The organism is Aureibaculum luteum, from assembly GCF_003449015.1.
Taxonomy (GTDB): domain Bacteria; phylum Bacteroidota; class Bacteroidia; order Flavobacteriales; family Flavobacteriaceae; genus Aureibaculum; species Aureibaculum luteum.
This window is the reverse complement of the sequence record NZ_QRGD01000007.1, coordinates 115,343-230,685: the sequence shown is the minus strand read 5'-3', so window position 1 is coordinate 230,685 and position 115,343 is coordinate 115,343. Positions and strand designations below refer to the sequence as shown.

At 31.4% G+C, this 115,343-nt stretch carries 105 protein-coding genes and 1 pseudogene (2 of these 106 running past the window's edge); 62 read left to right on the top strand and 44 right to left on the bottom strand.

Features of this window, described 5'->3' with window-relative positions; genetic code table 11:
* The 3 genes from D3P13_RS16230 to D3P13_RS16220 all read left to right on the top strand — a co-directional run.
* Positions 1-1,753, top strand: partial view of a TonB-dependent receptor gene (locus D3P13_RS16230; protein WP_117883925.1) — the 3' portion only. It extends 500 nt beyond the left edge of the window; the window shows 1,753 of its 2,253 coding nt (coding positions 501-2,253); its start codon lies beyond the left edge, outside the window; its stop codon occupies positions 1,751-1,753.
* Positions 1,754-1,836: 83 nt separating this feature from the next.
* Entirely contained in the window at positions 1,837-2,988 is a 1,152-nt protein-coding gene (locus D3P13_RS16225; RefSeq protein ID WP_117883924.1) for an aminotransferase class V-fold PLP-dependent enzyme, read from the top strand.
* Between the two features lie 133 nt (positions 2,989-3,121).
* Positions 3,122-3,880 (top strand): hypothetical protein, encoded by a 759-nt coding sequence (locus D3P13_RS16220; protein ID WP_117883923.1) that lies wholly within the window; start codon positions 3,122-3,124, stop codon positions 3,878-3,880.
* Between the two features lies 1 nt (position 3,881).
* Here the strand turns inward: D3P13_RS16220 and D3P13_RS16215 are convergent, their stop codons facing one another.
* Positions 3,882-4,319 (bottom strand): tellurite resistance TerB family protein, encoded by a 438-nt coding sequence (locus tag D3P13_RS16215; RefSeq protein WP_117883922.1) that lies wholly within the window; start codon positions 4,317-4,319, stop codon positions 3,882-3,884.
* A 124-nt stretch (positions 4,320-4,443) separates the two neighbouring features.
* Between D3P13_RS16215 and mfd the strand changes: the two genes are divergently transcribed.
* The 4 genes from mfd (at position 4,444) to D3P13_RS16195 (ending at position 10,629) form a co-directional block, all read left to right on the top strand.
* Positions 4,444-7,794 carry a transcription-repair coupling factor gene (gene mfd, locus D3P13_RS16210; protein WP_117883921.1) on the top strand — a complete coding sequence of 1,117 codons (3,351 nt, stop codon included), beginning with the start codon at positions 4,444-4,446 and terminating at the stop codon, positions 7,792-7,794.
* A 51-nt stretch (positions 7,795-7,845) separates the two neighbouring features.
* Positions 7,846-8,304 (top strand): hypothetical protein, encoded by a 459-nt coding sequence (locus D3P13_RS16205; RefSeq protein ID WP_117883920.1) that lies wholly within the window; start codon positions 7,846-7,848, stop codon positions 8,302-8,304.
* Positions 8,276-9,196 (top strand): energy transducer TonB, encoded by a 921-nt coding sequence (locus D3P13_RS16200; protein WP_117883919.1) that lies wholly within the window; start codon positions 8,276-8,278, stop codon positions 9,194-9,196. Before D3P13_RS16205 ends, D3P13_RS16200 begins: the two co-directional genes overlap by 29 nt.
* An 86-nt stretch (positions 9,197-9,282) precedes the next feature.
* Positions 9,283-10,629, top strand: a complete 1,347-nt coding sequence (locus tag D3P13_RS16195; protein ID WP_117883918.1) for a TlpA disulfide reductase family protein — start codon at positions 9,283-9,285, stop codon at positions 10,627-10,629.
* A 109-nt stretch (positions 10,630-10,738) separates the two neighbouring features.
* Here the strand turns inward: D3P13_RS16195 and D3P13_RS16190 are convergent, their stop codons facing one another.
* Positions 10,739-11,098, bottom strand: coding sequence for a YraN family protein (locus tag D3P13_RS16190; protein ID WP_117883917.1), 360 nt, complete (start codon positions 11,096-11,098; stop codon positions 10,739-10,741).
* A 108-nt stretch (positions 11,099-11,206) separates the two neighbouring features.
* Positions 11,207-12,193: a S66 peptidase family protein gene (locus tag D3P13_RS16185; protein WP_232829219.1), complete on the bottom strand. Its 987-nt coding sequence runs from the start codon at positions 12,191-12,193 to the stop codon at positions 11,207-11,209.
* A 103-nt stretch (positions 12,194-12,296) separates the two neighbouring features.
* On the opposite strand from D3P13_RS16185, the gene metG reads away from it, so the two are divergent.
* The 6 genes from metG to D3P13_RS16155 all read left to right on the top strand — a co-directional run bounded on the left by metG (position 12,297) and on the right by D3P13_RS16155 (position 19,942).
* The gene (metG, locus tag D3P13_RS16180) at positions 12,297-14,384 is read left to right on the top strand and encodes a methionine--tRNA ligase (protein ID WP_117883915.1); all 2,088 of its coding nucleotides are present in this window, start codon (positions 12,297-12,299) and stop codon (positions 14,382-14,384) included.
* A 12-nt stretch (positions 14,385-14,396) separates the two neighbouring features.
* On the top strand, positions 14,397-15,182 hold the full coding sequence (locus D3P13_RS16175; protein WP_117883914.1) for a copper resistance protein NlpE N-terminal domain-containing protein: 786 nt from the start codon (positions 14,397-14,399) through the stop codon (positions 15,180-15,182).
* Between the two features lie 12 nt (positions 15,183-15,194).
* Positions 15,195-16,643, top strand: a complete 1,449-nt coding sequence (locus tag D3P13_RS16170; protein ID WP_117883913.1) for a hypothetical protein — start codon at positions 15,195-15,197, stop codon at positions 16,641-16,643.
* Between the two features lie 302 nt (positions 16,644-16,945).
* A complete protein-coding gene (locus tag D3P13_RS16165) occupies positions 16,946-19,072 on the top strand; it encodes a Tex family protein (protein ID WP_117883912.1) in 2,127 nt (708 codons plus the stop codon).
* A 72-nt stretch (positions 19,073-19,144) separates the two neighbouring features.
* Positions 19,145-19,738 (top strand): DUF2975 domain-containing protein, encoded by a 594-nt coding sequence (locus D3P13_RS16160; protein WP_117883911.1) that lies wholly within the window; start codon positions 19,145-19,147, stop codon positions 19,736-19,738.
* Positions 19,739-19,942: a helix-turn-helix domain-containing protein gene (locus tag D3P13_RS16155; protein ID WP_117883910.1), complete on the top strand. Its 204-nt coding sequence runs from the start codon at positions 19,739-19,741 to the stop codon at positions 19,940-19,942.
* Positions 19,943-20,011: 69 nt separating this feature from the next.
* On the opposite strand, the gene D3P13_RS16150 is transcribed toward D3P13_RS16155, so the two are convergent.
* From D3P13_RS16150 to D3P13_RS16135, 3 genes are all read right to left on the bottom strand, one after another.
* Positions 20,012-22,594, bottom strand: a complete 2,583-nt coding sequence (locus tag D3P13_RS16150) for a phosphoenolpyruvate carboxylase (RefSeq protein WP_117883909.1) — start codon at positions 22,592-22,594, stop codon at positions 20,012-20,014.
* Positions 22,595-23,008: 414 nt separating this feature from the next.
* Positions 23,009-23,620, bottom strand: a complete 612-nt coding sequence (locus D3P13_RS16140) for a hypothetical protein (RefSeq protein ID WP_157972946.1) — start codon at positions 23,618-23,620, stop codon at positions 23,009-23,011.
* A 24-nt stretch (positions 23,621-23,644) separates the two neighbouring features.
* Complete coding sequence (locus D3P13_RS16135; RefSeq protein WP_117883906.1) at positions 23,645-23,863, bottom strand: hypothetical protein; 219 nt, start codon at positions 23,861-23,863, stop codon at positions 23,645-23,647.
* Positions 23,864-24,293: 430 nt separating this feature from the next.
* Here D3P13_RS16135 and D3P13_RS16130 point away from each other — a divergent pair, with 430 nt between their 5' ends.
* Positions 24,294-26,372, top strand: coding sequence for a TonB-dependent receptor plug domain-containing protein (locus D3P13_RS16130; protein WP_117883905.1), 2,079 nt, complete (start codon positions 24,294-24,296; stop codon positions 26,370-26,372).
* Between the two features lie 70 nt (positions 26,373-26,442).
* Entirely contained in the window at positions 26,443-27,069 is a 627-nt protein-coding gene (locus tag D3P13_RS16125) for an HmuY family protein (protein WP_117883986.1), read from the top strand.
* Positions 27,070-27,184: 115 nt separating this feature from the next.
* On the opposite strand, the gene D3P13_RS16120 is transcribed toward D3P13_RS16125, so the two are convergent.
* A complete protein-coding gene (locus D3P13_RS16120) occupies positions 27,185-28,969 on the bottom strand; it encodes a ribonucleoside-diphosphate reductase subunit alpha (protein ID WP_117883904.1) in 1,785 nt (594 codons plus the stop codon).
* A complete protein-coding gene (locus D3P13_RS16115) occupies positions 28,969-30,243 on the bottom strand; it encodes a ribonucleotide-diphosphate reductase subunit beta (RefSeq protein ID WP_117883903.1) in 1,275 nt (424 codons plus the stop codon). Before D3P13_RS16115 ends, D3P13_RS16120 begins: the two co-directional genes overlap by 1 nt.
* Positions 30,244-30,565: 322 nt before the next feature.
* Here D3P13_RS16115 and D3P13_RS16110 point away from each other — a divergent pair, with 322 nt between their 5' ends.
* Positions 30,566-31,207, top strand: coding sequence for a spermidine synthase (locus D3P13_RS16110; RefSeq protein ID WP_117883902.1), 642 nt, complete (start codon positions 30,566-30,568; stop codon positions 31,205-31,207).
* A 79-nt stretch (positions 31,208-31,286) separates the two neighbouring features.
* Here the strand turns inward: D3P13_RS16110 and D3P13_RS16105 are convergent, their stop codons facing one another.
* The 3 genes from D3P13_RS16105 to D3P13_RS16095 all read right to left on the bottom strand — a co-directional run bounded on the left by D3P13_RS16105 (position 31,287) and on the right by D3P13_RS16095 (position 34,691).
* A complete protein-coding gene (locus D3P13_RS16105; protein WP_117883901.1) occupies positions 31,287-32,348 on the bottom strand; it encodes a mandelate racemase/muconate lactonizing enzyme family protein in 1,062 nt (353 codons plus the stop codon).
* A gap of 194 nt (positions 32,349-32,542) precedes the next feature.
* Entirely contained in the window at positions 32,543-33,613 is a 1,071-nt protein-coding gene (locus tag D3P13_RS16100; protein WP_117883900.1) for a DUF1611 domain-containing protein, read from the bottom strand.
* Positions 33,614-33,629: 16 nt separating this feature from the next.
* Positions 33,630-34,691: a pyridoxal-phosphate dependent enzyme gene (locus tag D3P13_RS16095; protein WP_117883899.1), complete on the bottom strand. Its 1,062-nt coding sequence runs from the start codon at positions 34,689-34,691 to the stop codon at positions 33,630-33,632.
* Between the two features lie 236 nt (positions 34,692-34,927).
* On the opposite strand from D3P13_RS16095, the gene D3P13_RS16090 reads away from it, so the two are divergent.
* The 4 genes and pseudogenes from D3P13_RS16090 (at position 34,928) to D3P13_RS21965 (ending at position 37,349) form a co-directional block, all read left to right on the top strand.
* On the top strand, positions 34,928-35,569 hold the full coding sequence (locus D3P13_RS16090) for a PA3715 family protein (protein ID WP_157972945.1): 642 nt from the start codon (positions 34,928-34,930) through the stop codon (positions 35,567-35,569).
* 3 nt (positions 35,570-35,572) lie between these two features.
* On the top strand, positions 35,573-35,920 hold the full coding sequence (locus D3P13_RS16085; protein WP_117883897.1) for a hypothetical protein: 348 nt from the start codon (positions 35,573-35,575) through the stop codon (positions 35,918-35,920).
* A pseudogene (locus tag D3P13_RS16080) lies at positions 35,917-36,983 on the top strand (glycosyl hydrolase family 18 protein); the annotation flags it as partial. The gene D3P13_RS16085 and the pseudogene D3P13_RS16080, both read left to right, overlap by 4 nt.
* Positions 36,984-37,067: 84 nt before the next feature.
* Positions 37,068-37,349 (top strand): T9SS type A sorting domain-containing protein, encoded by a 282-nt coding sequence (locus D3P13_RS21965; RefSeq protein WP_157972943.1) that lies wholly within the window; start codon positions 37,068-37,070, stop codon positions 37,347-37,349.
* A 2,215-nt stretch (positions 37,350-39,564) separates the two neighbouring features.
* Here D3P13_RS21965 and D3P13_RS16070 read toward each other — a convergent pair.
* Positions 39,565-40,029: a CBS domain-containing protein gene (locus tag D3P13_RS16070; RefSeq protein WP_117883895.1), complete on the bottom strand. Its 465-nt coding sequence runs from the start codon at positions 40,027-40,029 to the stop codon at positions 39,565-39,567.
* 96 nt (positions 40,030-40,125) lie between these two features.
* On the opposite strand from D3P13_RS16070, the gene D3P13_RS16065 reads away from it, so the two are divergent.
* From D3P13_RS16065 to D3P13_RS16050, 4 genes are all read left to right on the top strand, one after another.
* The gene (locus D3P13_RS16065) at positions 40,126-42,432 is read left to right on the top strand and encodes a M28 family peptidase (RefSeq protein ID WP_117883894.1); all 2,307 of its coding nucleotides are present in this window, start codon (positions 40,126-40,128) and stop codon (positions 42,430-42,432) included.
* Between the two features lie 48 nt (positions 42,433-42,480).
* Positions 42,481-43,671 (top strand): phosphoglycerate kinase, encoded by a 1,191-nt coding sequence (locus tag D3P13_RS16060; protein ID WP_117883893.1) that lies wholly within the window; start codon positions 42,481-42,483, stop codon positions 43,669-43,671.
* Positions 43,672-43,815: 144 nt separating this feature from the next.
* Entirely contained in the window at positions 43,816-44,853 is a 1,038-nt protein-coding gene (locus tag D3P13_RS16055) for an NADP(H)-dependent aldo-keto reductase (RefSeq protein ID WP_117883892.1), read from the top strand.
* Between the two features lie 2 nt (positions 44,854-44,855).
* The gene (locus D3P13_RS16050; protein ID WP_117883891.1) at positions 44,856-45,107 is read left to right on the top strand and encodes a hypothetical protein; all 252 of its coding nucleotides are present in this window, start codon (positions 44,856-44,858) and stop codon (positions 45,105-45,107) included.
* A 12-nt stretch (positions 45,108-45,119) separates the two neighbouring features.
* On the opposite strand, the gene trpS is transcribed toward D3P13_RS16050, so the two are convergent.
* Positions 45,120-46,088: a tryptophan--tRNA ligase gene (trpS, locus tag D3P13_RS16045; protein WP_117883890.1), complete on the bottom strand. Its 969-nt coding sequence runs from the start codon at positions 46,086-46,088 to the stop codon at positions 45,120-45,122.
* A 146-nt stretch (positions 46,089-46,234) separates the two neighbouring features.
* Between trpS and D3P13_RS16040 the strand changes: the two genes are divergently transcribed.
* Together D3P13_RS16040 and trhA are read left to right on the top strand one after the other, a co-directional pair.
* On the top strand, positions 46,235-46,981 hold the full coding sequence (locus D3P13_RS16040; RefSeq protein ID WP_117883889.1) for a lysophospholipid acyltransferase family protein: 747 nt from the start codon (positions 46,235-46,237) through the stop codon (positions 46,979-46,981).
* Positions 46,971-47,618 carry a PAQR family membrane homeostasis protein TrhA gene (gene trhA, locus D3P13_RS16035; protein ID WP_117883888.1) on the top strand — a complete coding sequence of 216 codons (648 nt, stop codon included), beginning with the start codon at positions 46,971-46,973 and terminating at the stop codon, positions 47,616-47,618. Before D3P13_RS16040 ends, trhA begins: the two co-directional genes overlap by 11 nt.
* A 3-nt stretch (positions 47,619-47,621) precedes the next feature.
* Here the strand turns inward: trhA and D3P13_RS16030 are convergent, their stop codons facing one another.
* Positions 47,622-48,779, bottom strand: a complete 1,158-nt coding sequence (locus tag D3P13_RS16030) for a DNA polymerase III subunit (RefSeq protein ID WP_117883887.1) — start codon at positions 48,777-48,779, stop codon at positions 47,622-47,624.
* A complete protein-coding gene (locus tag D3P13_RS16025; RefSeq protein WP_117883886.1) occupies positions 48,780-50,168 on the bottom strand; it encodes a peptidoglycan DD-metalloendopeptidase family protein in 1,389 nt (462 codons plus the stop codon).
* Positions 50,169-50,378: 210 nt separating this feature from the next.
* On the opposite strand from D3P13_RS16025, the gene D3P13_RS16020 reads away from it, so the two are divergent.
* The 8 genes from D3P13_RS16020 to D3P13_RS15985 all read left to right on the top strand — a co-directional run bounded on the left by D3P13_RS16020 (position 50,379) and on the right by D3P13_RS15985 (position 58,507).
* A complete protein-coding gene (locus D3P13_RS16020) occupies positions 50,379-51,548 on the top strand; it encodes a PSP1 domain-containing protein (RefSeq protein ID WP_117883885.1) in 1,170 nt (389 codons plus the stop codon).
* Positions 51,541-52,032, top strand: coding sequence for a gliding motility lipoprotein GldH (locus D3P13_RS16015; RefSeq protein ID WP_117883985.1), 492 nt, complete (start codon positions 51,541-51,543; stop codon positions 52,030-52,032). The genes D3P13_RS16020 and D3P13_RS16015 overlap by 8 nt, the downstream gene beginning before the upstream one ends.
* Positions 52,025-54,322 (top strand): penicillin-binding protein 1A, encoded by a 2,298-nt coding sequence (locus D3P13_RS16010; protein ID WP_117883884.1) that lies wholly within the window; start codon positions 52,025-52,027, stop codon positions 54,320-54,322. The genes D3P13_RS16015 and D3P13_RS16010 overlap by 8 nt, the downstream gene beginning before the upstream one ends.
* 10 nt (positions 54,323-54,332) lie before the next feature.
* A complete protein-coding gene (locus D3P13_RS16005) occupies positions 54,333-55,034 on the top strand; it encodes a CoA transferase subunit A (protein ID WP_117883883.1) in 702 nt (233 codons plus the stop codon).
* A gap of 3 nt (positions 55,035-55,037) precedes the next feature.
* Positions 55,038-55,697 (top strand): 3-oxoacid CoA-transferase subunit B, encoded by a 660-nt coding sequence (locus D3P13_RS16000; protein WP_117883882.1) that lies wholly within the window; start codon positions 55,038-55,040, stop codon positions 55,695-55,697.
* Positions 55,698-55,712: 15 nt separating this feature from the next.
* Positions 55,713-56,474, top strand: a complete 762-nt coding sequence (locus D3P13_RS15995; protein ID WP_117883881.1) for an exodeoxyribonuclease III — start codon at positions 55,713-55,715, stop codon at positions 56,472-56,474.
* 103 nt (positions 56,475-56,577) lie between these two features.
* Positions 56,578-57,528, top strand: coding sequence for an OmpA family protein (locus D3P13_RS15990; protein WP_117883880.1), 951 nt, complete (start codon positions 56,578-56,580; stop codon positions 57,526-57,528).
* A 310-nt stretch (positions 57,529-57,838) separates the two neighbouring features.
* Positions 57,839-58,507 (top strand): ATP-binding cassette domain-containing protein, encoded by a 669-nt coding sequence (locus D3P13_RS15985; protein ID WP_117883879.1) that lies wholly within the window; start codon positions 57,839-57,841, stop codon positions 58,505-58,507.
* Between the two features lie 15 nt (positions 58,508-58,522).
* Here the strand turns inward: D3P13_RS15985 and D3P13_RS15980 are convergent, their stop codons facing one another.
* The 8 genes from D3P13_RS15980 to D3P13_RS15945 all read right to left on the bottom strand — a co-directional run bounded on the left by D3P13_RS15980 (position 58,523) and on the right by D3P13_RS15945 (position 64,403).
* On the bottom strand, positions 58,523-58,732 hold the full coding sequence (locus D3P13_RS15980) for a YgaP family membrane protein (protein WP_157972942.1): 210 nt from the start codon (positions 58,730-58,732) through the stop codon (positions 58,523-58,525).
* 10 nt (positions 58,733-58,742) lie between these two features.
* Positions 58,743-59,036 (bottom strand): thioredoxin, encoded by a 294-nt coding sequence (gene trxA, locus D3P13_RS15975; protein ID WP_117883877.1) that lies wholly within the window; start codon positions 59,034-59,036, stop codon positions 58,743-58,745.
* Position 59,037: 1 nt separating this feature from the next.
* Entirely contained in the window at positions 59,038-59,310 is a 273-nt protein-coding gene (locus D3P13_RS15970; protein ID WP_117883876.1) for a heavy-metal-associated domain-containing protein, read from the bottom strand.
* Between the two features lie 7 nt (positions 59,311-59,317).
* Positions 59,318-59,722 (bottom strand): rhodanese-like domain-containing protein, encoded by a 405-nt coding sequence (locus D3P13_RS15965; protein ID WP_117883875.1) that lies wholly within the window; start codon positions 59,720-59,722, stop codon positions 59,318-59,320.
* A 151-nt stretch (positions 59,723-59,873) separates the two neighbouring features.
* Positions 59,874-61,280, bottom strand: a complete 1,407-nt coding sequence (locus D3P13_RS15960; protein ID WP_117883874.1) for an MBL fold metallo-hydrolase — start codon at positions 61,278-61,280, stop codon at positions 59,874-59,876.
* Positions 61,281-61,393: 113 nt separating this feature from the next.
* A complete protein-coding gene (locus D3P13_RS15955) occupies positions 61,394-62,083 on the bottom strand; it encodes a helix-turn-helix transcriptional regulator (RefSeq protein WP_117883873.1) in 690 nt (229 codons plus the stop codon).
* 87 nt (positions 62,084-62,170) lie between these two features.
* Entirely contained in the window at positions 62,171-62,548 is a 378-nt protein-coding gene (locus D3P13_RS15950; RefSeq protein WP_117883872.1) for a VOC family protein, read from the bottom strand.
* A 130-nt stretch (positions 62,549-62,678) separates the two neighbouring features.
* A complete protein-coding gene (locus D3P13_RS15945; protein ID WP_157972941.1) occupies positions 62,679-64,403 on the bottom strand; it encodes a SulP family inorganic anion transporter in 1,725 nt (574 codons plus the stop codon).
* A gap of 118 nt (positions 64,404-64,521) precedes the next feature.
* On the opposite strand from D3P13_RS15945, the gene D3P13_RS15940 reads away from it, so the two are divergent.
* Positions 64,522-64,764, top strand: a complete 243-nt coding sequence (locus tag D3P13_RS15940) for a MoaD/ThiS family protein (protein WP_117883870.1) — start codon at positions 64,522-64,524, stop codon at positions 64,762-64,764.
* A 51-nt stretch (positions 64,765-64,815) separates the two neighbouring features.
* On the opposite strand, the gene D3P13_RS15935 is transcribed toward D3P13_RS15940, so the two are convergent.
* A complete protein-coding gene (locus D3P13_RS15935) occupies positions 64,816-65,091 on the bottom strand; it encodes a DUF3817 domain-containing protein (protein WP_117883869.1) in 276 nt (91 codons plus the stop codon).
* Positions 65,092-65,275: 184 nt separating this feature from the next.
* Between D3P13_RS15935 and D3P13_RS15930 the strand changes: the two genes are divergently transcribed.
* The 3 genes from D3P13_RS15930 (at position 65,276) to D3P13_RS15920 (ending at position 69,023) form a co-directional block, all read left to right on the top strand.
* Entirely contained in the window at positions 65,276-67,732 is a 2,457-nt protein-coding gene (locus tag D3P13_RS15930; RefSeq protein WP_117883868.1) for a DUF5686 and carboxypeptidase regulatory-like domain-containing protein, read from the top strand.
* 51 nt (positions 67,733-67,783) lie between these two features.
* Positions 67,784-68,206, top strand: a complete 423-nt coding sequence (locus tag D3P13_RS15925; protein WP_117883867.1) for a molybdenum cofactor biosynthesis protein MoaE — start codon at positions 67,784-67,786, stop codon at positions 68,204-68,206.
* Between the two features lie 196 nt (positions 68,207-68,402).
* Positions 68,403-69,023, top strand: a complete 621-nt coding sequence (locus D3P13_RS15920; RefSeq protein ID WP_117883866.1) for a murein L,D-transpeptidase catalytic domain-containing protein — start codon at positions 68,403-68,405, stop codon at positions 69,021-69,023.
* A gap of 6 nt (positions 69,024-69,029) precedes the next feature.
* Here D3P13_RS15920 and D3P13_RS15915 read toward each other — a convergent pair whose 3' ends face one another.
* The 12 genes from D3P13_RS15915 to D3P13_RS15860 form a co-directional block, all read right to left on the bottom strand.
* Positions 69,030-70,016 (bottom strand): hypothetical protein, encoded by a 987-nt coding sequence (locus D3P13_RS15915; protein WP_117883865.1) that lies wholly within the window; start codon positions 70,014-70,016, stop codon positions 69,030-69,032.
* A gap of 8 nt (positions 70,017-70,024) precedes the next feature.
* A complete protein-coding gene (locus D3P13_RS15910) occupies positions 70,025-71,794 on the bottom strand; it encodes a MutS-related protein (RefSeq protein ID WP_117883864.1) in 1,770 nt (589 codons plus the stop codon).
* Between the two features lie 164 nt (positions 71,795-71,958).
* Complete coding sequence (locus D3P13_RS15905) at positions 71,959-73,071, bottom strand: HesA/MoeB/ThiF family protein (protein WP_117883863.1); 1,113 nt, start codon at positions 73,069-73,071, stop codon at positions 71,959-71,961.
* Complete coding sequence (locus tag D3P13_RS15900) at positions 73,064-73,900, bottom strand: DUF1835 domain-containing protein (protein ID WP_117883862.1); 837 nt, start codon at positions 73,898-73,900, stop codon at positions 73,064-73,066. Before D3P13_RS15900 ends, D3P13_RS15905 begins: the two co-directional genes overlap by 8 nt.
* Positions 73,893-75,014: an NTP transferase domain-containing protein gene (locus D3P13_RS15895; RefSeq protein WP_117883861.1), complete on the bottom strand. Its 1,122-nt coding sequence runs from the start codon at positions 75,012-75,014 to the stop codon at positions 73,893-73,895. Before D3P13_RS15895 ends, D3P13_RS15900 begins: the two co-directional genes overlap by 8 nt.
* A 3-nt stretch (positions 75,015-75,017) precedes the next feature.
* Complete coding sequence (moaC, locus tag D3P13_RS15890) at positions 75,018-75,491, bottom strand: cyclic pyranopterin monophosphate synthase MoaC (RefSeq protein WP_117883860.1); 474 nt, start codon at positions 75,489-75,491, stop codon at positions 75,018-75,020.
* A gap of 67 nt (positions 75,492-75,558) precedes the next feature.
* Positions 75,559-76,797 (bottom strand): molybdopterin molybdotransferase MoeA, encoded by a 1,239-nt coding sequence (locus D3P13_RS15885; protein WP_117883859.1) that lies wholly within the window; start codon positions 76,795-76,797, stop codon positions 75,559-75,561.
* A gap of 57 nt (positions 76,798-76,854) precedes the next feature.
* Positions 76,855-77,838: a GTP 3',8-cyclase MoaA gene (gene moaA, locus D3P13_RS15880; protein WP_117883858.1), complete on the bottom strand. Its 984-nt coding sequence runs from the start codon at positions 77,836-77,838 to the stop codon at positions 76,855-76,857.
* Positions 77,839-77,890: 52 nt separating this feature from the next.
* Positions 77,891-78,304, bottom strand: a complete 414-nt coding sequence (locus D3P13_RS15875) for a DUF6691 family protein (protein WP_117883857.1) — start codon at positions 78,302-78,304, stop codon at positions 77,891-77,893.
* A gap of 3 nt (positions 78,305-78,307) precedes the next feature.
* Positions 78,308-78,865, bottom strand: a complete 558-nt coding sequence (locus D3P13_RS15870; protein WP_117883984.1) for a YeeE/YedE family protein — start codon at positions 78,863-78,865, stop codon at positions 78,308-78,310.
* 12 nt (positions 78,866-78,877) lie between these two features.
* Positions 78,878-79,513 carry a Crp/Fnr family transcriptional regulator gene (locus D3P13_RS15865; RefSeq protein WP_117883856.1) on the bottom strand — a complete coding sequence of 212 codons (636 nt, stop codon included), beginning with the start codon at positions 79,511-79,513 and terminating at the stop codon, positions 78,878-78,880.
* A 13-nt stretch (positions 79,514-79,526) separates the two neighbouring features.
* Complete coding sequence (locus tag D3P13_RS15860; protein WP_117883855.1) at positions 79,527-80,780, bottom strand: 3-deoxy-D-manno-octulosonic acid transferase; 1,254 nt, start codon at positions 80,778-80,780, stop codon at positions 79,527-79,529.
* 84 nt (positions 80,781-80,864) lie between these two features.
* Here D3P13_RS15860 and D3P13_RS15855 point away from each other — a divergent pair, with 84 nt between their 5' ends.
* From D3P13_RS15855 to rfbB, 4 genes are read left to right on the top strand one after another with little or no spacing between them, the layout of a single operon-like run.
* Positions 80,865-82,031, top strand: a complete 1,167-nt coding sequence (locus D3P13_RS15855; RefSeq protein WP_117883854.1) for a DegT/DnrJ/EryC1/StrS family aminotransferase — start codon at positions 80,865-80,867, stop codon at positions 82,029-82,031.
* A 2-nt stretch (positions 82,032-82,033) separates the two neighbouring features.
* Positions 82,034-83,350, top strand: a complete 1,317-nt coding sequence (locus tag D3P13_RS15850) for a UDP-glucose dehydrogenase family protein (protein ID WP_117883853.1) — start codon at positions 82,034-82,036, stop codon at positions 83,348-83,350.
* A 6-nt stretch (positions 83,351-83,356) separates the two neighbouring features.
* Positions 83,357-84,370 carry a UDP-glucose 4-epimerase GalE gene (gene galE, locus D3P13_RS15845; protein WP_117883852.1) on the top strand — a complete coding sequence of 338 codons (1,014 nt, stop codon included), beginning with the start codon at positions 83,357-83,359 and terminating at the stop codon, positions 84,368-84,370.
* A gap of 33 nt (positions 84,371-84,403) precedes the next feature.
* Positions 84,404-85,450: a dTDP-glucose 4,6-dehydratase gene (rfbB, locus tag D3P13_RS15840; protein WP_117883851.1), complete on the top strand. Its 1,047-nt coding sequence runs from the start codon at positions 84,404-84,406 to the stop codon at positions 85,448-85,450.
* Between the two features lie 15 nt (positions 85,451-85,465).
* Here the strand turns inward: rfbB and D3P13_RS15835 are convergent, their stop codons facing one another.
* Both D3P13_RS15835 and D3P13_RS15830 read right to left on the bottom strand, forming a co-directional pair.
* Positions 85,466-85,861, bottom strand: a complete 396-nt coding sequence (locus D3P13_RS15835) for a hypothetical protein (protein WP_117883850.1) — start codon at positions 85,859-85,861, stop codon at positions 85,466-85,468.
* Between the two features lie 18 nt (positions 85,862-85,879).
* Positions 85,880-87,058, bottom strand: coding sequence for an acyl-CoA dehydrogenase family protein (locus D3P13_RS15830; protein WP_117883849.1), 1,179 nt, complete (start codon positions 87,056-87,058; stop codon positions 85,880-85,882).
* A 234-nt stretch (positions 87,059-87,292) separates the two neighbouring features.
* Between D3P13_RS15830 and rnpA the strand changes: the two genes are divergently transcribed.
* The 18 genes from rnpA (at position 87,293) to D3P13_RS15740 (ending at position 107,296) form a co-directional block, all read left to right on the top strand.
* Positions 87,293-87,685 (top strand): ribonuclease P protein component, encoded by a 393-nt coding sequence (gene rnpA, locus D3P13_RS15825; protein ID WP_117883848.1) that lies wholly within the window; start codon positions 87,293-87,295, stop codon positions 87,683-87,685.
* Positions 87,672-89,306, top strand: a complete 1,635-nt coding sequence (locus D3P13_RS15820; protein WP_117883847.1) for a S41 family peptidase — start codon at positions 87,672-87,674, stop codon at positions 89,304-89,306. Before rnpA ends, D3P13_RS15820 begins: the two co-directional genes overlap by 14 nt.
* A 45-nt stretch (positions 89,307-89,351) precedes the next feature.
* A complete protein-coding gene (locus D3P13_RS15815) occupies positions 89,352-91,037 on the top strand; it encodes a DUF6909 family protein (RefSeq protein ID WP_117883846.1) in 1,686 nt (561 codons plus the stop codon).
* A 12-nt stretch (positions 91,038-91,049) separates the two neighbouring features.
* On the top strand, positions 91,050-92,087 hold the full coding sequence (locus tag D3P13_RS15810) for a hypothetical protein (protein WP_117883845.1): 1,038 nt from the start codon (positions 91,050-91,052) through the stop codon (positions 92,085-92,087).
* Positions 92,088-92,140: 53 nt separating this feature from the next.
* Entirely contained in the window at positions 92,141-92,872 is a 732-nt protein-coding gene (locus D3P13_RS15805) for an FkbM family methyltransferase (RefSeq protein ID WP_117883844.1), read from the top strand.
* Between the two features lie 13 nt (positions 92,873-92,885).
* The gene (locus D3P13_RS15800) at positions 92,886-93,269 is read left to right on the top strand and encodes an HAD family hydrolase (protein WP_198680050.1); all 384 of its coding nucleotides are present in this window, start codon (positions 92,886-92,888) and stop codon (positions 93,267-93,269) included.
* On the top strand, positions 93,266-93,982 hold the full coding sequence (locus D3P13_RS15795; protein ID WP_117883843.1) for a glycosyltransferase family 2 protein: 717 nt from the start codon (positions 93,266-93,268) through the stop codon (positions 93,980-93,982). The genes D3P13_RS15800 and D3P13_RS15795 overlap by 4 nt, the downstream gene beginning before the upstream one ends.
* Entirely contained in the window at positions 93,982-95,601 is a 1,620-nt protein-coding gene (locus tag D3P13_RS15790) for a sugar phosphate nucleotidyltransferase (protein ID WP_117883842.1), read from the top strand. Before D3P13_RS15795 ends, D3P13_RS15790 begins: the two co-directional genes overlap by 1 nt.
* Positions 95,602-96,894 (top strand): hypothetical protein, encoded by a 1,293-nt coding sequence (locus tag D3P13_RS15785; RefSeq protein ID WP_117883841.1) that lies wholly within the window; start codon positions 95,602-95,604, stop codon positions 96,892-96,894.
* A 16-nt stretch (positions 96,895-96,910) separates the two neighbouring features.
* Positions 96,911-97,882: a glycosyltransferase family 2 protein gene (locus D3P13_RS15780; protein WP_117883840.1), complete on the top strand. Its 972-nt coding sequence runs from the start codon at positions 96,911-96,913 to the stop codon at positions 97,880-97,882.
* Positions 97,883-98,268: 386 nt separating this feature from the next.
* Complete coding sequence (locus D3P13_RS15775; protein ID WP_157972940.1) at positions 98,269-99,177, top strand: O-antigen ligase family protein; 909 nt, start codon at positions 98,269-98,271, stop codon at positions 99,175-99,177.
* Positions 99,170-100,300, top strand: coding sequence for a glycosyltransferase (locus D3P13_RS15770; RefSeq protein WP_117883838.1), 1,131 nt, complete (start codon positions 99,170-99,172; stop codon positions 100,298-100,300). The genes D3P13_RS15775 and D3P13_RS15770 overlap by 8 nt, the downstream gene beginning before the upstream one ends.
* Before the next feature lie 56 nt (positions 100,301-100,356).
* A complete protein-coding gene (locus D3P13_RS15765) occupies positions 100,357-101,526 on the top strand; it encodes an O-antigen ligase family protein (RefSeq protein WP_157972939.1) in 1,170 nt (389 codons plus the stop codon).
* Positions 101,523-102,638, top strand: a complete 1,116-nt coding sequence (locus D3P13_RS15760; RefSeq protein WP_117883836.1) for a glycosyltransferase — start codon at positions 101,523-101,525, stop codon at positions 102,636-102,638. Before D3P13_RS15765 ends, D3P13_RS15760 begins: the two co-directional genes overlap by 4 nt.
* A complete protein-coding gene (locus D3P13_RS15755) occupies positions 102,638-103,999 on the top strand; it encodes an undecaprenyl-phosphate glucose phosphotransferase (RefSeq protein ID WP_117883835.1) in 1,362 nt (453 codons plus the stop codon). The genes D3P13_RS15760 and D3P13_RS15755 overlap by 1 nt, the downstream gene beginning before the upstream one ends.
* Positions 104,000-104,008: 9 nt before the next feature.
* Positions 104,009-104,800, top strand: a complete 792-nt coding sequence (locus D3P13_RS15750; RefSeq protein WP_232829218.1) for a glycosyltransferase — start codon at positions 104,009-104,011, stop codon at positions 104,798-104,800.
* An 8-nt stretch (positions 104,801-104,808) separates the two neighbouring features.
* Positions 104,809-106,083: a phosphoribosylamine--glycine ligase gene (purD, locus tag D3P13_RS15745; RefSeq protein ID WP_117883834.1), complete on the top strand. Its 1,275-nt coding sequence runs from the start codon at positions 104,809-104,811 to the stop codon at positions 106,081-106,083.
* A gap of 148 nt (positions 106,084-106,231) precedes the next feature.
* On the top strand, positions 106,232-107,296 hold the full coding sequence (locus D3P13_RS15740; RefSeq protein WP_117883833.1) for a glycosyltransferase: 1,065 nt from the start codon (positions 106,232-106,234) through the stop codon (positions 107,294-107,296).
* On the opposite strand, the gene D3P13_RS15735 is transcribed toward D3P13_RS15740, so the two are convergent.
* Complete coding sequence (locus tag D3P13_RS15735; RefSeq protein WP_117883832.1) at positions 107,270-108,310, bottom strand: sensor histidine kinase; 1,041 nt, start codon at positions 108,308-108,310, stop codon at positions 107,270-107,272. The two genes, D3P13_RS15740 and D3P13_RS15735, sit on opposite strands and share 27 nt — an antisense overlap.
* Entirely contained in the window at positions 108,307-108,996 is a 690-nt protein-coding gene (locus tag D3P13_RS15730) for a response regulator transcription factor (protein ID WP_117883831.1), read from the bottom strand. Before D3P13_RS15730 ends, D3P13_RS15735 begins: the two co-directional genes overlap by 4 nt.
* Positions 108,997-109,294: 298 nt before the next feature.
* Between D3P13_RS15730 and D3P13_RS15725 the strand changes: the two genes are divergently transcribed.
* Positions 109,295-109,639: a T9SS type A sorting domain-containing protein gene (locus D3P13_RS15725; protein WP_117883830.1), complete on the top strand. Its 345-nt coding sequence runs from the start codon at positions 109,295-109,297 to the stop codon at positions 109,637-109,639.
* Between the two features lie 101 nt (positions 109,640-109,740).
* Positions 109,741-110,463, top strand: a complete 723-nt coding sequence (locus D3P13_RS15720; RefSeq protein WP_117883829.1) for a 3'-5' exonuclease — start codon at positions 109,741-109,743, stop codon at positions 110,461-110,463.
* Here D3P13_RS15720 and D3P13_RS15715 read toward each other — a convergent pair.
* From D3P13_RS15715 to D3P13_RS15700, 4 genes are all read right to left on the bottom strand, one after another.
* Complete coding sequence (locus D3P13_RS15715) at positions 110,444-112,324, bottom strand: ABC-F family ATP-binding cassette domain-containing protein (protein WP_117883828.1); 1,881 nt, start codon at positions 112,322-112,324, stop codon at positions 110,444-110,446. The two genes, D3P13_RS15720 and D3P13_RS15715, sit on opposite strands and share 20 nt — an antisense overlap.
* 80 nt (positions 112,325-112,404) lie before the next feature.
* Positions 112,405-112,959 carry a thioredoxin family protein gene (locus tag D3P13_RS15710; protein WP_117883827.1) on the bottom strand — a complete coding sequence of 185 codons (555 nt, stop codon included), beginning with the start codon at positions 112,957-112,959 and terminating at the stop codon, positions 112,405-112,407.
* A gap of 77 nt (positions 112,960-113,036) precedes the next feature.
* Positions 113,037-114,821 carry a peptide MFS transporter gene (locus D3P13_RS15705; protein ID WP_117883826.1) on the bottom strand — a complete coding sequence of 595 codons (1,785 nt, stop codon included), beginning with the start codon at positions 114,819-114,821 and terminating at the stop codon, positions 113,037-113,039.
* 45 nt (positions 114,822-114,866) lie between these two features.
* Positions 114,867-115,343, bottom strand: the end of a protein-coding gene (locus tag D3P13_RS15700) for a peptide MFS transporter (protein WP_117883825.1). 1,059 nt of this gene lie beyond the right edge of the window; only the last 477 of its 1,536 coding nucleotides appear in the window; its start codon lies off the right edge, out of view — the gene reads right to left on this strand; the stop codon is at positions 114,867-114,869.

The window sequence follows — 115,343 nt, the reverse complement described above, 5'->3', positions numbered from 1 at the left end:
AGAAGGGCCATACACTATGGTTTTAATTGACGGAATGCCTATTGTTAGTGGACTATCAACCGTATATGGTCTATCTGGAATTCCCAATTCATTAATTGAACAAGTAGAAATTGTAAAGGGACCTGCTTCTTCTTTATATGGCAGCGAAGCTGTTGGTGGACTTATAAACATAATTACTAAATTACCAGAAAATGCTCCGCAATTTTTCTTTGATGGAAATGTCACTTCTTGGGGAGAATTTAATGCAGATTTAGGGTTTAAGTCTAAAATAGGAAAAAAAGCAACAATGCTATTTGGAGCAAATTATTTTAAATACAGCAACTTAATTGATAATAATAATGACAATTTTACTGATGTGACTTTACAAGACAGAATCTCTATTTTTCAAAAATGGGATTTTAAACGTAAAGACGACCGAATTTTTTCTCTCGCTGGTAGGTATTTTTATGAAGACAGATGGGGTGGCGAAATGCAATGGAATAAAAGCTACAGAGGAGGCGATGAAGTTTATGGTGAAAGTATTTACACCTTTCGATATGAGCTTTTAGGTAAATACCAATTACCCATTAAGGAAAAAGTGATGCTTTCTTTTTCTTATACCGACCATGACCAGAATTCTATATATGGAGATGTTCCATATTTAGCTCAACAACGTATCGGTTTTGGGCAACTTACCTGGGATAAAACATATAACAGTCACGACATTTTATTTGGTATTGCTGCACGTTACAACTATTATAATGACAACACTCCAGCTACTAATACGGCAGATGAAGTTACCATTCCCTCCTTATTTATTCAAGACGAGATTGCTTTTAATAAAAAACACACACTCCTTTTAGGTGCTAGATATGATTATGATAGCAGACATGGTACTATTTTCACACCACGATTAGCCTATCGGTTTAAACCTTCAGCAGATGCTATTTTAAGACTTAATGCAGGTACAGGTTTTAGGGTTGTTAATTTATTTACCGAAGAACATGCTGCCCTTACCGGGTCAAGAGAGGTGATTATAAAAGAAGACTTAAAGCCCGAACGTTCTTATAATGTGAATCTTAATTTTCTTCAAAAATTTTACACAAAAAATGATATTATATTTTCAGTAGATGCTTCTGCATGGTACACTCATTTTACAAATCTAATCTTACCAGATTATGATACGAATCCAAATGAAATTATTTATAGTAATCTTAACGGATATGCTACTACAACAGGCATAAGTGCAAATGTTGATGCCGTTTTTAGTAATGGATTAAAAGTAATGGCAGGAGTTACTCTTCAAGATGTTTCAAAAACTGAAAACAGTATAAAAATCAATCAAATTTTAACTGAAAAGTTTACTGGTACATGGTCAGTTTCTTACAAGTTTTACAAACCAAATATCACCGTTGATTACACAGGTAATATTTATGGACCTATGCGACTACCATTACTAGGAGAGCTTGATCCACGAAAAGAATATTCACCAGTTTGGAGTATACAAAATATTCAATTTACTTATGATGGCTTTAAAAACATTGAACTCTATGGTGGTGTAAAGAACTTATTAAACTGGACACCAAACAACGGAAATCCTTTTATCATTGCCCGTGCAGATGATCCATTTGATAAGAATGTACAATTTGACACCAACGGAAATGCCGTTGCCACAGCAGACAATCCATATGCTCTAACTTTTGACCCTGCATACGTGTATGCTCCAAATCAAGGTATAAGAGGTTTTTTCGGGCTCCGTTATTTATTACATTAATTTTTTACCTATTTTTGATTCAGTAGAATCAACCCGGCATATACTTCGGAATTCCGTTTTATAGTCATCAATTCTTTTTTTTCATGCTAACAAATCAAAAATCATTATTTAACCTTCCTGAATCCATAACATATCTTAATGGAGCTTACATGTCTCCGCAATTAAAAAGTGTTGAAAAAGCAGGACATGACGCAGTATCAAAACAAGGCTTTCCGAATGAAATTGGTGTTGACGATTTTTTTAACGGTCCAGAAATGCTAAAAAAAGCTTTTGCAGAACTAATTGATGTGCCCGATTTTAACAATACAGCAATAATTCCTTCCGCCTCGTACGGTTTAGCAAATGCCGCTAATAATGTAAAACTTGAAGCTGGTGACGAAATTATAATAGTAGATGCTCAATTTCCTAGTAATGTTTATGCTTGGCAAAAAGTAGCAGCCCAAAAAAAAGCAACAATAAAAGTAATTGCCACTCCAAAAAATCTCACAGGAAAAGGCAAAGCGTGGAATAAAAATATATTAGATGCCATAAACAAAAAAACTGCTGTGGTTAGCTTAGGTCCAATTCATTGGGCAGACGGTACAATATTTGACTTAAGGGCTATTAGAGAAAAATCAAAATTGTATAACGCAGCATTAATTATTGATGGCTCTCAATTTATTGGAGCCGCTCCATTCTCCGTTAAAGAAATTAAACCAGACGCCGTTATATCTGTGGGTTACAAATGGCTAATGGGTCCGTACGGATTAGGTATGGCCTATTATTCTGACGATTTTAACGATGGCGAACCGCTTGAAAATAATTGGATTAACCGTTATAAAAGTGAAGATTTTACGCAATTAGTAAATTACAATCCTGGTTATCAACCAAAAGCAGGACGCTATAATATGGGGGAATGCAGTAATTTTATTTTGGTTCCGATGCTAACTGAAAGCATCAAACAATTATTAAAATGGCAACCTGAAAATTTTCAAAATTATTGCAATTCTATTTCAAAAAAAGGGATTTCCAATTTGCAGGAATTGGGTTGTTCTATTGAAGATGATGATTTCAGAAGCAAACATCTATTTGGTGTTTACCTACCTAAGTATATTGACTTACAAAATTTAAAAACAAAATTTCAACAAGAAAATATTCATGTTTCTTATCGTGGTGATGCAATCAGAGTTTCACCTAGTGTTTATAATTCAGAAGCCGATTTTGAAAAATTTGTGAGTTGTTTTAAAAACAAATAATAGACCTAAAACTCACCTTTCTTTTATGAATTTCTCTAAATACAAAGCAAACAATCAGTCAAACCCAACATCTGCAATACTGGGGTTTCTATTTATTTTTTTAATATCAGTATTTCTAGGTTAGCTTTATAATTTGACCTATTTAATTCCTATAATATATTTCAACGTTGTTATAACCGTTGCATTAGGCTTTGCGGTAGCATTTTCTGTTCAAATAGCAGGTAAAATATTTAAAATTACAACAAGAGCAAGAAGACTTTACTTGACTATATTTTCTTTAATTACAGTCTATTACTCACATTGGATTGCCTTTATTTTATTTACAACAACGGGAAGTATTCCAAACGCATCCGAATTCATTAGTTATTTCTTTTATCCTAATAACTTCTTTTTAATAATTGGTGAAATTAATACCTATGGTACCTGGAGTTTTGGTACTATGGAAGCCCCTGTAAATGGGTTAATACTTACCGCTATTTGGCTTATTGAAGCCATAATCATTTTCTTTATAGCTATTAGATATACATTGTTATTTCCTGAAAATCCCTATTCTGAAAAATTCAATAAATGGTATACTAAATTAACTTTAGATTATGATTTTAACTCCTTTTATTCAGAAGATAAAATAATTACAAATCTAAAAGAACAGGGTATAGATTTAATTAGCAATGCTGAAAAAGGATTGGCGTATAAACATTCAAAAATTTCTATCTTTTTTCTTAAAAATGAAGAAAATCAATATCTCTCAATTGATAACATTTTTATAGAGGTAAGAAATAAATCTAAAAAAACAATAACGCCAATGTTAAGTCCAATAAAAATTACGAATACTGACGCTCAGCAATTAATTACCAAATTTGGAACTAAAAAGGCCTTTTATTTCGATTTTTAAACTATTTGCTTTTATTTACTGCTTTAATTGCTTGTGTAAATTCATCGAGGTCTTCGTCATTTAACACAAGGTGAACGGCTTCATCACAAATTGTTTCTACATTAGCTGTTGGAAAACCTAAACCTATAGCAACACGTCTCAACACAATCATTTCAGAACCCGTAACTTCATCATCTGCAAAAATCATTTGCGTCAATTTAAACAATCGTTCAATACGCTCATCGTAACTATTCGGTGGACGAATAGCAAATTTATCAGCATCTTTTACTATTTCTTGATACTTCTCATCTCCAATTTCAAATGTTTTTGACAATTTTTCTAATAGTCCTTTTTCAGAATCTGTTAGTTTTTCATCAGCCAAAGCTAATTGAACAATATTGGCAAAATGGCTCAAATTATCTTTTTGAGCACCACTTGAATATAAATCTGATATTGACATGTCTAATTTTTAAGTTGTCAAATATAAATAAACTGAGGATATTTTAATAAGGTTATTTATAATTTTATCTTTGCACCTTCACACTCGATTACCATTTGGCTAATGAGTTTAAAATTCTAAACAATTGAGCAAACAAGCCATTGTTAAACTTTATGAGCAATCTGACAACGTAAAGCAAATTGCTACATTATTAAAACAAGAAAACCAAAAGCTATTTTTATCGCATTTGGCAGGTTCTTCATTGTCTTTTGTTATTTCAAACACTTTTTTGTCGGTTGAAAAACCTTACTTACTCATCTTTAACGACAAAGAAGAAGCTGCTTATTATTTAAACGATTTAGAGCAACTGTTAGGGGACAAAAATGTACTTTTTTATCCTGGTTCTTACCGTCGTCCCTATCATCCCGACGCTTCGGGAGAAGAAACTGATAACGCTAATATTTTATTACGTTCTGAAGTACTTAATCGGATTAATTCTCGTAAAAAACCTGCAGTAATAGTTACTTACCCGGATGCTCTTTTTGAAAAAGTAGTTACCAAAAGTGAATTGGACAGAAATACCTTAAAACTGAGTGTTGGTATGGCAATTTCGCTCGACTTTGTCAATGAGATGCTTTTTGAATATCATTTTAAACGTGTTGATTTTGTTACTGAACCTGGAGAATTTGCAGTAAGAGGTGGTATTGTAGATGTTTTTTCTTTTTCTAATGATGAACCTTATCGAATAGAATTTTTTGGCGATGAAGTAGATAGTATCAGAACTTTTGATATTGAAACGCAGCTATCTATAGAAAAATTAAAGAAAATAAGTATTTTACCGAATGTTGAAAATAAAAAACTTCAAGAAAAACGAGAGAGTTTTCTAAAATACATTTCTAGCAAAACAGTTGTTTTTGCGAAAAATACAGACTTAATTTTTGATAGCCTAAACGGACTATTTGAAAAAGCTAAATCGGCATTCTCAGAGCAAAAACAGGTTGTAAAATTAGCGGAACCTGAAGAATTATTCTGCGATGGCCATTATATAAAAAATCAGCTCCAAGAGTTTAACCTGGTTACTTTTGGCAATAAACAACACGGAGAAAATCAGGCCATTGAAATTTCATTTCAAATTAAGCCGCAACCTTCATTTAATAAGCAGTTTGATTTATTAATTAACAACCTTAATAAAAACACCAAAATTGGCTTAAAAAATTATCTTTTTTGTGCCAATGAAAAGCAGGCTCAACGTTTTCACGATATTTTTAAAGACATTGACGAAAATGTTAAGTATAAAACCTTGGTTTTTCCAATATATGAAGGGTTTATAGATAATGATTTAAAAATTGCCTGTTATACAGATCACCAAATTTTTGAACGCTATCATAAATTTCGTTTGAAAACTGGGTTTTCTAAAAAGCAATCTATTACGCTTAAAGAATTAACCAATCTAGAAATTGGCGATTATGTGACCCATATGGATCATGGAATTGGTAAGTTTGGCGGACTGCAAAAAATAGATGTTGAAGGTAAAAAACAGGAAGCTATAAAACTGGTTTATGGAGATAGAGATATACTTTATATCAGCATCCATTCACTACATAAAATAAGCAAGTTTAGTGGCAAAGAGGGTAAACCTCCTAAAATTTATAAATTGGGTTCTGGTGCTTGGAAAAAACTCAAGCAAAAAACTAAAACTCGTGTTAAGCAAGTTGCATATGATTTAATTCAACTCTATGCCAAGCGAAAATTACAAAAAGGGTATCAATCTAAACCCGATAGCTATATGCAATTGGAATTGGAATCGAGTTTTATGTATGAAGATACGCCTGACCAATTATCGGCTACGCAAGATGTAAAGTCCGATATGGAGAGTCAACAACCTATGGACAGATTGGTCTGTGGTGACGTTGGTTTCGGCAAAACAGAAGTCGCCATTCGTGCAGCCTTTAAAGCGGTAGATAACGGGAAACAAGTTGCCGTATTGGTACCTACAACTATTTTGGCGTTCCAACACTTTAGAACATTTTCTGAACGGCTAAAAGATTTACCCGTTGTGGTAGATTATATGAACCGATTTAGAACTACCAAACAACGAAATGAAATTATTAAAGGTCTTGAATCTGGTAACATTGACATTGTTATTGGTACACATCAATTGGTAAACAAGAAAGTGAAGTTTAAAGACTTAGGTTTATTAATTGTTGATGAAGAGCAAAAATTCGGCGTTGGTGTAAAAGACAAACTAAAGACTATAAAAGAAAATGTGGACACATTAACTTTGACCGCGACGCCTATTCCGCGTACCTTACAATTTTCATTGATGGCCGCTCGTGATTTATCAGTTATCAATACAGCTCCACCCAACAGACATCCGATAGAAACAAATGTTATCCGCTTTAGCGAAGAAACTATTAGGGACGCCATTCAGTATGAAATTTCAAGGAGTGGACAGGTGTTTTTTATCCATAACCGAATAGAAAACATAAAAGAAGTAGCGGGACTCATACAACGCCTTATTCCAGATGCTAAAGTTGCCATTGGTCATGGACAAATGGACGGAAAGAAGTTAGAACAACTCATGATGGCTTTTATGAATAATGAGTTTGATGTACTTGTTTCTACAACTATTGTGGAAAGCGGACTAGATGTGCCTAATGCGAACACTATTTTCATTAACAATGCCAATAATTTCGGATTGTCAGATTTACATCAAATGCGAGGACGTGTTGGACGATCTAACAAAAAAGCCTTTTGTTATTTTATAACACCTCCATATCATATGATGACGGATGATGCCAGAAAACGTATTCAAGCATTAGAAGTGTTCTCTGATTTAGGTAGTGGATTAAATATAGCCATGAAGGATTTAGAAATTCGTGGAGCTGGAGATTTATTAGGTGGTGAGCAAAGTGGTTTTATTAATGATATTGGTTTTGATACCTATCAGAAAATACTAAATGAAGCCATTGAAGAACTGAAAGAAAACGAGTTTAAAGACTTGTATAAAGACACTTCAGATAAGCCTAAGCCATTTGTAAAAGAAATTCAAATTGATACGGATTTTGAATTGCTTTTCCCCGATGATTATATCAACTCCATAACGGAAAGACTCAAGTTATATAACGAATTAAACGACTTAAACACCGAAGAAGAGCTTAACATTTTTGAACAACAATTGATTGACCGTTTTGGTGAATTACCAGTACAAGCTGAAGATTTATTGAATAGTGTTCGTGTAAAATGGCTGGCAAAAGACATTGGTTTTGAACGCCTCATTTTGAAGAAAAAAAGAATGATTGGTTATTTTATTTCCGATACGCAATCGAGCTATTATCAGACTGAAATGTTTACCAAAGTGTTGCAATTTGTTCAAAAAAATCCAACTACTTCTGTAATGAAAGAAAAGGAAACCAGAAACGGTTTACGCTTGTTATTGACTTTTATAAGAATTGATTCTATTGAAAAAGCGTTGGAAGTATTGCGTAAGGTCTAATTCATAATTATTATATATTTTTAGACTGCAATTTTAAAACACTTTACCAAAGTGCAAACAATTAAATTTTTTATACTTTCTATTCTCAGCATTGTAGTTCTTTCTTGTAGTTCTTCAAAAATAGTACAGAAAGAAATAAACCAACAGTTTACTGATTTTACAGTTGATTTTGACTTTAAAACAAAATCTGTTGACTCTGCATTAAATAGTTTGATTAATTTACCTGTAAGACAACGAGAAGAATCGCTAGTCTCATACATGTCAAAAGGCTGGATGCCTTCTTATAACTTTCAATTTAAAGAAGTTTCTTATACCTATAAAAATAATTCAGGCAAAAAATATAAGATTCGCTTTTGGGTAACACCTGATTATTTATCCATCGGTAATGACGACGATTTTGTTAGAATGCCGCTAACGCCTCAAGCAGCACAATTGTTAGCAGATCAATTTCATTGTGCATTACCCACTACAAAAATGGTGGATGAAATTTACAAAAAAGTCTGTAACTGAAATACAATCTTTCTTTATTGAAAATCAAGGTAAAAAAGTTTGTGGTCGCTTTCAACAAACCCAATTAGACACCATTACCATAGAGATTCCAGAACAGCTTTTATTTCAACAAGTGTCTTATTCTAGAATGTTTTTATTGGCTTTATTAATTACTATGGGTGTAACCCTAATGAGCTGTAATACTAATGGTAAAAAACAGAAAATTAATGAGGTGATTGTGCTGGATAGTATTACTAACCCTCAGAAATCAATCGATAATGAAATTGATTCATTAAACATAAAGACCAAAGTAGACAGCGTTGCTAAGTCAGACACTAATGGAGAAAATAAAAAAGATGCTTTAATTGAAAAACCATCAAAACCAATACCAATACCTCCACCACCAATTACTACTGTTGGCATGACAGTATTGAGACTTCCAGAAGTTATAGAACCAGTAAAAATTATAGAAAAAGATAGTTTAGTTTGCAAGAGCAAAGACAGCATAGAGATCATTGAAATAACAGAAATTACTGGTGATGTTTTTATTGAACCTTCGGTTTTTGGTTTGATCGAAGAATCACCACCTACATTTAAAGGGTCAACAGCAAAAACAAGTTATGAAAAGAAAGAAGAATTTACTAAAAAAATAAATGAGTTTGTGCTTTCTAAATTTGACACTACTTTAACGAGCACTTTAAATTTAAAAGAAGGAAAACATAGAATTATAGCCACTTTTAAGATTGATAAAAATGGGGAAGTTCAAGAATTAAAAGTCTTTGCTCCTCATAATAAACTTAAAGAAGAAATTGTAAGAATTATAAACGAATTACCTCAATTTAAACCCGCCACGCAAAGAAACAGACCTGTTCCTATTAATTACACTTTACCTATAACATTTATGGTAGAATAACTATATTTGGTTTGGTTTTTGACTAGTTCTCAATACGCCGCCCGAAAAGCGAGGCACTCGAACCAACGTTTATATATATTAACATTATGATTAAGAAATTTTTACTTTTACTTTTATTAGCAACTGCTTTTGCTAACGCCCAACATACCATTACTGGTAAAATGCAACCTAATGCTGATTTTGAATGGATGATTTTATACCATATGCAAGGAGCAAAACAAAACTATATTGCTAATGCTGATATCAAAGAAGGAGCATTTTCCTTTACATTATCCGACACATTAAATGTGGGTATTTACCGTTTGGTGTACGATTTACAAAATCAACTTTTTATAGATGTTATTTATAATAATGAAGACATTGCTTTTACATTTAATCCCGAAAATCCTAATAAAGAAATTCAATTTTCAAGTTCAGAAGAAAATAAATTGTACTATTCTTATTTGAATAAATCTGCTGGAATTCAATACACTTTAGACTCGCTACAAGTGGCCTATTTTAGCACTCAAAATAAACCTAAAATCAACGCTTTATATCAGAAAAAACATGCCGATTTAGTCGAAACACAAGAGCAATCAGAGAAACAATCAAAAGGCAAACTTGCTTATCATTTTATAAAAGCAAGTGGGCGTTATAATGCATCACAACCTATTGAAAAACCAAATGATTATCTTAAAAGTACAAAAACACATTTTTTCGATACTGTTGATTTTAATAATGAGACCTTGTTGGGTTCAACTTTTATAACCGACAAAATAAACGACTATATTTTTTACTTGAATGCCTCTGATGACTATCAAGTTAACAATCAACTTAAAAAAGAAGCGATTACAACGGTAATTACAAAAATTGGAACAAACTATCGCTTAGCGAAAGATATTGAAGAAGTTCTATTATATAACTTCACACAACAGCAAAATGTACCTATAGTTCGATTTATACTAGAGAATTATTACAATAAACTACCTGCTAGTTATCAAGATTTAGACTTTAAAAAAGATGTTGAAGTTAAAATTAAAACAGCTATTGGTAATAAAGCACCAAATATCAATTGGACTATTAACAATGTAAAGAACGACCTCTATAAGTTATCAGGAAGTGACACCTACCTAGTAATTTTTTGGAGTTCACAATGTGGACATTGCCTAAAAGAAATTCCTGTTCTAAACGACTATTTAAAGGGAAACACAAAAATCAAAGTTATAGCGGTTGGTATGGAAGAAGAAACTAGTAAACCGATCTGGCAAAAATTAATTTTAAACTACCCTTCGTTTATAAATGTGTATGGAGCACACAAATGGAAAAATGAATTTGCTCGAGAATATGGAGTAACCTCTACTCCTTCCTATTTTGTATTAGATGCTAACAAAAATATTATGGCAAAACCTGATACTATTGAGGATGTGAAAGCATTTTTTGAGGGAAATAAATAAACCCCTCCGCCTAACGGCACCTTCCCTTGAAAAAAGGGTAGGAAATAATATGTTTTTTGTTCCATTTCATAACGCAAAAACACTCGTGCTGACAGTAGTTTATGAGCGACTAAAAATGATAAAAAGCATCTTCTAAATGCTCAATTTCAAATTTATTTTTATCATTTATAATGGCAATAATATCAAACCGTACATTAACATCTAAATCTTTAGAAACTACATAATGGTCGGCAGCCATAACGAGTAATTTTATTTTCTTTTGGTTTACAAAGTCCTGCGGTAAACCAAAATCTCGTGTAGAACGCGTTTTTACTTCAACAATGGCTAAAACATCGTCTTTTTGTGCTATAATATCTATTTCTGCCTTTAAATATCTATAATTGATATCGCGAATTTTATATCCATTTTTTTTTAAATAGGCAATGGCCAACTCCTCCCCTTTTTTTCCTAATTCATTATGATCAGCCATAATTTATAAGTTTAACATGATATATATTATTCAGGAATTGTAAGTTTAAAGAAAGTGTTTCACCCTCAAATGCCCTTCCCTTTGGCGAGGGTTAGGGAGGCGATTTTTCTATTTCTCAAACTTTACAACCGTCTTACTTCCTTTAACTTTCATTTCAATTTTTCTTCCTAGAATCAAGGTACGGTTATCTGTAATATGACCTGCTGGGAAATCAAATGCTACTGGAAAATCATATTCTTTTACAGCATCTAAAATTATTTCTTCATAAGTCATTCCAAATTCAGAAGCATCGGTTTTTCGATCGGACATTCCACCAATAATAAGCCCTTTACAGTTTTCAAAATAGCCCGCTCTTTTCAAGCTTATCATCATTCTATCAATATGATACAAAGCTTCACCAACCTCTTCCAAAAACAAAATTTTACCATTAGCATCTATCTGCGATTTTGACCCTAACATACTATATACCAAAGATAAATTACCACCGACAACTTCGCCTTCAGTAGTACCTTCACGATTAAAATCAGATTCAGCAACTCTATACGTTACTCTTTTACCAAAAAAAGCCCTCTTCAACGATTTTAAGGCTTGTCGCTGTTCTTTACTATCAGGTTTGTAGGTCAATGGCATTATACCATGCATCGTTTCAATACCCATAATGTGCACTTCATTGTGAAAGGCCGTTATATCTGAAAAACCAATAATCCATTTAGGATTTTGCTTAAACTTTGTAAAATCAAGATCATCTAAAATCCGAATGGCTCCATAACCACCTCTAGCACACCAAATCGCTTTTACATCATCATCATCTAAGGCTTCTTGAAAATCAGCCAAGCGTTCTTCATCAGTACCGGCAAATCTAAAATATTGATTGAATAAGTTCTTACCTAATTTCACTTTCAGTCCCCACTTTTTTAATAAGTCAATCCCATTTTTAACACCAACTGAATCTCTAACAATACCTGCTGGAGCTACAATCATTACCATATCACCTTTTTGTAAAGTAGGTGGTTTAATCAATGAAGTATTACTGTCATTCTGTGCTAAAAGCGTTATTGAGATAAATAATAAGAAAACGCTAAAAATTTTATTCATGATAATTTTAATTGATGGGGTTTTGTGTAAAAGTATATAAAATGCTAAATATAACTAGTGTTATGAGTGCTTTTTCTTACTTTTGCCCTACTAAAATTGAGGAATGAACACACCGAAAAGATATACTATTACTGCAGCTTTACCCTACACAAATGGCCCCGTACATATTGGACATTTGGCCGGAGTTTATGTGCCCGCAGATATTTATGCCCGTTATCAACGTTTACAAGGTAGCGATGTACTTTACATATGCGGCTCAGATGAGCATGGCGTACCCATTACTATAAAGGCGAAAAAGGAAGGAATTTCGCCTCAACAAGTGGTTGACAAATACCATGAAATGATTAAAAAATCATTTGCTGAATTTGGAATTTCATTTGATAATTATTCACGTACTACGGCTAAAGTACATCATGATACTGCCTCTGATTTTTTTAAAAAACTATATGAAGACGGTAAGTTTATTGAAGAAACTAATGAACAATTGTACGATGCGGAAGCCAATCAATTTTTAGCAGATCGATTTGTTGTAGGTACGTGCCCTAAATGTGGTTTTGAAGAAAGTTATGGCGATCAATGTGAAAATTGCGGAACGAGTCATAATGCTACGGATTTAATTAATCCGAAATCAGCTATTACTGGAAACACACCTACGTTAAAAGAAACAAAACACTGGTTTTTACCTTTAGATCAATACCAAGATTGGTTAAGAACTTGGATAGTTGAAGGGCATGCCAATGACTGGAAACCTAATGTATTGGGCCAAGTAAAATCTTGGTTAGATGACGGTTTAAGACCTAGAGCGGTAACTCGTGATTTAGATTGGGGAATCCCAGTTCCCGTTGAAGGTGGTGAAGGCAAAGTGCTTTATGTTTGGTTTGATGCTCCTATTGGTTATATTTCATCAACAAAAGAATGGGCAGAACGTACCGGTAAGGATTGGGAACCGTATTGGAAAGATGAAGACACCAAATTATTGCATTTTATAGGTAAAGATAATATCGTTTTTCACTGTATTATTTTCCCGAGTATGCTTAAGGCAGAAGGTTCTTATATTTTACCTGAAAACGTACCCGCAAATGAGTTTTTAAATTTGGAAGGAAATAAACTTTCCACTTCAAAAAACTGGGCAGTTTGGTTGCACGAATATTTAGAGGATTTTCCTGGCAAACAAGATGTGTTGCGTTATACACTAACTGCAAATGCACCTGAAACTAAAGATAATGACTTTACTTGGAAGGATTTTCAAGCAAGAAACAATAATGAGTTAGTTGCCATTTTTGGGAATTTTATTAACCGTGTGGTGGTGTTAACTCATAAGTACTATAACGGAATTGTACCCAGTCCGAATGCATTTAGCGAAGTAGATGAAGACACCTTGATGATGTTAAAAAAATATCCTCAAATTATTTCAAAATCTATTGAAAGATACAGATTCAGAGAGGCTCAAAACGAGTTAATGAATCTTGCCAGAATGGGTAATAAATATTTAGCGGATGAAGAACCTTGGAAAGTAATTAAGCAAGATGAAGAACGCGTAAAAACGATAATGTTTGTAGCACTTCAAATAGCGACGGCACTTTCAATTTTGAGTGAGCCTTTTTTACCATTTACTTCTAACAAACTAAAAGGCATGTTGAATGTCAGTTCAAGCACCTCAACTCCGCTTGGCACAGGCTCCGAAGAAATGTCATGGAACAGCGTTTCTAAAGAAAATGTTTTACTAAAAACAGGCCATCAAATAGACAAAGCAGAATTGTTATTCGCAAAAATAGAAGATGCTGAAATTCAAATTCAATTGGAAAAGTTAGCGGCTTCAAAGAAAGCCAACGAACTAGAAAACCAGTCGGTTGAACCTCAAAAGGAAACCATTGAATTTGATGATTTCACAAAACTAGACATTAGAATTGGCACGATTTTAGAAGCTGTAAAAGTAGCTAAAACGAAAAAATTATTACAGTTAAAAGTTGATGTTGGTATCGATATTAGAACCATCGTTTCTGGTATTGCTGAAAGTTTTAGCCCAGAAGACATTATCGGAAAACAGGTCACTGTACTAACCAATTTGGCTCCACGTACTATTCGTGGTGTAGAAAGTCAAGGAATGATATTAATGTGCGATACTTCTGACGGAAAATTGGCATTTGTAGAACCTGATGCTAATGTTGTAAATGGTGGACAGATATCATAAACAATTATAATCATGAAATTAATAAAGATAAGCTTAATTATACTTACAATTGCCTTGTCTAGCTGTAGCACAAAGAAAAAAATAAGTGAAAAAAAAGTAGAAGAAACGGTTATTGATATGCATAACAGTATGAATTCTTTAGACTGGAGCGGCACTTATCAAGGCAACTTGCCTTGTGCAGATTGTGAAGGCATTCAAACCGTTCTTATATTAAACAATGATTTAACTTTTCTTAAAAAATCAAAATACTTAGGTAAAAAAGATACTATTTTTGAAGATAAAGGTTCTTTTTCTTGGAGTAAAACCGGACAAATAATTACGCTAAACAATCAAAATACTGAACATTATTTTGTTGGTGAAAATAGGATTTGGAAATTAGATGAAAACGGTAATAAAATTACAGGTGATTTAGCTCAACAATATATTTTCAACAAACAAAATTCACAACTTACAGACAGACATTGGAAATTAGTCGAATTGTATGGCCAAAAAGTAGACTTTGACAAGAAAAAAGGTAAACAACCTTATTTAATTCTAAGACCTGAAGAAGAAAACAAAATTTATGGTAATGCAGGTTGTAATCGCTTTTTTGGCACTTTTGAACTTAAAGAAGGGAATCAAATTGTTTTTTCACAACTAGGTGCCACAAAAATGTATTGTCCAAATATGGAAACTGAAACTCAGTTTTTAAAGGTTCTCAATACTGCCGATAATTATTCGCTTAACGGAGAAACGATGACTTTGAACAAAGCGAAAATGGCTCCGTTAGCAAAATTTGAAGTGGCCTATTTTTATTAGAATGAATTGTTTATGAAAAAAGTAATACTATTTATTTATGCCTTATCTATAAGTTTTTCTTCATTTGCTCAAGAAGAAATAATAACATTTAATAATTATTTAAAAACTTCAAAAGCACATATTAAAGAGGTCATTCCAATAGTAAATGAGCAAAATCAAGAAACTTCACTATTTATTACAGATGCCAAGCAAGCATATGGTTATTTATTTGATAGTAATTTTAAAATAATTGATGAAATAGTTTCCGACAAACGGAGTCGAAAATATAAAACAATTATTGGCAGTAGTATCTATAACGGGAATTATACAATTTTCATGACCAATAAGAGAAGAGATAAATTTGCTTCCTTATTATTTTCTTATGAAAACGACAATTCTAATGTAGCTGAAATACCTTTAGAATTAAAAGACGAAAAGTTTATTCAAACTGTTGAATACAATAATAATTTCTACATCTTAACTATTGTCAGACGTACTTCGAAATTGAACGTTTATGTCTTCGAAAAAGGTTCCCAATTTGTAAAAAAAGAAATCGATTTATCACAAGATTTCGAGGAAAAAGAATCACTCTATAACCTTTTGACAATATCTGCCGACGGTAGTTATGGTTTAAAAAAATTAGTGGATATAAATAAAATTGAAGAAATAAATCCAAATGCCATTGAAATTACCTCTGAAAAAACAAAAATGTATAAACGAGGTTCGGAAATAATATTCTCATTTGATGAAAATGAAGATTTTACAAAAGTTGTAACGTTAAGCTTAGATTCGTTTGATTACGAAGTTATTGAATTTGACAAACCGTTTAAAGAGACCCATTTAAAAGAAACCAACACCTTTATTAATGGTGACAATATTTATATGGTAGCCGCCACTAAGAAAAAATTTAATTTTTCTATTTATAGTTTTGAAACAGGTAATTTAATAAAAGAATACAATACTACTGTTGATGAGGTTATATCATTTAAAAATACTCCCTTAATTCAAATTGGAGGGGAATTTGATAGTTACAGAGAACTCGAAAAAACAAGAAAATTTCTAAGAAAAATAACCAATGGTAATATTGGAATATCTGTTTTTAAACATAACGATACATATGAAATTTCTATTGGAGGTAAACAAGAAGTAAACTCAGGAGGTGGCATGATGATGCCGATGGGTATGGGTCTGCCCATGGCTACTTTTGGTGCAGTTACTGTTTTTTTTAATCCAGCTATGTTTGCATACAATTCTTATTCTCGAACTAAATCCATACAATTTAAAGGGCTTTTTGATGATAATTTTAATCACTTAAAAGGGGAAATAGAAAAAAATGCCTTTGACAAAATAAAAGATTATGAAGATGAAAATAACTTGTCATCAAAAGGGAAGTCACTTTTCAGGTTTAAAGATTATTATATTTTAGGGAATTACTCTCCTTGGCCAAAAGAAGAATACACGTTAGCCTTGTTCAAAGATTAATTTTTCAATTCTACATTATTACACTTATTTAGATTTAATAAAAATAACTATATTTGTAGTATTATTTTATGATCTGAATAATTTTGGGTAAAAAGAAGAAAAAAAAAGCGATTAAAAAGTTACAAAAATTAGGTCTTATACCTGATAAAGTAAAAAGTGATTGCTGTAAAAAATTCAAAAAAGGCGAACAAAAACGTTGTAAAAAATGTCCTTGTTTTGATTTACATAAAAAGGTAGCATAACTTCTATTTTAATCAATATTTCTGCGAGATAGTTTTTATATTGCATGTTCAATTTAAGCAATGCAATTACTCAACTACATAAGATCTTTTACCAACCTTCCTGATAGAGGAATACAAAACACAATTGAATTATTAAATCAAGATTGTACCATTCCGTTTATATCTCGGTATCGTAAAGAAGTAACTGGAAACTTAGATGAAGTTCAAATTGGCGATATTGTCAAATACAAAGAGCAATTTGAAACCCTAGAAAAACGTAAGCTTTCTATTCTAAAATCATTGGAAGAACAAGGGGTTTTAACTGATGAACTCAAACAAAAAGTAAAATCAACTACCGATTTAACCACCTTAGAAGACCTTTATTTACCGTTTAAGAAAAAACGTAAGACAAAGGCCGAAACTGCACGGAAAAATGGACTAGAACCGTTGGCTAAAATTATAATGAGCCAATCCCACAGTGGTGACATCAATTCTATTGCCAATAAATACCTTAGAGGTGAAATTACCTCGGTTGAAGAGGCTTTAGAAGGTGCCAGACACATCATTTCTGAATGGATTAACGAACGAACCGATATCAGAAATAATATCCGTAAACAATTAGAGCGTTTTGCACAAATTACAACAAAGGTTATTGGCAGTAAAAAAGACGATGAAAAAGCTCAAAAATTTAGAGATTATTTCGATTGGTCAGAAAGTTTAAGCAGATGTCCATCTCACCGTTTACTCTCTATTTTAAGAGCGGAAAAAGAAGGGTTTATACGTGTAAAAATAGAAATTGACAATGATAAGGCTTTGTACAATATAGAAAACCGTATGGTCCGTACTAATGGTGAATCTGCCAATCAAATTATTATCGCAATCCAAGATGCTTATAAACGCTTATTGTTTCCTGCTCTATCCAATGAAATATTAAGTCTAGCCAAAGAAAAAGCAGACGAGAGTGCCATTCTTGTTTTTGCTAAAAATCTCAAACAGTTACTATTGGGTGCCCCTTTAGGCGAAAAAAATATATTGGCTATTGATCCGGGGTTTAGATCGGGCTGTAAAGTGGTTTGTCTTAACGCTCAAGGTGGATTAGTACATAATGAAACTATTTACCCGCATGCTCCACAAAACGACAATATAGGAGCTATTAAAAAGATAAGTTCTTTGGTAGACGCCTATAAAATTGATGCCATTGCTATTGGGAACGGAACCGCATCTCGAGAAACAGAACACCTCATCCGTAAAATCAGATTCAACAAAGACATACAAGTATTTGTGGTTAGTGAAGCTGGAGCTTCCATTTACTCAGCATCTAAAATTGCCAGAGATGAATTTCCTAATTACGATGTTACCGTAAGAGGTGCCGTTTCTATTGGTAGAAGGTTGGCTGATCCTTTAGCAGAATTAGTGAAAATTGATGCTAAATCTATTGGAGTAGGGCAATACCAACATGATGTTGATCAATCAAAATTACAACAGAGCTTAGATACTGTGGTGGAAAGCTGTGTAAACACTATTGGTGTAAACATTAATACCGCCAGTGAATCTTTGTTGAGTTATGTATCGGGTATTGGTCCAAAATTGGCAGAAAATATTGTTGAATACCGTGAAGAGAATGGTGCTTTTACGTCAAGAAAGCAAATAAAAAAAGTGGCTCGCTTAGGCGATAAAGCCTTTGAACAAGGAGCCGGATTTCTACGAATAAAAAATGCCAAAAACCCATTGGATGATTCCGCTGTGCATCCAGAAAGTTATGCTATAGTAGGAAGAATGGCAAAAGAAGTAAAAAAGGATGTGGAAGACTTAATTGGAAATTCAGAAATATTACAAAAAATAGAATTGCAAAAATACACAAGTAATACAGTAGGTTTACCCACTTTAACCGACATCATTTCTGAATTAGAAAAACCAGGGTTAGATCCGCGTGAAAAGGCAAAAGTGTTTACTTTTAATCAGAACATTAAAACTATAAACGATGTTAAAGAAGGACAACTCTTACCCGGAATTGTAAATAACATTACCAATTTTGGTTGTTTTGTGGATATTGGTATTAAAGAAAGTGGATTAATACACGTTTCAAACCTTTCTGATTCTTTTGTTAAAGACGTGAGTGAACATGTTACATTACATCAACAAATTATCATAAAAGTATTAGAAGTAGATGTTGCTAGAAAACGAATACAATTAAAATTACATAAATAAATATATCGTTTTACGATAAATTTATATTGATATTTGATATTTTTTGATATATTTGTATCAAATTTAATAATCATGACAAAAAATATCATATTAAACATTGCCGTTTATATCTGTAAATTTTTAAAATTAACCTATTTACTATTGCTCATTGGGGTCACCGTAGTTTTTGTTCACTATCAAATTAACCCAAAGTCTTATGATTCAGTTTATTTTAATGAAAAGTCTAATAAAACCTATGAATTTAAGATAAAACAATCATCCCCAGACTCTCAAGTCAATAAAGAAATAGAAATGAATAAAATGACTGCCTTAAATAAAATAAAAACAGGCTCATTGTATTTTTTATATCTGAGACTGGGAACTATTTTAGTGTTAAGTTATCTCATCACAAAACAATTTCAAATCGTTATAACGTCAGTTAAGAAAATGGAAACATTTAAAAAGAACAACGCTATCTCATTTAAACGAATTGGCATTTACTTGTTCATTATTTTTATAATAACTTCGTTCTGGTCAGTTCAATATTTATTTGGAGATAAATATTATGAAATTAATAAAATTGAAATATCATTAACCCCACTTATATGGATGCTGTTGTCATTCATCATGGCTGAAATATTTAAAGAAGGACACAAAATATCTGAAGAAAACGAATTAACAGTATAGATGGCAATAATAATAAACTTAGATGTGATGCTAGCCAAACGTAAGATGTCAGTTACTGAGTTGTCTACACGTGTTGGGATAACTATGGCTAATATTTCTATTCTTAAAAATGGAAAGGCAAAAGCTGTTAGGTTTTCAACATTGGAGGCCATTTGTGAAATATTAAGTTGTCAACCTGGAGATATATTAGAATACAGAGAATAAAAAAGACCTCATAGTTTTTAAAAATTTATGAGGTCTAAATAAATTAAAACTTTATAAACTTAAATCCGTTTATGCCGAATTTCTAGCTGCATTAATATTTCCAAATAAAGATCGGGTTACTAATTTTTCATAAATCTTTATTTGTTCTTCATCTTTAGGAGATTCTTTTTCCAATTCTTGAATCTTCTTTAAAGCGTATTGTTGTATTGTTAATAAAGGCAACACTATAGATTCTCTAATGTCAATTGAAGCCTTACCTGCAGGTTCATTTTCCATTAAGGCCTTAGAACCCGTTAGTCTTAACAACAAGGCTTTTGTAGTTTGATACTCTTCATGAATAATATCCCAAAAAGGACCAAACTCCGCATCTTCTGACATATATTTTGTCAAATCGAAAAATGATTTAGACAATGACATCATACTGTTTTCAACCAACGTTTTAAAGAATTTTGAATTTTTATATAAAGCTTCTACTTTATCAAATTCACCATTTTCTTCATATTTTTTTAAGGCAGTTCCTACACCATAAAAACCAGGAACATTTTGTTTTAATTGACTCCAAGATCCTACAAATGGTATCGCTCTTAAGTCTTCAAACTTCAACTCATCTGACTTACCTCTCTTACTTGGCCTACTACCAATATTTGTTTTTGCATAATATTTCAACGTACTCATACGCTCTAAATACGGTACAAACATGGGGTGATTCTTAAAATCTACATATTTTTTATAACTGATGTTTGCCATTTCTTCCATTACCACCCTGTCAGCTTCGTTCATTGGTAAATTGGTTTCCAATTTATTATCAATACCTGAACTTATCAATTGCTCTAAATTGTATTGAGACGAATCTAAGGTTCCAAAATTAGAACTAATAGTTTGCCCTTGTATAGTCAATTGTACTTGCTTAGCCTCAATCGTTGGACCTAGTGATGCATAAAACTGATGTGTTTTACCTCCACCTCTAGCTGGTGGCCCACCTCTACCATCAAAGAAAATAACATCAATATTATATTTCCTAGAAACTTCTGTTAAACGTTCTTTGGCTTTAAAAATAGCCCAGTTGGCCATTAAATACCCACCATCTTTGGTTCCATCAGAAAAACCAAGCATAATTAGTTGTTTGTTTTTACGCTCTTTTAAATGTTGTGCATAGGCTGGATTCATATATAATTCTTCCATCACCTCATGAGCAATTTCCAGATCAGGAACCGTTTCAAATAGAGGCCCAATATCAAGGGTTAAATCATCCTTAAAAGCCGCCAATTTTAACATTGCAAACAGTTGCATAACATGTAATGTACTTTGTGTATTACTTATGATATATCTATGTACTGCTCGTTCACCATTATTTTCTTGAATTTCCTTAACAACTTTAATGGTATCGAACGTCTTTAATAGATCTTCATCATTAAATTGCGATACATCAACACTACCTTTAACTTCAGATAAAATTTTCACTTGCTCTTTAGCCGTTAGTTGAAAATAATCTTTTGGAAAAATAGCACTATTAGATGCTATTAATTCTTCAGCCAACGTATTAAAAACACCTTCGTGCACACGACTATCCTGCCTAATATCTAAAATGGCAAAATGATAACCAAACAATTTTATTTTATTCAACAAACTGTTTATTTCTGTCAAATACAACGATTGATGTTCTTCAACAACTAACGTTCTAATGTCTTTTAATTCTGCCTCAAAATCATGTAAACTTATTTGTGGCGAAGCATCTTCATCAACAAAGCTATTATATAATTTTCGCTCTAACTTTCCTAAACGCTCCTCTAATCCATTAAAAGTCAACTTTCTTTTTAATTTTCTTACATCTCTGTAATAATTTTTAAGAATGGTTTCTCTTAATCTGTTCGCTACTTTTCTCGTAATTTGAGGGGTTACAAAAGGATTTCCGTCTCTATCGCCTCCAGGCCAGAAACCAACATTGATAATGTTATTATCAATATCTTTATTTTCAAAAATATTTTGTTGAATATAATCGAAAATAGAACCGAATGAATAATAAAACACATTTTCTAAATACCAAATCAAACTTACCGCCTCATCATAAGGAGTAGGTTTTTTCTTTTTATAAAAAGCAGTTTTGCCCAATTGTGCAAGTAAATCGGTAATGGCTGTTAAGTCAGTTTCCTTTATTGCTTTCGTTAAATCAGTAATGATTCCCAATATACTACCAGGATAAAATTGTGTTGGATGAGCCGTTAGTACAATACGAACTTTGAATTCTTCTAAATACTGTCTCAACATCTCCAATTGACTCTCAGCTTTGGCAGTTTCTTTCAAACTTCGCAATGTTCCAATACCATCCATATTATGGACTACTGGAAATGCGGCATCTTCAATAGCATCAAACAATACTACCTGTCTTTCGATATATTGAATAAAACGAAACAGCAAATTAATTTGACTTTCTTTATTTCGTCTTGCCTGATATTTGCTAAAAAAGGTATCTACAATGGTAGTTGGATTCTCACCATTTTTAAAACCATTTTTACAGGTTTCGTGAAACAAAGGCAATAAAACGCCCGTCTTCGTTATAGAATCAAACGGCAATGTCATAAAAATACTATTGTAAATTTGATATTTAGACAATACGTTTTGATTGAATCTTTGTAATCTTGGTTGTACAGACATATTTTGTGTTATATTTTGGTAAAAATACTAAAGCCAAAGTGATTGCAGATGGCTTCTTTTAATTTTTATGATATATTTAATTTTTTGAAATTCAAATTACTTTTTCATTATGTTAATCAATAATAACAAAGTAATCTATAATATAACTATTGTAGGTTTATAAAAAAAATTCAGGGTGCATTATTGTCGGCTTCTTCTGATTCATTTTTTTTCTTATCACTCTTTCTAGGCGATAGTTTATAAATTAAATACCCGAAGCCTATCACAAAATGGAGGATTACCACCACCATTATAAAATAGAACCAAAAGTTTGATATTGCCATTGTTCGAAAAAAATTAAGCTGTCCGTAAAGATACGGAGCATTTTTCATTTTGGTCAATTTTAAAATAAAAAAGACTTTCTTTTCGAAGCTATTATTTAATTAAATTGAATTTAAAACCAACAAACGCAATGCTAATTATCGTGAAGAGTATAATTAAGTAATAAAACGATTCATTGTGAATTTTTTCGTCAATATATTCATCGTAATCCAACCCAACATCAAATAACTTACCATTATCGTTGCTCATGTTATATACTAACGGTGTTTTATAGCGATGATAAAATTTAGATAAAAAGTTGGGACTCTTTGCATCTTCAAGGGCTGTCTTTTTATAGATAATGGAAACGGTGTCGCCATGTTTCAAGTTTAAGTTTCTCATTCTAGATTCACTAAATGAGTTACTATTGCGTACAAATTGCGGCGAACGAAAGTATATAGGCTTGTTTTTTACGGAAAAGGTTCTTTCTGCAAAAACAACTTTTCTAAGATAACGAGGCCAAGGCATTTGATAAATCAGCTTTGTATATGCCGAATCGATTACTACCTCCTCTGTAATAAAATCTTTCTCAGTTAATTGAGCTGCTTCATTCTTTTGGTAATTGGCTTTTAAAAATACACTACCAATAAAAACAGCCATTGTAAAAATAAAGGCTATCAATCCGAAAAGAATCCGTTTCCATAATTTGGGTTTTGACTTTTTCATTTTGGATCGATAACCTTTTTAATATTATTCTGGTCGTTGAACCTCTACCTCTTCTTCTGAATCTCCACTTGCCCCAATAAAGAAAAGTACGGCACCTAGCACTACAAGTCCTATTCTAATGATCCAAGCTGTAGTTTCTCCCCAAGCACCGATCCAACCAAGGATTCTAAGCTCATAATTAAAGAAATATAAAATAATTGATGCAATTCCGAAGATTGCAATGTATCCTCCTATTTTTGACATAATTTTTGGTTTTAGCTAAACTATTAAACGTTTCAAATGTATAAAACTTATGTTTCCAAAAAATTAGGCAACCTATATTCGCGGCTTATCGAGGAATATTTAGACTATTTGAAGAAATATTTATAATTAAAAAGACCGCCTAGCAGACGGTCTTTCACTTTTTCTCGCTCAAAGCGATTTTCCGCCTCTAGCATTTTGTAGAACTATAACGCAAATAATGGTTAAATATTTTTTACAACTTTTATTTATATTATTAAAACATGATTATTAGTAAAATGCTTAAGTAACAAATAGCACATACAACTTTACTAAGTGCTTCATTTTTAATAATCTAATTTTAAATGTATGAAAATAATTAAATTTTAACTGAACCTATTTAGATTGATTCAAAATAACCCATATATTTGCACGAAATTTCACCAAAACGGGTTTGAGTAAAAAACATATCTTTACTTTATTATCACTTTTTTTCACCTTTCTTGTATCTTCTCAAGAGGAAAACCCTACTACAAAAGATTCTGTAAAAATTGAAAATTTAGAAGAAATTATAGTTACGGCAACTAGAACGTTTAGACAATTATCTTCACTCCCATTACCTGCCCAGATTATTTCTCAGAAAGACATTCAACGCTCTAATTCTGTTCGTTTAAATAATATATTAAATGAACAAACCGGATTAATAACGATACCCGATTTTGGTGGTAGTAAAGGTATTCAAATGCAAGGTTTAGATGGAGCATATACCTTAATTCTTGTAGATGGCGTACCCTTGGTAGGTCGTTTAGCGGGTACTTTAGACATTAGTAGAATAACTGTAGGTAATATTAAACAAATTGAGGTAGTACGCGGTGCTTCTTCTAGCCTCTATGGCAGCGAAGCTCTTGGTGGTGTTATTAACATTATTACAGAAACTCCTAAAAATGGTTTTCATGGAAACCTAAATTATAGAATAAGTTCATTTAACACACACGATTTAGGTACAACATTAAGCTACAAAAAAGATAAATTAGGTATTAGTACGTTTTTTAATAGATATAGTAGTGATGGTTATAGTTTAACTGATCGTAACGAGCTAAGTACTGTTGATCCTTTTCGAAATTATACTATTAACCCCAAACTAACCTATAAATTTTCGAACAGAACTGATTTGATTGTTGCTGGTAAATATTACAATCAAAAGCAAGATTATGTTGCCTCGTCATTATTAAAAGGTGAAACAAAAATAGAAGATTGGAATACACATATTAAATTAAACAATAAATACAGTGATACATGGAGTAGTTATTTTGAATTCTATGCTACCCAATATAACGCCAATGAATATTTAGATGATGCCAATTCTACATCAGCAACTGATGCTTTTTATAAGCAATTGCTAGTACGTCCAGAAATTAGAGCAACCTATAACCCGAATGATAAATCATCATTTATCGCTGGTACTGGCTTTAATAATGAAACTTTAGATAGGACTGATTTTTCTGAAAAGCCCGTTTATAATTCACCATATGCCTATTTACAATATGATGGTAATCCCACAGAAAATATAAATATTATTTTAGGTGCACGCTTTGATGGCCACAGCGAATACAAATCACAGTTTAGTCCAAAAGTAGCATTACGCTATGGAGTAAATGATAAACTAGCTTTAAAAGGATCTATAGGTTACGGATTTAAAGCTCCTGACTTTAGACAACTCTATTTTAACTTTACAAATGCCACTATTGGTTATACACTTTTAGGATATAATGCAGCCCCAGATGCCATAAAAGCTTTAGATGAGCAAGGTCAATTAGCTATAATTTCTATTTCATTAGATCAATTTGATAGTGAATTAAAACCTGAAAACTCTGTGAGTATAGATTTAGGCTTTGACTATAAAATATCTACAACACTTAAGTTAGACCTGAACTTATTTAGGAATAATATTGATGATTTAATAGATAATAAAATAGTTGCAACCAAAACGAATGGACAAAGTGTATTCAGTTATTTTAATATAAACAAAGTTTACACACAAGGTTCAGAATTTAATATCACTTGGAGGCCTGATAATCAATTAAAAATTACTGGAGGTTATCAATTGCTATATGCAAAAGATAAGGACGCAGAAAAAGCATTTAAAAATGGAGAAGTATTTGCGAGAGTAGATGCCAGCTCCCCTTCATTTCAACTCAAAAAGGACGATTACTTTGGTTTGTTCAATCGTTCTCGTCATATGGCAAATTTAAAAGTCTTTTATAATATTCCTGAATGGAATATGGATACCAACATTAGAGGAACTTACCGAAGTAAATATGGTTTAAATGATAAAAACGGTAATAGTTACTTAGACAGTTATGACGATTTTGTAGACGGCTATGCAATTGTAAATGTTGCCGTAAACAAAACCATTTATAAAAACTATAGATTAGGACTTGGTATTGACAATATTTTCGATTTTACGGACCCCCAAAATATTGGTAATATACCAGGTAGAATTCTTTACGCAAAACTTAATATTCAATTATAATTTATAACACTAAATAAACATGAACTTTTCAAAGAAAAATCACGAACACATTACAAAAAATAGTAATTCTATGAGTAAAACAATAAAACTTTTAATAGTAGTAGCATTATTTGTAGGATTTGCATCATGTAGCGATGATGATGATGATCCAACTCCGTTAGTAGAAGTAAAATCTGAAAGTATAGTTAATTTACATGCACCAGTGGAAGGTGGAAGCCAGCAGGGAGCTCCTACTTTTTCAGGTGAATTTACAAAATTCGATTTTGCAACGGGAACAACCACAACAAGTGATACAGAATGGGATATCGCCTTTAGAGGACTTTCAATTATTGTAAATGGCGGTACGTCCGCGGGTGCAGTAGATGAGCCAGAAAGAACCAAAGAAGCCTCAGGATATATTACTTCTGGTACTTTGGCTAGTGTTACTGAAGTAAATACATCATTACTAAAAGAAGACTCAAATGAAGGTTATGTTTTGGGCGATTGGTATACTTATGCAGGAGACCCTACACATTTAATCAATCCTACACCAGGAAAAATATTGGTAGTTAAAACTAGAACTGGAAACTATGCAAAAATGGAAATTTTGAGCTATTATAAAGATGCTCCAGCAGAACCAGATGCATTTACTGATGAAAGTCCTTATTTTACTTTCAATTATGTTTATCAACCAAATGACGGTGTAACAACCTTCTAAAAAAAAAGAAGCAAAACCACTTTATTATTGGATTTGAAATCTATTTAAAATAGTCAATAAAAAAGCCAGATACATTTAATTGTATCTGGCTTTTTTATGGATTGTAAACTAGCTATTACGCTTCGCAACTACTACACTCTTTCTTTTGTTTAAACTTCTGAGCTGCATTCATACTGTGTTGATAGTACAATGACTTTAAGCCCATTTGCCATGCTGTAACGTGTATTTTGTTGATTTCCTTAACAGGAGTATCTGGGTGTATAATTAGGTTTACCGATTGCCCCTGGTCAATATGATTCTGACGATTGGCTGCTTGATAAACAACATCCATTTGATCTATTTCAGGATATGTTTTAAACACCTCTTTTTCATTTTCACTTAAAAACTCTAAATGTTGCACTGAACCATCCCGTTCACGGATACTATGCCAAACACTAGTCGTATTTTGACCTTTCTCCTCCAATAACTTAACTAAAAATGGATTTTTAATAGTAGTTTTTACTTTCGCAATATCTTTTACATATATATTCGACCAAATTGGCTCAATACCTTGAGAAACTTGTCCTAATATAAAAGCGGATGATGTTGTTGGTGCAACAGCATTCAATGTCGCATTTCTTCTTCCGTATCCTTTTAAAACCGCTGGCTCTCCAAATTTATCAGCTAATTCAGCAGATGCTTTGTAAGATTTTACTTTAATATTTTTAAAGATCTCGTTGTTTAACATGTACGCTTTTTCACTATTAAATGCTAGATCCTTGGACTGCAATAATGAATGCCAACCTAAAACGCCTAGACCTAAAGCACGATTGTCTTTTGCAAAATTATAAGCACGCTCCATAAATAAGAACGTTTGACGGTCTTCACGACTATCAGAATCGCGATATCTTTCTAACTTCTCAAGAAATTCTGAAATTACCGCATCTAAAAAGTAAACCATAGTTTCAACAGCATCTGTATCTTTCCACTTATCATAATGAAGCACATTTACTGATGATAAAACACATACAAACGACCAATCATCATTTGATGGTAACATGATCTCTGTACATAAATTACTAGCGTAAACTGTATGTTGTTTATCTTTATAAACATCGGCCGCAAAATTATTAGCGTGATCTTTAAAGAAAATATAAGGATACCCCATTTCACCTCTACGTTGTAAAACTTTGGCCCAAATGGTACGCTTATCAGCATCACCATCAATCATTTCTTGCATCCACTTGTCTGTAACCGTTACACCGTGTGTTAACTCTTGAATTGGATTACCTTCAGTACCAATTTCCAAAAATTCCATAATATCTGGATGCTCTACAGGTAAGTAAGGCGAAAAACGACCACGACGTATAGAACCTTGGCTAACGACATCTACCATAGATTCAAAAAGTTGCATAATATGCACTGCTCCAGACGCTTGTCCGTTATCTGTCACTTCAGCACCACGACCTCTTATCTTTCCAAAATACCCTGAAGTTCCACCTCCAAGTTTAGACATCATACCCACTTCTGATTGGGTATAAAGTATATTACCCATATCATCGCCAATATGCGAACCAAAACAGCTAATTGGCAAACCTCTTTCTTTACCGAAGTTTGACCATACTGGTGATGCTAATGAGAAAAACCCTTCTGACATATAGCCAAAGAATTTATCTGAAAAACCAGGCATATCTAAAATTTGTTCTGCTCTATCAGCAATTTCTCTAATTCGTTGCTCTGCATTTACGCCTTCTGATAAATAGCCCGAATTTAAAAAATTACGACTATGTTCATTTAACCATTCAAAACCGGTTTCTTTGGATGGAGCTAAATTTTTAAGCGTTTCTTTTCTTGCTTTTAAAAGTTGTTCGTTTAATAAAGTTGTCTTTGTTGATTCTTGTGTTTTGTTTAAGTCGTTCATTAAAATAAGTCGTCGCTGGTTATACTTTTTGTTCTTTTACTATAGTTGATTGATCGTTTTACGAAAAAATCGCCATGTTTGGTGCCAATAATTTCATCATCAAACCACTCGGTTTCGTTTAATAATATTTCGTCTACTTCAAATACTTTCTCAATGCCAATACTTTCTAAAGAATTGTTAAAACGTTTTTTGATAAATTCATTTACCAAGGCTTTTGGTAGAAAATCTAGTTCGCCTGCTTCAAAAATCCAATCTACAATACTGCTTTCAGAAACAAATGCTTCTCGACACATGTCTTGAATCATTTTGGCGTGATCATCATCAAACCAATCAGGATTTTCATCTTTAATTATTTTGATAATATCAATACCAAAATCACCATGAATTTGTTCTTCTTTAGATGTTGCTTCTACAACATTTGAAATACCTTTTAACATGTTTTTATGCTTGTTAAAAGCCATTATGATTAAAAACTGAGAAAACAATGATACATGTTCGATGAATAATGAGAAAAGCAAAATAGATTCTGCATATTCTTTATTATCTTCACTTTTGGCATTCTTTAAAGCAGTTTCCAAATATTGAACCCGTTTCATAATTACAGGTTTTTTCTTTAGGTTCTTAAATTCATCGTTCAAACCTAAAATTTCAAGTAAATGTGAATACGCATCATGATGACGCACTTCACTTTCTGCAAATGTTGCACCTACTGAACCTATTTCTGGCTTAGGCATTTTATGATAAATATCTCCCCAAAAACTTTTAACGGCTACTTCAATTTGAGAAATTGCCAACATTGTGTTTTTTATCGCACTTTGCTCTACTTCAGTTAAGCGAGTTTTAAAATCTTGAACATCACTTGTATAATTATATTCAGTATGAATCCAATATGAATGACGAATTGCCGAAACATATTCATAAAGTGCTGGATACTCGTAAGGTTTTAGGTTAATTCTCTTTTCAAAAATATTCGATTTACGTTTTTGAGCTTGCTCATTTCTATAAAGAATATACCCTTTAGCAACATCAAAAAAGCCACTTTCCATTAACTTGTTCTCAACAAAATCTTGTACTTGCTCAATGGTAGGCAAATAGTCTTGATGTTTTGCTTTTCTCTCTAAAAGAGATTGATAAACACTTTCAGTAATTTTTTCAGCATCATCAATATCTCCATGCTCAGCGGCTCTCATTGCTTTAAAAACCGCTTGAGTTATTTTATATAACTGAAACGATTCTTTAGTATAATCCCGTTTTACTAAATGCGTAATTTCCATGGCAAATTTATTTTAAAATACTCGTGAAGTTGAGGACTGTAAAATTGCTGTTTTATCGCTTTCATTTCACATACCTAAGATTATCTTTTTCCAATTTTTATTAACATTGTGTTAGTATCACTTCAACAATATTGATTTACAAACGTTTAACTGTCAATACTTAATTTGCGTAATTAAGTTCACAAAAATCTATTATTTACATTGACTTTTGTACTTGTTTGAAACTAACAACGTTGGCAAAAATTTCATTTATCCACAACCGTCTTAGCAGTCAAAATTTTATTAACAAATGTTTTAAATTAATCGTAAATTTGTTTTTCAAATGAAAAAACTCTTCAGTTATATTTACCCAGTTACCAAAAAAATAACCTCTAAATTTAGTGGCGATTTGGAAATTACTTGGTACAACGGCATTAAGCACCTAAATTCTACAAATGCCAACTATTCATACGGCTCTCTGCAGAAAATATTAAAAATTGGCTTGCAAAAAATTGATATTAGTACTTGTAAAGAAATCCTTATTTTAGGAATGGGAGGTGGTAGCGTAATAAAAACCTTACAAAACGATTTCAATTATCAACATAAAATTATAGCCGTAGAAATTGACCCTGTAATTATAAAAATTGCCGACGAAGAGTTTGATGTTAAAGAAGGTGAAAATCTTTCTATTATTTGTGATGACGCCGAACTTTTTATGCAACTAAATACCAAAAATTTCGATTTAATAATCATTGATTTATACATTGACACTAAAGTGCCCAGTCCATTTTTAGAATCTCCATTTTGGAGAAACTTAATGAACGCTTCTTCTACTATTTTATGCAATGCTTCTTTGGAATTGAAAGATGGAAATAAAATTGCCAAAATTGTACAATTATTACAAGGCAAAAACTATGATGTTGCCCTTGAAGAAAAAGTTAATGGCTCAAATACATTGCTTATTGCCAATAAAAATATAAAATAAAACAGACCGCTCAGTATAAAACTACTAATAAACTACTGAATTTCAACCTTCTAAAACCCAACTTAACACCTGAAACATACTAAAGATTTAAATTACCCAATCCTGGATAAGAACTAGGATAAAGCACTCCATCTTTTAAATTAAACAGACCTTTACAAGGATCGTTGATCATATCGAGGTGCCCGTCTAAGTCAGCATAATGAATATTAGGTCTAGAAAGAGCAAAATGCAAGCCTGCTGAAATACCTAAACCACACTCATCAATACACCCCACCATAGCTTCTAGTTTTGCCGATTTAGCCACAGAATTTATGTGCAACCCTTCTAAAATACCACCTACTTTCTGCAATTTAATATTCACCATATCTATATGCTCATTTTGAGCGAGACGAAAGACATCTTTTAACGTTTTTAAACTTTCATCAGCCATTACTGGCAAGTGCACATTTTGGGTCACTTTACCTAATTTTTCTTCATTTTCTACTAATGTTGGTTGTTCAAATACTTCTATTCCAATTTTTTTAGTTCCTTCTACAAATTCGATAGATTCAAAAAAAGAATAACCTTGATTTCCATCAAATCGTAATTTAATATTTGGATAAGCTTCATGAATTTGCATCATTTTTTCAATATCTTCTGACACATTTAGTCCACCTTTAACTTTTATAATACCAAACCCTTGTTTTACAAATTCTTTGGCTTGTTTCAATGTTTCTTGTATTGGAAGAATTCCAATAGTGATACTTGTCGCAATACTATTACGATAACCTCCCAAATATTCATACAACGGCACGTCGGCTTTTTTGGCGATTAAATCATGCAATGCCAAATCTACCATTGCCAAGGATGATGACTTTTCTTTTAACAATACTTTTAAATCCGCTAGTATTTTAGCATAATGAAATGGGTTTTTACCTTTTAAAAAAGGAATGATGATATCATTAAGAGCTGTTTCTACCGCTTCAGGAGTTTCATTCGTAACTACCGGGTCTGGTGCTGCACAACCGTACCCCACCAAAAGGGAATCGGTTTCTATTTTTAGAATAAAGTTAACAGATTTACTTATGGTTTCATACGCAATGGTATAAGGTTCTGATAATTTAATATCAAAACGTTGGTAAGATATTTTATTAATTTTCATTTTATTTAAAAGCTAAGCGGACTGCTTGATTAATAACGATGTACTAAAATTAGAAGCAGACCTAAATATTTAAAACACCTAATAGGACCAAGTGTTAATTTGATAATGTTATACGTTACTTTCATCCTTATACGCTCAACGATTATTTGATAAAATTATAAAGAGGAAAATAACGTATACAACTTCAGTGGTTATTATAATTTAAATTTTAACAGGCCAATTAACTCGTCAGCTCCATAAGCTAATACATCAAAAGTTGGTAATCCTGTTTCTTTTTCTACTGCTTCGCAAGCAGGTAAAATTTCATCTGCTGTCATTTCTTCATGATTTATAGTAATTGCAATTACTTTTTTACCTGAAATAACCTCAATAGCATTTATTTGCTCCTTTATTGAATGCAATTTATATCCAGGAAATCCATCATACTCAACACGTTTAGGAGCATGTTGCAAAATAACATAATCTGGTCTTCCAGCAGCCAAAATTTCAAATCCACCTGGATAGGCAGGATTCATTAAACTTCCTTGACCCTCAATGACAATAACATCAGGCTTTTCATTGTTGTAGGCACTGACTACTGCGTGTTCAATTTCTCCAGAGACAAAATCATTGATACAACTATCCATAATCATAGAATACTTCGCTCCTTGCATCCAAGCAGTTTGACCAGTTCCTATCATTTCCGATTTTAGTCCCGCTTTTCGAAAAGCATGAACGATAATCCAAGCTGTGGTGCGTTTACCAATGGCAGAATCTGTACCTAAAATGGCTAATTTTAAACAATTAACTTTTTCTATATCTCCTGTAAAAAAATGTAGTTGATCTCTATCTGGAGTTTTACGTACATCTCTAATAGTGCAATTATTTTCAGCAGCTAACTTTGTTAGCACTTTATCATTTGTTAGAAAATCATGTAATCCACTATCAACATTCCACCCCATTTCTAAGGCTTTTTTAATAGTATCTTTAGCCTGAATTGGCAAACGACCTCCATCAGGAGCCAACCCAATAACCAAAGATCTAGGTGTATTATTCGTTTCTGTCAGCTTCTTTACAGCACTTTCAATACTTTTAAAAATTGGTATATTATTTGCCTTTCCATCCAATACTTGCCCAGCATCTTGCCCAGCATAATTACCATCAATAACACCAACAACGTCGTATCGTTCGGTAAAACGAACTAATCCGTGAGCCGTTTTTCCGTTAGGCGTATTAAAAGCATCGTCACAATAAACTAATGCTTTTCCATCAATTGAATTTTTCATCTTTAACTAATTTTATTTAAAATTTTGCAGTGATAACTGCCACAAATCTATCAGGTTTAAAGTTTAATTTTTCATCTAATTCTAACAAGGCAATAAGACCTGCTGTAGCCGCTGGCAATATTTTTATCCCTTCTTTTTTCAATAAGAACGAACACATTTCTTTCATTTTTTTATCACTAATATTGAATGCCTCACCTTCCGATTGTTGTAAGGCATATAACGCCTCTTCACCATCAAAACTGTGCCAATTAATTAAGGGTTCATTGTATTTTGTTTCTTTTATAGCTTCAGGGTTTAAATCTTTACAATAGTCTAAGCCTTGTTTAAAAGATTGTACAATAGGATTTTTACCAGAAGAAGATCCGGCAATCATTTTAGGAATTCTAGAGGTTTTCCCTCTTTTGTAAAGACTTACAAATCCGCGATAGATACCGGCAAACAAAGTGCCGTTAGAAACCGGGGCAGCACAATACATAGGTGCATCACCTAATTCTTCAACAATTTCAAAAGCGATTTGTGAATAGGCTGAAATTTGCAAAGGTGTATTTACGCCTCCTGGGTTGGCATCATACCATCCATTTTTTTCAGCAATTTCTGTGCTACTCATAACAACATCTTCATAACTTCCGGGCAAACGTATAATTTCTGCATTGAGTGACTCCATTTCAACAATCCGATCAGTATGATAGGTTTCTGGTATATAAATTTTACATTTAATGCCAGCAAGATTTGAAGCTAATGCCATTGCTACACCATAATTACCACAAGTAGCTAAAGAAATTACATCAAACTCTCTACGCAATGCATCATAAACTTGAGCAAAAGCTATGCGATCTTTTTGAGTACCCGTTGGATTGTCTCCTTCATATTTAATATACAATTGACGAATATCAAACTCACGTTCCAGCGTTTTTGCTCTATTTAAACCTGTATCTCCAGATTCCAAATTAATAATATCTTCGAAACTTTCTAATCGATCTATCAATGAATTGCTTTTATCTTTAACAAATTCACATAGCTTATAAGCTTCAGAGGACACTTTATTTTCCGAGGTTTTTACACCATCTTTTAAATCCATTATGGTATCTAATTAACTAAGCTAAATTACTGAAAAATAGAACATCTACTTAAAATATTATTAAGTATTATAAGATTACTTTTTAGTGTATTTAATCAAGGTTTATCTGAATGTAAACGGATAAATTGTATATTGCATTATATACAATTATGAACATGAATTTTAAAAGTATTCTTTTTTTTGCTTTTTGCTGCCAAATTTCCTTTGCACAATTATCTGATTTAACATTAAATGTGATGAATCAATTAAATATTAATGTAGAAGATTGTGATGGTTCCTTCGCCGAAATGCAATTACCTTACAATACAGATGAAACGGTTATTGTAATACCCAAAATAGGAAAACTAGAAGAAGATTTTACAGCGTTAGATAGTTATGTCGTTTTAGTCAACAACAAAACGAAAGAAATTAAAAGTTTATTTTTTGAAAGCCACGAAACAAGTGGTTGGCAATCTGACGCGATTTTTATTTATGACATTAGTATTGATACAACTTCCTATTTAATTGATAAAAACACAAACGCATTTGGTGTTGTTTTACATGAAAGAAGCATGTCGCAACCGAATCCCTACTATGCAAAATCAATTTCATTATTTATCAGTCAGGGCAAAGAATTAAAAAATATTTTAAAAAACTACCCTATCTATGAATCGATAGGCGAAACCGACATGAAGTGTTATGGAAAATTTGAAATTGAAAGCAGACAATTTTCAATATCTAAAAACGCAACTAATGGCTTCTTAGATATCGTTGTTGATATTACCAACAAAACTGTTGTGTATGAGGAAAGCAAAGGTGAATGTGAAGACAAGGTAACTTCTGTGCAAACTGAAAAAGTTATATTGACTTATGAAAATGAGAAATATAAACAACAATAATCTATGGAAAAATTATGCCCCGAATGTGGATCAAAAATTATTGGCCGTCAAGATAAAAAGTTTTGTTCTGATTATTGTCGTAATGCTTTTAATAATAAAGTAAACAGAGATAGTAAAAACCTAATTAGAAACACCAATAATCGCTTAAGAAAAAATTACAAAACACTTTCAGATCTTAATACAACAGGTAAAACAAAAGTAACCCGAGCAAAATTATTGAATCACAATTTTGATTTTACCTTTTTCACATCAATCTACACTACAAAAACTGGAAACACCTATTTTTATATATATGACCAAGGTTATTTACCATTAGAAAACAATTATTATTTACTCATAAAAAAAGAATGAACCCCATGAAAAAAACATTACTAACTTCCCTTTCATTACTAGTTTTTACCTTAAGTTTTAGTCAAGAAATTGATAGAAAATCAACCCATCAACAACATAGTGAAGAATTTGGATATACTAAAATATTAAAATCTTCTTACAATCCAAATGGAACAGATATAATCCCGCTTCAAACAAAAAAATCTACAAACCTATCTAAAATAATATTTGGATTTCTACCCTATTGGGAATATTCTAGTGGAGCCCATGACAACCTTCAATATGATTTACTTACACATATCGCGGCATTTGATTTTAAAGCTTCCGCTTCAGGTACAATTACAAACCCTTCAGGCTGGCCATGGACAAATGTTATTAATGCAGCACATACTGAAGGTGTAAAAGTTATTATGGCTGTTACTAATTTTAACAGTTCTCAAATTCATACATTACTTACGAACTCGACTTCTAAAACAGCATTATTTACTGCTATAAAAAACACAATAACAACGTACCAATTAGATGGTGTTAATATTGATTTTGAAGGCTTAGACTCTGCGGATAGGGGTTCTCTTATAAATACCTTTATGGCCGATTTAACAAGTTATATTCATTCAAATTTACCCGGAAAAGAAGTTTCTTTTGACGCACCCGCTGTCAATTGGAGCGGTTGGGAACTTAATGATTTGGCCGAAGCTGTAGATCAGCTCATAGTTATGGCTTATGACTATAATGGTGGAGTTCATATACTGCTGCGGTAGCTCCTTTAACACATCCCAGTGGAGGTATTAGCGTAACTAAATCGCTTACTAATGACTACGGTGAAGCCATAGCTAATTACCCTGAAAAAATAGTACTTGCAGTTCCTTATTACGGCAAGCACTATAAAACTTCTTCGAGTTCTGCAGGCTCTTCAATAACATCATATGAAGGTTCCACTTTCTACCAAGATACTGCCATAGAATCTGATAATCATGGTGGCGATGTTTGGAACGCAAGCTCACAAACACCATATTATGCGTGGCAGTCATCCGGTGACTGGCATCAAGTTTGGGCTGACAATGAGCAAAGTTTAGATTTAAAATATAGCTTAGCTTTAAGTAAAAACTTAGGGGGCATAGGTATATGGGCGTTGAATTATGATGGTAATAGAAGTGAATTGTGGGACTTGATTGACACAAAATTTAGTAGCATACTTGCCGTAGATGATTCATTCATAAAACAGAGCTTAAAAGTATATCCCAACCCTGCTAAAGACAACCTTACAGTTTCAAATAATGGTATAGATATTACAAGTATCGAAATTTACAACCTATTAGGACAAAAATTAAATAGTTACAACCCTAACAGAGAGATTCTAGATATTTCAGGACTTAAAAGTGCGGTTTATTATCTGAAAATTAAGGATGAAAATGGTAATAAAGCAACTTATAAAATAATTAAATCTTAAACTGAACTGTATGATATACAATACATTTTACATCAATAATGATGTTGGTGTGATTTATCTTTGCTAAAGAACAATAAGATGTTTATAACTCTAAATACCAGCAACTTAGAATCTATTTAATAATTATTTTCCTTTTTTAGGGGGAATTTCTCCTAGTAAATTGTTTCATATTCGAAGCAACGTTATAAACAACGCTTCAGTCGAAAACGGGAAAATTGCTATGAAAAAGACAATAATTTAACCGATAGACTCATGTCTCCTTTCTCCCCAGAATTAAGACAAAAATTAGTTTAAGTTGATAGTTTAGTTAGAAAAAATAAACCCCACGTAGCGTGGGGTTTTTTTGTTTAAAAAACCTCCGTTTACCTGTAAAGAAAACTTCCCAATTCAGAATTAATAATTATATGTAGTAACAAAATAGAAATGAATTTAATATGCAAAAGAAAAATTAAATACGAATCTGTTTTGTAATCGACAGCAAATAAAAATGGTGGTAAAATCACTTTTCAAAATAACAACTAAAATTAATTATATTTTTATATACTGTTTATCAGTTTGTTATAATTTTTAAAACATTTTATTTACTTTTTTAGGGGGAATTTCTTAAAGCTAATTGTTTCATATTCGAAGCAACGTTACAAACAACGCTTCTGTCGAAAACGGGAAAATTGCTATGAAAAAGACAATAATTTAACCGATAGACTCATGTCTCCTTTCTCCCCAGAATTAAGACAAAAATTAGTTTAAGTTGATAGTTTAGTTAGAAGAAATAAACCCCACGTAGCGTGGGGTTTTTTTGTTTAAAAAACGATAATATAAATCATTCTTCAAAAAATTAATTAAATACGATTGTTACCATAACTACACTTAATCTTACCTAAACATTAACCTTCCATCAAAATTAAAACCACTAACACCTCTGTAATTTCAAAATAAAAACAATCACTAACACCTTTATACCAAATAGTTAAAAATAATATTTAAAAATATCGCTTTCTCAAGGGGGAATTTTATGCTGTAGATTGTTTTATAATCGAAGCAGCGAAACAAACAATGCTTTAGTCGTAATAAGTGGAAATTTTATGATAACAAAAAAAATTACCATTAAAACTTTATCTCCTTTCTCCCCAGATTAAGGAAATCCTCAAAAGGGATTTAGAAAAATTTTAATATAAAACAGTATAAGAATTAGTTTAAGTTGATAGTTTAGTTAGAGAAAAATGGCCCCGCTGAAGAGTGAGGCTTTTTTTGTTTATAGAATAAATTAATGACCATTCTCCTTCTAACTTTTTCTAATGTACCAATACAATGATAACGCTTCCTTAATTTTACTTAATTCAACAAAAAAATAACCATAAACTTCATCCCCAACTTCATTATCACATTCATAACTAAAGAAAAAAAAATACAACTTAAACCAACTAAAAATCAGGCATTTAAAAATATTACAGTAAAAAATTTCATTTTAAAGGGGGAGTTTTATGCTATAGATTGTTTTATAACCGAAGCAGCGAAACAAACAATGCTTTAGTCGTAATAAGTGGAAATTTTATGATAACAACAAAAAAATTACCATTAAAACTTTATCTCCTTTCTCCCCAGATTAAGGATATCCTCAAAAAAGGATTTAGAAAAATTTTAATATAAAAAACAGTATAAGAATTAGTTTAAGTTGATAGTTTAGTTAGAGAAAAATGGCCCCGCTGAAGAGTGAGGCTTTTTTTGTTTATTGACTAAATTGAAGACCTTTCACCTCCTAACTTTTTCTAATGTACCAATACAATGATAACGCTGCCTTAATTTTACTTAATTCAACAAAAAAATAACCATAAACTTCACCCCCAACTTCATTATCACATTCATAACTAAAGAAAAAAAATACAACTTAAACTAACTAAAAATCAGGTATTTAAAAATATTACAGTAAAAAATTTCATTTTAAAGGGGGAGTTTTATGCTATAGATTGTTTTATAACCGAAGCAGCGAAACAAACAATGCTTTAGTCGTAATAAGTGGAAATTTTATGATAAAAATAAAAAAAATTTACCATTAAAACTTTATCTCCTTTCTCCCCAGATTAAGGAAATCCTCAAAAAAGGATTTAGAAAAATTTTAATATAAAAAATAATAAGAATTAGTTTAAGTTGATAGTTTAGTTAGAAAAAAAAGCCCCACTGAAGCGTGGGGCTTTTTTTTATTAAAAATTTAAAAGTTTTACTTCCAGTTCTCTCCTTTTTGTTTTAGAGCTGCAATAAGAATGTCTTTTTGACTTATCTGTCCTATTAGCTTACCGTTCTCTACAATAGGAAAACGTCTGTGCTTCGCTTTTAAAAACATATCAGCTGCTTCAAAAATATTCATATTTCCATCAATAGTATCCACATTTTTCACCATGTGCTTATCTACTGTATTATTATCCATTGGCATGTTATAATATCTGCTTTCTGAAATGTGCTTAATACAATCTCCTTCCGAAATAATACCGAGTAATTCATTATTTTCGTTAACAACTGGTCCACCTGAAATTCTATTTTGAATTAAAGATTCTATCACCTCAGAAACGGGTTGGTCTGGTTTAAATGTAATCAACTTTGTAGTCATGTAATCAGACACTAAAGCTGGTTTTAATTCCTCTTTTTGAGGTTGAGATCTTTTGCCTTGAAAACTTTTGATTGCCATAACTTAATATTTTTAGGTTCGTATAAATATAACATAAATTCTTTAAAAATACTTACTTTAGTCAAAAATCCATTTTCAATCAAACCTATAATCAGAATGAAAAAATACGCTTCAGCCATTTCATTTATTATAATTACAACAATCATTTACTTGTCATTCAGTAGCTTAATGCCAAAAGAAAAATCTGATACAACTATTCCACTTAACGAGTTTTCGAGTGATAGAGCTCTCGTGCATTTAAAGGAAATAACCCAAAAACCTCACTTTGTAGGTACTACAGCACATAAAAAAGTACAAGAATACATAGTTAGTGAATTAGAAAAACTAGGATTAACCACTGAAATTCAAGAGCAAGTAGCTCTCAATAAAAAGTGGAGAGCGGGCACAAATACACAAAATATCATAGCAAAAATAAAAGGCACTGATAATTCAAAAGCATTATTGCTTTTAACCCATTACGATAGTGCTGTTCATTCTTCTTTGGGAGCTAGTGATGCTGGAAGTGGTGTCGTGACAATTTTAGAGGGTCTAAGAGCATTTATGACAACTCATAAAGCTCCTAAAAATGATATTATTATTCTAATTTCTGATGCCGAAGAATTAGGTTTATTAGGTGCAAATGCATTCGTAAATCATCATCCTTGGGCTAAAGACGTTGGCTTGGTTTTGAATTTTGAAGCAAGAGGTAGTGGCGGACCCAGCTATATGCTCATGGAAACTAATGGGGGTAACAAAAAACTAATTGAACAATTTGCAAAGGCTAAGCCAAAATATCCAGTTGCAAGTTCGTTAATGTATAGTATTTATAAAATGTTACCTAACGATACTGATTTAACTGTTTTTAGAGAGGATGGTAATATTCAAGGCTACAATTTTGCCTTTATAGATGACCATTTTGATTATCACACAGAACAAGATAGTTATGAACGCTTAGATAGAAATACATTAGAACATCAAGCAAGCTATTTGATACCGTTGCTAAATTACTTTGCGGATGCTGATTTAACCAATCTCAATTCAGATAGTGATAACGTATATTTTAATATGCCTTATATGGGCATGATATATTATCCTTTTTCATGGGTATTACCAATGATTATAATATTCAGCTTCGTATTTCTAGGATTGCTAATTTTTGGAATTTCAAAAAAAAAATTAATACTTACTCAACTATTTAAAGGGTTTATTCCATTTATATTCTCCTTGCTAATTTCTGGGTTCTTCACGTTTTTCGGTTGGAAATTAATCCTCAAAATCCATCCTCAATATCAGGATATTTTACATGGATTCACCTACAATGGCCATTGGTATATTGCCTCTTTTTCAGCTTTAACTTTAGCCATTTGCATAATTATTTACAATCGTTATTTTAAAAAAATAGAAGCTAAAAATTTAATAATCGCCCCACTATTCATTTGGATTATCATCAATATAACGATCAGCATTTATTTAAAAGGTGCTGGCTACTTTATAATAGCAGGCATATATGGTATAATAGCCTTAGCACTACTACTGTTCTCAAAAAAAGAACATCAATCCGTTTTATTAAGCGTATTATCAATTCCTGTTTTATTTATCTTCGTCCCTTTAATACAGATGTTTCCAATCGGATTGGGATTAAAAATGCTAGTAGTTAGCAGCATTTTCATCGTACTACTATTTGGTTTACTCGTACCTATTTTTTCATCTTATAAAAACATAAAGAAATTAGGACGATTGTTTCTTGCACTTTCATTGCTTTTATTTATTTCAGCAGCATTTAAATCAGGCTATTCCATTGAACAAAAACAACCAAATAGTATAATCTATGTTTTAGATGCAGACAAAAACGAAGCTTATTGGGCTAGTTATAACAAAAAAACTGATGAATTTACAAATCAATTTTTGGGTGATACCCCCACAGCAGGAGGTTTTGATAACTCAACAACGGCCAGTAAGTATGGCACGAAAATAAAATTGCATAAAAAAACAGAAGTCAAAACTATAATTCAACCCCAAATAGAAATTAGCAAAGACACAATTATTGATGCATTCAGACATATAGATTTAAAAATAACGCCTCAAAGAAAAATTAATAGAATAGAGTTACTTTCTACCAATGCCCTTTCCTTTAAAACCTTTATTGTAAATGGCGAATCGCTGCCCAATAGAAATGATTCCGAATTTGTATTTAAAACCAATAGCCAAGTTTTAAGCTATTATTTTGCAAATAATGACGCGTACTTATCAATTCGCTTTTCAATTCCCAAAGAGCAAAATCCATCATTTATAATCTATGAAACCTCTTATGATTTGTTTGAAAGTATGGCTTTCGACATTACACCAAGAACAGAAACCATGATGCCTATGCCTTTTATAATAAATGATGCCATAATTGTAAAAAAACAGATAAATCTAGACTAAAAAAGTAAGAGAAAGATTATATTTGTAGCTCAAAATTTTTTATAAAACATGACTACAATCAACGATTTCAATTTCAAGAATAAAAAAGCATTAATCCGAGTAGATTTTAACGTGCCTTTAGATGAAAACTTTAAAGTAACTGACACTACAAGAATCGAAGCTGCAAAGCCAACTATTATAAAAATATTGGAAGACGGAGGTAGTTGTGTTTTAATGTCACATTTAGGTCGTCCAAAAGGAGTTAGTCCTGAATTTTCGCTTTCTCATATTGTTGATACCGTAAGTGAAATTATTGGTGTTCAAGTAAAATTTGTTGATGACTGTGTTGGTGAAGAAGCTGAAAAAGCCGCTGCTGAATTAGAACCTGGAGAAGTATTATTATTAGAAAATTTACGTTTTCACGATGAGGAAAAAAATGGAGATGTTGACTTTGCTAAAAAACTTTCTAAGCTTGGTGACATTTACGTTAATGATGCTTTTGGTACAGCTCATAGAGCCCATGCATCTACAACTGTTGTCGCTCAATTTTTTAAAGGTAAAAAATGTTTTGGTGCCTTATTAGCCAAAGAAATTGTTAGTATAAATAAAGTTTTTAAAGACAGTAAAAAGCCAGTAACCGCAATTTTAGGTGGTGCCAAGGTTTCTTCAAAAATCACTGTAATTGAAAATATTTTAGACAAGGTAGATCACTTAATTATTGGTGGCGGTATGAGCTTTACTTTTATTAAAGCACAAGGTGGTAGTATTGGCGATTCTATTTGCGAAGATGATAAACAAGAATTAGCATTAGATATTTTAAAACAAGCCAAAGAAAAAGGTGTAAAAGTACATTTACCTGTAGATGTTATCGCTGCTGATGCTTTCAGCAATGATGCCAATACGCAAGTAGTAGATATTTTTCATATACCAGATGGATGGCAAGGTGTTGATGCTGGTCCAAAAACTAATGTAGCTTTTTCAATGATTATAGCTCAATCAAAAACCATTTTATGGAATGGCCCCGTTGGTGTTTTTGAAATGCCAAAATTTGCTAAAGGAACTATTGAATTAGGTAATGCCATAGCTGATGCTACTGCTGATGGAGCTTTTTCTCTTGTAGGTGGTGGTGATTCTGTTGCGGCGGTAAAACAATTCGGTTTTGAACACAAAGTAAGCTATGTTTCAACAGGTGGTGGTGCCATGTTAGAGATGCTAGAAGGTAAAACTTTACCTGGGATAGCGGCTATATACGAAGACTAATTGGTTTACATAAACTATTTTAAAGACAGAGTTTCATTAATATAACTCTGTCTTTTCTATTTAAAATAATACAAAAAGTGAGAAATATTTATATAGATCTATTTCTCATCCTCCCAAATTAACAAACATTAAAACTCTTATTTCATGAAGTACAACAAATTACCAGAAACTAATATTGAAGTTAGTAAAATCTGTTTGGGTACCATGACATGGGGACAACAAAATACCGAAGCCGATGGTCACGAGCAAATGGATTACGCCCTAGAACAAGGTGTTAACTTTTTTGACGTGGCAGAGCTTTACCCTGTTCCAGCAAAATTAGAAACATATGGACGTACAGAAGAAATTATAGGCACTTGGTTTAAAAAAACGGGGAATAGAGATAAGATTATCTTAGCAAGTAAAATTGCTGGAACTGGAGCCTATACGGAGCACGTCAGAACAACTGGATTTTCAAGAGAAGCCATCACAGAAGCCATTCATAATAGCTTACAAAGATTGCAAACCGATTATATTGATCTATATCAATTACATTGGCCAGAACGACCTGTAAATTGTTTTGGTGTTAGAGACTACCCCTATCAGGTAGCTTCGCAATGGGAAGATAATTTTGCTGAAATTTTAGAAACCTTAGATGGTTTTGTAAAACAAGGTAAAATTAGACATGTGGGACTTTCTAATGAAACGCCTTGGGGAACCATGCGATATTTAGAAGAGGCTAAAACAAAAAAATTACCTAGAATGGTTACCATTCAAAACGCCTATTCTTTATTACACAGAATTTTTGAAACGGGACTTTCAGAAGTAGCTTTAAGAGAAAATATTGGCTTATTGGCATTCTCTCCAATGGCATTTGGAGTGTTATCTGGTAAATATTTAAACGGAAAAGCCCCTAAAGATGCTCGTATAAATCAATTTCCTGTTTATAACAGATATAGTAGCCCAGAATCCTCGAAAGCAGTTGCTGAGTATTTAAAAATTGCTCAGAAAAATGGATTAAGTTTAGCTCAAATGTCACTTGCATTTGTAAATCAAATGCCATTTGTTACTTCTAATATAATTGGGGCAACAAAAATGACACAGCTTAAAGAAAATATTGATAGTATAAACATTGAATTATCTGAAGAAATTATTGCCGAAATTAATGCTGTGCATGGCAAGATGCCAAATCCAGCAGCTTAGTTATGAACCTAGAAGAAGAAAATAAAGAAAAGCGTAAAAACGCTTCATTAACTATTGCCGAATGGTTTGGATTTTTCTTGTTGCCTATCAATCCGAACAGGAAGTATATCTCCAAAAGAGATTTTAATGATGATCAAGTAGATCGGTTCAGAAATCACGGCTTTGATAAAAAAATAAAACAAGCTGCTATTGCCAGAATTTTGGGTGTATTATTTTACATACTAATAATGATTATTCTATTCGCAAAATTCTAAGAATTCTAACCTCTAATAACCCAATTTCTCTCTAACTCTACCCAAAACTTCACTAGCCACTTTTGTCGCCTTAACAGCACCAATTTCAAGAGCTTTATCTATTTCATCTAGGTTATTCATGTAATACTGGTACAACTCACGTTCTTTAGCGTACTTTGTAATTAGCAAATCATAAAAAGCTTGTTTGGCATGTCCATACCCATAATTACCACCTAAATAATTAGCACGCATATCTGTGATTTGACTTTCATCAGCTACTAATTTATACAAGGCAAATAAATTACAAGTATCTGGGTCCTTAGGCTCTTCCATCGGAGTGCTATCTGTTTGGATTTTCATAATCACTTTACGTAATTTTTTATCATCCAAAAATAAATTAATCTCATTGCCACGTGATTTGCTCATCTTTTCACCATCCAAACCAGGTACAATCTTCACATTTTCTTCTATTTTGGCTTCAGGTGGCACCAATGTATCTCCCATTTTATGATTAAAACGATTGGCCACATCTCTACTCATTTCTAAATGTTGCAATTGATCTTTCCCTACAGGCACTACCTCAGCATCATACAATAAAATATCTGCTGCCATTAACATTGGGTATGTAAATAACCCCGCATTAACATCATCTAACCTGTCTGCTTTATCTTTAAAGCCATGTGCCAATGTTAAACGCTGATAAGGATAAAAACAACTTAAATACCAAGATAATTCCGTTACTTGAGGCACGTCACTCTGGCGATAAAAAACCGTTTTATTTATATCTACACCAAATGCTAACCATACTGCTGCTGTGCTATACGTATTTTGCTTTATAATAGCTCCATCTTTTATTTGTGTTAATGTATGCATGTTCGCAATAAACAAAAACGAATCATTTGATGGATCATTAGACATTTCAATGGCTGGTATAATTGCTCCTAACAAATTGCCTAAATGTGGTGTTCCGGTACTTTGTACCCCTGTAAGAATTCTTGACATAACTTATTTTTCTAAAGCAAAAGTACAAATCACAAATCACAATATTTCAAATTCTAAAAAACAAATTTCAAAAATAATATTCCCGTCTTTTTTGAGATTTTAAATTTACACATTGGAGTTTATACAGATTCCCTAAATTTACGCCAATGAATTTTCTAAAAAATATTTTTCGCGTATTTTGGCGTATTTGGTTTTATGGATGGGTATTTTTTTCAATCCTCGTTGCTTTACCCGTTTTAATTGTAGTAATCTCTTTCGATAGTTTATATCCTACTTTTTTTAAAATTGCTAAGGCTTGGGGTAAAACCATCCTCTTTGTGATGGGCTTTAAACCTGTAGTTGAGACAGAAGAAGAAATAATTCCTGGTAAGAGCTATTTATTTATTGCAAACCACGCCTCTCTAATTGATGTAATGTTAATGTTGTCAGTAATGAAAAACCCAGCCGTGTTCGTTGGTAAAAAGGAATTGGTAAAACTGCCCTTATTTGGATATGTTTTTAGAAAAACAAGTATTTGGGTGAACAGAAGTAATGCTGAAAGTCGGAAAAGAGTATATATTTTAGCCCAAAAGAAATTAGATCAAGGCTTAAGCATTGCCATTTTTCCTGAGGGGTTAGTACCTCATGAAGACATTGTGTTAAGTGAGTTCAAAAATGGTGCTTTCCGCTTGGCAATTGAACATCAAATACCAATTGTTCCCATGACTTTCTACGATGTAAAAAAACGTTTTTCATGGACATTTTTTAGTGGATGGCCAGGGAAATTACGAGTAAAAATTCATAAATTTATCCAAACAGAAGGTTTAACTGTTGACGATATGGAATCCATTAAAAAAGAGGCTTTTGACACAATCTATATGGAATTAATTAATGATATCAACGATGAAAAATGAACATCTAACATATTATAATTCTACCGAAGAAAGACTAAATGTACTTACACATGCCATTGGATTAGTTTTAAGTATTATAGCCTTAGTCGTTTTGATTATTCATGCTAATAATCATGGAACTGCAAGACATATTGTAAGTTTTTCTATTTTTGGAGCGAGTTTGATCTTGTTGTACTCTGCTTCTACTTTTTACCATTACGCTCAACAGCCAGAACTACGTAAAAAATTAAACATTTTAGATCATGCTGCCATTTATGTACTTATTGCAGGGACCTATACTCCTTTTACGCTCATAACCTTAAAAGGACCATTAGGTTGGACAATCTTTGGCATTACTTGGGGAATTGCCCTTGTTGGAGTTTTTCTTAAATTATTTTACACCGGAAGGTTTGAAAAAATTTCTACCGCAGCTTATATTGGTATGGGGTGGATTATCATTTTTGCCGTAAAACCATTACTAGAAAATTTACCCATAAACGGATTATATTGGTTGCTGGCTGGTGGCGTATTTTATACCGTAGGTGCCATTTTATACAGCATTCCAAAAATAAAATACAACCATACCATTTTTCATGTATTTGTATTATTGGGTAGTTTTTCGCACTTTATGGCGATCTACTTTTATGTGTTGCAGTAAATTTTAAACCGCCTCTTTTTGATGTAGTAACCGCGTTAACTTTATTGATAAATCCAATAAGATGATTTTGGCATTACCGTTACGTTCAATATGATAAATAGCATCGTTAAGCTCTTTAGTGATCTCCATAATATTACCACTATGAACAAACGGAGCAAATTTATCTAAATCGAAACTTGTGGTATAAGGCTCTAAGAACACCAGCGAATTTGCGGTGTAATTTTTCAATAAAGCTTGTCTAAAAAATTGGAGACAGTAGTTTAAAAAACTTTTCTGAACCTCTCTACCGTTTGATGCAATAGCATCGCTCCAAGCAATCAGCTCTTGAATTACGGCAGCATTGCCTTTTGCTTTAAAAGCGGTTCGTACCCAAGTAATAAACCATTGTTCAAATTGCTCATCGCTTGTTGAGTTATGTAAAATATTTCTTGCTTTATTCCAATTTCCATCTGCTTGATGAGCAATCTTTACAGCTTCATTTTCCGTAATATGCTCTCGTGCTATTAAAGCTTCCTTAATATGATTTTCACTTAAAGGATTTAATTTTACAATCTGACAACGAGATAATATGGTACTAATAATTTGCTCTTCACTCTCGGTAACCAACAATAGAATAGTCTTGTTTGGTGGTTCTTCTATTAGTTTTAGCAATTTATTGGCTGCCGCAGTGTTAAGCTTCTCGGCCATCCAAATAATCATGACCTTATAACCACCTTCGTACGATTTCAAAATCAACTTTTTTACGATTGCTTCTGCTTCATCTACACCAATTTGACCTTGTTTATTTTCAATACCTAAATGTGCGTACCAACTTAATAAATCGCCATATGGGTTATCATTTATAAACTGACGCCATTCTTCTAAAAAGAAATCACTTACAGGGTGTCTTTTTACCTTATCTGTTGTGGCTACGGGAAATGCAAAATGTAAATCAGGATGACTTAAGTTGTTAATCTTTGTATTACAGGCCTGGTCACCTGCATTATTTTCACCGTCAGTATTATTACATAAAATATATTGAGCATAAGCAATAGCCAATGGTAAAGCACCTGTACCTTTTGGTGCAACAAAAAGTTGTGCATGGGGTATTCGGTTCCTTTCAACACTATAGATAAGTTGTTTTTTTACTGTTTCTTGATCTATAATATTTGAAAAAAGCATTTATTTTTTTACGATTTTAAATGATTTTGAACTTCCTGTAGTTTTATCACCAATGTTTAGAAAATACAACCCTTTAGATAAAAATTGTAAATTTAAACGATCAGAAAAAACTTCTTTTTCAATTACTTTTTGACCTAATTGATTAAATATAGCCATATTATAATCCGCTTGATCAAACGTAAAACCTGAAATTTTTAATTCATCCTCAAAAGGATTTGGGGCTACTGAAATTTGTGCTAATTTTTGATCTTCAACTCCCAAAGTAGCAGCAACTTCAAACTCGTGAGTAACTTTTTGACCTTCATAGGTTACTTCTAATCTCCATGTACCTAACTCAGAAAGATCGTTAAATCTCCAATACCAATAAGTATTAGATGATGTAAATGAATAAGGAAGAAGGCGACTCCAATTATTTTGAATACTACCGCTTGGAGCATACAGCCTCCAAAAAGTCTTAGTATTTACAAGTTGATCCTTTAAATACACTGCCATATAAACATCCGTATTTGGTAAAAATTTATTAGCTAAATTCGTGTTCTCTACTTGCGGGCAAGGATTGTCAAAATTTGGTGCAGCACTATGTGTTAAAACTGCATTTATATTTGGATCGTAATAATCAGGTTGGTCTTGCCACCAACTTGTAATATTATTACAAGTCCCGCTAAAAGGATCAACCAAATTACTGTTACTATCATAAACTTCAAAGTGCAAATGAGGTCCCGTAGAATTGCCTGAACTGCCTATTATTCCTAAAAACTCTCCTGCTGTTACAGTATCTCCAACACCTTTTGTAGTCAAACTTCCATTTTTTAAATGACCATACCAGGTTCTACTGCCATCACTATGTTGTACATAAATTGCATTCCAGGAAGCATTTGAATTAGAAGCACAACTCTTATCAAATTGACCATCATTTTTATATACAATTTCACCTGGAGCCGCAGCCACAACCTCAGCTAAATTATTTTCCATTTGATACCAAGAAAAAGGCCATGTAAAAATATCAGTACCTGAATGATTGTAACCAGAACTAGTGTCATATGTATTCGTTCCACAATTATAATCCTGCACCTTATCGGGAAATGTAGCATCATGGTCTACATAATTAGAAATAGCCCAAACATCGTTAAAATTGCTCGTAGCTGCCTTTTTAACAGGCCAAATAAAAGTTGGAGCTGCTAAACTTGCTTTTTTTATCGACAATTTACCTTGTTTTATTAACTTGGCTACATTAACTTCTACTTCAGTATTAATGTTCGCTTTGGCTTCTTCCGTAATACAAGCTAAATTATTTGGATTAAACAGAACTTCACCACCATTTGCTTCCCCTATAGTTTGGGAAAAACAAGTGAAAGGTAGTAGCGACAAAACAAGCAATAATCTTTTCATTATGGATTCGTTTTATTGTAAGTGTATAGGTGTCAAAAGTACTAATTTTTAAATATAATTTTATTAACTTTTAATGTTATGAATTATATTTATATTTACAAATTAATAAAACATTAAAACGAATCAGTAGAAAATCTATTGTGTTTTAATTGAAAACGAATTTACATTATACTCATTCTTGAGTATAATTATAAATATAACATATAAAATATGAGCTGTAATAGTTGCTCTACGGATACAAATGGTGTACCAAAAGGATGTAAAAGTAATGGAAATTGTGGTACTGGAAGTTGTGATAAACTAACAGTTTTCGACTGGCTTTCAAATATGACATTGCCCAATGGGCAATCCTCTTTTAACATTTCTGAAGTACGTTTTAAAAACGGGAGAAAGCATTTTTTTAAAAACACAAAAAATTTAGCCATCGCTATTGGTGATGTTGTGGCTGTAGAATCTTCGCCAGGACATGATATTGGCACCGTTTCTTTAACAGGAGAATTGGTTAAAATTCAAATGCGTAAAAAAGATGTAGGTTTTGACAGTGAAGAAGTTAAACAAATCTACAGAAAAGCCTCTCAACGCGATATCGAAGTTTGGCAAGCTGCCAGAGACAAAGAACAGGAAGTTCAACGAAAATCTAGATTAATAGTTTCTAGATTAGGTCTTAAAATGAAACTCTCAGACATTGAATTTCAAGGAGATGGTAATAAGGCAACTTTTTACTACACTGCTGATGATCGTGTAGATTTTAGACTGTTAATCAAAGAATTGGCTTCAACTTTTAAAATAAGAGTTGAAATGAAACAAGTGGGGCTGCGTCAAGAAGCAGCTAGATTAGGAGGAATTGGTTCTTGTGGTCGCGAGTTATGCTGTTCTACTTGGTTAACTGATTTTAGATCTGTAAGCACCTCAGCCGCTAGATACCAACAATTATCATTAAACCCGCAAAAATTAGCTGGACAATGTGGTAAGCTTAAATGTTGTTTAAATTATGAATTGGATTCTTATTTAGATGCATTAAAAAATTTCCCAAAAACAGATACTTGGCTTCAAACTGAAAAAGGAACAGCTGTTTTCCAGAAAATGGATATTTTTAAAGGGTTGCTCTGGTATGCCTACAAAGACAACCCAATGCAATGGGTTGATTTAGAAGCGGAGCAGGTAAACGAAATCATCAAAATAAATAAAGAAGGAAAAAAAGTAGCTAGTTTAGAAATGTATGCATCTAAAATAAATATTCCTGCCGAACCTGAAGCTGCTTTTACAAATGTTGTAGGTCAAGACAGTTTAACTAGATTTGACAAAAACAAAGGAAATAAGAGTAACAAAAGAAGAAAAAACAGAAATAATAAAAGAAAATCTCCCCGCAAAAATGCGTAATATATTAGGCTTACTTTTCGTTTCAATAGCATTAATTTCATGTAATGATAATTTAGTTTTCAATCAATACAAGTCAATGCCAAATGCTGAATGGCATAAAGACTCTCTTGTCAAGTTTGAATTTAGTCCAATTGATACTATTTCTAGAAACAATGTATATATAAATCTCAGAAATAACAATGACTATGGCTACAGTAATTTATTTTTAATTGTAGGGATTGATTTTCCTAACAATTATAAGGTTGTTGATACGTTAGAATATGAAATGGCAGATGTAGACGGTAAATTTTTAGGTGAAGGCTTAACCGATCTGAAAGAAAACGTTTTAGAATTTAAGAGCAATGTAATTTTCCCTACAACTGGCACTTACAACATCTCCATACAGCAAGCTATGCGTGAAAGTGGAGAAGTTGATGGAATAACATCGTTAAAAGGTGTAACTGATGTAGGTATACAAATTGAAAAAATGAACACTAATGAGTAAAAAAAAACCAGATAACACGGCTGCATTTAAAAAATTTACCAAATGGCTTTGGATACTGTTTTTAGGTGGTTTCGGATTTATAGCTCTTTTGTTTTTTCTAGGCTCTATTGGCGTTTTTGGTCCTTTACCAACTTTTGAGGAACTTGAAAACCCTGAGAATAATCTAGCTACAGAAGTTATTTCTATTGATGATAAAACATTGGGGAAATATTTTAATGAAAATAGAACTCCAATAAAATACAAAGACATTCCCGAAAATATAGTAAAAGCCTTAGTCGCTACTGAAGATGTGCGTTTTTACGAACATTCTGGTATTGATTTTTATGGTACTACTAGAGCTTTTATTAAATTAGGAAAAGATGGTGGAGCCAGTACGGTTACTCAACAATTGGCAAAACTGTTGTTTCATGGCGAAGGATCTAAAAACCTTATAGAAAGACTTTCACAAAAAATTAAAGAGTGGATTATTGCGATTAGATTGGAGCGTCAATATACCAAGGAAGAAATTATTACTATGTATTTTAACAAGCAAGATTTCTTATACAATGCTGTTGGTCTTCGTTCCGCAGCTCGTATCTACTTTGGCAAAGAACCTAAAGAGCTAAAAATGGAAGAAGCTGCTGTATTGGTAGCTATGCTTAAAAATCCAAGTCTTTACAATCCCCACAGAGAAAGCAAAAAAGAAAGGACTTTGTTACGTAGAAATGTGGTGCTTAAACAAATGGAAAAGAATGGGGTAATATCACTAGAAGAGAAAGATTCTTTGCAAAAATTACCAATGGTAATTAATTTTTCTCCAGAAGACACAGGTTATGGTGTTGCCACTTATTTTAGAGAATATTTACGAGGGTTTTTAAAGACTTGGGTAAAAGATAATAAAAAACCAGACGGTACCGAATATAATATTTACCGTGATGGACTAAAAATTTATGTTACCCTAGATTCTCGCATGCAACAGTATGCCGAAGATGCTATGAAAGAACATATGTCAAACCTACAACGTGTATTTTATAAGCAACAAAAAAAGAATAAGAATGCTCCATATTATGATTTAACGGTAAAGGAAATTGAACGGAATATGGAGTCTGCAATGAAACGCTCCAATCGATTCCGACGCATGAAAAAAGCCGGAGTTTCTGAAGCTGACATTAAAAAATCGTTTAACGAAAAAACAGAAATGCGTATTTTCTCTTGGAAAGGAGATATTGATACCATTATGACTCCAATAGACTCTATTAGGTATTATAAATATTTTATGCGAGCAGGATTGATGTCTATGGAACCACAAACGGGTCATGTAAAAGCATGGGTTGGTGGTATAAACTATAAGCATTTTCAATACGATATGGTAAAACAAGGTAAACGTCAAGTAGGCTCAACCTTTAAGCCTTTTGTATATGCTACCGCAATCAATCAATTACAAATCTCTCCATGTGAGGAGTTTTCAAATACTATCTGGACCATTCCGAAAGGAAAATATGGATTAGATAAAGACTGGGCTCCAGCCAATGCAGATCATAAATATGGTGGATTTAAAACCTTAAAAAATGCATTGGCAACCTCTACCAATGTTATAACCGCTCAGTTAATTGATAAAACAACACCTCAAAACGTTGTTAAATTAGCAAAAAACTTAGGAATTGAAAGTGATATTCTCGCAGTGCCTTCAATAGCATTGGGTACTGTAGATTTATCACTATTTGAAATGACTGGTGCATACAATACGTTTCCTAGTAAAGGAATGTATGTAAAACCAATAATGATATTACGTATTGAAGATAAAAATGGAACGGTATTAGAAAATTTTACACCAGAAACCAAAGAGGTAATGAGTGAAGAATCTGCCTATACCGTAGTTAACTTATTAGAAGGTGTTACGCAATATGGTTCTGGAGCTCGCTTACGAAATGCTGCTAGAAATTATCCAGATAGTATTGTTTCAGGTCACCCTTATAAATTTAAAAACCCTATTGGTGGTAAAACTGGTACTACACAAAACCAATCTGATGGATGGTTTATGGGTTTTGTACCTAATTTAACCACTGGTGTTTGGGTTGGTGGTGAAGAGAGATCTATACATTTTGCTGATATTGGAAGAGGTCAAGGGGCATCAATGGCACTACCAATTTGGGCATTATATATGAAAAAATGTTACGCCAACAAGGATCTTGAAATTAGTGATGGTGCTTTTATAAAACCAGCCAACTTTGACGTTGAGTTAGATTGTGATAAATATAAAGAGAAGCAAGAAGAAAATCAAAATACTACTGAGGTAGATCCTGAATTTTAAATAAAATGAAATGATAAATAAGGTTGTGAAAAACGTTGAAGATGCTTTACAAGGGGTTCAGTCTGGAATGACCTTAATGTTAGGTGGTTTTGGGCTTTGTGGTATACCCGAAAATAGCATCTCTCAATTGGAAAAATTAGGTGTTACTGATTTAACTTGTATTTCTAATAATGCAGGTGTTGATAATTTCGGTTTGGGATTATTACTGCAAAAACGCCAAATTAAAAAAATGATTTCCTCATATGTTGGCGAAAATGATGAGTTTGAACGTCAGATGTTAAGTGGTGAGTTAGAGGTAGACCTTATTCCACAAGGTACACTAGCTGAAAGATGTAGAGCAACGGGGGCAGGAATTCCTGCATTTTACACACCTGCAGGTTATGGTACTGAAGTTGCTGAAGGTAAAGAAACACGAGAATTTAACGGTAAAATGTATGTACTTGAACATGCTTTTACACCCGATTATGCCTTTGTAAAAGCTTGGAAAGGCGATACTGCTGGAAATTTAATATTTAAAGGAACAGCACGGAATTTTAATCCACTTATGGCAATGGCTGGTAAAATAACTGTTGCGGAAGTAGAAGAACTTGTTCCTGCTGGAGAATTAGATCCAAATCAAATACATACCTCTGGAATTTTTGTACAACGTATTTTTCAAGGTAAGGATTATGAAAAAAGAATTGAACAACGCACTGTAACTCCCAAATCTTAAACTATGGCATTAGATAAAATAGGTATAGCAAAAAGAATTGCTCAAGAGTTGAGAGACGGTTGGTATGTTAATTTAGGTATTGGTATTCCTACGTTAGTGGCAAATTATATTCCTAATGGAATTGATGTTGAGTTTCAAAGTGAAAATGGTTTATTAGGCATGGGACCCTTCCCTATTGAAGGCGAAGAAGATGCTGATTTAATAAATGCGGGTAAACAAACTGTAACCATTTTAGACGGAGGTTCTTTATTTGACTCTGCCAATAGTTTTGCTATGATTAGAGGTCAACATGTACAACTAACGGTATTGGGAGCAATGGAAGTAGCTGAAAATGGAGATATTGCTAACTGGAAAATTCCGGGTAAAATGGTGAAGGGAATGGGTGGTGCTATGGATTTAGTAGCCTCTGCCGAAAATATAATTGTTGCTATGATGCATACCAACAAACATGGCAAATCTAAATTACTTAAAAAATGTTCATTGCCTTTAACTGGTGTGGGTTGTGTTAAAAAGATTGTAAGTAACCTTGCTGTATTAGAAGTAACTGAAAACGGATTTAAATTATTGGAGAGAGCTCCAGGTGTGTCTGTTGAAGAAATTAAAAATGCCACCGAAGGCAAATTGATTATTGAAGGTGATATTCCTGAAATGACAATTAATTAACAACATTACATATTAATGAATATTATTTCCTACAACGTAAACGGTATAAGAGCTGCATTAAAAAAAGGGTTTATGACCTGGTTACAAGCCGCTAACCCAGATGTAATTTGCATCCAAGAAACCAAAGCTCATAAAGAACAATTGGACTTAGAAATTTTTGAACAAGCAGGTTATCATTATCATTATTGGTTTTCTGCCGAAAAAAAAGGATATAGTAGTGTTGCTGTACTTTCAAAAACAAAACCGAACCATGTTGAATATGGAACAGGTATAGAATCAATGGATTTTGAAGGAAGAAATTTACGCCTAGATTTTGATAATGTTTCGGTAATGAGTTTGTATTTGCCATCAGGTACTAATGATGCTAGATTGGGTTTTAAACTCAATTACATGGACGAGTTTTTAGATTACTTAGAAACTGTTAAAAAAGAAATTCCGAATTTAGTTATCTGTGGCGATTATAATATATGCCATGAAGAGATAGATATCCACAATCCTAAAATGAAAGGTGTTTCAGGATTTTTACCTGTAGAAAGAGAGTGGATTGGCAAGTTTATTGATAGTGGTTTTATAGATACTTTTAGACATTTTAACAAAGAACCTGATAATTATAGCTGGTGGAGTTATAGAGCCAATGCAAGAAACAATAATAAAGGATGGCGTATAGATTATTGCATGGCCTCAGAACCTCTTAAATCGAATTTAAAGCGAGCTTATATTTTACCAGAAGCAAAACATTCAGATCATTGTCCAATTGGAGTGGAATTAGAATTTTAACTTATATTTAAAGTTAGAGTAAAGAGAACACACTTAATTGATTAAAATTATCCCCTTGAGGGGACCTTAAGGGTGTTTTGTAACAAATTAAAAAACAAAAATCATGAAAAAAATAGCTTTATTTATCCTAACCTTAACTTTATTGAGCTCTTGTGTTTCTAAAAAAGTATATACTGAACTTGAAGAAAAATACGACAAACTAAGAGGGAGTAACGAAGCTCTATTTAGTGAAAATCAAGATTTGATAGATCAAAAAAAGGACTTAGAAGAAGCTCGTTTAAAACTACAATCCGAACTAGATAATTTAGCGGAAGAAAAAGAACGAATTACCAATGCAGTAAATCAACTGGAAGATAAAAAAAACAAACTTCAGGCAGAATTTGAAAATCTTGCCAATGATAGTGAACAACAACTATCTGCAAAAGCAGAAGAAAACAGAAAACTATTAGTAGAATTACAAGATAAGGAAGCAAAACTTAAGGAAGAAAGTGAACGTTTAGCAGAATTGCAAAGTCAATTGAGTGAACGTTCAGCAAGAGTAGATCAACTAGAAGGCTTAATAGCTGCAAAAGAAGCCGCAATGCAACAATTAAAAGATGCCGTTTCAGCCGCTTTACAAGGTTTTGAAGGGAAAGGCTTAACTGTAGAGCGTAAGAACGGTAAAGTGTATGTTTCTATGGAAAATAAACTATTATTTAGTTCTGGTAGTTGGGCTGTAAATAGCGAAGGTAAAAGAGCTGTAAACAACTTAGCAGCCGTTTTAACTGAAAATCCTGATATTGATGTATTGATTGAAGGTCACACAGATAATGTTCCGTATGGAGGAAAAGGGGTGTTAATTGATAACTGGGATTTATCTACAAAAAGAGCGACAGCCATTGTACGTATATTGGTAGACAATAATGTTCCTCAAAAACAAGTTACCGCAGCCGGCCGTGGTGAATTTATGCCAGTAGCTAGTAATTCAACTTCATCAGGAAAAGCAAAAAACCGACGTATCGAAATTATATTAGCACCAAATTTAGATGCTATTAATGAGTTACTGGAAGAGTAGAAATGTTTAGTCTTAAGAAACTAAAACTGCTGATTGAATTCTATAAAAGTACGTTACTCTTTAGTCTTAGTTTTTTTCTTTTTTTAAGAGTTTCACCTTTAATTTTTCCGTCGATATTTGCTATTGACACAACAACTACATTTTTTAGCGGAAGCTTTATTGGACTTTTATTTTTCTTAATCCTTAAAGAGACTAGCAAATACAAAGATTACTTCTTTTATATAAATTGTGGCTTATCTAAAATACAACTATTCGGTTTTAGCTTCTTCGTAAACCTCATAATTACTTTAATCTTAAAATATATATTAGGATGAAAAGTATATTAGAAGCAGACAGCATAGAAAAATCGTACAATCAAACTACCATTTTATCAGATGTTTATTTAAAGTGTGAAACAGGTGATATTATTGGCGTTTTGGGTAGAAATGGATGTGGTAAATCGACTTTAATTAAAATTATTTATGGGATTATTCCTGCTGAACATAAATTTGTTAGAATCGATAATAAAATCAGACGCAAGGCATATAAATATCCTAGTGAAATCTCCTATTTACCACAAGATAATTTTATACCTAGACATTTTAAAGTTTTAAAAGCAGTTCAATTATTTCTATCAAAAGAAACGGTATTAGAGTTCATTGATGATTCATTCCTTAAACCATTATTAAACCATAAAATTAGAGAGCTATCAGATGGTGAGTTGAGATATCTTGAAATTAAACTAACCCTCTTTTCAGATTCAAAGTTTGCCTTATTAGACGAACCCTATAATGGTTTATCTCCTTTATTGATAAATTTAACAAACCAACTTATTATAGAGCGAGCTAAGCATAAAGGAATTATACTTACCGATCATAATTACAATAACGTACTAAAGGTCTCAACACAATTGTATCTGATTAAAGATTGCTCCACAAAAAAAATAAAGAATAAAAAAGAACTAATTCAGTTTGGTTATTTGAATGAGGGGATGTTGTGATCTATTTTTTGACGTTTATTTAATTTTTGACTTTAGCGTACTAATACCTGTCATTAACCATATTGGACAAGTACTCGTTAGTGCTGTTAATATCATGATTACAGCAACTGCATATAAAACATAATCCCATGGACTTGCCACTTGATGTGTGTATGCGGCCCAAATGGCAACCACTGCAATTATTAATCTTATAATTTTATCGATACTACCTACATTTTTTTTCATGTTAAAAGAATTAATTACTATTAATAATCTGAACAATTTCAGTAGCCTGTAAAACTCCCGATTGACGCCAAACTTGTTTACCTTTTTTAAACAAAATTAGAGTTGGCACACCTTTTACCTGAAATTTTGAAGCTACTGCTTGGTTTTTATCAACATCTATTTTTACAATTTTTATCTTGTCTTTAAGCTGCTGTTTAACTTCTTTAAGAATAGGTGTCATCATTTTACAAGGACCACACCAATCTGCTTTAAAATCAACCAAAACAGGAATATCTTGGTTGATAATTTCACTAAAAGACGCCATTTTATACCTTTTCTCCCATTCTACCCGTAGCACAACTCACAAATGATTTTGCTTTATGCATAATGGTATTCGTATCACCAGCTTCTGGATAGCCCATTTTAGATAGTTTAGCTTTCACACTATCTAATACAGTTTCATTTTCTGAATCTACACTTACTTTTGAGGTTTCTAAATCGATATTTACTTCAGAAACGCCATCAACTGAAAGTATTCCTTTTTTAATTGTATTGGCACAGCCTCCACATTTAAGGTTAAGTATTTCTATTGTTGTCATTTTATCTTTATTTTTCTATTTCTAAATTTTCTTTTGACCAAGCTAAAAAACCGCCTTGAAGGTCATATATTTTTGTAAACCCAGCTGCTTTTAATTTGGAAGATGCATTGGCACTCCTCTTTCCACTTTTACAATATACATAAACAGGTTTCGACTTGTCTAAAGATTCCATTTGCGTCATAAAATTTTTATCAAAAACATTAATATTTTTCGAGCTTTTTAAATGTCCCGCATTATATTCTTTTGGAGTTCTAACATCTATAAGTTGTACTGTATTATTTTCAACTTTAGCGTTAAAATCTACTGGTTTAACTACCTCTACTGTAGTACTCTTCTCATTACTTTGCGAGCTGTTTTTACAAGAAAACAGCAACGTTATTACTACAAAAAGGCTTAATGTTAAATTTTTCATTTATATATTTTAATTATTATTTATGTTATAATTCACTTTACCATTACTTTTGAATCTTACCTACCAACTCTTTAAAAACTCTATACGTATTTCTCAATACAATTTCTTCTATGCTATCCCTTCTAAGAAAACAATCGAAGTGACCGTAAGTTTACAACGTTGATGGACAAACATAGTCCGTTTTATTAATACTTGATTCTTTAATGGCTCCATAACCACCAGCAATATCAATAACGTTGTGATATCCTCTTGCTTTTAAGATAGAAGCTGCAATTACAGAACGATATCCACCTGCACAATGCACATAAAATTCTTTATCTTTAGGAAACTCAGAAATATAATCATTGATAAAATCTAAAGGTGTATTAGGTACTTCAACTATATGTTCACTGGCATATTCCCCCGGCTTTCTAACATCAAAAATAGCTGTTTTATCATCCATTTTATGTTCCAATTCTTCTACAGAGATAGACGTTAACGTATCTATTTCCTTACCCGATTTTTTCCAAGCTTCAAAACTTCCATTAAGGTAACCCAACGTATTATCAAAACCAACTCTAGATAACCTAGTAACTGTTTCTTCCTCTTTTCCTTCTGGAGTTACTAATAGTATGGGTTGTTTTACATCTTTTATCAAGGCTCCAACCCAAGGTGCAAAACCACCTTCTAAACCAATAAAAATTGATCTAGGAATAAATCCCTTAATAAATTCTGATTCATGTCTTACATCTAAAATTAAGGCATCAGTATCGTTCGCTACTTTTTCAAAATCATCAGGAGATAACGGTATGGTACCTTTACTCAAAATCGCATCTATACTTTCATACCCTTCTTTATTCATCTTTACATTTAAGGGAAAATATTGTGGTGGCGGTAATAAACCATCTGTAACTTCTTTTACAAATTCTTCTTTGGTCATATTTTCCCTTAACGCATAATTGGTCTTTTTTTGCCCACCAATAGTACCTACAGTTTCTTTACTTAAATTCTTTCCACAGGCAGAACCTGCTCCGTGTGCTGGATAAACAATAACATCATCCGCCAACGTCATTATTTTAGTTCTTAAGCTATCGTATAAGTAACCCGCTAAATCTTCTTCAGTAAGCACACCCGCTTTTTGAGCTAAATCTGGACGACCAACATCTCCTAAAAACAAGGTGTCACCACTAAAAATAGCATGGTCTTTTCCATTTTTATCTTTTAAAAGATAGGAAGTACTTTCCATCGTATGACCAGGTGTGTGCAATGCCGTAATAGTAATATCACCTAATTTGAACACCTCTCCATCTTTAGCGATGTGAGATTTAAAGTTTGTTTTAGCAGTAGGGCCGAAAACTATGGTTGCTCCCGTTTTTTCCGCCAATGTTACATGTCCACTTACAAAATCAGCATGGAAATGTGTTTCAAAAATATATTTGATTTTTGCTCCGTCTTTTTCAGCTTTGTCAATGTAAGGTTGCACCTCTCTTAAAGGGTCAATGATAGCAACTTCACCGTTACTTTCTATATAATATGCACCTTGAGCTAAACAGCCGGTATAAATTTGTTCTATAATCATATTTTACTTTTAATATTTATCTTGCCTATTTTAATCAGAGGCGTAAAATTCTCAATTTTGCAAAGATACTGACTAATATAAGAAATTAAAGTAACAAAAATTACAAAGAATTGTTAAGGGTTATAAGGGCGTGACTTATAAAAAGATTCAAATTCAAATTTCCTATCTTCAAATTGATTGGGCAAAATTTTAAAGTTTTGAATTCGGTCTACTCTAAATGCTCTATAATCATTTCGTAAATGACACCACGCAATTAGAATCCATTTATTGTCTGTGGCAAATATGGCACATGGTTCAATAACTCTAAAAGTAGCATCAACTTGATCTGCCTTACGGTAATTAATTTCAGTTAAATTAAAATTAGTAATGGCCAATTGTAATTCGGAAAGAGCATTACTGGAAATTATTTCTTGTTTAAAATCAAAAACTCGAATTTTACTATGTAGTAATTCGCTTTTCTGTTGGATAGACGTTCTAAAAACCGACTTAATTTTAGTCATCGCTTCCTCAAAATCACTAACAAACGATGCATCATTTGATTTGTTTACCAAATGTTGAGCAGTAATTAACGCATTGGCTTGTTTTTCAGTAAACTGAACCGGTGCCACAACATAACCATCCATTAAGCTATAGCCTCTGCCTTCCAAAGTGATAATAGGAACGCCAGCAACTTCTAATTTTTTAATATCTCTATAAATGGTTCTAATACTAACTTCAAATTTTTTAGAAAGCTCCGTTGCCGTTAAAATTCGTTTTGATTTTAACAAGGTTAATATGGCAATGAGTCTAGAGAGTTGTTGCATGATTCACAAATATAGTAAAAGAAAAGAGGCAAGATTCAAGATTTATTTGTCCAGATTCTTACCTCTTTTTTTCTCGTCTCTTATTTATTAAGACATGGAGTGCAATGCTACTTTGTTACCTTCCGTATCTTTAAGTAAGGCAAAAAATCCATTTTCACCAATATCTGTTTTTGGTAACAAAACCTTACCTCCAGCACGTTCAACGCGACTTAAAGGAAGACTTAGATCATTGCCTCCATTCAAATAAACAGTAACACCTTCCATAGATGGTTTTGCATCTTCACCTTTAAAAATGGCTCCACCTACCCCTTCCTCTTCAGGTTTATAGTCAAATACACCATATTCCATGGTAGCGTCTGGCATGGGATGATCGGTAATTCCAATTCCCAACACTATGGTATAAAACTTTTTAGCTCTGTTATAATCCGTTACAGGAATTTCAAACCAACTGATTGCACTTTTCATAATTTATAGATTTTTATGGTTAAACATAATGCAAATGTAGCCGTGGTTTTGACAAATGATGTCAGGGGTTAAAAAAGTTTGTTCATCGTAAAAATGAATGGACTAAATAGTCAAATAAAAAATGAGTTTGTTAATTTACCTGATCTAAATACTGCGTATATTTTCTCTCTTGATCGAGATTATCTTTATTCAGATAATTATTTACGGCTTCTTGAATGCTCATAAAACAATTTTCTACTCCAATCTGTTTTATTAGTCCACTTTTAGCGAAAGCATCCCTTAATGGGCCTTTTATATTTGTAAAGTATATTTTAATTCCTCTACTATTGTATTTTTTCAAAAGTTCATTTAAAGCGAAAACACCGCTACTATCAATATTACTTATAACTTCTGCATCGATAATAATAAGCCTTAAATCTTCTCCTTTTTCATAAACTAACTCGTCCAATTTCTCTTTAAAATAATTGGTATTCGCAAAATATAATTGCGAATCGAACCTAACGATTAAAAATTCTTTATCAATTTCAACATCATTAAACCGCCCTTTATTTCTGTAAAAGTGAGCTGTATTGGGCACCTTACCTAATACTGCCATATGTGGTCTTGAAGTCTCAAAAATAACTGCAAAAATAGAAACCATTACACCCACCATAATCCCTTCTTTTATTCCGACAGTTAGCGTAATAATCAAAGTAACCAACATCATTATAAAGTCTTTCTTATCGGTTTTCCATAAAAACCTCATGTCTTTGACTTTTATCATGCCTAAAATTGCAGTAATAATTATGGCGGCAAGTACTGTTTTGGGTAAATAATAAAAAACTGGAGTCAAAAATAAAATGGTTATTAAAATAAACAAAGCAGCAACCACATTAGACATTGCTGTGTTAGCACCGGCTTCTTTATTTATTGCAGATCTAGAAAAGCTTCCTGTAAAAGTATAAGCTCCAAAAAATGACCCTACCATATTACCTAAACCTAATGCAATTAATTCTTTATTTGGCTTTAAACTGGAATCAATTACATCTTCATCTAAGGTTTTTGCAATAGATATTCCTTGTAAAAATCCTGTGAAAGCAAGTGTTAATGCTATTGGCAGTAACTTTTGCATAAGCGACACATCAAAACGGTGCATTAAAAATGGAGGTAACCCTTTCGGGATATCTTTTACAATTTCAACATCAGATAGGTAATTGCCGAACCATTTCATAACCAAAATACCTATAATAACGACCAATAATTGACCTGGTAATTTTTTATGTATTTTTTTTAATCCATAAATAATTAAAATTGACCCCAAACCAATCAATATAGTGTTCAGATTAATTTCAGTTATTTTTTCAAAAAGATTTACAATTATAGTGTGAATTTGATTACTTCGTGCTACATCTAAACCTAATAAATCTTTTAACTGACTAAAGGCTATTATAATAGCAGCGGCAGATACAAACCCGGTTAAAACAGGTCTTGATAAAAAATTAACGATAAAACCCAGTCGAAATATACCCACTAAGAATTGTAGTACACCCACCATTATCGTGAGTAGCAAAACTGTAGTAATATAATTATCTGTACCTACAATTGCTAATGTAGATACTCCGGAAGCAATAATTAATGAATCTAATGCTGTAGGACCAGTGGATAATTGTTTAGAAGTTCCAAAAATAGTATATATCAATTGCGGAATTAAAGCCGTGTATAAACCATAAATAGGTGGTAAACCTGCAATTATGGAATAGGCAATTCCTTGAGGAATTAAAATAATACCAATAGTTAAACCAGCAAATATATCTCCTCTTAAAAACGAGGTTTTATAGTTTGGTAACCAATCTAATATTGGGAAAAATTTATTCATGTAATACATTATTACCCACTTTTAACAGCTATGTTAAATTCAGTTGGCATGTAATTTTTAACTTAATATCTTTACTTTAGCAAAAGTAATGCAATTGAACTGATTTAAATAAAACGAGATGCAAATAAAACTATTGCTTTTTGGCATTGTTAAAGATATTGTTGGTAAAAACACAACAGAATTAGAAATAATTCCCAATACAACGATAACCGATTTCAAAAGCATATTGATTGAACAATACCCAAAACTCGTTGCTTATAAGAATTTTTCAGTAGCCGTTAACGAAAACTATGTTGATGATACATATTTAATCAAAGCCAATGACGTAATTGCCATCATTCCACCAGTAAGTGGAGGATAATGAAACACATATTGAATTCTTTACAAAGTGGAACAAAAATCTTACTTAAATTTATGCTCTCAAATATTTTTTATCAACATAAAACGTACCGAATGGTATTATAGAAGCAGCCAAGACAATTAAAAATGTCTTGTTATCCCATTTATATTCCGATTTTACCAAAAAAGCCAAAACTACATACGCCACAAATAACAAACCATGTGGCATTCCAAACATTTTAACCCATGATTCATCATGACCAATATATTTTATGGGAGTTGCTATAAAAAGCAGTATTAAATACGACAATCCTTCTAAAATAGCTACAATTTTAAATGTGGTCTTCATTGGTTTTTTATCTTAAATTATGGTCTGCAAAAATAGGGAATTTCAATTCTATTTATATCCAAAACGCAGTGTCTTTCAGCAAATTTTAACAATAATTAAAGAAAACAGCCTCTATTTTTAACAAATTCTTATTATCCAAGCCCATTTTAAAAATTTAGGTTTGCTCATAACTAAATCAACCTCAATGAATATTAAAATCTCACTACTCCTTTTTATTAGTTGCACTATCGCACAAGCTCAAATTACAGGGACAGTTACCGACGAAAACAATACGCCTTTACCATTTGTAAATATTTACTTACAAGGATCATATAATGGTACAACCTCAAATGATGATGGTATATACCAATTAGATATTAATAAAACAGGTAATTACACTATCATTTTTCAATATTTAGGGTTTAAAACATTAAAAAAAGAGGTTAATATAACAGCATTACCTTTTGAATTGAATATCGTTTTAAAAGAGGATGCTTTAGCGTTAGATGAAGTTCAAATAAGTACTAAAGACAATCCTGCTCATCGAATTATCAGAGCTGCAATTGCTGAAAAAGATAAAAATTTAAAGAAAACGTCCAATTTTACGGCCGATTTTTATTCGCGAGGTATTTATCGGATTAAAGATGCTCCTGAAAAAATTATGGGTTTTGAATTGGGTGACCTCGGTGGTGGTCTAGATTCTACAAGAAGTGGCGTTGTTTATCTTTCTGAAACGATTTCTAAAATTACCAAGAGCGAAAAGGAATTTAAAGAAAACATATTGGCTTCTAAGGTCAGTGGAGATGATAGTGGTTTTAGTTTTAATCAAGCATCTGAAGTAAATTTTAACGTTTATACGAACTTAATAAACCTCGGCGAAAATATTGTTTCACCAATAGCGAATTACGCTTTTAACTATTATAAATACACCTTGGTTAATAGTTATTATGAAGGTGAGTTTCTCATTAACAAAATAAAGGTTGCCCCTAAAAAAACAACGGATAATGCCTTTACGGGATTCATCTATATTGTTGAAAACAGTTGGGAATTTTTTGCTGTAGACCTTTCAGTTACTGGTAAACAAATACAACAACCTATGGTTAAAAAGTTGACATTAAAACAGAGTTATTCTTATTCTGAAAAAGACAAAATGTGGCCACTATTTTCTCAAAGTATTGATTTTGTTTTTGGCATGTTTGGCATTAACGTAGATGGACGTTTTACAGGTGTATATAGCGATTATAATTTTCAACCCAACTTTACAAAAGCCACATTTACCAATGAAATTCTTTCAATTGAGGACAAAGCCAATAAGAAGGATAGTCTTTTTTGGAAGAATATGAGACCCATTCCGTTAACCGCCGAAGAAATGAATGATTATCAACTAAAAGACAGCATTAAAGAAATTAGACAGTCAGAAAAATACTTAGATTCCATAGATCTTAAGCGGAATAAATTCAAAATAATGAATGTGCTAACTGGCTATAATTATTCGAATACTTATGAAAAATGGGGTTTAAACATTGGCTCACCAGTCTTCAATTCTATGTTTAATACCGTGCAAGGATGGCATACCAATATGGATATCTCTTATTATAAGTATTATAAAGACGAAAACAGAAGTTTTAATATTAGATCTAAAATAGATTATGGTTTGTCAGATGACCAATTGAGATTGAGTGGTGGGTTTACCTATAATTTTAATGGAAAAACCAATTCTTATGTAAGTATAAATGGTGGTAGAAAAATTATGCAATTTAACGAATCAGAACCCATTGCCCCTATAGTTAATGCGGTGAGTTCCTTATTCTTTGAAGATAATTATGCAAAATATTACGATAAAACTTTCGCTTCTATTAGTGGAGGAAAAGAAATTTTTAATGGCTTACGAATGAACTCTTCAATTAGCTACGAAAACAGAAAACCTTTATTTAACAATGCCGATTGGGTAATTCTGAACAAAGATGATGAACAGTACTCTTCTAATAATCCGCTAGAGCCTGATAATTATACATCAACCCCTTTTGACGAACATAGTATTTATAAGTTTTCGTTAGGTGCTACCATTAAATTTGGACAAAAATATATTTCTTACCCAGATCGAAAAATAAATTTATATGAAACCAAATATCCTGCTTTAAACATCGGATATACTAAAGGTTTTGCCGCGAGCGAAAATAAATATAATTATGATTTGGTACAAGCACGACTATATCAAGATTTAAAATTTGGCAATAAAGGAACCTTTTCTTATAACATAAAAGCAGGTAAATTTTTAAATACTGATGAACTTTCCTTTACAGATTACAAACACTTTAATGGAAATCAAACCCATGTAAATCTAGATTTGAACTATATCAATAGTTTTTATTTGTTGCCTTATTACAATTTAAGTACAGACAATCAATACGCAGAGTTCCATGCTCAACATCATTTTAATGGCTATTTGTTACGAAAAATTCCTTTACTAAATAAATTGCAATTTCAATTGGTTGTTGGTGCTAAGGCTTTATTTACGCCTGATAATAAACCTTATTCCGAATATTCAGTTGGGTTGGATAATATCGGCTTCGGTAAATTCAGATTTTTACGTGTTGACTATGTACGATCTTATTTTAACGGCAAGGCTACTAATGGTGTTGTGTTTGGCTTGAGTTTTTAAAACCCCTGAATTCAGGTATAAATAAGCTTTATAATTGCTTAATTTTGGTTTATGGAAAACACCTCAATACATGTTACTACAGAAAAACTGAATTTACAAGCGTGTTACGACTTTGTTCAAGATGCTTCTTGTGGCGGAATTGCCCTATTTGTAGGTACTGTACGTAATTTAACAAAAAGTAAGGAAGTTACGTTATTAGATTTTTCTACCTATAAACCCATGGCAATTAAAGAAATGCAGAAAATAGCTGATAAAGCCTTGGTCGATTTTGACATTTTAAAAATAGCCATTCACCATGCTGAAGGTGAGTTACAAGTTGGTCATATTCCAGTAATTATTGCTGTTTCTTCAGCTCATAGAAAGGCCGCTTTTGATGCGTGCCAATACGCTATAGATACCTTAAAAGGAACAGTTCCAATCTGGAAAAAAGAACACTTTGTGGATGGTGAAGTATGGGTTAATGCACATCCATAGTTGAGCTTCACTCGGTAACTTCGAAACAAAATGTATTTCGTTTCTTGTTAATCCAAAAGGTAGGGAAAATTGCTATGAATAAAAATATGAAAACAAAATTCCTCACCTTTTTTCAAGGGGAGGTGCCCAAACGTTTTTTTAAGACTTACTGAATTTTTAAGGGCGGAGGGGTTGGTGTTTTTTTTAAATTTTAAATATGAATAAAAACTTTACAATATTAATAATAATCTTATCCTTTTTTTCTTGTAAAAAAGAAAAACAAAACCTTTTTGTTATCAATGAAACTATTACTATTGAGACTGAGGTATTAGATTATTCTGATGAGATAAGTCACATTAAGGCATTTGCAAAAAAAGGCAATTACAACAAAGACATTGCTTTTATGATTGATTATAGCATACATAGCGGTAAAAACAGATTTTTTGTGGTTGATTTAAAAAAGGACAGTATCCTTAAAAAAGAGTTAGTATGCCATGGTGATGGTAAAGGAAAAAATACTACAGGAATTCCAACAGTTTTCAGCAATAAGAGTGAAACCCATTGTAGTTCGTTGGGAATGGCGGTTATGGGCGAAAGAGCCTATAGCAGTTGGGGTAAAAATTATAAATATTGGATAGATGGTCTTGAAAAAGACAATAGTAATATGCGTAAAAGAATTGTGGTGTTACATGGCTGGAAAGGAATGCCAGAAAATGAAACCTACCCAAACCCCATTGCAACTAGCTGGGGCTGCCCAACAGTTTCTGTGGATGTTTTAGATGAATTGGATGTACTTTTAAAGGAAAATAAAAAAGTGTTATTATATTCGTTTGATTGAAAACTCTCAATTATGATCTTGAAACATGTTAAATTTTACATATTTACTTTTCATATGTGAAGGTAGATATTTATGTATTTGATTTAAAATTTCTACATCCTTTTTTTGATCTTTCCACTTATTGTATAAATTTTTAGACACAAACCATGTTTCTACATGCCTTATTAAGACGTCACTAATTAGTTTTATTTTTTCTTTTTCATTATAATTAGAGATTTTATCTAAATCAAACTTACCTTTTAATTTTTTTTCTGAATGACAACCTAAAATCACGTTAAGTTTATCCTTTTGGGGAATAAGGTTTATGAAGTTCGAGCTAACAATGGGTGGTAGCGATTTCCTTTCTAACAGATCTTTTTTAAATTTTATTTTTGAAGCCGAGCTAAAACTAGTTGATGTACAAATTTCGATTTTTGGTAATGCAAAGTGGATAAATTCAAAACTGTTTGTCCCTTTTATTAAATCACTTTCAAACAACTGTTTGTTAAACCTTCCAAATTTAGTAGCTAAATCAAAACCACTATTCAAATGATAAAAAGTTTGTTTTATTTCGTTGGTCAATTCATTGGATTCAAATATGAGTTTATACCATTTTAAATTATACTCTTGCTTATAGAGTTCACTTAAAAAACCTCGATAAGAAAATAGAAGTTGATTTCGATTTAGTGATAAGTCAACATTTTTAGATTCTATTTCTTCGAAAATTTTATTATCACATTCATTACAAAAACCCCAAAAAGTTAGAACATCTCCCTTCTGTTTTATTCCCTTTTCTTTAAAATCGTATCTTCTATTATCTTTAATATACGGATAAATGTTCTCAAGCTGAATAACTTCACCATCACCAGAAGCAATTTCTCTAATTGAACCTTCCTTTTGTTGAATATGTGATCTAATAGCTACATTTTCACAATCAGGATTATAACATTTTTGACTATTAGATCTAGCCTTTCTTCTTAACTTAACTAAGATTCCCTTCTCTTTATTAGTCATAATATAAATTATACTATTTCCATTTTCTTCAACAAGAATGAAGCATTCATGTTTTTACAAACACCCGTTTTTAGTCGGTAGTCAAAATGAAGTTCGTCATTGATGATTTCGGCATCAAAATAGTAGTTTTTTATCGCCGTAAGTTCTTTTTCAATTTCGCAAAGGCTAAGGTCGTGTGTAGCAATAATTCCTGTAGAATTTGAAGCAACTAGTTTCTGTACAAACTTTTTAGAACCAATAGCTTTATCGGTACTATTGGTTCCTTTTAGAATCTCATCAAGTATTATAAAATAACGATCAGATTTTATTTGCTCTACAATAAACTTTAAGCGTTTTAATTCCGAAAAGAAATACGACTCATCATCTGCTAAAGAATCTGTAGTACGCATGCTTGTAATTAATTTTATAGGAGAATACTCAAATGATTTTGCACAAACAGGTAAGCCCATATTTGCCATGACTATGGATAAAGAAACGGTTCTTAAAAAAGTACTTTTGCCCGCCATATTTGCCCCAGTAATGATAAAAAATTGCTGGTTTTCAATGGTATAATCATTATCAATACGATTGGTGGTTTTTAACAACGGATGTCCCAATTGCTGGGCTTGAATTACGTTTTTATCTCCATTTAATTCTGGATACACATAATTGGGGTTGTTAAAAGCAAAATTTGCCAGACTATTTTGGGCATCAAAAAAGGCAATGACCTTAAACCAATTTTCAACTTTATCTCTATACGTATTTATCCAATTTTCAATTTTAAATGCCTGATTGGCATCCCACAACAATAACCCATTACCAACAAAAGCCATTATCATATTATTACGCTGGTCTAACGCATCTAAAATTTTTGAGAATTTTTTAAAAATAACCGACGCTTTTTCACTTTCCGTCTTTATTGCTTCTTGCTGTCCTATTAAAATTTCAGATGTAAAACTAGAACCTTCTATCTTATCTAACAATTTATGATATTGCTTAAACGTATCCTTTGCTTTTCCGGCATCATCATAAATAGCATTCACCTTTTTTAAATAAGCACCCGCAATACCTAAGCCAATAAAAAACCAAACCAATAAAAAATGATAGGAAACAACGTCAACACTTATCAAAACAATCAAAACCAAAGAAATTAAAGCAAAAACTCTTGGTAAAAACGCCATGAATTTAGGTAAACCTGGGTTGTAATTATGGATCCATTTTATAATATGCTTCGCCGGATGTTTTACATTAACCAAACTGCCAATAGCTGAAAATTCTTGTCGCCATTTAGGTATTTTAGACAATTCTTTTATTCCATTTTGCTTTTTATCAATATCATCAATATTATTCAATGTTAATTGATTAGCAAACTCTCTTGCTCCTTCTTTTGTTACTGTTCGATTGGCAAATTGATAAAATGATCCTTTTCCAAAAAGATCAATATCATAACTATAATAATGATTTGGGTTTTCATGTTCAGTACCCGCATCTAAATCGAGATAATTACCATAAATAATCTCAATTTCCGTATTATTTATTTCTAATAGCTGTTTGATAAAATCTCTTTTGTATTGCAAATCTGTATGTCTTAGCACCAAATACAAAAAAAGAGCAATGCCTATAATTGCAATTGCTGCTACTATTTTAAGGTTTGCAAAAAAGAGGTAAATCCCCAATGCTATCGCTACAAAAAGCAATAATCTAATGGTACTTGACAGAGCCAATTTCTTTTTTAACGTACTTAATTCTAGTTCGTATTTTGTCTTTTCAGACTTATAAAATTCTAATGGTTTTTGCATTGAAGTGGTTTGAATTTTTTATGTTTAAGCGAAAATTAATTATTTTTTTCTCAATTGAAGTCTTTTTTTGACTTGCTTAGCAGGGCTAAGGAAGGAAAAAAAGACAAAAAGTGAGTGAAAAAAAGCAATTTTTTAGCAAATAGAATAAGTTTAAATCATTTCATTCAATAATTGCTTATACCTCCTTTGAGACTTAACATCTTCAAATTAGGATATTTTTCTTTAATTTTTTGAGTTGCCGTATAACTGCTAATTCCTTTTTGACATATAAATATAAACGTTGGTTGGTCCAGTAAATCTAGACTTTGCTCTACGTGACCAACGATATCATCAAATGCTGACAACGGTATTTTTGCATCGACTGTAAAAGGCAAAGATGTTGAAATATCTTCTATTACAGAAATTATTTGAACCTCGTTTTTGATTTTCGAATTTATAATTTGTTTTAATTCATTACTGGCTATTAACAATGACAAATCTTGAGTTTCACAATTGGCATCAAAATAACTATCTTTTTCAAATAGTTGTGAAATTCTTTCTTTATCAAATGTTCGTTTTAGCTTCATTTTGTATTGTGAGTTCTCCAAACTATTATAAATGAGCAACACATCAGTCAAAGGATTTCCAATTCCACAAACCAATTTTAAAACCTCATTAGCTTGTAACAATCCAATAATACCAACAATAGTATTTAAAGTGCCTATTTCTGAGCAATTGGGAATGGCATCCTTAGAAATTTCTGGAAAAGCATCACGAAGATTGGCACTAAATTCACTGGTCTTTTGCTGAATATTAAAACTAGCTACATAACCGTCAAACTTATAGAGTGAACCATAAATAAATGGTTTGTTTTTTAACACACAAACATCATTCAATAAGTATTTGGTGGGCAAACTATCGGTACAATCAATAACATAATCAACACTTATCAATAATTCAAATATGTTCTTTTTGTTAATAACAAAGTGATGCTCAAACACCTCGGTAAACGGAGCAATTTTTCTTAAATAGCTCCCTAAAACCGCTACTTTTGACTTCCCTACATCTCCAGTAGTAAAAAACAGTTGACGGTGTAAATTAGTAATGTCTACCATGTCAAAATCTACCAAATGAATAGTGCCAATTCCACTTCCCGCTAAAGAAGTAGCAACTGAATTTCCTAAACCACCACAACCCACAATCAAAACACTTGTTTGTTGTAGTTTTTGCTGTCCGCTCTCACCTATTTCAGACAACGTAGTTTGACGTTTGAACAATTGTTTAGCAGTTTTATGCATTTATAATTCTTTTTCCAGATTCATTTAATCGATAAATTTCGTCATTCATAGAATAATAGGCATTCAATTTATCTAAATAATTAGCATATTGTAAATCTCCAAAACCATAAACTGTTTCAGTACGTTGCCACAACAACATTTCTCTGATGATTTGATTTTTGTTTAAGTTTTCTCCATCAATAAGTTCTAACATTTTTTGTTGGATTTGATTCAGGCCGTTTGACTTGGGAAAACGTTCTAAATGTTGGATGATAGCCATTTGAAAATAGGCAAAATCAGGTTTTTGATTAAAATCAAAAGCCTTTAATTCTTCAGGATTATTATTAACATAGATTTCCCAACATTTTTTCGCAAATAAAAGTTTTTTGCGACTTAATTTCTTTTTCTTACCTAATAATTGAGGATAAGATTTAGCATCATAATCGCCTAACGTTTGTAATTGATCTTTGCCATTTTCTTTACCTGTACAAACCAAATGATACATTACAGATTTATCGTAACTCTCCAATAAATAAGTACATAATGCCATTAGATTTATTTGACAAAACAGATCATATTCAAACCATAAAATAATTTCGTCATATTTAGCAACATTCTCTAATTTAACAATCTCTTTAATGGTTTTGTCAAAGTATTCTAATTTGCCAATACCCAAATCATTCTCAAAATAGTTATATCGTTTTTTCCAAAATTCATCACTACCTACTTCCTTACAGATCGGACCTTCACAAAGCATTTCTCGCCAAATAATTACATCTCCTTCAACTTGAGATTGACTAAAAATAGAAGCAGTGCTATCACCATTTAAAATATGTAATGTCTTAGCCATTGATTTCCTTTATGGCTTGTTGATACTCTTCTGGGGTATTTATATTGCGTATCAATTCATCATCAACCTCAACAATTTCAACCTCCGAATTTATCAATACTTTACGCGGACATGCATACCCTTGTGCTAAATAACCCAACAATATTGGATATGCTTTTGGCTCATAAATGGTAATTAACGGTTCTACAAAAGTTTTGGATTTCCCTTTTATTGCAGTCGCCATTTTTGAAGGGTTCCGATGCTTTAAAAGTAACTGAATTACTTCAGAATCTACAAAAGGTAAATCGCTAGCAAATACCAGCCAAGCTTTATTCGGATCATGTTGAAACGCAGAACATATAGCTCCAAATGCACCTAAATTGAAGAATTTATCTTCTATTATTTTGTCAACTTCTGAAGACATACCACTTGCAACAGAAATATAAGTGTCTAATAAGTTTCTTTCTAGTAATTGTACGGCATGATGCCTCTGTGGTTTACCATGGTAATCTAACTCCGTTTTATCTTGACCCATTCGAGTACTTTTACCACCGGCCAAAACCAATCCATTAATTGGTGCTATTTTTTCTTGAATTAAATTATTGATATGTCTAGCAATGGCATCTTCTTCAGTTATTGAATAGGCTTTAATATTTCTTATATATGGAAATTTTTCAAGTAAACAATCAAAATAATCAACCTCGTCATTCAATTTAATAATGAATTGAATTCGTGTTAATTGATCTAAACGTTTTTTTACAGAAGCCACCTTTTCATTGTCTAAAAATAAGATCTGCTTTTCTCCTTGATAATGGTTGCCATTAATAAATACTAAATCGTGTTGAGATAAACGAATACGTTCGTTATACTCGTTTAACTCAGTTTTTATTGTGGTCTCTAAACTACCTGAATGATGAAATACAAAACTATCAAAATCTTGTTGCGTCTCCGAATCTCTATGCGAAGCATCTAAATAGCCAATTTTAGCCTCTTTTTGAAGTTTTTTACTCATTTTTTGAACAAAAATGGCAATTACGGAGCATTTTGTGCCCAAAATAGCAATTTCATTTGGTGCGAAGTTTTCATTTTCACGCCTTTTTAATTTTGTATGTTTTTGGTGTTTCTTTTCCTCCATTACTTAACCTTTAAAATCTGATTTACCTCCCGTTTTTTCTAACAACTTAACCTCTTTTAATATCATATGTTGTGAAATACTTTTACACATGTCATATATGGTAAGAGCAGTAATTGTAGCTCCGGTTAATGCTTCCATTTCAACTCCAGTTTTACCTTCAATTTCTACAGTACATAAAATTTCCGCATGTTCATCATCAATAACATCAATGTCTATATCAACACCATTAATAGCCAGTGGATGGCACATCGGTATTAGATCTGAAGTCTTTTTTACCGCTTGAATCCCAGCCACAATAGCCGTTTGAAAAACAGGCCCTTTTTTGGTGGTAATATCGTTAACTTTAAAATTAGAAACGACTTTCTTACCTAAGAACAACGTAGCTATAGCAGTGGCCTTACGTTTGGTAATGGCTTTATCGCCAACATTTACCATTTTAGGCTGATTTTTCTTGTTGATATGTGAGAATTTGTTCACTTCGATGTTATTTTTTGACCTCACAAGTGTTGACGCTGATGTGTCAGACTGAAAGGTATATTGTTTATTAATACTGTCGATATCTAATCAAAGGAAAAGTTTCTCCTTTTCTAAACTCCGTTTTATCGGCTGGCAATTCTAAAAAACCATCTGCATCTGCTAAATTAGCTAAATCTCCTGAACCTTTACCTTTTACTGGCGTTCCAATTATCCTTCCGTTTTCATTTTGTAGACGTACTTGTAAAAAATAAGTTAATGCTGGTTGGAAAGTGAAGTCCTCTGAAAGGATAGCATGATCTTCATTTACATATTGAATTCCAATTGATTTTCTAAACCAAGGATAAAAATATTTTAAACAACCTACAAAAGTAGAAACAGGATTCCCTGGAAAAGCAAAAATTGTAGTTTTATGATTTCCATTACCTATTTTCATGTCATTTATCCTAAAAGGTCCAATGGCCCCAAACCAGAAGGGTTTTCCTGGGCGTTGTTTTACTTTATGAAATTGTTTTTTAACCCCTAACTCTTCTAATATTTCGGGTAAAAAATCAAATTTCCCTTTACTGACGGCACCACTAAAAAGCAACACATCATAATCTAATAAATATCCTTCTATTTTTTGTTTCAAAATGGCTTTATCATCGTTAATATGGGCTGTATCTGCCTGAATTTTCAACTCCTGTAAAAGTGCCACTAACATATAAACATTACTCCTTCTAATTTGATGATTTAAAGGAATTTTATCAACCTCAATCAACTCATCACCTGTAGAAACAATCATAACTTTTGGTTGTTTGGCTACTTTTACTGTTGCCTTACCAACAGTAGCTAGCACTCCAATTTCAGCTGACGAAATTATAGTGTTTTGTTTTATCAATAAATCATCTTGCTTTCGATCTAACCCTTTTCTATGAATGTTTTGACCTTGCTTTATAGTATCAGTGGATAGTTCAGCTTTACCGTCTTTAATCTCTACAAGCTCGTATGGAATAACTGTATCTACATTTTTGGGTACCACAGCACCTGTCATCACTTCTATACAATTCTGTTGACTTTTTAACGATAATTGTTCTGCCCCAGCGGCTTGGATGCTTTCAATTGGAAATGTGATATCCCCTTTTTTATAAGTATCATAATCAATAGCAATACCATCCATACTGACTCTATCAAATGGAGGGAAATCTCTATCTGCACCAATGTGTTCCTTTAAAACACGTCCTAACGACTCCATAAAAGGAATTTTTTCAACACCGAAATCTTGAGATTCTGCTAAAATTATTTCTAATGCTTTTTCAACCGTTATCATAAAATATGACTGTTTTAAACTTAAACCCCAGTACTGGAGACATCTGTTTCTATTTACTTAACCTCCTATTGTAGACATACTTTCCGAAACATCATTATTTCTATTGGCCTCTGCTATAAAACCATTTTTAGGTTTTTGCTTGACAATACTCATAAAAAGCTGCTTTAAATCATCATTATTTGCTCCTTGGCGGATAAAGTCTCGTATGTTAAAAACACCATTATCAAACAGGCAATTTTTAAACATTCCGGTTGACGTTATCCGTATGCGATTACAATCGTCACAAATTGTTCTAGTGAATGCAGGAATGATTCCAAATGCCCCTTTATAATCTTGTACTTTAAAGTTATGAGAAGTTGATGATTTATCTGATATTAAAGGAGTAATGTTGCTATAATTGGATTTAATTTTATTTAAAATTTTATTGTAATTCCACTCCTCCTTCATGTTGCGTTGCCCCTTACCATTAAAAGGCATTTCTTCTATAAAACGTACTGCTAAATTTTTATGTTTAGTCAATTCAATAAAATCTATGATTTCATGTGTGTTAACATCCGATTGCACCACGCAATTCAGTTTTAAATTTAAAGTGCTCCTTTCTAGGGCTTCCAACGTTTTAAAAACATCATCAAAAACATCACGTCTTGTTATTTTTGCAAAATTCGCTTTGTCTAAACTATCAATACTCAGGTTTATAGTTTTTACTTTTAAAGCTTCAAGCTCTTTAATATGATTTACAATTAAAACGCCGTTGGTAGTGATATTAATTTCTTCCAATTTATCATTAAACGAAAGCATTTCTAAAAACTTGATAAAATCTTTACGTACAAATGGCTCTCCTCCTGTTAAGCGAACTTTATTAACACCTAGTTCACTTAAAACTCTGGTTATTCGGTACATTTCTTTAAAAGTAAGTAGTTCCTTCCTGTCAACGATATCAATGCCATGTGCTGGCATACAATATTGGCAACGCAAGTTACAACGATCAGTTACTGCCAATCGCAAATAGGAAATTTGCCTACCAAAATTATCGGTTAACATAATTATAATTTTAAAATAGAATTATTGGTAAAGATAAGAAAGAAAACATTGCCTAGTTTGGCATCCACTTTTTAACTCCGTGATATACAAAAGCACCTAACAAAGCTCCAAATACAATAATGAGAATTGCCAATACTCCCCGACCCAATAAAATAAACATAGGTCCAGGACAAGCACCAACTAAAGCCCAGCCTAAACCGAAAATAATACCACCAAACAAATTAGCTTTAAAAGCATTCTTTTTAGGCGGTATAATAATTTGTTCACCATCCTTATTTTTTAAAATACCTTTTTTGAATAACTGAATAATAAGAATACCTAAGACTACAGCAGAACCAATAACGCCGTACATATGAAAGGATTGAAACTTAAACATTTCATAAATTCTAAACCAAGAGATAACTTCTGCTTTGCTTAGTATAATACCAAATAAAATACCTACTATAAAAAATTTTATAAATTTCATCTTCTAAAATATTATCGGAATAAATACCCATGTCATTATTAATCCTCCTACGAAAAACCCAATAACTGCAATTAATGATGGAATTTCTAAATTGCTTAGCCCAACAATAGCATGACCCGATGTGCAACCACCTGCATAACGTGTACCGAATCCAACTAAAAATCCACCCAGCAATAAAACTAAAATTCCTTTTAAAGAAAATAATGCATCTAATGAAAAAATTTCAGCTGGTAAATAAGATTGTCCGGCATTTTTAATACCTATCTCTGACAAATCCTGAATCGTTTGAGGATTTAAAGCAATAACCTCGTTTGGAGTAAGCCATTGATATGATATAAAACCGCCTATAATTGCTCCAAAAACAAAAATTAAGTTCCACGTATTTTTTCTCCAATCAAGTTTAAAATAACTATTGAATTTACCAGCTCCACCAATAGCACATATCGTTTCTAAATTTGAAGACACTCCAAATGTTTTACCAAAATAAAAGAGTAAGAACATAACCAAAGTAATCAATGGACCTGCGACATACCAAGGCCAAGGTTGTAAAAAGAATTCAATCATAATTATATTTTAATATTCAAGAACTTCTATTTTATTCCTAAATAGTTTAATTTTTTGTTCGTTTTCAAGTTGTTTTAACAATCTAGAAATAACAACCCGTGATGTGTTTAAATCTTGAGCAATCTCTTGATGCGTTGTTGTCAAGGTTGTGCTTCTCATTATTTTTACCTTATCAGTTAAGTATTTGAACAAACGCTCGTCCATTTTCTTAAAAGCCAACGTATCTATAGCTTCAATCATTTCTGATAGACGTGTATTGTAACTATCAATTACAAAAGTTCTCCAAGATTTATATTTGGCTAACCATTCATCCATTTTTTCAACAGGTATGAATATAATTTCAGAATCCATTTCTGCCACACCTCTAATCTCACTTTTTGCACCGTGCAATCCACTGCCAAAAGTAATGGTACATGTATCGCCATGTTCTAAGTAATACAATACTATTTCATCTCCCTTAGTATCTTCGTGACTAATTTTTATTGCACCTGAAAGTATTAATGGAATCTTATCAAATTTATCACCTAAATCTAATAATAGTTCATTTTCTCTAACTTTTTTATAAACACCAACCTTTATGATTTCGTCAACAAGTGCCTCCTCAAAAACTACATTAAAATAAGATGTTAATTTTTCTTTAATCATGATGTTCAGAAAATTAGTTATTGATGTAATTCATAATTTTTTGGGTAGAACCTATATTGTTCAAAATATACCCTTTGGCAATATTACCTTTATTTTTACGAAAATCGTCATCGCTAAATAATAAAGTTAATGCAGCATCAAGCTCTTCCGCATTTTGAATAGATAGACAAGCTTCAAGTTGAAGCAAATCTTTGGCTTCATTAAATTTATGATAATTTGGCCCAATAATTATTGGTACTCCGAAAGTCGCTGGTTCTAATACATTATGAATTCCAGTTCCAAATCCACCTCCAACATAAGCAATATCGCTATAATTATAAATCTTAGTTAGAATTCCAATTGTGTCAATAATTAATACCTGAAATTCACTTAAATCTTTATTCTCAATTTCTGAATACAATAGTACTTTTTTGTTTATGCTTTGTTTTAATTTATCAATTCCTTGAGTATTGATATTATGCGGTGCAATGATAAACTTTTGATTCTGTTTTGATTTATTATTAATAAAATTAACCAGCAATGCTTCATCTTTAGGCCAAGTACTACCGGCCACTAAAGTTGTTTTATTATTTTTAAATTTTTCAGCAAAACTAAGGTCAATTTCTTGCTTCGTAATTTCATAAACTCTATCAAACCTTGTATCTCCAGAAAGCGTTGTATTGTTGAACCCTATTTTATTTAATAATTTTACGGATTCATTGTTCTGTACGAAAAAGTGATCAAAAGTCTGTAGCGATTTTCGCATCCATCCTCCATAACCTTTAAAAAAAGATTGATTTTCTCTAAAAATTCCCGAAACCAAAATAGTCTTTATCTGCTTTTTTCTAAGTTCTTTTAATAAATTTGGCCAAAACTCATATTTTACAAATACTGCTATCATAGGGTCTACAATTTCTACAAACCTTTTCGCATTATTTTTTGTATCTAAAGGTAAATAAGTAACTACGTCAGCTACTTCATAATTTTTTCTAATCTCATACCCTGATGGCGAAAAAAAAGTTACTAATATTTTAGATCCAAAAAATTGTGATTCTGAATTTGTAGTTTGTCTTTTTATTTTTTCAATGATTGGCCTTCCTTGTTCAAATTCTCCCAATGAAGCACAATGAAACCATATAACATTAGCCTCAGAGCCAAAATTCTTTTTTAATTGAACAAAAACATCCTTTCTGCCTCCAACAAAAAGAGCAATCTTTTTATTAAAAATTGCAATAATTTTAAGCAAAAAACCTACAATGTAAACCGCTATGTTATATAAAAAATACATAAGATTTGGCTAAAATATGAATTTGTAAGATTAGGCGTTAAATAATTTGTAATTTTGTGCGTTTATTGTTAAAAACCATAACGAATGAAACCAATTGAAATGGTTGACTTAAAAAGTCAATATAAAAGAATTAAAGGGCAAATAGATACTTCTATTCAAAAAGTAATTGATAATACTTCTTTTATCAATGGACCCGAAGTAAAACAATTTCAACAAGAATTAGAAGAGTACCTCAACGTTAAACATGTAATTCCATGTGCCAATGGCACGGATGCTTTACAAATTGCCATGATGGGTTTAGGCCTTGAGCAAGGAGATGAGGTAATTACAGCAGATTTTACTTTTGCTGCAACTGTTGAAGTTATTGCATTATTAAAATTAACACCTGTGTTAGTTGATGTTGAAGCAGATACATTTAATATAGATATTGAAGCTCTTAAAAAAGCGATAACTCCAAAAACTAAGGCTATTGTACCTGTACATTTATTTGGACAATGTGCAAATATGGAAGCAATTTTAGAAGTCGCTCAAGAACATAACTTATATGTTATTGAAGATAATGCTCAAGCGATTGGTGCAGACTATACTTTTGCTAATGGTACAAAACAGAAAGCAGGAACCATTGGAAACGTAGGAACCACTTCATTTTTTCCTTCTAAAAATTTAGGTTGTTATGGTGATGGTGGTGCTATTTTTACAAATGATGACGATTTAGCTCATAAATTACGCGGTATTGTAAATCATGGAATGTACCAACGATATTATCACGATGAAGTAGGTGTAAATTCCCGTTTAGATGGTATTCAAGCGGTTGTACTCAGTGCCAAATTACCACATTTAGATGCCTATTGTAATGCTAGAAGAAATGCTGCTAAATATTACAATAATGCCTTTAAAGCTTCTAAAAATATTATTACTCCTTCAGTGACTTACAACTGCAATAAAAATGGCAATGAGATTTGCGACACCTGTAATTGTCATGTTTTCCATCAGTATACCTTAAGGGTAGTTGACGTTGATAGAAATGCATTACACCAGCATTTATTAGATAATAACATACCATGTGCTATTTATTATCCAGTGCCTTTACACAGTCAAAAAGCATATGCTGATAAGCGTTATAATGAAGCAGATTTTCCAGTTACAAATGAATTGATAAAATCGGTTATTTCCTTACCAATGCATACAGAGTTAGAACATGAGCAGCAAGATTTTATTGCTAAAACGATATTGAATTTTATAAATAAATAATTATGAATTTAACTGTAATAGGTACAGGGTATGTAGGTTTAGTGACAGGAACTTGTCTAGCAGATATGGGTAACAATGTTACTTGTGTTGATATTGATGAAGACAAGGTAAAGGCCATGAAAAATGGTATAATACCTATTTATGAACCCAATTTAGAAGAACTTTTTAATAAAAATATTGAAGGGGATAGATTACACTTTACCACTAATTTAAAGGAAGCAATTCAAAATTCATCAGTTATATTTTTAGCATTACCTACGCCGCAAGACGAAGATGGATCTGCTGATTTATCTTATGTTAAAGGTGTTGCCCATGATTTGGGTAAAATGATAAAAGGTTATAAAGTAATCATTAATAAAAGTACGGTGCCTGTAGGTACATCTGATATTGTTAAAGATATAATTTCGAGTCATACTAATGTAGCGTTTGACGTCGTTTCAAATCCTGAATTTTTGCGTGAAGGTTATGCTGTAAAAGATTTTATGGAACCTGAGCGTATAATTATTGGTTCAAAAAGTAAAAAGGCTAAATCTATTTTATCAAAATTGTATAAGCCTTTCATTAGCACAAAACGACCTATCATCTTTATGGATGAACGTTCGTCTGAACTTACAAAATATGCTTCGAATTGTTTTTTAGCGACTAAAATCACCTTTATGAATGAGGTTGCAAATCTCTGTGAAATCATAGGTTCAGATGTTGATATGGTAAGAATTGGTATGGGCTCAGATTCGAGAATAGGAAACCGCTTTTTATACCCCGGTATAGGTTACGGAGGTTCTTGTTTTCCGAAAGATGTAAATGCTTTAGTAAAATCTAGTGATGAAGCCAATTACGATTTTAAAATTTTAAAATCAGTTTTGGATGTTAACGTCCAACAAAAAAAATCTTTAGTTCCTAAAGTATCTCGTTATTTTAATAAAAATTTAAAAGGTAAAAAAGTTGCCATATGGGGATTAGCATTTAAACCCAATACAGATGATGTAAGGGAAGCACCGGCTATTGATGTAATTAACGAATTGTTATTACAAGATGTTAAAATTACAGCATATGATCCTGAAGCCATGCCAAATATCGAACGTATTTATGGTGATAAAATCCAATTTGGAAAAAATGCCTACGATATTTTAGAAGATGCGGACTGTTTGTTAATTTGTACCGAGTGGAGCGAATTTACACAACCAAGTTTTGAAAAAATTAAAAGACTTTTAAAAAACCCTATCATTTTTGACGGTAGAAATATGTTTGATTTAGATGCCATGAAGCACAATGGATTTCATTATGAGTCAGTTGGAAGAAAAATTGTAAAATTACAATAGCTACTTATGAGCAAAATATTAGTTACCGGAGGTCTTGGTTTTATAGGTTCACATACTGTTGTTGAACTACAAAACGAAGGTTATGAAGTTGTTATAATTGACGACCTATCTAATACCACAATTGATGTTTTGGATAAGATAATTTCAATTACAGGTAAAAAGCCTTTATTTGAAGAATTAGATTTAAAGAACAAGCCTTCCATTCAGGAATTTTTTAAGAAGCATAAGGACATACTAGGTGTTATTCATTTCGCAGCCTCCAAAGCGGTTGGTGAAAGTGTTGAAAAACCTTTGAAATATTATCACAACAATATTTCAACATTAATTTATTTGTTGGAAGAAATGACTGTCAATAAGGTGAATAACTTTATTTTTAGTTCTTCATGTACCGTTTATGGTCAAGCTGACACTATGCCTATTACCGAAAGTGCTCCATTCAAAACTGCGGAATCTCCTTACGGGAACACTAAACAGATTGGAGAAGAAATTATTTCTGATGCTTCTAAGGTTTCTGATTTAAATGCCATTGCGTTACGTTATTTTAATCCTATTGGAGCTCATAAAACGACTAAAATAGGAGAGCTACCTATTGGAGTACCACAAAACTTAATTCCTTATGTAACACAAACAGCAGCTGGAATGAGGAAAGAACTTTCCATATTTGGTGGCGATTACCCAACACCAGATGGTACCGCAGTGCGTGATTATATTCATGTTGTTGATTTAGCAAAAGCCCATACGGTAGCTATGAAAAGATTATTGAAAGGTGATAATAAATCAAATTTTGAGGTCTTTAATATTGGTACAGGCAAAGGTAGTTCAGTTTTAGATGTTATAAAGGCTTTTGAAAAGGCTACAAATAAAAAATTAAACTATAAAATTGTTGATCGCCGTGAAGGTGACATTACAGAAGCTTATGCGGATACCACTTATGCTCAAAATGAGCTGAAATGGAAAGCTGAACTCAGCTTAGAAGATGCATTGGCATCTGCTTGGAATTGGCAAGAGACCTTGAAATAAAAAAAATCTTATTTTCGTCGGAATAACATAGACATGAAAAACATATTAATTACTGGAGGAGCTGGATTTATTGGAGCTCACGTTGTTAGACTATTCGTTACTAATTATCCTAAGTATCATATTTATAATTTAGATGCATTAACCTATGCAGGGAATTTAGAAAATATCGCAGATATTTCTGATGCTTCAAATTATTCTTTTGTCAAAGGAAACATTAAAGATATAGACTTTATTAATAATCTATTTCAAGAGCATAAATTTGATGGGGTAATTCACTTGGCTGCTGAAAGTCATGTCGATAGATCCATTACCAATCCCAATGATTTTATTGAAACCAATGTGTTGGGAACTGCTAATTTATTAAATGCATTTCGCGATTTATGGAAAGACAATTTCGAAGATAAATTATTCTATCATGTTTCCACAGATGAAGTATACGGTTCCTTAGGTAAAACAGGATTGTTTACTGAAACCACATCTTATGACCCTCAATCACCTTATGCTGCTTCTAAAGCAGCATCTGACCATGTAGTTCGATCATTTGGAAACACCTATAAATTACCTTTTGTAATAAGTAACTGTTCTAATAATTATGGTGCAAATCAATTTCCAGAAAAATTAATTCCATTATTTATCCACAACATCAGAACTGGTAAAAATTTACCAGTTTACGGTGATGGAAATTACACAAGAGATTGGCTTTTTGTTGAAGACCATGCCAAAGCAATCGATTTAATATTTCATAAGGGTAAACTTGCCGATACTTATAATATTGGTGGATTTAACGAGTGGACAAACCTGAACTTAATTAAGGTATTGTGTGAGCAAATGGATATAAAATTAAATCAACCTGAGGGAACTTCAGCAAAATTAATCACTTTTGTAAAAGATAGAGCGGGTCACGATAAACGTTATGCTATCGATGCTACAAAACTTAATAAAGAATTAGGTTGGAAACCTTCTGTAACTTTTGAAGAAGGCTTGTCTAAAACCATTGATTGGTATTTAGAAAACGAACAATGGTTGAACAATGTTACATCTGGTGCTTATAAAGATTATTATAAGGAAATGTACGAATAACACATCTTTAAATATTTAATTATTCAATTGATCGTAAGCTGAATTTTGTTGATTAAAAGCCGCATCAATATTTGGAGTTTTTTTTGGTTTTCTTCGTTTTAAAGGAATAATTATACTAGCACCAATTATTCCACCTAGCACACTATATTGAAAGTCTTTTTTACTTCTTGTACCATTGAACCATTTAGGATCAACAACCTCCTTTAAATACCCAACAACTGAAGCTGTTGCAGCACCAATTAGCCAAGCTTTTAATTTGCTGTTTGTTTTCTTATAAACTAAATAAGAAGTACCTCCACCAATTATTGCTCCTACAATAACATGTTCTGGATGTCCTTTTTCTGAAATAATGATTTGTCCATTTGATGGATAATAAATAAAGAGTATTAAAAATATTAAAATATATCGCATATGTAAATATAAAATATTTTATTTAAAGGCATTCAATCCTGTTACATCTAGCCCTGTAATTAACAAATGGATATCATGCGTACCTTCATAAGTAATTACAGATTCTAAATTCATCATATGCCTCATAATAGAGTATTCACCTGTTATTCCCATACCTCCTAACATTTGCCTCGCTTCTCTAGTTATTTTTAACGCCATATCAACGTTATTCCTTTTTGCCATCGATATTTGTGCTGAGGTTGCTTTTCCTTCATTACGTAAAACGCCTAACCGCCAAGCCAATAATTGAGCTTTTGTAATTTCGGTAATCATTTCAGCCAACTTTTTCTGTTGCAATTGAAATGCTCCAATAGGTTTACCAAATTGCATACGCTCTTTCGAATATCTCAACGCAGTATCGTAACAATCCATTGCCGCTCCAATTGCTCCCCAGGCAATTCCAAATCTAGCGGAATCCAAGCAACCTAATGGTGCTCCAAGTCCAGATTTTTTTGGTAATAAATTCTCTTTTGGGACTTTTACATTATCAAAAATCAATTCTCCGGTGGCTGAAGCTCTTAAAGACCATTTATTATGTGTTGTTGGTGTTGTAAACCCTTCCATACCACGTTCTACAACAAGCCCGTGAATTCTACCCGACTCATCCTTAGCCCAAACTACTGCAATATCAGCAAATGGTGCATTAGAAATCCACATTTTTGCTCCATTTAGTAAATAATGATCTCCTTTATCTTTAAAATTAGTCACCATTCCTGAAGGATTCGATCCATGGTCTGGTTCTGTAAGTCCAAAACAGCCCATAAATTCACCAGAAGCTAATTTGGGTAAATATTTTTGACATTGAGCTTCGTTACCATATTTCCAAATAGGGTACATAACTAAAGAAGATTGTACAGATGCCGTTGAGCGTACACCAGAATCACCACGCTCTATTTCCTGCATAATTAATCCGTAAGAAATTTGGTCTAAACCTGCTCCTCCATACTCTTCAGGAATATATGGTCCAAAAGCACCTATTTCAGCCAATCCTTTAATAATTTGAGTTGGGAATTCCGCTTTTTGAGCATAATCCTCTATTATTGGTGAAACTTCTCGCTTTACCCACTCTCTGGCTGCATCTCTAACCAATTTATGTTCATCGGTTAATAAATCATCCAATTGGTAATAATCTGGGGCTTGAAATAAATCTTGTGACATTTTCTTAATATTTAGTATTCAAAAATAACGATTTAAGTCATTTTATTGTGTTTTTTTCTAAATAGTTTATTGACTACATTTGTTTATATAATTTAAACATTAATATACTTTTAACCATTACTACCTTAAAGGTAATGGTTAAAATCTTAATGTGAGAACAAGAGCAACAACTAAATACGTTTGCTCTTAAATTTTAATTATCTAGTTATTTATTAATTTCAAAAACTAAATCAACTGAAATTTACATTAAAAAAAGAAGAAAAGCTGAAAAGCAAAATCCTTATTGGAGAACTATTTGATAAGGGAAAATCCTTATCAAAATTCCCACTACGTTTGGTATATTTACAATCAGAACATTCTTCTAATTACCTAATAAAAGTAGCCTTTTCAGCCCCAAAACGTAGGTTTAAAAAAGCAGTGGATAGAAACAGAATTAAACGATTGATGAGAGAGGCTTATCGTAAAAACAAGCATATTTTATACAGCAGCATTGAAGAAAAGCATATTATTATGTTTACCTATTTAGACGAAAACGAGTTAAAATACGTTGAAATAGAAGAAAAATTGATACTTTTATTAAAAAGGTTATCTGATAAAATCAAGTCTTGCCAGCATGAAGAGAGTTAAACAACTAGGAATTATTACTGTATTGATTACTGTTTTAACAGTATCGGTTGGATATAAATCTGACTTTTTTGAAGTCGCCAAACAAATAGAAATCTATACTACATTGTTTAAAGAACTAAACATGTACTATATAGACGAGACTAATCCTGCCGAATTAACAGAAGCTGCAATAGACCACATGTTAAATGAATTAGACCCTTATACGCGGTTTTATGATGAGCAAGGTGTAGAAAAAGCAAGAATAAATGCCGCATCAGATAATGGTGGAATTGGTGCCAGTACAAAAATAATTGATAATAAATTGTTTATAGCTGAAGCTTATGAAGATGCTGCAGCAGATAAAGCTGGATTAAAAACTGGTGATCAAATTATAAAAATAAATGAACTTGCACTTAGTAAAATCCCTGCTATAGATGCCATGTCAATGCTTAATGGTAATCCTAATTCTAAAGTTAGTTTAGAGTTAAAAAGACAAGACAAGACTTTTATCGCTACTATAAACAGAGAGGCCAATGAATTTGACCCAGTTCCTTACTACAGAATGTTAGATGACCAAGTTGGTTATATCTCATTTATTAAGTTTAACACAAAAGCGTCTTCTAGTGTAAAAGCTGCCTTTGATGATTTGAAATCTCAAGGAATGACTAAATTGGTTTTAGATATTAGAGGAAATGGTGGAGGATTACTAAATGAAGCCGTTGAAATAACGAACTTTTTTGTTCCAAAAAATGAAGTAGTTGTTACTACCAAAGCTAAAGTAAAAAAGTGGAGTGATACTTATAAAACGAAAAGAGAGCCTATAGATTTAGATATTCCTATTGCCGTTTTAATAGACCGATATTCTGCGTCAGCCTCTGAAATTGTTGCCGGCTCTTTACAAGATTTAGACCGAGCTGTTATTATCGGTGAACGTTCTTTTGGAAAAGGTTTAGTGCAACGTTATAGAAAACTAACCTATGGAACACAGCTAAAATTAACTATATCAAAATATTATACGCCTAGCGGAAGATGTATTCAAGAATTAGATTATACTCATAAAAATAAAGATGGTGAAATTCCAAAATTTTCAGAAATTAAACGGAATGCCTTTAAAACTTCGAATGGTAGAACCGTTTATGATGGGGGTGGAATTGAACCTGATATTAAATTATCTAAAACAGAAAGAACCAATGCTACCCATGCATTATTAGAATCTGATGCTATTTTTATGTTTGCTAACACTTTTACAAACAAAAATAAAAGTATTGATGCTACAGAAACATTTAATCTTAAAGAATCAGATTATCAAGATTTTATTAATTATCTAACCGAAAATAAAGATGCCTTTAAAACGGAAACAGATAATAAATTATCAGACGCTTTAAAAACGGCTGAAAAAGACGGTTATAGTGAAAGTATAAATAAAGAATATCAAAATTTAATTTCAAAAATTAATAGTGAAAAAATTAAAGAATTATCACAAAATGAATCTGAAATAAAAGACGCATTAACCAATGAAATTGTTAGACGATACTATTATAAAAAAGGAGAATATATCCATAAAGCATCTCATGACAAGGCAATAATTGAAGCCGTACAAATCTTGAATGATGAAAATAAATATCAAAATCTTTTAAAATAATTTTTTAGTAAGTATTTTGGTATCTTTGTTCAAATATATATTTGAATGAATACTTTAAAGCCAACCAAATCTCAAGAATCTTCTAATGCTATTGAACGTATGTATACCGCTATGCGGCATTTGTTCAATCGTGGATTTTACAAACCCATGGGTGTTTCTGGGCAAACCTTACGAGAATCTTTACTGCTCTTAAGACCAGAAATATACGGTTCTATTGCAGATGTAAATACTGAACTTGATGGACTATTATATGTAATTGAAAGATTACCAGAAGGGATAGAAGAATGTCAATTTATCAATCTAACTTCAGACGAAGGCTATAAAGATTCTCACTACACTCCAATTATACCTGAAAAAAGACGAAGAAATTGCTACAGAATCGATAAAGATCAAATGAATATTGAAATTACGAGAGGGCGTTCTGATATTTATGATGTATTAACGCACTTGACTTTCCTATTTATAGAATCTCATAAAATAAAAAATAATATACTAATAGACGAAGAAGGTATAACCATTAGAGAATGGATGCATTTGGAAGAGGTCGTATTAAATAATAAAGAATTATCAGATAATGAGAGAGAAGTTCTGATTACCCATTTGGCTAACATTTTGGGAAGAACTTTTATAGAGGTTAAGCAAATAGCTCAAAATTTTGCAACAAAAGAAAACCCAAATAAATTCTTCAATTGTATTTTTTGGATGGGTAAATTAGCTCTTAACGAAACCTTATTAAACAAAAAAAGGACAATTGTTTTTAGCACTTCGCTTCGCGAACGCATTGGTCATCATATTTATGGAGATAAGTGGGCAAACAGTATAAAAGAAGTCTTAGATAAAAATAATTTAATCAAAAGACCAATTCATATTATCAGTGCAAATATGCATAGTGTAATGAATTCTATTTACGCTCCAATAATTTTGTCTAAAGAGGCTAAATTAAATGAAGGAATCGCTTTATTTGAATTACTTAGTAAAAAAGCAAACGCTTCTTTACAAAAAAAAGTAAAAGAACATGCGTCTCAGAACGGTTTAATCTATGTAAAGGATACTTCTGGAACAAATATTAATGTTCAAATTATTGATACTGCAAAAATTAATTTCAAAGGTTCTAAATATTCATTTTCAAAAGAATTATCCGAAGAAAAAAAGCCAATTATCATAGTAATGGATTATGCCTTTGGAGAACAAGCATTTGAAACCTTAGACGAATTGTTAAAACCATTCATTTGCAAAAAGGAAAAAACGCACCATTTAAATGTGGAATCTGTTTCAATAATGGGTAAAGCAGGTATTTTACAAGGTGGTAAAGGTGATATTATGATTCCTTCTGCTCATATTTTTGAAGGTACCGCGGATAACTACCCATTTACAAACGAACTTAAAAAAGAAGATTTAGAAGGTTTTGGTCTTAATGTTTATGAAGGCTCTATGGTTACCGTACTGGGAACCTCTTTACAAAATAGAGATCTATTAGAATTTTTCCATAATTCTACTTGGAGAGCCATTGGATTAGAAATGGAAGGTGCACATTATCAAAAAGCTATACAATCAGCTTCAAAAATCAGAGGAAACATATCAGAAAATGTAAAAGTTAGATATGCGTATTATGCTTCAGACAACCCTCTAGAAACTGGTGGCACTCTTGCCTCTGGTGGTTTGGGCACAACTGGCGTTAGACCCACCTATGCGATAACGCAAAAAATATTAGAACAAATTTTATCAGCTTAAATTAAGTACAACATGAGTCAACAAAATAATCAAAAAGACGAAGAGGTAGATTTAGGCAATCTTTTTAATGCTATTGGTAAAGGATTTCAAAACCTTTTTAATGCTATTGGTCAATTTTTTATGAGCTTATTTCATTTGCTTATACTGGCATTAGTCTTTATTAGAAATAATGCCATAAAACTAGGTTTGGCTATTGTTTTAGGGGCTATTGTTGGGTTTGTCTTAGACTTAAACAATCCGAAACAATTTTCCTCAACAATGATTGTAGAACACAATTTTAATAGTGCTCAACAATTGTATAAAAACATAGAGTTTTATAATGAATTAGTAAAACAAAAAGATTCTGTTTTATTAGCAGAAGCATTGGATATTACGGTAAGTGAAGCTGTTAAATTAAAAGGGTTTTACATTGGCCCAATTAGAAATGAAAATGAAAAATATGAACTTTTTGATAAATTTGTTAATGAGGTAGATACTGCCACAGTGAGCAGGATTGACTTTAAAGAATTTAAACAAGGGTTTACGGACTACGATTATAAGTACCATCAAATTAAAGTTAAATCTTTAAACAATAGTATTTTTGATAAATTGAGTACTCCTATTGTGAATTCCGTTGAAAGTAACCCGTATTTTAATAACCAAAAAAAGATAAATGATCAAAATTTACTTCAAAACGAAAAGGTTTTGGTTAAATCTTTAAGTGAAGTAGACACATTAAGAAACATATACAATGAGGTTTTAATTACAGAAGCTAAAAAAGCCGAAACAGGAACCAATATTACACTAGCTCAAGGTGCAAAAAAAACAAATGAACTTGAGCTATTTAGTGAAAGTTTAAAGTTAAATAAAGATTTAATTAGTAATAATAAAGCAAAAGCTGAAACTACAGACATTTTAAATGTGGTTTCCTCATTCAGTAAAGTCGGGGTAAAGGAAAGTAGTCTATTTAAAAAAAATACATTTCTATTGGGTATAGGCTTTGGTTTATTGATGTTGTTATTTATTTTGTTAAGGCAATTAAATCAATATTTGATTGATTATAAAAGATAGGTTTTAACCTTCATTTGTATTATTTTAAACTTTTCAATAAAAAGTGAAAAAAATTGGATATTAAAAATAAAATAAAATTTCAACTCAAAAAAGTTTTTAGTAACTTAGGTATTGAAGTTACAAAAAACATGAGATATGATAGGCTCACTACTCTCATCATTAAAAATGAATTAACAATCACTTCAAACTGTCTAGATATCGGATGTCACAAAGGAGAAATTTTAGACCAAATATTATCCGTTTCTAAAAAGGGTAAACATTACGGGTTTGAACCAATACCACATTTGTATGATAATCTTATCAAAAAGTATACTAATCAAGTTACTATTCTACCCTTTGCACTGTCTAATAAGGAAGAGGTTTCTGAGTTTAAAATAATTAAAAACTCATTAGGATATAGTGGTTTAAAATTAAGAGAATACAATGTGAAAAATCCTATTATTGAAACCGTCAATGTAGAAGTTAAAAAATTAGATTCGATTTTACCTAATGATTATAAAATTGATGTTATAAAAATTGATGTTGAAGGAGCTGAGTACGATGAATTAGAAGGTGGTTTTCAAGTACTAAGCAAGAATAAGCCATTAATAATATTTGAATTTGGAAAAGGGGCAAGTGAATATTATAATTCAACTCCCACCATGATGTTTGAAATAATAAAAAAAATTGGATTAAAAATATTTAGTTTAGAAAATTTTATAAGTAAGAGAAATTCACTTTCACTAAAAGAATTTGAAAAAATATATAACGAAGGTACTGATCATTATTTTGTTGCCAGTATCTAAAAAATGATAACTAATGAGAATTTGTATAGATTTAGATGGAGTAATTAGCGAATTAAAACAAGAAGGTCAAACTTACCTTGAAGTCAATCCAATTGAAGGGGCAATTGAAAAAATAAAAAGCCTAAGAGGCGAAGGGCACTATATTATAATTAATACTGCTAGACACATGAAAACTTGTGGGTCTAATTTAGGTTTGATTAATGCTAGAATTACCAAAATGACATTAGATTGGTTAGAAAAACATGATATTCAGTTCGATGAAATCTACTTTGGTAAGCCATGGGCTCAAGTATATATAGATGATAATGCTTTTAGGTTTTCGGACTGGTCATCTATAAATGGAGATGGTAGTAATTTTCCAATCTCTAATGAACAAAAAAATAAAAAGAAACGATGAATTTTATAATCCCAATGGCTGGCCATGGTAAGCGTTTTAAAAAGGCTGGATATAAGATTCCTAAATACTTAATTGAGGTAAAAAATAAAAAATTATTACAATATTCTTTAGAAAGTTTACCTTTAGAATTAGCTACAAATATTGTTTTTATTGCTCTTAAAGAGCATCAGGAAGAATTCAATATCAAAGAAGAAATTAGAACTATTTTAAAAGATATTAATTTCAAACTTATATTACTAGATAGCATTACTCAAGGTCAAGCAGAAACTGTATTAAAAGCTAAAGATCATATCGATTATAAAACAGATTTAATTATTTACAACATAGATACCTATTTTAAATCTGACACACTTAAACGCAAGTTATTAGAGTTAAATTTAAAAAAAGATGGAATTTTGGGATCTTTTAAAAGTAGTGGTACCAATTGGAGTTTTGCAAAAACAAATAGTCAAGGTATTGTTATTGAGACAGCAGAAAAAATTCCAATATCACATAATGCTCTCACAGGATTTTACCATTTTTCAAATCCTTTAGATTTTATTTCTACGGCTGAATATTTCATTTCTAAAGAAGAAAAACATAAAAATGAATATTATGTGGCACCTATGTATAATAGACTAATTCAGAGTGAAAAGAAGTTCGTTTTAGATTTTGTCTCAGATTTCATAGCTTTAGGCACACCAGAAGAAGTTGAAATATTTAAAAATAGCTAATGAAAGGAATTGTTTTAGCAGGTGGAAAAGCTGACCCAAGTTTATGCCAAATTTATGGTGATATTCCTACGGCATTGATCCCTATTTACGGGAAGCCAATTATTTTCTATATTATTGATCAAATAACTACACTTGATATTTTTGAAGTATATATCGCGGTAGGATATAAATCTGATAGAGTAAAATTATTGATTGATAATTATTATTCTGCCAAAGTGAAAATCAACTACATTGATGTTGATTACAGTAAAAAACCAGGCACTTCACTTTATAAAGTATTAAAAAAAATAGGACATGGAAAAGTTTATATTTCATTAGCAGATACTATTATTGATGTTAATAAACAATTAATTGCTAATGGGGACATTGTATTTTCATCAAAAAATTTTGACAGAAGCAGTAAATGGTGTTTAATTTCAAAAAACAAAGCTGGACATGTTGTCCATTTTATTGAAAAAAAGCCCGTTAAAAACAAAATTAAAAATGAAGCATTAGTTGGAATATATGTTTTAAATGATATTTCAATAATTACTAAATTGGATTTTGACCAAATTAACTTTGAAATATCATACCTTTTAAAAATATATAATAATTCCATCGCTTTAAAGGTAAACTTGGCTAATCAGTGGCTAGATTTTGGTCATTTAGACAAATACCAAAAATCAAAAAAAAGATTATTAGAAGCCAGATCTTTTAATTCATTAACATTTGATGATTTATTAGGAACCATAACAAAAAAAAGTAAATTTAAAGAAAAGTTAATTGCTGAAATTAATTGGCAATTACACTTACCTAAATATCTTAAGGTTCTTTCTCCTCGTATTTTAGATTATGATATAGATAGTGAAAACCCATTTATTACAATGGAATATTATAGCTATCAAACAATGACCGAAATATGGTTGTATGCTACCTATAATCACGAAATATTAAATAAAATAATCGATAAAATTATTGATATACTATTCCTTTTCTTCAATGAAAAAAGACTAGTTTCCAAAGCTGATTATGACACTATATATATTAAAAAGACTGAAGAAAGAATAAAAAAAATCATTGATCTGAATGATAATAAATTCAATTTATTTTTAAATGGAAATGAAAATGGTATTTTAGAAATAAACGGTAAGCAATACAAAAGTTGGAAATTATTAAAAGATCAAATCTATGGAAAAGTAAAAGATTTTTACAATGAAAATCACAACTGTTTAATTCATGGAGATTATTGTTTCTCGAATTTATTGTATGATGTAAATAGTGGTGTATTAAGAATAATTGATCCTAGAGGTTCATGGGGTGAAAATGAGAATGGCGATATAAAATATGATTTAGCAAAACTGAGACATTCTATTTCTGGAGATTATGATTATATTGTAAACGACCTTTTTTCATATAGAATAATTGATTATAAAGTAGAGTATCAAGTTTTTAGTAGAAAAGAAAATAATCTCGTAAAATTACATTTTGACTCCATTATATCAAATAAATTTAACTTAAAGCACATAAAATTAATAGAAGGGCTTTTATTTCTAAGTATGGTGCCCTTGCATTCAAACTCTAAAAACAGACAGCTTTTAATGCTTGCTAAAGCAATAGAATTGCTTAATTTAGATTGCTAAATGCAAAAACTATTAAAATTTTTTAACGTAACTAAACTTTTCGTTTTTTTAAACTACGGAGCGTTGCTAGTTGGAGTCTTAAATACATATCTAAGACCAAAATTCTTTTCTCAATATTTTTCTGAACAAAACTTTGCTTTTTTAACAATTACCTACGGATTAGCAGTATATATAGGCTTTTTAGATGGAGGAATTTCTAAACCATTATATGTCTCATTAAGGGAAAAATTCATAAACAAGAAAGATGGTATTTCGCAACAAATAAAACAGACCTTTTCGTTTTATTTAATACTTTTCGCCATAGTATTACTAATTTTTTCATTTGTTCTCTTATTCTTCTATTACCAACTACAAAACAACTTAAGTCTAATTTTAATATTTTTATTAGTATTTAATCTTACTGTAAATTTTCAGATTTCTAACTTTAAGAACATTCTTCTTGCTGTAGATGAATTTGAGTTTTTTCAGAAAATAGAATTTTTTAGACGAATCTCCAACCTTCTAGCAATTTGCTCATTAGTAATTGATACATCATTCATTTTGGGTGTGTTATTAAGTAATGTAATCATAGTTGTTTTATTACTTTTTTTGAAGAAAAAATTAAATCAAAAATACAATTTGGCTAATCGATTTTTATCTATAAAATGGCTTGAAATAACAACCTTTTATAGGCAATATTTTGAACAATCTAAAAACTTTTTTCAATTCACGGTTTTTGAAACAATTATATACAATAGTGGCTTTATAATAATTCCATTTTTCTATGATGACTTTAACATTATCCAATACGGATTGCTCATTACAATTTTTAATGGAATATCTATTTTTTCAAGATCTATTGTTGACATTTCAATCCATGAAATGACAAAAACATATCTGGCAGATAACTTAAAAAAATCGAAAAAAATATTCCATTATTCATTGCTCATCTCGCTAATTATGAACCTGCTTATTTTTCTTGTATTTATAATATTTTCAGAATTTATTTTTGATATCTGGGTCGGTCAAAAATATATATTTACCCAGTTAATGTATTTGGCTTTATTTATAATGTTAATGGGAAATGCTATACAGCATGTATCAGGAACCATACTGGTTTCTTTGAAAAATAATTTTAAAAAGGTTAAGTTAATAAGTAGAACAATATTAATAATAGTACTATTGGCTCAATTTGGAGTAATAATAGTAAAAGGGAATATTTCCTTATTTTATTTTATGACCTCAATTATTTATTTCTTTGGTGCAATAGCTTATTTTTACAGTGCCTTAAGTCTATATAAGGCAGAAAAGTAAAAAGCGATGAAACTTCATGCAAATAACTGTAGCAATACCGGTATATAATAGAAAAGAACATATTTCTGAGTGCATTGATTCTGTTTTAAAACAGAAGGAAAATTCTCAATATTCTTATTCTGTTTTAGTAATAGATAATTCATCTACTGATGGAACTATAGAAATATTACAAGAATATTCTAAACATAAAAAAGTAACAGTAATTTATAATTCCATAAATTTAGGAATGGCGGGAAATTGGACAAAATGTTACAAAGAATCACAAGGAGATTATACGTATCTACTACATTCAGATGATTTGATGCTTCCAAATACTCTTTCCACCACAGCTGATTTTCTATTCAAACATCCAGAGTGTGATTTTGGCTTTGGAAATGTTGATGTTAACAAAAACAATAGAATCACTAAAAATGTATTTTCTCTAAAAGGAAAGCATTTTGAAATATTAGATAATAATTGGTTACTAAACCAATATTTTTACAGAGCATCACACCCATGCCCTCCGCAAACTTGGTTTATAAGAAAAGGTATAATAGAAAAGTGTGGTGGATTTATTGAAGAAACTATTTGTTGCGATTTTAATATGTCGTTTAAAATAGTAGCATCAAGTTTTAAAATTGGTTACATTAATAAAAGCCTTTCCGAATGGATAATACATGATAATAATGCTGGAGGTGGGGATATGAGCAAACACAAAGAGCATTTAGTGCGAGCTATTGAAGAAATTAAAAATCGACATGCAGAATATAACCTGGATGAATTGAAAATGAATCAACTCCAATCAGAAGTAATACGAGAAGAAGCTTTTCATTATTTAAAATTTGGGAAAAATAAAATAGCTAAATCTTTAATTAAACAATTAAGGAGTATGAAAGTTTACTTTAAATATAAACTTCAACCTAAAGATTATCTAATTATATTATTTGAACATACTAACTTAAATTTAATTAATCCATTATATAAAGCGAAACAATTTTTTAGATTATAAATCTTGTGAAGATAAAAGTTCTCATATTATGCCTAATTTTAATTCTAGCAATTTACCAAGATTTTCCTTTGGTAAACTATTTTGGTGAGCTAGCCAGATCACCAATTGTATTTCTAAGCCCTCTTTTTTTAGGGTATCTTTTGCTTTTTAAAAAATTAGATATTTCAAAATATACTCAAAAATATTTAGTCTATTTGGTCTATTTGATCATAATATCAATTATTTATAGTATTGTTATAATTATAAAGAATCAAAGTATATATGTATTGGGGGAAAATATAATAATTAAGAATCTAAAAATGTTGGCTTATCCCATAATAGCCCTAATATTTTACCAGTTTATTTACACCCTGTTTTCTAAAAATAAATTAAATTTCAATGACCTTTTGCAAGCTATATTTTTTGTTCAATTATTTTTAATAATACTGTTAATTTTTGAAGTAAATGTATATAAAACAAATGAAGTGTTTTTACCTTTTCTTCATGCGTCCACAGAAAAGTATTGGAGAATAAGGCTATTAACCTATGAGGCAAGTTGGACAGGAACCATAGTTATAATTTTCACGCTACTACCAGTGTATTTGGTTAATTCATTAAATAAACAAAAAAGTTATAAATTATTGGTTTTTATTACCTCAGCTTTTTTCTTTTTGTATTACACCATTCATAGTGAGTCAAAAGGTTACTTGATATTAGTTTTAATCGCTATTTTACCAATGTTATTAAAGCAAGTTTATCAAAACAAAAAATATAGAAAATATTTCTATTTGTCATTGATATTTATCTTAATGGTTGCTACAATTATATACAATCCATTAAAAGAAGAGATTTCCAAACATTTTAACACTAGCATTACATTCGGAACTCGATTATCTGGCTATTTGGCTTCTTTGCAAACTTTTATTAAGAATCCGTTTGGTGTTGGTTTCGGAGCCTATTTGGATATTTATGTTTCTAATTTACGATCTATAGTTAATCTAGATATTATGCAGCAACTTAATTTAAATGAGATAAAACAATATTTACATTCCTCTAACTTTTTATCATCAAAAACTTATTTTTTTGATCATCTAGTTTTTGCTGGTATCCCTTTTTTACTCTTTTATTATCTATTTTTTATCAAAAGGTATAACCAATTATCAAAATTGAAAGGTGTATACTTGGTTAAAATAATTTTAGCTTTTTTAATTTTAAGTAGTATAACTTATACTACTTTTAGTATAAAATATGAAGTATGGTTCTTCTTAGCAATAATTGATGTAATCGAAAAAAATAAAAAACTTGAGGATGCTTAATATTTTGATAGTTTCTGGTTACTCCCCTTATCCCACAATGCATGGTGGAGCATATGACATTTGGGAGAGGTTGAAAGGAATATCGAAACAAGAGCATACGGTGGATTTCATTTTTACTGATAAAAAGAAACCCTCAGAAATTGATTTAAAGATTATCAATGAAAAGGTTAATGAAGTTTTTTTTGTAAAACGTAAAAATAAAATAAAATATCTTTTTTTTAAAAAACCTATGCAAGTGCTTTCTAGAAAAAACTTGGTAGAACTTAAACTAAAAAAGCATTATGATTATGTGATTTTAGAATCTGAATATGTAGGGGAGATATTAAATAATAAAACATTAAAAGCCACAAAAGTTATATTGCGGTCTCATAATAATGAAAGTTTGTATTTCAAAAATTTATGCTTAAGCACCACCAATTTGATAAAAAAAATATACTATACTTCGGATGCAATAAAGTTTAATAATTATTCTAAAAACATCTATAATACAGTTAATAGAATTTGGTTCATTTCTAAAAAAGAAGCTTTAGAATATTCCAATAAAAAAGGAATTCATTTACCTGCACCAGTAAATTTATCAAGAATGAAAGTTCAAAAATTAGAAGGTAAAAATGTATTGTTTGTCGGCTCTTTATTTATGCCAAACAATATTGAAGGGCTGATGTGGTATTTAAAAAATGTTCACAAGGAAATTTGTAAGAAAAACCAAGATTACAAACTAATTATAGCAGGCAGTACAGGTAGTGTTTCTGAAGATAAACTTATTAATTTATTTCAAAAACATAGTCAATTAGAACTGATCTTAAATAAAGAAAATTTAGATGATATTTATACCAAATCATCCGCTTTTATTAATCCAATGCTCCATGGTACAGGTGTTAAGATAAAATCAATAAACGCAATTATCAATGGGCTACCTTTGGTTTCAACTACAATTGGAAGCGAAGGAATCGGATTAATTGATAAAGAAACCTTTTTACTAGCAAATACGAGTAACGACTTTATAACTTCAATAAATACCCTTTTAGCAAACAAGGTAAACAAAACTAGTTTAGCAAAAAATGCACAAAATTTTATTATTGAAAATCATTATCTTCCTATTTTAGGAAAAGAACTTGTATGATAAGTCTAAAAAAAATATATAATTATAGTTTTATTTTATTATCATTATTTCCAATAATGAGTTTAAAATTAAGCGGTATAAGTATTGCCATTTGGTGTTTACTATCCTTAACTACATTTGTTAAAGAAAAAACCATCATAAAGGTCACAAAAAATGATCTTATTAGTATTGTAATTCTATCGTTACTCTACATTTTTTACATTGGTAACTATCTATTTACATTAGATGTAATTTTAATTAAAAAATTAGAAACCTGTCTGTCTTTTTTAGTTCTACCACTATTTATTATATTAAATAAATCAAATATTAGTAAAAATACATTAAACTATTCGTTGGTAGGGTTTTTTATGGCAAATACCATTTTAGCATTGATTTCTTGGTTTAAAATATTTCAAACAGGTTTTTTCAAAATGTTGAATGATAATAATTACTACCAACCAGTTTTTAGAAATATATTTTCCGATACAACAAACATTCATTTACCCTATTTAGGTTTATTTTATGTTTTTTCAATTTTTATAGGAATTTATTCAATTCAAAGAGAGTATAGAAAGTATACTATTGCTATCAGGTCAATTATTTTCCTCATATGCATACTTTTATTCATTTCTATGCTATTTTTTACTGCTAGAATGGCTCTATTATCATTTATTATTGTTTTTATTTATTGGGCTTTTAAATCATTTCAAAATAAACGACTATTTGCTAGTTTATTTATTAGTTTAGTCCTGCTTACTTCAATAATTGTTTTATTAACACCTATGAAAGAAAGAATCTTTGAGGCAATACATACAAAATTCGAATTGCCTTCCGAAAAGCTGAACGATCAAAGTGAGCATGTAAATTTTAGGTATGGAATTTTATATTGCTCAATAAATGTTATAAAAAATAATTGGTTAATTGGGGTTGGTAAAAATAATGTACAAAGAAAACTTGATGAATGCTATGACGGATTTACATATAATAATTATGATGACTTTAAACAAACGCAATACAATTCTCATAATCAGTATATTGATCTCTGGATTGCATATGGAATTCTAGGAATGGTACCCCTAACTATAAGCTTTTTCTTTGGCTTTAGTATCAATAACAATTTACTATATAATATATTTTTATTATTAATATTTTTAGCATTACTGACAGAAAATATCTTTGATAGACAATTAGGTGTTATTTTTTTTACGTTTTTTAATTCATTATTTTTTATAACCAAAACGAAATGAAAGTTGCAATAATTCATTACTGGTTTATTACTAAAAGAGGTGGTGAAAAAGTGGTGGAATCACTTTTAAAAATTTATCCAGATGCTGACATATACACCCTGTTTTATGACGAAAAAAAATACGATAAATCCTTAAAAAACCACACGGTTTATACTTCTATTTTAAACAAATCCTTTTTGAGGAAACATTACCAAAAAATATTTCCCTTATACCCGTTAGGAATAAAATCGTTAAAACTTAAAAACAAATACGATTTAATAATTTCTTCCGAATCAGGTCCTGCAAAAGGGATTAATATTGGCGAGAATACACCGCATATATGTTACGTACACTCTCCAATGCGTTATTGTTGGAGTCACAAAGAAATCTATCTTAAAGCAGTAAACCCCATTCTTAGACCTCTGATGAGTTTCTTCCTTAATAGGCTCAAAAGCTGGGATAAATCAACAATAGATAACGTAGATTTATATTTGTCAAATTCAAAAAATGTAGCGAACCGTTTAAAAAAATACTATCAAAAGGATTCTGAAGTAGTTTATCCTCCAATAGCAGATGATTTATTTATAAAACCATTACCTACAGATACTCAAAAAGATATATTTTTAAGTTTTGGAGCCATAACACCTTATAAAAGAATAGATTTGTTGGTTGATGTTTTTAACAGAAACGGAAAACAAATAGTAATTATTGGAGATGGTTCTGAAAAAGAAAAATTAGAAAAAAAAGCTAATAACAATATAAAATTTAAGGGAACTCTATCTTGGGAAGATATTGAAAACTACTTTGCACGATCAAAAGCATTGTTATTTCCCGGTGAAGAAGATTTTGGAATGATTCCTTTAGAGGTAATGGCTTACGGTATTCCGGTGATTGCCTTTAAAAAAGGAGGTGCTTTAGAAACCATTATAGAAAATCGAAATAATATAAAAGAATCAACTGGTCTATTTTTTGACAATCAAAATATAAAATCAGTAGAAAAAACAATAGATTTGTTTGAAAAAGAAATTCAAAATTTTAATCCGATTTTGATTAGAAATCATGCTAAAAAATTTAGTGAAGAAATATTTATATCTAATATAAAAAAACAAATAAAAAAATTCGAAAATAAATAATGCCATTAAGAAAATATAGATATTCATATTTAATAAGACCTCTATTCGTCTTGATTGATATACTCATTATCATTGGCGTAATTTTCTATATTTCTGACCCTGAATTTTTCAATCCTTATTTTCTTACTTACATCATTCTTTTTTGGCTAATTATTGCCTTTAATACTAACTTTTATCAAGTCTATCGTTTTACCAAGACATTTCGAGTGTTTAAGTTACTATTTATTCAGTTTTCCTTATTCTTTTTAGGCTATTTTGCTTATTTCGGTGTTTTCAAAGAAGGTGTAGTTGTTCATAATCAACTGTTAGTCCTTTCAACAGTTATTATAAGTATTAGCTTATTTAAATTAATTTCATTCTATACCCTAAAAAAATATCGATTAGGAGGTAAAAATTATAGAAGGATTGTTATTATAGGATATGATGACACTTCTAAAAGAGTAATTGAATTGTTCAATAAAAAATCAAGTTTAGGATATCGATATATGGGGTTTTTTTCGGATAAATATTATAAAAAGGAAGCTTATTTAGGCAAGTTAAATGAAAGCTTCAATTATATACTCACTAATAATATTGATCAAATTTACTGTACACTTTCTAACCTAAATAGGCATGACGTCAAAGAGTTTACCAAATTTGCTACTAGAAATAATATTATCATTAAATTAATACCAGACTCAAATGAATTGTACAGCAAAAGTTTAGGAGCTGAATATTATGACAACCTACTGGTTTTAAATGTTAAGAAATTACCTTTCGAAATTCTTGACAATCGCTATATAAAAAGAACTTTCGATATCATTTTTTCATTGTTAATAATTATTTTAGTCATGTCTTGGTTAACACCATTGTTATGGGTAATAGTAAAATTAGAATCTAAAGGACCATTATTTTTTAAACAAAAAAGAGAAGGCAAGGAAGGTGAGCAATTTATTTGTTATAAATTTAGGTCAATGAAGATAAATAATTTGTCTGATAAAATCCATGCTACTAAAAATGATGCTCGGGTTACACGTACTGGATATTTTTTAAGAAAAACTAGTATAGACGAACTTCCTCAATTTTTCAATGTATTAAAAGGCGAAATGAGTGTCGTTGGACCAAGACCTCATATGAGCAGTTTATCAATAGCATATCAAAAGGAAATAGACAGTTATGTTCAACGATTTTCGGTTAAACCAGGTATTACTGGCTTAGCTCAAGTTAGTGGATATAGAGGAGAGGTACGAAAGAAATCGGATATAAAAAATAGAATTAGGCTAGATATTTTCTATATAGAAAATTGGTCATTTTTATTAGATATTAAAATAATTATACAAACAATATTAAATGTTTTTAAAGGCGAAGAAAAAGCATATTAATAAAGCGTAATGGTAGAAAAAATTAAATTAAATAACAAAATAATTACCGCTACTATTGTATTGTACGAAGAAAATTTTGATGAACTGTCTAAAACTATTGCTAGTTTTTTAGCTACGCCATTTCCGAAAAAACTATTTTTAGTAGATAATTCAAAAATAGACGTATTAAAAGACAAATTTAAACATCCTGATATAGAATATCTATTTGTAGGAGAAAATATTGGATTTGGGAAAGGACATAATAGAATTCTTGACAAAATTAAAAATTATTCAACATATCATCTAATATTAAATCCCGATGTGGTTTTTGAACCAACATTAATTCCAGAACTCATCAATAATTTTAAAAAAATTAATAAATTAGCCCTAATCGCACCAAAAGCAGTTTTTCCTAACGGAGAACATCAATATACGAGTAGAAGGTACCCAACATTATCTGAATTAATCGTAAGAAGATTTCCATTTTTAAAGGCTATTTTTCCAGAAATCATTAAAAAAGGAGAATACAGAGACAAAGATTTATCTCAAGCTTTTAATCCCGATTTTATCCATGGCTGTTTTCTCTTATTTAAGACAGATGCATTTATTGACCTCAAAGGATTTGATGAAAGATACTTTTTATACATGGAAGATGTTGATATTTGCAGAAAAATGGACCAACAGGACATGAAAAAATTATATTTTCCTGATGTAGAGATTGTTCACGTATTAAAAAAGAAATCTTTAAAAAACTTTAAGCTGTTTACCTATCATACTATTTCAGTATTTCAGTACTTTTACAAATGGCATATTAAAAAATAATAAAAAAAATGAATATTTTAATTTTAGGTTCCGGCGGAAGAGAACATGCTTTTGCCTTAAAACTTTCAGAGAGTAAAAAAATAAATAAGCTTTTTGTTGCACCAGGTAATGCGGGTACTGACTCTATCGCAAAAAATATTGCTATAGATCCGACCGATTTTAATGCTGTAAAAACATTGGTTTTAGCCGAAGCTATTCATATGGTAATTGTAGGTCCAGAAGCTCCTTTAGTCGCTGGAGTTCACGATTTTTTCTTAGCTGATGTTGACTTAAAAGATATACCTGTAATTGGTCCTAAAAAGGACGGGGCTATGCTTGAAGGAAGTAAAGACTTTTCTAAAATATTCATGGAAAAACACGGTATTCCTACTGCTAAATATCAATCTTTCACCAAAGATAATTTAGAAGATGGTAAATGTTTCTTAGAAACTTTAAGTCCTCCATACGTTTTAAAAGCAGATGGACTTGCCGGCGGTAAAGGTGTACTAATTTTAAATTCATTAGAAGAAGCAAAGTCTGAACTTGATGATATGCTAACCAATCAAAAGTTTGGTGAAGCCTCTAATACAGTTGTTATTGAGGAATTTTTAGACGGAATAGAATTATCTGTTTTTGTATTGACTGACGGAAAAAGTTATAAAGTGTTGCCCTCAGCTAAAGATTATAAACGAATTGGAGAAGGAGACACAGGTTTAAATACTGGTGGTATGGGTGCTATTTCACCAGTTCCTTTTGCAAGTGACGACTTTTTAAATAAAGTTGAAGAACGCGTTGTGAAACCTACTATAAATGGACTACAAAAAGACGGAATTGATTATCGCGGTTTCATATTTATCGGTTTAATGAATATTAAAGGTGATCCTTTTGTGGTTGAATATAATGTTAGAATGGGTGATCCAGAAACAGAAGTCGTTTTACCAAGGTTAGAATCTGATCTTTTAGAATTATTTGAAGGTGTAGCAAACCAAAATTTGCACGAAAAAACATTTTCTTTAAAATCACAAACAGCAACAACAGTAATGTTAGTTGCAGGTGGTTATCCTGAAGCCTATGAAAAAGGCAAAGAAATTACTGGGTTAGAAAACGTAACTGAATCTATTGTATTTCATGCGGGTACAACAACTAAAAATGGTAAAACCATTACCAATGGTGGAAGAGTTATGGCTGTAACATCTTTGGGAGATACAATTGAAGAAACTCTAAAAAAATCATACGATAGTATAAATAAGATTCATTTTAAAGACATGAATTATAGAAAAGATATTGGGTTCGACTTGATTTAATTATTTAAAATCAAAATCACGATAAATTCATTTTTTATTAGAAATTTTATTTTTGTTTAACATCTGTCTTTTATTGGATAAGACTCTAAGAATATGTTCATAGTGACATTTCTATTTTATTGAATTATCTATAATCAGCTTATACCCTATGCCACTAAAACATTCAAAAAAAATTTTGGTTGCACCCTTAAATTGGGGCTTAGGTCATGCAAGTCGCTGTATTCCAATTATTAATGCTTTAATTGAAAGAAATTTCACACCTATCATTGCCAGTGATGGTGCAGCTTTAACATTGCTTCAAAAGGAATATCCCGAATTAAAATTTTACGAATTACCAAGTTATAATATTACATACAGCAAAAGGAATACTCAAAAACTACAACTACTGTTAGGAAGTCCCAGTGTTATAAAAGCGAGTTTATCTGAACAAAAAGCAACTCAAAAAATTCATAAAAAGGAAGAGTTATCTGGTATTATTTCTGACAATAGATTTGGAGTTCGTTTATCAGAAATACCATCTATTTATATTACACATCAAATTAATGTACTTTCAGGTAGCACCACTTTAATAACTTCCAAAGTACATCAAAATATTATAGCCAAGTTTGATGAATGTTGGGTTCCTGACCATGTTAAATCAAATCTTTCAGGTAAATTATCTTCAACAAAAAATAGTAAATTAAATATCAAATTTATTGGTCCGATAAGTAGGTTAGAAAAGAATTCATCTCCTAAAAAATATGATGTATTGATTGTTTTATCTGGGGCTGAACCACAACGAAGCATCTTAGAAAAACTTCTAATCTCTGAACTAAAAAACTATCCGAAAAAAGTATTGCTTGTTAGAGGTGTTTTTAACACTGTTGAATTGCCGCAAATTGCAGAAAACATAACTATGGTTAACTTTATGCTCAGCAACGAATTACAGCAGGCTATAAACGAAAGTGAAGTGGTTTTGGCAAGATCAGGATATACTACTATCCTAGATTTAACAAAATTAGATAAGAAGGCCTTTTTTATTCCTACCCCAGGGCAACATGAACAAGAATACTTAGCCGAAAGAATGGCTGAATTAAATTTAGCTCCCTATACAAAACAAGACGATTTTAAAATCGAAATGCTTAATAAAGTCACTGATTTTAGTGGACTCAAAGATATTTCTGAAGCTGAAACAATACCTTCCGCTTTATTTAAACTTTTCGAGAGTAAATGAAAAGGTGGAACCTTTACCTACTTCACTTTTTGCAAATACTTTTTGATGATGTGCTTCAATAATATGTTTTACGATAGACAAACCTAATCCAGAACCACCTTGTTCTCTAGATCTACTTTGTTCAATTCTATAAAAACGTTCAAATATTCTTGATAGATTACGTTCAGGAATGCCTTCTCCTTCATCTTTTATATGGATAATAAATTGCGAATCGGAATAATTTTTAATACTTACTGTATTTTGACTCTTCATCTTACCATATTTAATGGAATTTTCAATTAGATTTATGACTACTTGTTCTATTCTTTTTCTATCTCCCTGTATTAAAATAGGGGTATCATAAACTTTATCAAATTGTAAAGAAATATTGCGTTTTTTAGCCTGAAAATCTAGTAATTCAAACACATTTCGAATTAATTTGACTATATCGAACTGCTTTAAAGATAGATTTAGATTACCAGATTCTAGTTGATTTATCATATCTAAATCCTCAACTATGCTCACCAATCTTTCTAATCCAATATTAGCTCTATTTAAATATTTATCTCGAATTAATTTATCGTTTATAGCACCACCTGATAAGGTTAACAGATAGCCTTGCACAGTAAATAAGGGTGTTTTTAATTCATGTGATACATTACCTAAAAACTCTCGTCTATATTCTTCTCTTATCTGAAGCATTTCAATTTCTAAGAGTTTATCTTCTGCAAACTTTTTTACCTGTTTAGAAAGTGTTTCCATATTGGTAGTAACACTTCCTCTATCTAAATTTTCAATTTTAGACACAGAAACATCATCATAAATGTTTTTAATTCTATTATAAATGAAATACTCTACCCTATATTGAATTACAACAAACGAAAAAATAAAAATAGAAAGTGCGGTTAATAACGCGAGATTATAATTAACATGATGTGTTAATACATACGTAAGTATTAATGCCACCGAAAATGCAAAAATGGTAATGTATAATGAAGATTTGAAAGCGAATTTATATGTTTTTTTCAACTTCAATTTGTAGAAAATTTATAACCAACACCTTTTACCGTTTTAAAATACTTTTCACCTACTTTTTCTCTGAGTCTTCTAATATGAACATCTATAGTTCTACCTCCAACAATTACATCATTACCCCAAACGTTTTTCAAAATAACATCGCGTTCAAAAACCTTATTTGGTTTAGAAGCCAATAATGCCATCAATTCAAACTCTTTACGTGGCAGTATTATTTTAGTATTATCTTTTTGAACAAAATACTCTTCACGATTAATGATAATGTCTCCAATTGTCATTATAGTGTTTACTCCTTCTTCGTTATGCCTTACACGTCTTAAAAGAGAATTTACCTTGCTCACCAAAACTTTTGGTTTTACGGGTTTGGTAATGTAGTCATCGGCACCTGCATCGAAACCTGCAAGTTGCGAGTAATCTTCACCTCTTGCTGTAAAAAAAGCAACAATAACGTCTTGTAGTTTATCTATTTTTCTAATTTTTTGACAAGCCTCAACACCATCCATTTTTGGCATCATAACATCTAATAGAATTAAATGTGGAATAATCTCTCTTGCTTTTTCTATGGCTTCCAGCCCGTTGGTCGCTGTAAATATTTGATAACCTTCATTTTTCAAATTATAACCTACTATCTCTAATACATCAGGTTCGTCATCAACCAATAGTACTTTTATATTTTTTTTCTTCATTTTACACTTTAAATTCCCTCAAAATTAAGGATTAAAAATAATTTTATAAACTTAACAATCTTTTAACTTGGTAATATTAAGTTAACATTAAGCTTTGAAAAGAATATTAACACCTTGTATTTGTGAGCGTTATAGATATAATTAGCACAAATTATAGCAGATCGTTTTTACTTCAACCATAAAAGTTATTCACAATTGTTTTATTTTACTTAAATGTACACAATATTTATCTAATTTTGAATCACTTAATTCAATTTAAGTGCAATCAACCAAATTTGCCGAAAATAATTAAATACGTATGAAAAAAAATTACTTTTTTTTAATATTATTATTGGTAACTACTTGTTTCTATGGGCAAATTGCAGATGACAACGAATCATCACAAAACAATGCTGTTCAAAAAACAAAAGAAATTAAGGATTTCAAAATTTTCCCTAACCCTGTTGTTAATGGAAAATTATATATACACACTTTTAATAATGCCGACAAAAAAGTCCAACTTTTTAATATCTTAGGTAAAGAAGTGTTAAATATTACCCTAAGAGGTAAAGAATTGAATGTTTCTAAATTTGATTCTGGTGTTTATATTCTTAAAGTATTTGAAAAAGGAAGTACTTCAATTCGCAAATTGGTTGTCAAATAACGCAACCCAACAACCTGATTTTTAAAAGTGAACTTTAATTAGTTCACTTTTTTTGCTTTAAATTGACTATATTTATGAATGTTAGTTGTCAATTCTAAAAAATGCTCAATAAAATAAAATTAGAGAATATCTTATTCCTGGATATAGAAACGGTTCCAGAAGTAGCTACTTTTGCCGAGCTTTCTGATTTAAAAAAAGAATTATTTGCTAAAAAGACAGAATATCAGCGTAAAAATGAAATTTCTGTTGAAGACTTTTACGACCGGGCAGGAATTTGGGCCGAATTTGGAAAAATAATCTGCATTTCTGTTGGGTATTTTGTCGATTTAGACGGAAATAGAAACTTTAGACTTACTTCTTTTTCAGGAGATGAAAAACAACTCTTAATTGATTTTAAACAGCTACTAGATAACCATTTCAATAAAGATCATCATTTACTGTGTGCACATAATGGAAAAGAATTTGACTTTCCATACATAGCACGTCGTATGATTATCAACAGTGTGCCTCTACCTTCAAAGCTAAATTTATTTGGTAAAAAGCCATGGGAAGTTGCACATTTAGACACTTTGGAATTATGGAAGTTTGGCGATTACAAACACTATACTTCATTAAATTTATTAACTAATATTTTAGGAATTCCATCACCAAAGCAAGATATTGACGGCAGCCAAGTAGCTAACGTTTTTTATGAGGAACATGATTTAGATCGGATTGTTAAATATTGCGAGCGAGATACGCTCGCCGTAGCCCAATTATTATTACGTTTTAACAATTTAGAATTACTACAAGAGGATGAGATTGTTACGATTCCATCTTCATAGAAATCTCTAACCAACGTTCTTCTTTAGAAGCTATACTGTCAATAATTTGCTGTAATTGTTGAGAAACTTCATCAATTTTATCACTTTCTACCTCATTGTTCAAAAATTGTAATTCAATCGCCTCTTTTTGTTTTTCTAATTTTGAAATATCCTTTTCTAATTTTCGAAATTCTTGTTTTTCGTTATACGATAACGTTTCCTTACTAGTTGACGTGGCCTTTATATTATCATTAGCCGAAGTACTTTTATCCGTAACTACAACCGCCGAAGCAGTATTTGGTTGTGAATCTTCATATGTTCTATAGTCAGAATAATTACCCGGAAAATCAGTAATTAAACCATCCTCTTCGAAAACAAATAAGTGATCTACTATTTTATCCATAAAATACCTATCGTGTGAAACCACTAATAAATTTCCAGGATAATCTAATAAAAAGCTTTCTAAGACATTTAGAGTTAATACATCTAAATCATTGGTAGGTTCATCTAAAATTAAAAAATTAGGATTTTGAATTAAAACAGTACACAAGTAAAGTCTTTTTAACTCTCCTCCAGATAGTTTTTCAACAAAATCGTATTGTTTCTTTCTGTCGAATAAAAAACGTTCTAATAGACCACCAGCAGATATTTTCTGTCCTTTTGCAAGCGGAATGTATTCACCAAATTCTTTAATGACCTCAATTACTTTTTGGCCTTCTTTAACATGAATTCCCGATTGGGTATAGTAGCCAAATTTTACAGTTTCACCTAGAATAACTTTACCAGAATCTACTGGCATTTTACCAGTTATCATATTTAAAAAGGTAGATTTACCAGTACCATTCTTTCCAATAATACCAATGCGTTCTCCTCGCTTAAAAACATATTCAAACTTGTCTAAAACAACTTTGTCATCAAAAGCTTTAGAAATATTATGTAATTCCAAAATCTTACTCCCTAAACGCTCCATGCTGATTTCCAACTGGACTTTGTGATCATTTCGTCGTTGACTGGCTTTTTCTTTTATTTGATAAAAGTCGTCAATTCTTGATTTAGACTTGGTTGTTCTTGCCTTAGGTTGACGACGCATCCAGTCTAATTCCTTTTTAAACAGGTTTTTGGCTTTACCAACGGTAGTTTGCTCAATAGCAATACGTTCTTCTTTTTTTTCTAAATAATAAGAATAATTACCTTTATATGTGTAAAGTTGACCTTCGTCTAACTCTATAATTTCATTACAAACGCGTTCTAGAAAATACCTATCATGCGTTACCATAAATAAGGTGATTTTTTCCTTTTTAAAGTAGTTTTCTAACCACTCTATCATCTCCAAGTCTAAATGGTTTGTAGGCTCATCTAAGATTAATAAATCAGGCTTACTAATCAATATTATCGCTAATGAAAGTCTTTTTCTTTGTCCACCCGATAAATTACTGACTTTTATACTTAAATCTTCTAGCTTTAATTTGAATAATATTTGATTGTATTGGGTTTCAAAATCCCATGCTTGATGTTGTTCCATCAAGTCAAATGCTTTTTGATATGCTTCCGAATCATCGGGATTCTTCAATGCATTTTCATATTCGTGAATTACCTTTAAAATAGGGTTATCAGAACTAAAAATAGCCTCTTCTATAGTTTGCTCATCATTGAGTTCATCAGTTTGAGATAAATAGGCAATTCGTAAATCTTTTCTAGAGACTACTTGACCAGTGTCAGGAGTATCATTACCTGTTATAATATTTAAAATGGAAGTTTTACCTGTACCATTTTTGGCAACAAAGGCAATTTTTTGGTCTTTATTAATACCAAAAGAAACATCTTCAAAGAGCACTCGCTCACCGTAAGATTTAGAAATATTTTCAACAGATAGGTAGTTCACATCACTTTTTTAAGGTGTTGCAAAGTAAGCAAAGTTTTCTTACCCCGAAAGGTATTCGTATTTGTTTAAGAAATGTAAGGTTATTCTACCTTAAACTCAGCGTTAAAGTCTTTTTGATACGCTTCCCACTGCTCTTTTGTAGTTACATCTTTATGTTTATCAGTGGCAAACAATTTTAAGAAAATTTCTAACTGATTTGGTGCGTGATAACCTGTAACTGGAGCTATTAACTCGGCTTTTTCATCTAAAAAAACTATTGTTGGATAGGCTTGAACCCTTAAGTGCTGTGCAAATTGATGTTGACTGTTTCTTCCTTTTTTAGAGGCATTGTATGCGGGATTTCCGTATTCTTTATCTTTAAAATTAATTGTTTCACCACCTTCAGCATTAAATTTTACAGCATAATAGTTTTCATTAACATAAGCGGCAACATCTTTATTTTGAAACGTATTTTTATCTAACATTTTACAAGGACCACACCATGTAGTGTACATATCCATCATAATTTTACGTGGTTCTTTTTCTTGAGCGGCAACAGCTTCTTCAATAGTCATCCAATTAATTTCACCTTTTTCTTGTGCCATTCCATTAAAGGAGTACGATAAAATTGCTAATAGTAATACAAGTTTTTTCATGCTGATGTTTTATATTTTGATAAATAAGACGCAAACAATATGCCTAAATTACAAAACGGTGTATTCAATACTTTATTTTATTTGACTCCGTGCATTAATTTTTTAAGCACCGGGTTTAATAGCATTGAAATGAGACCTATTCCGACAGGGATAAGTGTAAATATTAAAAAGAATGTACTTAATGAATATTCTGCCGTAATTTTATCAATCATTCCTCCCATTGAACCAGCTGCTTTATTACCAATGGCAATCGCTAAGTACCAAATACCAAACATAAATCCAATCATACGTCCTGGAACCAATTTACTCAAATAAGAAAGACCTACTGGTGAGATACAAAGTTCACCCATAGTATGGAATAAGAACGCTAAAATTAAAAACACCATGCTTACTGATGCTGTTTTGGCACCTTGTGGTATTCCCATGGTACCAAACACCAAAATACCAAATCCTAAACCAAGTAAAACCAGTCCAATTCCATATTTCATTGCGACACTCGGGTTGTATTTACTTTCCCACCATTTTGAAAAAAGAGGAGCTAAAGTTATTATAAAAAATGAATTCAAAATTCCAAACCAAGAAGCTCCAACTTCAGTTACATCTTTACTAAATTCATTACTAACTTTATAATAAACAACGTACCAAAGAAATGCAAAAGTGAGACCTAAAATTATATTGGAATATGGAATTTTTGAAAATGTCTTTTTAAATAATAAATACAATACCCAAGTGATAATAGCTAATGGTACAATAGTAAGAATTGTATCTATAACTTTAAATATCGTTGCAGCCGAGCCTACTAAAACTCTATCTGTGTAATCTCTAGCAAATAATGTCATAGACCCTAAAGACTGTTCAAAAGCGGCAAAGAAAAATACCGTAAAAATTCCAAAAATAGACACCGCAATAATTTTATCTCTTACTATTGAATTATACCTTAAAATTCGTGTTGTAATTAAAAATAAAAATAATACTAATGCCAATATAATAGTAAAGTTAGAACCATCTAAACTACCTACATTAAAGTTTAATAAATTAATATTTCCAATTTTTGACATGGGGTCATTGAACAGATAAAGAACTCCTCCAATTGTAGACAAAATAATCAATATTTTATCTATTAAAGTAAAAGGATTCAACTTTTCTACAACCTCAGTTAAATCATGTTCCTTTGGACCTTCTTCATTAATATTTTGAGGCAATTCTACTTCGTGAATTTTTGAAGGTCGTTCACCTATCATACCGAACAAATCTTTGGCTAACCAAAATTGTATTAGCCCACCCAGCATAAAAATTCCCGCCAATCCAAATCCATAACTCCAGCCAAGGTTCTCAGCTAAATACCCACATAACATCATTCCAAAGAATGCACCAGCGTTTACACCCATGTAATATATTGTATAAGCTCCATCTTTTTTGGATTCCTTTCCTTTATACATTTCAGATATCATTGAAGTCATATTAGGCTTAAAAAAACCAGTACCAATGACTAACAAGGCTAAACCCAAATATAATGACCAAGTGGTCTCAAAAACCATAAAAGCATGACCAAGCATCATAATAAAACAGCCAATGATTACTGCCCATTTGTAACCAGTTATTTTATCTGCTATCCATCCTCCAAGAATTGGAGTTAAGTATAATAATGATGCGTAAGTTCCTATTAGTGATAGTGAATTTTCTCTTGACCATTCCCATCCAGGATGGTCACTTAATAAAGGAGCCGTTAAAAATAATATCAATAATATTTTCATACCATAGAAAGAAAAGCGTTCCCACATTTCTGTAAAAAATATTACAAATAGTCCAGCCGGTTGGCCAATAACTTTGTCTTTAAATAGGTTTTCAATATCGGTGTTCATGGTAGTATTATTTTAATACAAAAATAAAGGAAATTCTTTTTATTGTTAATGCACATTACCCATTAATTTCTTCATTAATGGAGAAAAAAGTAATACAACTACGCCTGCACCAAGAGCATATTGAGAAATTAATGCAAATCCATCTGTATAAACGCTTAATGTTTCTAAACCACCTACGTTAACGTCAGTACTTTCAATAGCAAGTTGCTTAGATATAAAACCTACTATTTGAAAGGCATAGGCTGATGACAAAAACCAAATTCCCATCATAAAAGCAACAATTCTTTTCGGAGATAAATCAGTTATTTTTGATAAACCCACAGGTGACATAAAGAGCTCACCTATCGACAAAATAAAATACATAATAAAAAGAAAAGCAAAAGGCACCATTCCATTTTCGTCAGCACTTCCTTTACTTAATGATAAAATATAAAAACTCAAGCCAGCCAAAACAAGCCCTAGTCCAAATTTATAAGGTGTTCTCGGATTTAAATTACGTTTAGATAAATAAGCCCAGAGTAA

Coding starts and splice junctions, on each gene's coding strand:
- D3P13_RS15850 (WP_117883853.1), top strand. CDS start 82,034: ATGAATTTAACTGTAATAGGTACAGGGTATGTAGGTTTAGTGACAGGA.
- D3P13_RS15865 (WP_117883856.1), bottom strand. CDS start 79,513: ATGATTAAAGAAAAATTAACATCTTATTTTAATGTAGTTTTTGAGGAG.
- moaA (WP_117883858.1), bottom strand. CDS start 77,838: ATGTTAACCGATAATTTTGGTAGGCAAATTTCCTATTTGCGATTGGCA.
- D3P13_RS16200 (WP_117883919.1), top strand. CDS start 8,276: ATGAAATTTACAAAAAAGTCTGTAACTGAAATACAATCTTTCTTTATT.
- D3P13_RS16055 (WP_117883892.1), top strand. CDS start 43,816: ATGAAGTACAACAAATTACCAGAAACTAATATTGAAGTTAGTAAAATC.
- D3P13_RS16085 (WP_117883897.1), top strand. CDS start 35,573: ATGGAAAAATTATGCCCCGAATGTGGATCAAAAATTATTGGCCGTCAA.
- D3P13_RS16015 (WP_117883985.1), top strand. CDS start 51,541: ATGCGTAATATATTAGGCTTACTTTTCGTTTCAATAGCATTAATTTCA.
- galE (WP_117883852.1), top strand. CDS start 83,357: ATGAGCAAAATATTAGTTACCGGAGGTCTTGGTTTTATAGGTTCACAT.
- D3P13_RS16185 (WP_232829219.1), bottom strand. CDS start 12,193: ATGAATAAAATTTTTAGCGTTTTCTTATTATTTATCTCAATAACGCTT.
- D3P13_RS16195 (WP_117883918.1), top strand. CDS start 9,283: ATGATTAAGAAATTTTTACTTTTACTTTTATTAGCAACTGCTTTTGCT.
- D3P13_RS16070 (WP_117883895.1), bottom strand. CDS start 40,029: ATGGCAATCAAAAGTTTTCAAGGCAAAAGATCTCAACCTCAAAAAGAG.
- D3P13_RS15765 (WP_157972939.1), top strand. CDS start 100,357: ATGAGTTTAAAATTAAGCGGTATAAGTATTGCCATTTGGTGTTTACTA.
- D3P13_RS15965 (WP_117883875.1), bottom strand. CDS start 59,722: ATGAAAAATTTAACATTAAGCCTTTTTGTAGTAATAACGTTGCTGTTT.
- D3P13_RS15755 (WP_117883835.1), top strand. CDS start 102,638: ATGCCATTAAGAAAATATAGATATTCATATTTAATAAGACCTCTATTC.
- D3P13_RS16030 (WP_117883887.1), bottom strand. CDS start 48,779: ATGCTTTTTTCAAATATTATAGATCAAGAAACAGTAAAAAAACAACTT.
- D3P13_RS16065 (WP_117883894.1), top strand. CDS start 40,126: ATGAAAAAATACGCTTCAGCCATTTCATTTATTATAATTACAACAATC.
- D3P13_RS16115 (WP_117883903.1), bottom strand. CDS start 30,243: ATGGAAATTACGCATTTAGTAAAACGGGATTATACTAAAGAATCGTTT.
- D3P13_RS16190 (WP_117883917.1), bottom strand. CDS start 11,098: ATGGCTGATCATAATGAATTAGGAAAAAAAGGGGAGGAGTTGGCCATT.
- trxA (WP_117883877.1), bottom strand. CDS start 59,036: ATGGCGTCTTTTAGTGAAATTATCAACCAAGATATTCCTGTTTTGGTT.
- D3P13_RS16165 (WP_117883912.1), top strand. CDS start 16,946: ATGCAATTACTCAACTACATAAGATCTTTTACCAACCTTCCTGATAGA.
- D3P13_RS16170 (WP_117883913.1), top strand. CDS start 15,195: ATGAAAAAAGTAATACTATTTATTTATGCCTTATCTATAAGTTTTTCT.
- D3P13_RS15990 (WP_117883880.1), top strand. CDS start 56,578: ATGAAAAAAATAGCTTTATTTATCCTAACCTTAACTTTATTGAGCTCT.
- D3P13_RS16150 (WP_117883909.1), bottom strand. CDS start 22,594: ATGTCTGTACAACCAAGATTACAAAGATTCAATCAAAACGTATTGTCT.
- D3P13_RS15985 (WP_117883879.1), top strand. CDS start 57,839: ATGAAAAGTATATTAGAAGCAGACAGCATAGAAAAATCGTACAATCAA.
- D3P13_RS15720 (WP_117883829.1), top strand. CDS start 109,741: ATGCTCAATAAAATAAAATTAGAGAATATCTTATTCCTGGATATAGAA.
- D3P13_RS16000 (WP_117883882.1), top strand. CDS start 55,038: ATGGCATTAGATAAAATAGGTATAGCAAAAAGAATTGCTCAAGAGTTG.
- D3P13_RS15920 (WP_117883866.1), top strand. CDS start 68,403: ATGAATAAAAACTTTACAATATTAATAATAATCTTATCCTTTTTTTCT.
- D3P13_RS16025 (WP_117883886.1), bottom strand. CDS start 50,168: ATGAAAAGATTATTGCTTGTTTTGTCGCTACTACCTTTCACTTGTTTT.
- D3P13_RS16020 (WP_117883885.1), top strand. CDS start 50,379: ATGAGCTGTAATAGTTGCTCTACGGATACAAATGGTGTACCAAAAGGA.
- D3P13_RS16215 (WP_117883922.1), bottom strand. CDS start 4,319: ATGTCAATATCAGATTTATATTCAAGTGGTGCTCAAAAAGATAATTTG.
- metG (WP_117883915.1), top strand. CDS start 12,297: ATGAACACACCGAAAAGATATACTATTACTGCAGCTTTACCCTACACA.
- D3P13_RS15750 (WP_232829218.1), top strand. CDS start 104,009: ATGGTAGAAAAAATTAAATTAAATAACAAAATAATTACCGCTACTATT.
- D3P13_RS16100 (WP_117883900.1), bottom strand. CDS start 33,613: ATGAAAAATTCAATTGATGGAAAAGCATTAGTTTATTGTGACGATGCT.
- D3P13_RS15945 (WP_157972941.1), bottom strand. CDS start 64,403: ATGAATAAATTTTTCCCAATATTAGATTGGTTACCAAACTATAAAACC.
- D3P13_RS15955 (WP_117883873.1), bottom strand. CDS start 62,083: ATGCAACAACTCTCTAGACTCATTGCCATATTAACCTTGTTAAAATCA.
- D3P13_RS15725 (WP_117883830.1), top strand. CDS start 109,295: ATGAAAAAAAATTACTTTTTTTTAATATTATTATTGGTAACTACTTGT.
- D3P13_RS16010 (WP_117883884.1), top strand. CDS start 52,025: ATGAGTAAAAAAAAACCAGATAACACGGCTGCATTTAAAAAATTTACC.
- D3P13_RS15770 (WP_117883838.1), top strand. CDS start 99,170: ATGCTTAATATTTTGATAGTTTCTGGTTACTCCCCTTATCCCACAATG.
- D3P13_RS15835 (WP_117883850.1), bottom strand. CDS start 85,861: ATGCGATATATTTTAATATTTTTAATACTCTTTATTTATTATCCATCA.
- D3P13_RS15710 (WP_117883827.1), bottom strand. CDS start 112,959: ATGAAAAAACTTGTATTACTATTAGCAATTTTATCGTACTCCTTTAAT.
- D3P13_RS16155 (WP_117883910.1), top strand. CDS start 19,739: ATGGCAATAATAATAAACTTAGATGTGATGCTAGCCAAACGTAAGATG.
- D3P13_RS15980 (WP_157972942.1), bottom strand. CDS start 58,732: ATGAAAAAAAATGTAGGTAGTATCGATAAAATTATAAGATTAATAATT.
- D3P13_RS16135 (WP_117883906.1), bottom strand. CDS start 23,863: ATGTCAAAAATAGGAGGATACATTGCAATCTTCGGAATTGCATCAATT.
- trhA (WP_117883888.1), top strand. CDS start 46,971: ATGAAAAATGAACATCTAACATATTATAATTCTACCGAAGAAAGACTA.
- D3P13_RS15915 (WP_117883865.1), bottom strand. CDS start 70,016: ATGACTAATAAAGAGAAGGGAATCTTAGTTAAGTTAAGAAGAAAGGCT.
- D3P13_RS16105 (WP_117883901.1), bottom strand. CDS start 32,348: ATGAAAATTAATAAAATATCTTACCAACGTTTTGATATTAAATTATCA.
- rfbB (WP_117883851.1), top strand. CDS start 84,404: ATGAAAAACATATTAATTACTGGAGGAGCTGGATTTATTGGAGCTCAC.
- D3P13_RS16120 (WP_117883904.1), bottom strand. CDS start 28,969: ATGAACGACTTAAACAAAACACAAGAATCAACAAAGACAACTTTATTA.
- D3P13_RS15895 (WP_117883861.1), bottom strand. CDS start 75,014: ATGGAGGAAAAGAAACACCAAAAACATACAAAATTAAAAAGGCGTGAA.
- D3P13_RS15815 (WP_117883846.1), top strand. CDS start 89,352: ATGAATACTTTAAAGCCAACCAAATCTCAAGAATCTTCTAATGCTATT.
- D3P13_RS15905 (WP_117883863.1), bottom strand. CDS start 73,071: ATGCATAAAACTGCTAAACAATTGTTCAAACGTCAAACTACGTTGTCT.
- D3P13_RS16005 (WP_117883883.1), top strand. CDS start 54,333: ATGATAAATAAGGTTGTGAAAAACGTTGAAGATGCTTTACAAGGGGTT.
- D3P13_RS15885 (WP_117883859.1), bottom strand. CDS start 76,797: ATGATAACGGTTGAAAAAGCATTAGAAATAATTTTAGCAGAATCTCAA.
- D3P13_RS15995 (WP_117883881.1), top strand. CDS start 55,713: ATGAATATTATTTCCTACAACGTAAACGGTATAAGAGCTGCATTAAAA.
- D3P13_RS15780 (WP_117883840.1), top strand. CDS start 96,911: ATGCAAATAACTGTAGCAATACCGGTATATAATAGAAAAGAACATATT.
- D3P13_RS16160 (WP_117883911.1), top strand. CDS start 19,145: ATGACAAAAAATATCATATTAAACATTGCCGTTTATATCTGTAAATTT.
- D3P13_RS16175 (WP_117883914.1), top strand. CDS start 14,397: ATGAAATTAATAAAGATAAGCTTAATTATACTTACAATTGCCTTGTCT.
- D3P13_RS15820 (WP_117883847.1), top strand. CDS start 87,672: ATGAAGAGAGTTAAACAACTAGGAATTATTACTGTATTGATTACTGTT.
- D3P13_RS15925 (WP_117883867.1), top strand. CDS start 67,784: ATGGAAAACACCTCAATACATGTTACTACAGAAAAACTGAATTTACAA.
- D3P13_RS15960 (WP_117883874.1), bottom strand. CDS start 61,280: ATGATTATAGAACAAATTTATACCGGCTGTTTAGCTCAAGGTGCATAT.
- D3P13_RS15740 (WP_117883833.1), top strand. CDS start 106,232: ATGCCACTAAAACATTCAAAAAAAATTTTGGTTGCACCCTTAAATTGG.
- D3P13_RS15810 (WP_117883845.1), top strand. CDS start 91,050: ATGAGTCAACAAAATAATCAAAAAGACGAAGAGGTAGATTTAGGCAAT.
- D3P13_RS16140 (WP_157972946.1), bottom strand. CDS start 23,620: ATGAAAAAGTCAAAACCCAAATTATGGAAACGGATTCTTTTCGGATTG.
- D3P13_RS16060 (WP_117883893.1), top strand. CDS start 42,481: ATGACTACAATCAACGATTTCAATTTCAAGAATAAAAAAGCATTAATC.
- D3P13_RS15855 (WP_117883854.1), top strand. CDS start 80,865: ATGAAACCAATTGAAATGGTTGACTTAAAAAGTCAATATAAAAGAATT.
- D3P13_RS15950 (WP_117883872.1), bottom strand. CDS start 62,548: ATGAAAAGTGCAATCAGTTGGTTTGAAATTCCTGTAACGGATTATAAC.
- trpS (WP_117883890.1), bottom strand. CDS start 46,088: ATGTCAAGAATTCTTACAGGGGTACAAAGTACCGGAACACCACATTTA.
- D3P13_RS15760 (WP_117883836.1), top strand. CDS start 101,523: ATGAAAGTTGCAATAATTCATTACTGGTTTATTACTAAAAGAGGTGGT.
- D3P13_RS15785 (WP_117883841.1), top strand. CDS start 95,602: ATGCAAAAACTATTAAAATTTTTTAACGTAACTAAACTTTTCGTTTTT.
- D3P13_RS15900 (WP_117883862.1), bottom strand. CDS start 73,900: ATGGCTAAGACATTACATATTTTAAATGGTGATAGCACTGCTTCTATT.
- D3P13_RS15790 (WP_117883842.1), top strand. CDS start 93,982: ATGAAAGGAATTGTTTTAGCAGGTGGAAAAGCTGACCCAAGTTTATGC.
- D3P13_RS15860 (WP_117883855.1), bottom strand. CDS start 80,780: ATGTATTTTTTATATAACATAGCGGTTTACATTGTAGGTTTTTTGCTT.
- D3P13_RS16110 (WP_117883902.1), top strand. CDS start 30,566: ATGAAAAAACTCTTCAGTTATATTTACCCAGTTACCAAAAAAATAACC.
- purD (WP_117883834.1), top strand. CDS start 104,809: ATGAATATTTTAATTTTAGGTTCCGGCGGAAGAGAACATGCTTTTGCC.
- D3P13_RS16040 (WP_117883889.1), top strand. CDS start 46,235: ATGAATTTTCTAAAAAATATTTTTCGCGTATTTTGGCGTATTTGGTTT.
- D3P13_RS16125 (WP_117883986.1), top strand. CDS start 26,443: ATGAGTAAAACAATAAAACTTTTAATAGTAGTAGCATTATTTGTAGGA.
- D3P13_RS15795 (WP_117883843.1), top strand. CDS start 93,266: ATGAATTTTATAATCCCAATGGCTGGCCATGGTAAGCGTTTTAAAAAG.
- D3P13_RS15970 (WP_117883876.1), bottom strand. CDS start 59,310: ATGACAACAATAGAAATACTTAACCTTAAATGTGGAGGCTGTGCCAAT.
- D3P13_RS15705 (WP_117883826.1), bottom strand. CDS start 114,821: ATGAACACCGATATTGAAAACCTATTTAAAGACAAAGTTATTGGCCAA.
- D3P13_RS16095 (WP_117883899.1), bottom strand. CDS start 34,691: ATGGATTTAAAAGATGGTGTAAAAACCTCGGAAAATAAAGTGTCCTCT.
- D3P13_RS16090 (WP_157972945.1), top strand. CDS start 34,928: ATGAATCAATTAAATATTAATGTAGAAGATTGTGATGGTTCCTTCGCC.
- D3P13_RS15800 (WP_198680050.1), top strand. CDS start 92,886: ATGAGAATTTGTATAGATTTAGATGGAGTAATTAGCGAATTAAAACAA.
- D3P13_RS16050 (WP_117883891.1), top strand. CDS start 44,856: ATGAACCTAGAAGAAGAAAATAAAGAAAAGCGTAAAAACGCTTCATTA.
- D3P13_RS15930 (WP_117883868.1), top strand. CDS start 65,276: ATGAATATTAAAATCTCACTACTCCTTTTTATTAGTTGCACTATCGCA.
- D3P13_RS15935 (WP_117883869.1), bottom strand. CDS start 65,091: ATGAAGACCACATTTAAAATTGTAGCTATTTTAGAAGGATTGTCGTAT.
- D3P13_RS15830 (WP_117883849.1), bottom strand. CDS start 87,058: ATGTCACAAGATTTATTTCAAGCCCCAGATTATTACCAATTGGATGAT.
- D3P13_RS15730 (WP_117883831.1), bottom strand. CDS start 108,996: ATGAAGAAAAAAAATATAAAAGTACTATTGGTTGATGACGAACCTGAT.
- D3P13_RS15910 (WP_117883864.1), bottom strand. CDS start 71,794: ATGCAAAAACCATTAGAATTTTATAAGTCTGAAAAGACAAAATACGAA.
- D3P13_RS15940 (WP_117883870.1), top strand. CDS start 64,522: ATGCAAATAAAACTATTGCTTTTTGGCATTGTTAAAGATATTGTTGGT.
- D3P13_RS16225 (WP_117883924.1), top strand. CDS start 1,837: ATGCTAACAAATCAAAAATCATTATTTAACCTTCCTGAATCCATAACA.
- D3P13_RS15875 (WP_117883857.1), bottom strand. CDS start 78,304: ATGAAATTTATAAAATTTTTTATAGTAGGTATTTTATTTGGTATTATA.